Below are 115,343 nucleotides of genomic sequence, written 5' to 3' on the forward strand. Positions count from 1 at the left end.
ATCATTAATCACTTGCCAGGAAATCTCTGTTGGCTTACCTTTGATTTTTTTCGGGATAATAAAATCCCTAGAGGAGAATGGTGGAACATAGCTGCTATTTTTTATTTTATCCTTTGAACCTAAATCAGATAAACTGACATTTTCATCACCAATATGGAGTGAATAAAGATTCATATAGAATGGCGTTGGATTGTTAACTTCCAAATATTTATCGTTATACTTCCAAGTTAATGAATCTGCACTATCCGACGGGTCGCCTTTAAGTTTATCGGGTCTGACTAATAATTTTATGCAGGTACTGATAGACATTTGAATGTCCACAGACGGGGATGAATTTTTTGAGTTACTTTGCGTATTATCCCAAGCATCACCGTTCTTAGGTGGGATCCCCGTCAAACATAACCATTGTAACGCTTCACGATCTTCAGGAAATTTCCCACCGGTGCGAATAACACGCACACGCCCTTGCAACCCGGCATCAAGTCTGAATAAAGGAGGGGTAACAATAAAAGGAGCAGGAGACATCTTATCTTCACCTTTAACCTGGGTTTGTACCAGTATTGGATAATCCTGTGGATTAGCCACCGATACGGATACCCCTTTCGTCGAAGATGAAGGGTAAATAACCCGCGTCGTTCCTATTTTCACAGTAAAAAGATGCCTGGTCGCATTGACAACAACATCTTTTGAATAAGCATTAGGCAAACACATTATTAATGCAACCATTGATGCCATATAATAAAAAATTTTTTTATTAACGTAAAAAAACACATTGTTCACTTTCAATATCCCACATTATCATGATATTTTATTGTGGGTTTAAAATTAAACTTACAATAAAATATCAATAACAGAAACATACATAGAACATGACAGCAAGCCATCATGTTCTATGATTCCTAATTATTTAAAACACGTACTCTTCAACACGACCTGTGAATGTATAAGTCGTTGGTTTAAGGACAGTCCCTGCCTTAACGTAAAGATGATCGTTTATATCTTTAGGAGAGTCATCATTTATATACCAGTTATTATCTACACCTACCCATGACATCATATAACTGTATAAACCAACATAGTCACCATCAGTGCTGACCATATATCCACCTTTTGAGTCCCCTGTTGGAATCAAACGCCAACCACCGTGTGGTGCAGTATCACCCATAGTTAGCGTAAATATAGTGACATCACCCGGCTGTTTACCCGCTAAAATCTCTCCTGTACTAGGCGCAAAATCGACGTGGAATGTGTTTCCCTGCTTGACAGTCACCTCACCAGAAACATCCTTGGTGTTAATGACAATAGAAGCGTTTGCCATACCACAAGCAGCGATCATTAATGTGGCAACCGCTAGCGCATTTTTTGCAAAACATTTCATTTTCATGAGAATAGTCTCCATTTAATGTAATGATTACTATTACGACATAGCATAGAATATGTTGGTAGTGATGTTGGGTAATTTAATGTAAATACATTATAAATTAATATATTTATATTGATAACGCAGTCACAGTCACAGACCTGTAGAGAAAATAAATCCTATTTTCTCGCAACACCAATGTCGCCCTACTGTATTTTCTGCAACTCTCCATCACCACCAACAGCGTTATCATATAAACTACTTTTTGCTTTTTTAAATTATTAATGATTAAATTTTAAATAATAAAGTTAAGATTAACCCCAGAAGATAATCCAATTCCATTTAACGATTTAATTTCACTACCTATCATGATAAGAATCCTCATACCTTAGTTGATTATTATCTGTATGAAAGATTATTAATAATGATGAGCATAGTACCGAAGTAGTAAAAAATGGTGCTAACCCCACCAATATAGATATATTCCACATTTATTATTTAAAAATGTCATTTAAAATAGAAAGCTAATAGATAAAATAACTAACTAACATCATGATAGGACGTATGGATATGTTCCCCTTGTACCCCGAGAAACAGTGAAGATAAGTGGATCGTTTCTCCATTGACATTAATAAACCCTCTATTATCATTAAAAAATGCGACAACGTTATTTTTTTTATTATGTATTTCATAGATATATAAAGACAACGGAGATGCCAATGACTTCAGCGATCCTCTGGCCATATTATTAGGGGATGATTGGTATGAATGAAGAGGGAATAGGTAGTACTTCCCCGTTGGCATTTTAAAACCAATACCATATATTTCCTCTGAAATCACCAACTGGGACTTATCATCAACGATATAATGTGAGATGTTAAATTTCACCCCTTGCATTTTTAAATCAAAATGTTCATGGAGATCGCCATACTTCACTTCAGAATAAAACAATAAATTATTACAGTTATAGATTAAAAATAAGAAAACCATAAATATTATAGATATAAGAGTAAGTGATTTTTCTTTCATTGCTGTTTGCATTCCGATTTATCACAAATAATGACCAACCCAAAATCGTCCTTAAATATCATACTATTCTTTACTTTAGGTAATCCTGCCGTTGCACTATTCATCTTGGTTGTAATATTCGTTATAATGATGCTATTGGTATCACTATCAACAAATGAGATAATATTATTATCCCCTACCATGAAGAATATGATGATTATGATCATCATAATAGCGATAAAAAAGGTTGAATTCAGGTGAGAAAGTATTCGTAATTCAACGTGTTTTATTGGTATATCTGGTTTTTCTTTTCTGGTATATGCAGCACTATGACTCTCTTTTTCGGCGCTACCATCATCAATAATAATTAGCACGCTATCATTTTGGTAGCTATAGCCCTCATTCTTATATGTCTTTATTACCTCACTTCGGGTTATTTTACGGAATACATCACGGATATGTTTAATAGCAACCGGTAGTGATATTGGGGAAACGACTCGATCAGGCCAGCAGGTTGCCAGTAATTCATCATGGGAGATCACATCACCGGCACGTAAATAAAGACACTCTAACAGCAGTACCTCATTCTTGGATAAAGCATATCTATTACCACCAATTATCAACACACTTTCTAATTTATTTAAAATAACACAGTGACTCATTTCCCCTCACCTCCCCTGATCTGGACTTCAGAATATTAGGACGGCTCAACAGCCATAAGTGAGTCTTAATTGGAAAAATTTTACACACAGAACCTAAACAATATTTAAACAGAAGTCAACCCAACACAAGATTAAGTCTTATTAAGCAGACTGCTGACAAACCCCGATGATTCACTCTTGAACGGTGAGGATAGGCAGAAGAGTAAAGAGTCCGCGCCAAGGATGGCGCGGCTCGAGCCCCCAGGGAAGGCTATTTTTATACAGGGAAGCCGGCGTCTTTACGATCTGCCTGTTCTCTCCGTCGCGGGCACTTTGTCAATAACCTCTTTATTAAGATTATTATCTTAATAATTTAACAAAAAAAATATTAACTGCCTTTTATTTTCATATTTCATTAAAATTAGACTAATTTTATAACACCCATAAAAAATGCCAGTCAGAATTAACTGACTGGCATTTCAGACTGCTGACAACCCCCGATGACTCGCCCTTGAACGGTGAGGGTAGGCAGAAGAGTAAAGCGTCCGTGCTAGAAATGGCGCAACTCAAGCACCAGGGCAGCTATTTTATGCAGGGAAGCTGGCGTCTTTACTTGCTGCTTATCCTCTGCACTGCTGGCACATTGTCAGTTACGCGACCTTCATCACCATAGCATCAGGCCGCTTCAACATTGCATACAAACCACCCGCTAGCAGGGTACCCGCAGCAATCGCCACCAGATATAACAGTACTGGATGGATAGCCCCTGGGATCAGCAAGACAAACAGGCCACCGTGTGGTGCCATCAACTGCGCACCAAACGCCATAGACAGCGCCCCCGTCAATGCGCCACCGGCAATACAGCACGGCAAGACACGCATCGGATCACGAGCAGCAAACGGGATCGCCCCTTCAGAAATAAAGCACAGCCCCAGCACCAGCGCGGCTTTGCCCCCTTCCTGCTCTCCTTTGTCGAACTTATTACGGGCCAACAGGGTTGCCAAACCCATTGCCAGCGGTGGAACCATCCCCGCCGCCATAATCGCTGCCATCGGTGCATAAACTGAAGAACTCAGCAACGCCACACCAAAGGCGTAGGCCGCTTTATTCACCGGGCCGCCCATATCGGTACACATCATGGCACCGAGAATAGCCCCCAGCAGTACCGCATTTGCCGTCCCCATGGACTCCAACCAATGTGTCAAGCCCGCCATAATTTTTGCTACTGGCGTACCGACGATATAAATCATCGTTAAACCAACGATCAAGCTGGCAACCAGCGGAATAATCAGAATCGGTTTAAGCGCTTCCATACTCTGTGGCAAATGCAATTTAGTACTGATGGCTTTCGCGACATAACCCGCCAGGAAACCAGCAATGATGCCACCAAGGAAGCCCGCCCCCGTGCTGACAGCTAACATACCGCCAATCAACCCCGGCGTCAGACCTGGACGGTCAGCAATGGAGAACGCAATAAAGCCCGCCAACACTGGCACCATTAAAGCAAATGCAGAATCACCACCGATTTGCATCAATGCTGCGGCCAACGTACCTTTCTCTTTGAATGCTTCAATACCAAAGACAAAGGACAGGGCGATACACAGCCCCCCTGCAACCACCATTGGCAGCATGTAAGACACACCCGTCAATAGATGGCGATAAGGGCCTCCGGTCTCTGTTTTCTTACTCGCCGCACTGCTACTGGTTTTCGGCCGATAAACGTCAGCTTCGACCAGCGCTTTATCCAATTCTTGCACTGTTTTCTTCAGTGCCAGACCGGTAGTGGTGCGGTACATCGGTTTGCCCGCAAATTTGTTCAGATCTACTTCGATGTCGGCAGCCACAATCACTAAATCAGCAGCAGCCACTTCCTCTGGCGTAATCTCATTGCCTGCACCAACGGAACCTCGGGTTTCAACCTTCACCCACCAGCCACGTTTTTTCGCTTCACTTTCGATGGCTTCAGCCGCCATGAAGGTGTGAGCAACACCAGTCGGACAAGCTGTAATTGCTACAATACGTTTAGGGCCAGCGACAGAACGTTTAGGGCCAGCCACTGACGTTGGCTCAGGGGTGACCACGGCCTGATAAGGTGCCGCCTGCGCGATAGCCTGTGCCAGAAAACCGTCAGGATCGCGAACCGCTTTTTCCACGTCCCCTACATAGACTTTTTTGCCATTCAACGTACTGTCAGCCGGGGCGGATGACCCCGCGACAATCACCAGTTCAGCGTCAGCGGCTTTCTCAACCCAGCTCAATCCTGCTTTTTTTGCCGCAGCACCCAGCATCAGTGTCGCGAGATGGCCTCTGGCCTGCCCGAGCGAACTGTCAATTATTAGTAGCGTTTTCATTTCGCCTCCGGAGATTAATTAAAAGGTTTCAAGTCTACTTTTGCCATCATGGCTGCCAATTGCGGGCGATCCGTAATGCCGACATTGCTCTGGCTGACGGCCAAAGCGGCGACGGCGGTGGCCAAACGCAGCGTGTGCTCACTCGATTCACGCATCAACAAGCCATAAATCAAGCCCCCAACCATTGAATCACCGGCTCCCACTGTGCTGACCACGTCACAGGCTGGCGGTTTTGCCAACCATGCGCCGGACGCATTGACCCACAACGCCCCTTCGGCTCCGAGAGAAATCACCACATGGGCAATGCCCTGATCACGCAGTGCGTGAGCGGCTTCCACGACATCACCTAATGCAGGCAACGGACGCCCTGCCCAGATTTCCAACTCACGACGATTGGGTTTCACCAACCACGGCGACGCTTTCAGCCCTGCAACCAACGCTTCACGACTGCTGTCGAAAATAATGCATGGGCACTGGGAACGCAGACGTTTCATCCAGTCAGTAAAGTCATCGGGATTGACACCCGCAGGTAAACTGCCGCTGACTGCGACCATATCGAATTGCCCCAGCCAGCTCAGGGAATCAGTAACAAAACGATCCCAATCTGGTTTGGTCACTTCAAAACCGGAGAAGTTAAAATCGGTCACTTCGCCATCTTTCTCGGTCAATTTAACGTTGATGCGAGTGCGGCCCGGTACCACCTGAAAACGGTTGGCAATCCCTAACTCACTGAATAACAGTTGGAAACCGTCCTGATTATCTTTGCCGAGGAAGCCCCCGACCGTGACATCAATCCCCAAATCTTTCAGTACCTTGGCAACGTTGATCCCTTTACCTGCCGCATGCAGACCGGCGGTTTTTACCAGATTGACTTCACCGCGTTCGATTTCAGGGCAAAAACCCACCAGATCATACGCGGGGTTCAGTGTGATAGTCGCGACTCTTCTGCTCATGCTGCCCCCTCGCCTAAACCGGCGGCAATCACTTCACCGATGGTATCCAGTGCGGTTTGTGCATCTTCACCGCTGGCAGTAAAGCGCAGGCGATTCCCTTTTTTAACCCCTAAAGCCACAACTTTCATCAGACTACGTCCATTTGCGGGCTTACCGGTGCCGTCCAAATTGGTCACGGTGATTTCACTGGTAAACTGTTTGATTGTATTGACTAATATCGTCCCTGGGCGCGCATGTAACCCGTGATCATTACGAATAACGAACTCAGCGCTTAATACTTTACTCTGTTCAACATATTCGCTGGTCAACAGTGCCAGCAGTGCAGCGGCATCTGCGTTCAGCAAGACGTCAGCTTTTTGCGCTAGCAACAGCTCACTTAAATAGTTCAGCACAGTCAACGGCTGATCATCTGCCACAGATAGGGTCAGCAACAAAGCCACTTTTTCACCCTTGTGTTCAAATGCGGTAGCCGGGCGACTGACGGTGACCGCACTGACCAAGTTACCTTCAGTGCTGTCGCTCAACCAGATACCCTGCCCCAGATTCAGTGGCTCATGAGTAATGACATCACTGACAAAACGGGCATCAACCGCGCCAATTTGTTGCAAGCGGCCCGCGTTCAGTGCTTGCAGTGTGATCAGGTTGTCTGCCGCCACATCCAACGCAATCAGTGAGGTATCGAAATGGAATTCCGCGGTTTTTTGCTCACCCATTAGCAAACTGCGTAACTCTTCAGCTGAAGTGGTTTTAGCCAGACGTGCCGCAACCGCATCATCGCTGAGTACGTGCGTCAACTGACGCAGTAGCGCCAAATGTTCATCAGAACGGGCAGCGATGCCGATAACAATATAAGCAGTTTGGTCCGCGCCCCACTCAATGCCTTGTGGGAATTGAAAAACCTGTACACCGGTGTTCAGCACCTGGTCGCGGGTATCAGTGGTACCATGAGGAATGGCGATACCGTTGCCCAGATACGTTGAGGTTTGTTGCTCACGGGCCAACATGCCGTCAACATAAGCGGCAGTCACACAACCCGCTTGAGTTAATGCAGCCGCGACTTGAGTGATCGCCGCATTTTTATTGTCTGCTTGCGCAGCAAGATGAATGTCTTGCGTAGATAGCTGAAACATAAGTCGCCTCTCTTGCTAGAATTGAATCGTTTCAGCTTTAATGCGAAAAAGGCGCGTGACCCTTTCTCCCCTGGTGACGCGATAACGCTGAAACGTTTCAATTATTGTGTTTCTGGTTCACAATATATGCAAGTTTTCCGCGTCTATTCTTAATGGATTTTTGACATTCCGCACATTTTCATGGTGAATAGGCGTTTGTCATCAGTAAAACCATCACACCAGCTGACGGTTGCTGATGTTATTTAAAAAGGAGTAAATACCATGTCTGTTACGGTTGGCGTTGGGGTCATTATCGTGAATCAACAAGGCGAAGTACTGCTGGGGAAACGTTGTAGCCAACATGCCCCCTACTGGTCAATTCCCGGCGGTCATCTGGAGGTGGGAGAGTCCTTTGAGCAGGCGGCTCGACGCGAGGTTTTTGAAGAAACAGGGTTAAATATCAATGAAGTGCAGGTAGTCGCATTATGCAATAACATCGCGACCTGGCGTGAGGAAGGTAAACATACGGTATCCGTCTGTCTACTGGCGCAACACCTTGGTGGGCAACCGGAGCTGAAGGAACCCGCAAAGTGTCAGCAATGGTGCTGGTGCAACCCACGTGATTTACCTGAGCCACATTTTGAAGCCAGCCGCCATTCGATTGATTTATGGCTGAGTAAACGGTTTTATCATCCTTATGAGTAACACGTTAGATTAGTGAGTAATTGGATTAGTGAGTAGAAAATTAGATTAGCGGGTCGCAGGGGCTATCCGAAGTAACGGATCCGGAAAGCATCAATGGCAACAGCGATAAAAATGATCACCCCGCCAATCATGCCGACGTAGAACGAAGGGACATTGACAATGGCGAGGCCAACTTGGATCACCGTCAGCAGCAGCACACCGCCCAGCACCCCCTTGACATTACCGTGTCCGCCAAAAACACTGACGCCGCCGATAATGGGCGCGGCGATGGCGTAGAGCAAATAGCTCGAACCTTGGTTCGAGGTGATGGCCATCTGCCACGATGCCAACAAAAAGCCAGCAAGTGCGGCAAGGAACCCTGAAATCGTGTAAGCAATAATTTTGACCCGCGCGACCCGAATCCCGGCGGAGTTTGACGCAACAGGATTACCACCGACGGCATAGATCGAACGGCCTAACACCGTATACTTCAGCACCGCCCCCATCACCGCCAGCACCAGAAGAAACACCACTGGCATCAGGGGCCACCCCCCGATGGTCGCCTGGCCAATCCAAATATAACCTTCAGAAAAGTTTGTCAGGGTCTTGCCCTGTGTCAGTGCCAACAGCGCGCCCTGGATAATAATCATCATCGCCAACGTTGCTATCAGCGAGACCATTTTCAATCGGGTGATGCACACCCCATTGAAGAAACCGATAAATGTGCCAACCAGTAAACCTATTAATGCTGCAATAGGCCACGGCAGCCCCAGTTCGGCATAAGCCAGCGCCCCCACCGCCGCCGAGAAACCCGCATTTGCCGGAATCGACAAGTCAATCTCAGCCACCAGCAGCGGCAGTGCCACCGCCAGACCTAAGGTTCCCAAAACCGTGGCCTGCACCATCACGTTTTGCAGATTGGATATCGTCAGGAAAAATTCGTTGAAGACACCGAAGATGACGACCAATGCAATCAGCCAGATCCAGACAATATGGTGTAAAACCCAGCCCAGCATGGCCTGGCCGTTGAGCTTGCTCGCGGTGGGTGCTACCCCACTGCGGGTCTCGGTTGCCTTATCCATTTCCCTCTCTCCGATCTGGTTATTATCCCGTGGCTTTATGCCTGCACAGATGCCCGCAGACGTTCGACGGTGATGTCATTTCCCTTCAATATCTCTTTGATAGCGCCATGTTCGAAAATGCAGACCCGATCAACTGAGCGCACCAATTCATCCATATCGGTCGAAACGATGATCACTGCGACGCCAGCATCACTCAGTTTATCAATAATGCGCAGCACGTCCTGTTTGACGCCTACATCAATGCCGCGTGTCGGCTCATCAACCATCAGCAGACGAGGCTGGGTCGCAAACACTCGGCCCAGACAGACTTTCTGTTGATTGCCGCCACTGAGGGTATTCACCGCATAATCGGGGCTGAGCGCCTTCACGCCCATTGCCGCGAAATAGTGTGCGATGACCAACGCTTCAGCCCGGCGATCAATCACCCCCCATTTCGCCCGCGAGAGCAAAGAAGATAGTGCAATATTGGCCCCGATCGACATTTGCCCAACCACGCCCTCCCGACGGCGGTCATCGGAAAGATAAGCAATGCCAATATTGAAGGCCATGCGTGGCCTTTTCGGCAGAGCTTGCACGGCCTCACCGTTAATTGAGATGCTGCCACTGGCCGGATGCAAGCCAAAAATGGCACGTGCGCTTTCCTTTGCACCCGCCCCCGGCAGCCCCGTGAACCCCACGATTTCGCCCGGTCCAATGTCAAGGCTTTCCAACGACAGTGACTTCCCCTGTATCCCTCGTAGCGAAACTGCGGGCGGTTTACCGGTGTAATCACGCCGTATACGCTGGAAGAGTTCAAGCCCCCGCCCAATCACCCGCTCACTCAGCTCTACCGAGGTCATCGATCCGACATCATCGGAGCCCCCCGCCAGACGCCCATCACGTAATACCGTGACCGCATCACAGATCGCCAGAATTTCGTCGTTGTAGTGTGAAATGAAGATAAAGGTGACACCCGCCGCTTGTAACCGCCGCATGAAATCAAATAATTGCCGCCGATCAGCGACGGTCAACGCGGCGGTGGGTTCATCAAGAATGATGACTTTGCCCCCGGAGAACATGGCCCGCAGAATATTCAATTTGCGCTGTGCGACTACGTCCAGATGCCCGGCAAGGGTACTGGCATTGATACCAGACCCATCAAGTATCCGTACCGCATCGGATCGCAATACTTTCCAATCGATAAAACCGTTTTTAGTCGGCCAGATCCCCAGCATCAGATTCTCTGCGGTGGTCATCTTGTCGATAATCATCGGTTCCTGCGTGACCAGAAAAACGCCTGCCTCCTCCATCGCTTTAACATCAACATTTTCGAGAAGGTGGCCATCCATAAATATCCGCCCGGAGGTCGGCGTGACCTGCCCTGAGATGATCCCTACCAGCGTTGATTTTCCGGCACCATTCTCGCCAAGAAGTCCGTGAATAGCGCCGCGCCGGATCGTAGTCGTCACGCCGCACAAGGCCTGTACCGGACCATAGTTTTTGCTGATATTCTCGATCCTTAGAATCGGGTCATCCGCCGCCTTCCCGTCGCGCACTGTGTGTAAAATCATAATGTGTGTAAAACCGTAATATGTGTAAAACCGTAATATGTGTAAACCATGTTATGTATAAGACCATATTATGTGTAAGGCCATATTGAGTGTAAAAACCTATTGCTCTCTCACCCTCACCTTGCCGGATAAATGTCGGAGCAACCGTTCCCCCTCTTCGATGTTGATCTGGGCCTACGAAACGATTGGGTCCGCGAGATGATCAGGTATAGGGGATGCCCCATGTTTTCTCTGCCACCGCGGCCCAATGACGCGGGTCCTGCACATTGTCACTATTGATCACGAAAGCCGGAATGATCAGTGTTGGGCCAGTCTTGCCTTGGACAATTTCGCCCGATTCCCAGAAGTATTTTTTGTCCTGATAAGTGCCCAACGGTACAGCCTCACCTTTCAACGCGTGTTTGACGATCATATCGACGGCAATCTCGCCATAGGCCACCGGATCCTGAGATACGCAGGCATCCATATAGCCGTCCTGAATCCATTTCAGCGCAATAGGTTCTCCATCAATGTTAACGAAGATGACGTGTCCGTCCTCTCCTATCTTCTTCCAGCGGCCTTTTTGTTGCAGCGCGGTAACAATACCGCGAGAGGGTGAATCCGAAGGGGCATGAACGGCATCGAGATCGGGGTATTCCGACAGCGTGGACAAGGTGACCGAAAGCATTTTTTCGAGCTGACCATCGGTAGGGCGAACTAAATAGGTGATACCCGGATATTTGGCGAAAACGGAATCCATCCCCTCTTTACGCAAGCGCCATGCTACTGAGGCCAGAGCGCCATAACAATTCAGCACCGTTCCCTTCGGGCTGCCATATCGGTTGACCAGGCGCTTGACTATCTCTTCCGCCGCCATTACGCCACCTTGAAAATTATCGAAGCTGACGGTAATCGCCACATCCCCACCGTCTGCGGGTGTATCGATGATGCCAACAGGTATCTTCTGCCGGTTGTAGCGCCGAATAGCAGAGACAATAGCCTGGCTATCAATGGGGTCCGAAATAATCGCTGACGGGCGGGACAACAGTAAGCTTTGCCACTGTTCGAGTTGGCGGGTGTTGTCAAAATTGGCGTTAGTCGCCTGAAATTCCCCCGAACGTGCCAAAACGGCGCGTTTCACTGATTCTTCCTGAATAACAAAAAAGTAGTAATCGAGGCTTTTATTCGAGTAAGGGATCAAAAGGCGATTTTGTGCCAATGCACCTCGTCCAATCACCATACCTAGCCCCAGTGCCGCGCCACCAACCAACAGACCGCGTCGGCTCACGCCCGCTTGCTTTGCTTTTGTCATGGGTTATCTCCAATTTTATGTGTGCATGCTGTGATACTCTCTCTTGCTCTTTTGGATCCAAGCTGACGCGACTCACGACAGCGTCGAAGAAGGCCGTGATTATCGCAGTTGAACGTAGGAGGAACCGTCAAAACAGCCAACCACCATACCGGCGGCCTCACGGGTAAAAAGACCGTTTTCAACCACTCCTGGAATGCGATTAAGCTCTATTTCCAGCAGTTCAGGGGCCGTGATAATCGCCCCGCAATGGCAATCCAGAATAAAATTCCCGCTGTCAGTGACCACGGGGTGCCCGCCTCCCATGCGCCGAATAATCGGCACATGATGGAGCCCCTGCTCAGCGAGTACCCGCACGACCCTGCGCTCGGTCTGTTTCCAGGCAAAGGGGACAATTTCGACTGGCAGCGGAAATTGGCCCAGGCAATCAACGATTTTCGTCTCATCACAAATACAGATCATCTGCTTCGAGGCATGGGCGATAATTTTCTCCCACAGAAGGCAAGCCCCACCGCCCTTGATCATGTTGAACCGATGGTCGATCTCATCTGGGCCATCGATGGTCAGATCAATCTCATTCATATCATTCGGATCGGTAAACTCAATGCCCACTTCACGCGCCACCTCGCTCGTCGAACGAGAGGTTGTGGTGCAGGTTAGCTGCAAGCCCTCTGCAACATGCTGGCCCAGTTCGCGCACAAAGAAATGCGAAGTGGTACCAGAACCCAGCCCCAACGTCATGCCGTCGAACACGAAATCCTGAATCACCCGACGCGCGGCAGCTCTCTTGGCGTCATTCTGCTGATTGCTCATTCGTGACTCCTGTTACGTACGTGGTTTATCTATTAACGTTTTATCTGTTCACGTTCTATCCATTAATGTTCTATCTATTAACGGCTTATCTATACAGTTTCTAGCGCCCGTTTTGCCCCTCATTTTTCGGGGCAATCTTGTCGGTTAACCATGAATCGAGCGCCGCCAACTGATCGGGGAACTGGCTACCGCTAGCGATGACGATAGCGGTTACCAACATATTCGTGACCAGATGATGATTAAGCCGTGAAGCCAGAGGCGTCATAAGCTCAGTATGATCGTAGGGTTTTACCGCAATCACCACATCGGAGGCGTGCGCCAGCGGGCTATCGGCAGCGGTGACGGAGATAACCTTCGCGCCGCCCATTCATTTAAGGGGGACTACGTTGTAACAGGTCTGCCACGCGATTCAAGCGCTGCTCCTGCGCGACCTCAACGTTAGACCCGCCGCCCCAAGGGACGACAAAGAACGGCACACCCGCCGCCTCGGCAACGTGTTGATCGACCTCCGTATCGCCGACATAGGCCCACGTACCCGCAGCCAGACTCATCGCCTCGGCCACCGCCAGCAAATGCCTTGGATCGGGTTTACACACCGGTACCGCATCCGCGCCCAGCGCAACGTCGAACAATGATGACAAACCAAGTTGATCCAGTACCTTGCAGGTTACCGCATGATTTTTGTTGGTACAGACCCCTAAGCGAATACCCGCTTCACACAGCGAAACCAAATCCTCATGCACATGGGGGAAAAAGTGCGTGTGCTCTGCGGGAGCATCCAAATAAGCGCGTAAATAACCATCAAAAGCGCGCTGCTCCGTAACCTCGTTATAGGCGATCCTAAGGTTCTCAAGGATATCGATAATCAATCTCTGTGGCCCATTACCAATGAATTTCTCAACATAAGCCGTATCAAGCTCCGGCCAGTCGTTCAACGCAAAGCCAACATTCAGAGCCTTAGTGATATCCGGAGCACTGTCGATCAGCGTCCCATCAAGATCGAAAATAAATGCAGAATAAACAGGCATAAAGCAGACTCCTGATAATGACTACATAAAGGTGGAGTCGCCAAGTTCTGCGAAGGTTCCTCTCAGCAGCGGGTAAAGAGTACGGTAAATGCGCTGAGCCTCAGCAACCACCGCCGCCGTTGCAAGATCGGGTTGTTCGCGCGTGATAATACGGCAACTCCCCGCCGCGCTCGCCGCATCGGGCCAAACACCGATAGCCACCCCCGCAACCAATGCGGCACCGAATGCGGCCCCTTCAGCAGCACCTTCCGTGGTGAGGACATCACAGCCGAAAATATCTGCCTGCATCTGCCGCCATAGGGCCGAACGCGCCCCCCCACCGGAAGTTTTCACGACCCGCCCATCAATGCCCAATGGTTTCATCAAGGTGTGCATATCCACGAGGGCGTGGACCCCCCCTTCCATCACGGCACGCACCACATCGCCGCGATCATGGCAGGCTGTCAGACCAATGAAGGCACCGCGCGCCGCAGGGTCAGGATGAGGGCAACGTTCACCATTCAGATAAGGTAAGAACAGCAGACCGCGCGCCCCTGCCGGGCTGGCTGCCGCCTCAGCAACGATCTGCTCAAAAGAAGGCGTGATTTGATCGAAAGAAGGTCCGGTCTGATCAAAAGAAGGAACTGTCGCACTAACGCCAACACCGCCCACATAAAACGTGTCACGAAACCAACTCATCGCGCCGCCAGCGTTCAGCGAGACCCCCATGCAATGCCATTTGTCAGCAGCAACATTACAAAAAACCTGTAACCGCCCGTCTGGGTTCGCCTGCGGCGTATCCAATGCCGCCGCAAGGATGCCCGCCGTGCCGATGGTGGTCTGTAACTCACCTGGTGCGATCACACCGGAACCGAAGGTCTGTATCACTGCATCACCACCACCACCGGCAACGGGCGTGCCTTTGGGGATACCGAACAGTTCGGCCCCCACCGCAGAGACTTGGCCAGAGATCACTTGCGATTCAAATACGGGTGGCAGTAAAGCGCGGTCAATCCCCACTTTATCAATAAGATCGCTCGCCCACTGGCGTGTGCGTACATCGAAAAGCCCGGTCCCTGAGGCGTCCGAAACTTCAGTGGCGACCTCCCCCGTCAAACGCAGCCGCAAGTAGTCTTTGGGGTTCAGTACGGTGGTCATACGAGAGAAGAGCTCAGCTTCATGCTGCTGCATCCACACAATCTTGCCGCCGGTGTAACCCACCAGCATTCGGTTGTTAGTCGCCGCCAATAATCCTTTTAGCCCCCCCGCCACATCGGTAATCTGCTCGCACTCAGCGCTATTGCGTTGGTCGTTCCAGAGGATTGCTGGGCGCAGCACCTGATGCGCGACATCAAGTGACACCAACCCATGCATTTGCCCGGATAACCCCACGCAGAGCAACTCCAGCGTTGGCGCTTTGGCCAGTGCTCCCGCCACGGCTCGACGCGCGCCCTCGACCCACAGCTCAGGGTCCTGCTCAGCCCAACCGAGTTGGGGTTGAGATAATGGGTAACTCGCGGTATCAGCGGCGATCACCGCACCGTCGATACCGATCAGCAACGCCTTACAGCCCGAGGTGCCGATATCAATGCCCAAAAGCGCCTGCATGGTTTAGTACCCGATACCGTGATACAAGCGGATGTGCTTGAAATTGAAATACTCCAGCAACCCCTCACGGCCATGCTCGTAGCCCAAACCACTTTGCTTACGCCCACCATAGGGCGCATTCATCATGCTGGCATCGACATTATTGATTGCCACATTGCCGTAGTCCAACGCCGCTGACAGCCAGTGAATAACCGCCAGATCCCGTGCATAGACGTAAGCCGCCAGCCCATAGGGCGTATCATTGGCTAGGTTAATCACTTCATTGATATCATCAAAAGAGGCTAAACCAACCAGCGGGCCAAACGTCTCTTCGGTCATGACGCGCATTTGGTGCGTGCAGTCAGCCACCACGGTCGGACGGAAGAAATAGCCCTTGGCATATTCCGCCCCCTCCGGCGCGCGCCCCCCAGCAACCAACCGTGCCCCCTTTGCCAGAGCATCCTCAAGGTGCGCACACGTTTTGTTCAGTGGCTCCGCAGAGGCCATCGCGCCCAAGTCCGCCGCCGGATCGTCCAAGCCATTGCGCAAGCGCAACCCATCAGCGGCCACGCCCATTTTGCTCACAAACTCTTGATAGCATGAACGGTGGATATAAATACGATTGATCGCAATGCAGACCTGCCCACAGTTGCGAAAGCTACGACGCACCGCCCCCTTAACCGCGGCATCCACATCTGCGCAGGCGGTCACCACCATCGGACAATTGCCGCCGAGTTCGAGCGACAAACGTTTGACCTGCGGACAGCTTTGCTGGATATGTAAACCGACCGCGCTGGAACCGGTAAAGGCTATTTTATCGACCTGAGGATGTTCAACCAGCGCCTGCCCAACCAGCTCCCCCTTCCCCGTCAACACATTGACGACACCTGCAGGAATGCCCGCTTCAAGGCATTTTTCAGCGATGGCCAGTGCCGTGTAGGGTGTTATTTCAGCAGGCTTGATAATAAGGGTACAGCCTGCGGCAAGGCTGGCGCACAGCTTCCATCCCACCAATTCGGCCGGGTAATTCCAAGGGGTAATCGCCCCCACCACCCCAACCGGTTCTCGCACTACAAGGCTTTGAAAATCCGGCGGTTCATTCGGCACAACATCGCCTTGCACGCGGGTCGCTTCTTCGCCATAGAAATGACAAGTTTCGGCGAGCTTAAGAATTTCACCTTGGGCTTCGTTAACCGGTTTACCCTGCTCGATTGTCATGATCCGCGCCATGTTCAGGGCATCGGCGGCGATCAAATCGCCCAAACGATGCAACGCATTCGCACGGGTCTTTGGCCGTTCGGCGGCCCAGGCAGGAAAAGCGCGGCGCGCCGCAGCAACCGCCTCTTCGATCTCCTCTGGGGTGGCAGCCGCGAGATGACCGATCACCTCCCCGGTAGCGGGGTTTTCCACTGGCAGACGCCCCCCCGCACCTTTGCGGAACTCGCCATTGATAAATAAAGTGCCGTCTAACGCGGCAATCGACTTGAGGAGAGCTTTATTTTTTTCATGATACTCATTCATGTTGCGTCTCCGTCGCCTTCATCTGCAGTTGAACCCGTGGTTTAGCCCGATGCGGATCATAACTCATCTAGTTTTACTAGATTCTTCCATCAAAAAAAACAACAATTTTACAACAATTGAGTTACAATTAATTAAAATGTGAGCAACCCCGCAGGTTTGCCGCTTCTTATTATTCCTTGTTTTTCCCTTTTTTATCATTAAGTTAAAGCTGAAACTAACGTGTGTAGCCGCTAAAACAGGCTTTTTGATGAGGTATCTAAAAATAGACCACTGTTTGTGCGAACAACATTTTTGAGCACTTCCAAACCAATATCTAGTTTTACTAGAAATCATAAAAGAGGAGATGCCCCATGCTGCCCACTTCACTCACCAATGCCAAACTTGTTGGTCGGGTCTGGCGGCCCGGTATAGGCCCATCTGTTGTCATCGTGCGTAATCACATCTTGTACGACATAACCGAGGCGGTCATCTCAATGGCCGATTTTCTGGAGGACCACCCAGCGGAACGCTTCACAACGTTGACTGGCGAACCACTAGGCACCATTGATGACCTGATCCTGACCCCCGCCGAGATGGGCTATCACTCAAACCGCCCTTGTTTGCTGGCCCCCTGCGATTTTCAAGCACTGAAAGCCTGCGGTGTGACCTTTGCTCAAAGTATGGTCGAGCGGGTTATCGACGAACGTACCGCCGGTGATCCGGACCAAGCCGATGCATTGCGCCAACGTATTGGCGCAGTTATCGGTAGCAGCCTATCAAATATTCAGGCTGGCTCAGATCAAGCGGCCAAGGTCAAAGCCGCCTTGATCGCAGAAGGCCTGTGGTCGCAATACCTCGAAGTTGGCATTGGTCCCGACGCGGAGATTTTCACTAAATCGCAACCCATGTCGGCGGTCGGTTATGGTGCGCAGATCGGTGTTAACCGCATTTCGGTATGGAGCAACTCGGAACCCGAGGTGGTGTTGGCCGTGGACAGCCAGAGCAATATCTGTGGGGCAACGCTTGGCAACGATGTGAATCTACGTGATATAGAAGGCCGCTCGGCGCTGCTGTTGGGCAAGGCGAAAGACAACAATGCCTCTTGCGCTATCGGGCCATTTATTCGCCTCTTTGATGACCACTTCACACTAAACGACATTGAACACGCAAGTTTAACCCTGACGGTCACGGGTGCCGATGGCTTTAACATGTCGGGTAGCTCGAACATGGCCGAGATCAGCCGTAAACCTACTGATCTGGTCTGGCAAACGTGCAATACATCGCACCAGTACCCCGATGGCTTTATGTTGTTTCTCGGCACCCTGTTCGCTCCGACTCAAGATCGCGCCCAACAAAACGCGGGCTTTACCCACCAGCCAGGTGATCTGGTTGAAATCTCAACACCGCTCTTGGGAACCCTACACAATACGGTGGTCTACTCCGACGAAGCCGTTCCCTGGACCTACGGAACCCGTGCGCTGATGCGTAACCTCGCCAAACGGGGGGTGCTGTGAGCGAATCAAGAATGAGATTGGTCGTCACCGATCAGGCTTTCGGCAATACCGTTTATGAACAAGCGGCGGCCAACGCGGTTGGTGCCGATTTCGCCGCCTATCAATGCCGCACTGAAGATGAAACGCAGGGTGCGGTGCAGGACGCAGATGTTGTGTTGAACAACTTCGCCCCTATGACCGAGCGGGTGATGGCGGCCATGAAGCCCGGTGCGGTGATCGTGCGATACGGCGTCGGTGTCGATAACATCGATCTTCCTGCGGCCAGAAAACTGGGTATGCGTATTTGTAATGTGCCGGATTATGGCATTGAAGAGGTTGCCGACCACGCTGCCGCCATGACATTGGCGTTAACACGCAAACTGGGGCGCTACGAGGCAGGGATCCGTAGCGGCAAGTGGAAAATTGACCAGATGGTCGATGGCGTGCGGTCATTGCGTGACACCACGGTAGGAGTGATCGGCCTTGGCCGCATCGCCCGCGCCTATGCGACGCGAATGGCGGTTTTCGGTTGCCGTATCATCGGCTTCGATCCGTATGTCACCGATACAGAAGCCCGTTCGGCGGGGATCGAGCCGTTGCCACAGGATAAGGTCATCGCCTCAGCCCATGTGCTGTCGCTACATGTTCCGCTAACGCCTGAAACTCGCTATCTGATCGATACCACCGCCATCGCACATATGCCTGAGGGCGCGATCTTGATCAACTGCTCTCGTGGCGGGCTGGTGAATGAGGCAGCCTTAGTTGAGGCATTGACCCGTGGTCACCTGTCGGGAGCCGGACTCGACGTATTCGAGCAAGAACCCCTTCCGGCTGATTCGGCATTGCGTAAAGCGCCCCATCTACTTATCTCGCCCCATGCCGCTTTTTTCTCGGATGCGTCGGTCAAAAAACTACAACAACTGGCCTCTGAAGAGGCCTTACGAGGACTGCGCGGTGAGCCACTGCGCTGCCCACTGACTTAAGGGGAAGATGATGAATGACAACGAAAAGCTGTCTGATCTCGAAAAGCGATCTGATCTCGAAAAGCGGCCTGATCTCGAAAAACAGTCTTATCCCGAAAAACAGAGTCTATCTGGGAAACGGGCGCTGGTGACAGGTGCGGGTCAGGGTATCGGTGCTGCAATCGCTGAAGGGCTGGCGGCAACCGGTGCTGAAGTGATCTGTACCGATATTTTACGCGAACGTGCCGAAGCAACCGCGCAAATGCTGAACGCCAAGGGCTACAACGTGTGGGCTGAGGTACTGGACGTTACCGAAAGCGCAGGGATTGATGCTCTGGCCGCTACGTTACCTCCGTTGGACGTACTGGTCTGCAATGCCGGGATTGTGACCCATACCCCGGCTGAAGAGATGACCGACGCGGACTGGGATAAGGTCATCGCCGTCAATTTGACCGGCGTGTTCCGCACCTGTCGTGGCTTTGGCCGCCGGATGCTTGAGGCTGGCCGCGGTTCGATCATCAATATCGGCTCGATATCGGGCCAAATCGTTAATGTGCCGCAGCCGCAGTGTCACTACAATGCATCGAAGGCGGGAGTACACCATTTGACCAAGTCTCTGGCGGTAGAGTGGGCAACACGCGGCGTTCGCGTCAATGCCGTCGCCCCCACTTATATAGAAACACCACTGATACAAGGGTTGACCAGCCAGCCGGGGCGGATATCACGATGGCTCGATATGACCCCCATGGAGCGGTTAGGAAGCCCCCATGAAATTGCTTCCGTGGTACAGTTTTTGGCTTCTGATGCCTCCAGCTTGCTGACAGGTTCAATCATTACTGCCGATGCTGGATATACCAGCATCTGAGGGAGATTAAGGAGGAACAGAGGAACACGTGCTGACAGCGGAGAGAATCAGCAGATGGTAAAGACGCATTTAAGGCGCAGTCATCGCTTCCAGCGCAATCAAATACACCAACGCCTCTTCACGGGTGTGATGACACATCTCTCGCATCGCTTGCAAGCTGGCACATACCGTTGGGCGCAATGGTGAGTAAAAAATGCCACAACGCATGTTGTCATCCAAGTGTATACAACGAGTATTGGCCGGTTTGCCCAATGGCATACCGGGGATCGGGCTGGAAATCGAAGGTGCAATACAGCAGGCTCCGCAATCTGAGCGACAGTCCATCAGCAGGCTCCTGTGAGCAAGTAAAATAAGAGCAGAGAGGGGAATAACAGGTGAATAAGGCCGGACAATAGCAACCGCGGCGTTAAACTACCAGCACTCTCCTCCCGCCCCCATCAAACAATGCATTTTACTCATTGCCAATCACTGGCCTATTTATCAAAACAAGTCTATTTATCAATACAAGCCTATTCATCTGTTTACAGCCTCACAGGTACGGTGTACCATTCAGCTAGTACAAAAGAGCTGTAACCGTAATACTGCACGGCGATGACTTAATTTGGTTACTCTCATTGACTATAACGATTCTCACTTAATATAAAGAAGTTACCCGCAGCCGGGTATCTCAGGAGCAATAGATGTCGATGGCCTTATCCCAACCGTTGTCACGGCCTTCCGTTTTGGGTGGCGCGATGATTGTCGCAGGTACCGCAGTGGGTGCGGGCATGTTCTCAATCCCAATCGTGACAGCCGGGGTATGGTTCAGCGGCTCGGTGGTGCTGCTGATCTACACGTGGGCATGCATGTTAGTGTCCGGGCTGATGATTCTGGAAGCTAACCTGAACTACCCGAGTGGTGCCAGTTTCCATACCATGGTGCAAGACCTGTTAGGTAAGGCATGGAGTTCGATTAACGGGCTGTCTATCACCTTTGTGCTCTACATTCTGACCTACGCCTATATCTCCGCCGGTGGTTCGATCATCGCCCATACGCTGCAAAATATAGCCGGAATTGGCCAGACCAGTGCAGGCTTTATCTTTGCACTCTTGGTCGCTTTTATCGTGTGGTTATCCACCCGCGCAGTGGATCGCCTCAGTACAATATTAATCGGCGGCATGGTTATCACATTTGTCATGTCTGTCGGTGATATGTTCAGCCATGTGGAACGTGCTGTGTTGTTTAATCAGACAGACAGCAATGCCCACTATCTACCTTATGCACTGGCGGCATTGCCTTATTTGCTGACCTCTTTTGGCTACCACGGTAATGTGCCGGGTCTGGTGAAGTACTACAACAAAGACAGCAAAGCCGTCGTGCGCAGCCTGCTGTATGGAACATTGATTGCCTTGGTGATTTATATCCTTTGGCAGTATGCCATTCAGGGCAATATCGCCCGGGATGCCTTCAAACAGGTTATTGCCGATGGCGGTAATATCGGCAGTCTATTGCAACAAATGGACACCGTCTCCGCCAGTAAGGCCACCAGCCAGCTACTCAATGCCTTCTCTTATATGGCGCTGGCCAGTTCGTTCCTTGGCGTGTCGCTCGGGTTGTTTGATTATCTTTCTGATTTCTTTAAGTTTACTGATGACCGCAGCGGACGAACCAAATCAGCATTAGTCACCTTTGTCCCTCCGACTCTCGGTGCCCTGCTGTTCCCGAATGGCTTCTTATATGCCATTGGTTTTGCGGGTTTAGCCGCCACCATTTGGGCGGTTATTGTGCCCGCATTAATGGCACGAGCCAGCCGTAAACGCTTCCCACAAGCCCGTTACCATGCTCCCGGTGGCCGTTTTATGATTGGTTTCATTATTCTGTTTGGCCTGGTCAATGCGGTAGCCCATATTTCAGCCCTGTTCGGCCTATTGCCGGTTTATCAATAGTGCAGAATTTATTACACCTTTTCGCGCTATCTGCTTGCCTGAATCTCACGGCGCGAGTAACTTGTCGCAACTTATCTTTAATCCCGATTGGCAGGTTATTTTTATGGCAAAAGCTAACGAAATAAAACGTGGTATGGCAGTCAACCTCAACGGCAAATTGCTGTTGGTGAAAGATATCGATGTACAAAGCCCAAGCGCCCGTGGCGCAAGTACGCTGTATAAAATGCGCTTTTCTGATGTACGTACCGGTTTGAAAGTTGAAGAGCGCTTTAAAGGCGATGAAAATCTCGACACCATCACCCTGACTCGCCGCGCGGTCAATTTCTCTTATATTGATGGTGACGAATACGTCTTTATGGATGATGAAGACTACACACCATACAACTTCAAAAAAGAGCAAATCGAAGATGAACTGCTGTTTATTCCTGAAGGTGGTATGCCGGGGATGCAGGTTCTGACGATGGAAGGCCAATTACTGGCGCTAGAGTTGCCACAAACGGTTGATATGGAAATTGTTGATACCGCACCGAGCATCAAAGGCGCATCCGCCAGTGCCCGTAACAAACCTGCGATAATGAGCACGGGTTTATCGATTCAGGTGCCAGAATATATCAGCCCAGGCGAAAAAATCCGTATTCATATTGCTGAACGCCGCTATATGGGCCGTGCTGACTAATCCCCTTCATCTTTCAAGTTGCAGGTGTGTTGGCTGCTCTCGCTGCCCCCCTTCCTGCAACTTGAAATCTATTGGGGTATCTCTACGTTAAGAGCCGGAAACCGGCCCTTAACTGTTATCTCTTCACTGATCGAGCAAAACTACGGCTTCAGATCGGGGAAAAATGTCCGTTTCAGTGCCAATTCCACCCCACGAACTTCTGCCAGCCCTTTCAGACGCCCAATTGCCGAGTAGCCCGGATTGGTTTTCTTGTGCAAATCGTCCAGCATCTGATGACCATGGTCCGGACGCATAGGTATCGGACGCATATCCCCCAGTGACTGGCGGCGTTGTTCTTCGGTTAAAATGGCTTTTACCACCGAGTACATATCCACATCACCTTGCAGATGACCACCTTCATGGAAGGTTTTTGGGTTTCCTTCACGGCAGGTTGAACGCAAATGCGTGAAGTGAATACGATCACCAAAGGTTTCGATCATCTTCACCAAATCGTTATCAGCACGCACACCATACGAACCAGTACACATGGTGAAACCGTTATGGATGCTATCCACCGTCTCTTTCAGCCACTGCATATCGTCAATGGTTGAAACGATACGCGGCAAACCAAGGATTGGACGCGGTGGATCATCTGGGTGCACCGCCATACGCAAGCCCACTTGTTCCGCCACCGGAATGATAGCACGTAGGAAGTAAGCCATATTCTCACGCAGTTGCGCTTTATCAATACCATCGTACTCAGCCAGTCGCGCACGGAACTGATCCAGCGTATAGCCCTCTTCAGCCCCTGGCAGACCGGCAATAATATTGCCCGTCAGCTTGGCAATATCAGCTTCAGTCATCGCATTGAAATACGCTTCCGCCTGTACTTGTTCTTCCGCCGTATAATCATTGTCGGCACCAGGGCGTTTTAGAATATGCAGCTCAAAAGCGGCAAAAGCTATCTGGTCAAAACGCAAAGCTTTAGAACCGTCTGGTAATTCATATTCCAGATCAGTACGCGTCCAGTCCAATATCGGCATGAAGTTGTAGCACACGGTGTCAATACCGCATTCTGCAATGTTACGCAGTGTTTGTTGGTAATTTTCAATGTATTGCTGATAGTTACCACTATGAGTTTTGATGTCCTCATGAATAGGTACACTTTCCACAACAGACCATACCAGGTTTTTAGCCGCTAATTCGGCCTGACGCTGTTTGATCTCACTGACTGGCCACACGACACCATTCGGAATATGGTGTAACGCCGTGACTACTCCGGTAGCACCCGCTTGACGGATATCATCTAACGACACCGGATCATTCGGGCCATACCAACGCCATGTTTGTTCCATTTATTTTTACCTTCTGCATACGCAACAATAATAAAATTAACCCATTAAATGGTTAAAGCCGCATTTCTCTGCCGATAATGAACTTTTTTCTGCCAATAACGGATCCAGGCAACAATCCAACCACATCTTTTTAACTGCATTAATCTTTTTTAACTGCTGTAATCTTCTTAACCACAGTAAACGATGCTCAGATACTAAAAATGTTGTTATACCGATTTACAATAGATATCACTCAGCTTTATCCTTACTTTTTAACCGCTCAGTGTCAAAAGGCAAATCCTCATTGGTTGATCCACTTCACGAATATTATCAATATTGGACTTACCAATTTTATTTTCTGTCATATGGCTTTACACTGCAAGTCGATACTTTCAGTGTCTATAAATTATCTGTGTCTTAAATTAGTGGCAACGAGCAAAAGAAACGGGTCCGCATTGTATGGCTCTATACCTAGCGATCAGCCAAACAAAACTGGTCTAACAACTTTTCTATTTGCCACCTTTTATGTTAATCCCCATCAGTCCCCGCACTGTCAGGGGGAATAATTCTGGAGCCACCTATGAACACGATTGCCAACAGCGCCCTTCCCTCAACCGTACAGCAACCCAATTATGATAGGGCGGCGCTGAAAAGCCGTATTGTTCACATTGGGTTTGGTGCTTTTCATCGAGCCCATCAGGCACTGCTCACTGACCGGGTGTTAAATACGCAAGGCGGTGACTGGGGTATTTGTGAAGTCAGCCTCTTTGGTGCTGATACGCTGATTCAAGATTTACGTAATCAGGACCACCTCTTTTCCGTCTTGGAAAAAGGGGCGCAGGGTAATCAGGCAATTGTAGTCGGTTCAGTGTGTGAATCAGTACATGCTCGTTTAGACGGTATCATGCAAGTATTGGCGAAATTGGTCGAGCCACAAGTGGCAATCGTATCTCTAACCATCACCGAGAAAGGGTATTGCATTGAGCCGGGCACCGGCCAATTGGATCTGCAAAACGAGTTTATTCGTGCCGATCTGGCCATCCCTGATGCACCAACATCAGCGCCTGGGGTGTTGGTAGAAGCACTCCGCTTGCGCCGTCTACGTGGGCTGCCTCCCTTTACTGTCCTTTCCTGTGACAACATCCCGGAAAACGGTGATGTGGTAAAAAACGCTGTACTCGGTCTGGCCACTGTCCGTGATCCAGCGCTGGCTAATTGGATTAAGCAGCATGTCACTTTCCCGAATACCATGGTTGACCGCATCGTTCCCGCAGCCACAGCGGAAACGCTACAGGAAATCGCTGATACCCTTGGTGTCGCAGACTCTTGCGGGATCGCCTGCGAACCCTTTATTCAGTGGGTCGTCGAAGACAAATTTGTTGCAGGCCGCCCAGATTGGCAAGTGGCTGGCGTACAGTTGGTTGATGATGTATTACCGTTTGAAGAAATGAAGCTACGGATGCTGAACGGGAGCCATTCGTATCTCTCTTATTTAGGCTATCTGGCCGGTTATCAACATATTAATGACTGTATGGCTGACGAGAATTATCGCCTAACGGCTCGTCGCCTAATGATGAATGAGCAAGCGCCCACTTTACGTGTCACCGGCATTGACCTGAATGCTTATGCCGATCAGTTGATTGAACGTTACTGTAATCCTGCGCTCAAACACCGCACCTGGCAAATTGCCATGGATGGGAGCCAGAAATTGCCACAACGGATGTTGGACTCCGTCCGTTGGCACTTAAAACAGGGTAATGCGTATCCTTGTCTGGCTTTGGGCATTGCGGGTTGGATGCGCTATGTGGGTGGCGTTGATGATAACGGTCAGATTATTGATATCCGTGATCCGATGGTGGATAGCTTTAAACAATGCGTTGCTGCCAGCGAAGATGGTGCGGCTCGGGTGCAAAGTTTGCTGACACTGAAAGCACTGTTTGGTGAAACCCTGCCACAACAGCCAGCATTTGTGCAGGCAGTGACCAAAGCTTATCTCAGCTTGCAACAATTGGGCGCGAAAGAGACAGTGCGCCGCTTAGCCGAACAAGCTTAAGACACACGACGATGAGCTGAATCAAGACGATTCAGCTCATCGGTATTGTTGACGTTAGTACTGCTGATGTTAGTTCTGTCGGCGTTGGTACTGTTGATATTGGTACCGTTGGTTTTTACGTTATCTTTTACTCTTCAATCTGATATGGTGCAGACTCAAACAGGTAGCCATCAAAATCTGGATGATCAGCATCAGAGATATCCAGCAACTTCAATTTTACATTCTCCAAATGCTGCCACATGGCCTGCTTAGCGGCTTTACTATCGCGGCGAAGCACGGCTTGCAAGATTTTTTGGTGATCATCCAACCATTGCCAGCGGTAGCTAAAATCGGCGGTATGACTATGCGCCCCCTGCCACATGGCACTGTCTTTCCTAACTTGCCAAGTCTGCGCAACCATATTGGCCAGCACACTATTTTGAGTCGATTGCGCTAACAAACAATGAAACAACTCATCAGCACTTTCATCTATCGCGCCAGCCGTCAGTGCGGCTTTTCCCTGCTCAATAGCGTTACGCATTTTAATGATATCGGCTTTGGTGGCTTGCATCGCGGCAAAAGCTGCTACTTCGCTTTCTAACAATTGCCGGGCTTGTAGCAGTTCAAACGGGCCATAGCCACTATCGATTGACGTAGCCGACTCACCATTAAGCGACATCGTGGGCACATTCACCACGTAAACACCGGAGCCTTTGCGTACTTCCACCAGCTTCTCCAGCTCAAGCATAATCAGGGCTTCACGCACCACACTACGACTGACACTGAAATTTTCGGCAATATCACGCTCCGGTGGTAAACGATCGCCCACTGAGTATCGCCCACTGACAATCGCTTCCCGCAGTTGGCTGCCCACTTCCTGATATAACCGCATAACCTTAATTTCCTGCATCAGACATTGGCGTAGAAAATACCAAATTGATCTGACCAAAAGGGTGTATGAATGACGCCCAGTATATCATGTGGTCAAACAACTTCAGGTGATATATCACGGTTTATCACTTCGATAAACCGTGATGCCCGAACATGTTGAGAAATATTAGAGGTAGGTAACAGTTAGAACTCCGAGGCTGCGCTGCTGATTCAACCATTCCAAACGGGACGTGGCTAAACTCCCTGGCAACCGCGCAGTCAGAGGCATATTACGTGTGAGTGTTTGTCTACTGGTTATCATTTTACCATTACGATAACAGTTCGTCGTAATGGTCTGGTTCAATACCGACATATCGCAAGGGGTATCAACGATAGCCCCAGAAAAAGTAATTGTACCTGTGACAGAAAGGGTGGATTGCGTACTACTGGCAGAGAAAGATATTATCCATGAAAACATGATTACAACGATACTCAATGCACGGTAGTTGCTCATGGTCACCTCAACTTTTATAGCTGTCATCTTAAAGATAGAGGATTTCAAGCAGTGCAATGGGTGTAATAGAGTATTTTTTATTACTCTATTCTGTTTATAACCCGCCCAAATTCCTCGGAGAAAGGATTATAATTTCACGCAGTAAATATCTATTAGGCTGGCTTCTTAGCTACCCTAGGAAATCATCCCTATTTGGCGATTTTTTGATTGATAATAAGCCTAATTGGACTTATTTCCTTTTCGATTAAAAGAGCAATAAATAGCCATGCTATTTGTAAGTTATATGAAAATATTTTTGTATTTTGGAGATCCAGCATGACAAAGACCAATTTAATTACCGGATTTTTAGGTTGTGGAAAAACCACAACCATTCGACACTTACTCGCACAAAAGCCGGAACATGAAAAATGGGCGGTGCTGGTCAATGAATTTGGTGAGATTGGTATTGATGGCGCTCTGTTGGCTGATAGCGGTGCTGTCTTAAAAGAGATCCCAGGGGGCTGCATGTGCTGTGTTAATGGGCTACCGATGCAAGTTGGCCTGAACATGCTGTTGCAGCAGGCAAAACCAGATCGCCTGCTCATTGAGCCAACCGGGCTAGGCCACCCGAAACAAATTCTGTCATTATTAACGTCCGATATTTATCAGCCTTGGATTGACCTACGCGCGACACTTTGTCTGCTGGATGCCCGCCAACTGAGTGAACCCCGCTATACCGAAAATGAAAACTTCCGTGACCAACTGGCGGCGGCAGATATCATTGTGGCCAACAAGCAAGACACTTACCGCTCGGCCGATAATGCGATGTTACAACAATGGCAACAAAAGCAGCAGCTATCACGGCCGCTGTATCATACCGAATATGGCAAACTCGACGTGGCCCTGCTCGACCAACCGCACAGTAATAAAGACGAACTGCCTTCTGGTACGCATCATCACGGCACATCACAACCAAAAGGATTAGCCGCATTACGCCTGAAAGGGGCAGAACCCTGGCGTCGGGCATTAAATCGGGGACAAGGGTATCTGAGCTGTGGCTGGGTGTTTGATGCCAATACCGTTTTTGATACCGTACCATTACTGGAGTGGGTACGATTGAACCCCGCAGAACGGGTAAAAGGCGTCATGCGCATCCCAGAAGGAACCTTGATGGTTAACCGGCAAGGTAATGACTTACAAATAGACACTCGCCAAATACCACCACTGGATAGCCGCATTGAATTGATTAACGCCACTGATATTGATTGGAACGTATTGCAACATGATTTATTAAAAATTCGTTTACGTAACGGGGTATAATATGCCCACTTTTTATTTTCTTTCCGTTACGTACATTTTTAATTTATAGGTTACCGCATGACTCGTCGTAATTTACCGACAATATTGCTGCTTAATTTACTGGGGATCATACTGTTTCTATCATGGTATCTGCCCACAAATCACGGTATCTGGTTTAAGTTAGACTCAGCAATATTCTTCTATTTTAATCAGCATCTGCTGTCCAGCCCAACATTTCTGCACCTGGTGGCAATCACCAATCATCGCGCTTTCGATGCCATTTCATTGATATGTATGGGATTACTTTATTTTTCCTTCTACATAAAGGAAACGCCTGCTGGCCGCCGTCGCCTGATAGTGACCGGATTCGTCATGCTGTTAACGGCGGTTTTTCTTAATCAGTTGGGCCATTTACTGCCGGTTTCACACCCCAGCCCCACCCTGACATTTGATAATATTAATCGCGTCAGTGTATTAACCGGCATCCCGACGAAAGATGCCTCAAGTGATAGTTTCCCTGGCGACCATGGCATGATGCTGATTATTTTTGCCTGCTTTATGTTGCGCTATTTTTCCCGCAGTGCGTTCGCTATTGCGCTGCTGATCGTGGTTATATTCTCAATGCCGCGCATCATGATTGGCGCACATTGGTTTACCGATATCGCAGTAGGATCACTCTCAATCGTCTTGGTAGGGATCAGTTGGGTATTGTTGACGCCGTTAAGCGATAAGATTATTGAGTGGATTAACCAGCATCTTCCTGGCGCTAAACATCCTTAATCCCTCGCCCATCGCAGGCTGCGGCAAACAATTAAATTTATTGTCTCAGCCTCTATTTTTGCGCTTATTTCTTCGCAATCAACGACGATAAATTAATCGGTCATTTTTATTTGTGAAAGTTTACATTCTATTACATTAGTTTTTCTGATGAAAATAGGAATAAAGCACTCGCCTTTTATTAATCATTACGGTACTCTCAAAAACGTTTGTGTTCAGCTATCAGCATTCTGCGCTTTTATCAGCATCCTGCACTTAATGTGGTAGAGATTTTTTGGTAAAGATGCTTTGGATAAAGAATGTGCGTTCATGCACATTTATTCAGTTAAATGATTGTCTATTCTGTTCACAATCAATAGTCTCGATTCGTTTGGTATTTTTGGTAGCGACATCCGTCGTAAGGACAGCAAGGGAAAACAACAACAATGGTCAAGTCTCAACCTATTCTGAGATATATTCTGCGGGCGCTCCCTGCAGTTGCAGCAGCAGTAATGTTATCCGCATGCAGTTCACCACAGGCTTCGAATGTAAATAATACGCAAACTGAGATGCGTGCAGTTAATGATAAAGATGGGCTTTTACTGCAAGCCTCTCAGGATGAATTCGAAGCGATGGTTCGCAACGTTGACGTCAAGTCAAAGATTTTAGAACAATATGCGGGTTGGAAAGGTGTTCGTTATCGTTTAGGCGGTAGCAGCAAGCGCGGTATTGATTGTTCCGCATTTGTACAAACCACTTTCCGTGAACAGTTTGGTATGGATTTGCCGCGCTCAACATCTCAGCAGCAGGATCTCGGCAAGAAAGTCCAGCGGACTAAATTACGTCCGGGTGATCTTGTTCTATTCCGCGCAGGTTCAACAGGGCGTCATGTTGGTATCTATTTAGGTAACGATAAATTTGTTCATGCATCGACCAGTGCCGGTGTAACGATATCGAACCTAAATGACGATTACTGGAATAAGCGTTATCGTGATGGGCGTCGAGTGCTAAGTAGCAGTTCGAGCAGCTAGCTAATATTTATTCCTGTTGTCCAAAATACCAAACCAAACGTTGAAACGCTGTCTATGACAGCGTTTTTTATTGGCTCATCTTCTGCCCCATCACCTTCCACTGCGTATTTTTCCGCCAATTTGTAAGAAATGTCCTTTTTTACCCAAAAAGCGCAATCGCCGATTTTTTTGTGTAAAATGCGTGTCACATTATTGATGAATTATCTCGCATTATCGGTAGAGTCGCCGAACATTCGCCTTTATATAATAAAATTAACGATATTAATAAACTGAAAATTTGTTTTAAAAAAACATATTTATAAAATAGAGATATAAAAATACAATTCGCTCTTCTTAACAATTTTAATTTATTTAATAACCTATTTACTTGATATTGGTAGGACATAACGCCCTGGACAGAAGAACCTAAAAATGACTGAAACATCAGCCAGACATATGCTTAACTCTGGGCGCTATGTACCCATTCAGTTAATGGAAAAAGCCATCAGATAGGGTACACGAGCAGCTGACCCTAAAAAAATATCAGGGCAATTTATTTATCGGACTGATATATATAAGCTGGTAAAAAGAAGAGTTGGTAATGAAATTAAATATGTTTACGAAAAATTTCGTTTGCATGTGGTTGTTAGAGAAAAAGACTGGACAATCATGCATTTCCATTACGATAGATAATATTCGGTCCCTAAATGTTTGAAATCTATGTCGAAGATGATGTGCTATTCAGACTCACTGTTATCGAGCGTTTGAAAGAACCAGAAGATCGAAGATTTGACCTCATTAACTGCTGGTTGGAAATTAAAGTACCTTGTATTCAACTTCAGTGTATTTGTGAGTTAACACCCGATGAGATTGAAATATTTCATCAAAATCTGAGTGATTTTTACGATTCTTTGTTAGTCGGAACAACACCTCTACCGGTCAAATTTAAGCCCAGAATAGGTATTCTTGATGCTGAAGTTATCGCGACCATTGATGGTCAAGGTGTTGGATTTAATTTCCGCGTTTGTCCTGATATCGAAGCCGGTAGTGAACTAAACGCGGGGATTTACCTCGATCAGAGTTACTTTCCCGGACTACTGGCCGGCCTGAAAGAAATTACTCACATAGACAGTGAATAAATTTTGTAGATAAATCTGCACAGTCTACTTATCCCGCTAACATCATAAAGTAATCATCAAGTCATAGCGGTATAAATACTTTGCCAATCATACTGAGGAACGGCGTAACATGGGTTCAAACAGTGCGTTCTCCCGCAATACTTTGTCCAGACGCCATCTGGTAAAAAAGAGTATCCTCCTCGCACTCTGCTTTTTTATCTGTTTTGTCGTTATTACGTTGTCATTACTGTATCGCAGCAGTGAAAATAAATTAACAACACAAAGTGGTAACATTATTACCTATGCCTCTCATTTCCTTAATGAGGTAACAACAACCCTGTCTCAGCTTATCCCACTGAGCACCCAATCATGCGAACAAGCCAGCCCGACTCTTCATTATCGTGCCGCATTTACCAATGGTGTCAGAGCCTTTTTATTGGTCAGAGAAGGCGTTGCTTATTGCTCCTCTGCAACGGGTGAAATGCAAACACCTGTCAGTACTATCTACCCCAAAGTTAATTTATCCCAGCCACTGGATTTTAAAATTCAGCAAGGTACCCCCATGATGCCAAATAAACCGGCAATTGCCGTATGGCTACGTCAATCCGGCCGTGAAGATACGGGAATATTGGCGACGATGGAATTCAGTTTGCATCCTTATCTATTAATGGGTCATTCAGATAGTGAAATGAGTGGCTTAGCGATTATTATTGATGGCTTAGCCGTCACTACTTTTGATTCTAACGTCTTACCTATCAGCCAGTTACCTCATCTAAACGCCAGAGAGATTAAATTACCGGGTTATCCGATTAAAATATTGATTTATCATAATAGTATAACGAAAAACGATATTAGAATGACCCTGCTAGGCGGCCTATTACTTGCTGGTTTGGTGGGTATCTTGGCTTTTTATATTTTAATCACCAGAAAAAGTGCTGAAGCTGAAATTTTACGGGGCATTAGGCGCGGTGAGTTCTTCGTGGAATATCAACCGGTTTTTCGCTCACATAATCAGACAATATCAGGTTTAGAAGCCCTTATCCGTTGGCAACACCCGACTGAAGGGCGGATTTCGCCCGATATCTTCATTCCTTATGCAGAAACTCAACACCTGATACAGCCGCTGACAACGCACTTGTTTGAGTTAATTATCAGAGATACCGCTCTTATAGCAAATCTGTTCCCGACGGGCACTAAACTTGCCTTTAATATTTCACCGGTTCATCTTGCTGATGATGATTTTTGTCAGGACGTATCACGACTCTTGCAGCAATTAAATACCGATATTTTTACCCCCGTCTTCGAAATTACTGAGCGAGGTATGGTGCAAAAAGAGTTGGCCCTGAAGCAATTCGCCTGGCTGCATTCGCAAGGGATTCAAATCGCTGTCGATGATTTTGGCACCGGCCATAGCGCACTGATTTATTTAGAACGCTTTACCTTAGATTATATTAAAATTGATCGCGGTTTTATCAGCACGATAGGCGAAAACACGGTCACAACGCCGGTATTAGATTCGGTATTAATACTGGCAAAAAAACTCAATATTGAAACTATCGCTGAAGGCGTCGAGACTGAGCAACAACTTCACTATTTAGCTAAACATGGTGTCAACTACTTGCAGGGGTATTTACTCAGTAAGCCGCTGTCTGTTGAAGCTTTAGTTAAATTCTGTCATGAAAAGATGAGTAACAAAAACTTACTGGCTTAATGTTTGCATTACCCCCCTGTAAGCTGGTAATTTCATTTGAGAAAATGATTATCTGCAGCTTCGCAGGAGATTGCCAACAATATGTTTTTACGCCTATTTGCTACCTTGATACTTTCGGCCATGAGTTTTGGGTTAGCTGCCGAAACCATTAAAGAGGGCGTTTCTTTTGCCATATTGGGCGAACCCAAGTACTCATCAGATTTTAGCCATTTTGATTATGTCAATCCAGCGGCCCCTAAGGGGGGAAATATTACTCTGTCGGCAATTGGCACATTTGATAATTTCAACCGATATGCATTACGTGGTACTTCTGCAGCTCGAACGGAAAGACTCTATGACTCATTGTTCAGTACCTCAAGCGATGAGATTGGCAGCTACTATCCGTTAATTGCAGAATCAGCGCGCTATTCTCCCGACTTCAGTTGGATTGAAGTTGATATCAACCCCCACGCCCGTTTTCATGATGGCGCCCCTATTACTGCAGAGGATGTGGCCTTCACCTTCAACAAATTTATGACTGAAGGGGTACCACAATTTCGATTGTTCTATAAAGGCGTTAAAGTCAACGCTATTTCCCGTCTGACGGTACGTTTTGAATTTCCTGAACCTAACAAAGATAAAATGCTCGGCCTACTTGGTTTCCCGGTGATGCCCAAACATTTCTGGAAAGATCATAAGCTGAGTGACCCACTCAGTACCCCCCCAGTCGCCAGTGGCCCTTACCGCATCAGCAAATACAAAATGGGCCAATATGTCACTTATGAACGGGTGAAGGATTACTGGGCCGCCAATCTGCCGGTTAACCGGGGCCAATATAATTTTGACACTATCCGTTATGATTATTATCTGGACGACAAAGTCGCATTAGAAGCCTTTAAAGCCGGAGCCTTTGATTTACGGACGGAGTCCTCACCGAAAAGCTGGGCGACGCAGTATGCGGGGGGTAACTTCGCCAAGAACTATATCGTCAAACAGGATATTACCGACAACTCGGCACAGAACACTCGCTGGTTAGCATTTAATGTGCAACAGCCCCTCTTCAGTGACCGGCGCGTCCGCCAGGCGCTGACTTTGGCCTTCGATTTTGAATGGATGAACAAAGCCTTTTATTTCAATAGCTATCAACGTGCCAATAGCTTCTTCCAAAATACCGAATATGCGGCAACAGGTTATCCGGACAGTGCAGAACTGGCTTGGCTCGCGCCATTGAAAGATAAAATACCCGCGGAAGTTTTCACCCAGATTTATCAACCACCACACACGGATGGTAGCGGCTATTCGCGAGATAACCTGCTCAAAGCCAAAGAGTTACTGAGTGAGGTGGGCTGGGAAGTCAAAGACCAACAACTGGTGAATAGTAAAACCGGTAAACCTTTTGAATTTGAATTGTTATTACCCAGCGGCAGCGATTTTCAGTATGTACAACCGTTCAAACACAATTTGCAACGTTTAGGTATCACGATGAAGATCCGCGAAGTTGACAGCTCGCAATTTATTAATCGCTTGCGCAGCCGGGATTTCGATATGATCCCAACGGTTTACGATGCCTTCCCTTACCCAAGCCCAGACCTGCAAATCTTGTGGAGTTCAGCCTACATTGATTCCACCTATAACAGACCCGGTATTAAAGATCCGGCCATCGACCAATTAATCGCCCAGATTGTTAGCCATCAGGATCAACCAGAGGCCTTACTCTCTCTGGGGCGTGCCCTTGACCGGGTATTGACCTGGAATTATTTGATGATCCCGATGTGGTATTCCAATCATAACCGCTTCGCCTATTGGGATAAACTCTCGATGCCAGCGGTTCGTCCCACCTATTCGCTAGGGTTTGATAGCTGGTGGTTTGATGTTAACAAGGCAGCTCGCCTGCCAGTAGAACGTCGTTAGGGGGCTGTTGTGGGCGCATATCTATTACGGCGACTATTCCTTGTTATTCCTACGCTGTGGGCCATTATTACTATCAATTTCTTTATTGTGCAGATTGCACCTGGTGGGCCAGTTGATCAGGCTATCGCCAATATTGAATTGGGTCATACCACTGGGTTTACTGCCGGTAGCGGTGATGGCGGTTTAGGGGGGGCTAAAGTCGGTCTGAATGCAGCACGGGTCGGTGACAGTAGTTATCGCGGTTCACGCGGGTTAGACCCAGAAGTTATCGCTGAAATACAACAGCGCTTTGGTTTTGATAAGCCCCTGCATCAGCGCTATTTCGATATGCTATGGCGCTATGTCCGCTTTGATTTTGGCGACAGTTTGTTCCGTGGCGAATCGGTGATGTCACTGGTTAAGCAAAGCCTGCCGGTGTCAATCTCGCTTGGGCTATGGAGTACGCTGATTATTTATCTAGTCTCCATACCTCTGGGGATTAAAAAAGCGGTGCGCAATGGTACGGCCTTCGATACCTGGAGCAGTACCTTAATTATCATCGGCTATGCAATCCCTTCGTTCCTATTCGCTATTTTACTGGTAGTGCTGTTTTCCGGCGGTAGCTATTTCGACCTGTTCCCACTACGCGGCCTGGTTTCCAGTAACTGGGACACCCTACCGTGGTACAGCAAAATCACAGACTATTTGTGGCATATTACCCTGCCCGTGCTGGCCACGGTGATTGGTGGTTTCGCGACACTGACGATGCTAACGAAAAACTCATTCCTCGATGAAATACGTAAGCAATATGTGGTTACGGCCCGAGCCAAGGGACTACCAGAGGAAAAAATTCTCTATCGCCATGTCTTTCGCAACGCCATGCTGTTGGTCATCGCCGGGTTCCCCGCCACCTTTGTCAGTATGTTTTTCACAGGTTCACTCTTGATTGAAGTGATGTTCTCACTCAATGGCTTAGGCCTGCTGGGATATGACGCCACCTTACAGCGAGATTACCCGGTGATGTTTGGCACGCTGTATATTTTCACACTTATTGGTTTACTGCTGAATATCGTCAGTGACATTACCTATACCCTGGTAGACCCACGTATTGATTTTGAGGGCCGCCAATAATGATGATGAGACTAAGTGCAATTAATCAGGCCCGTTGGGCGCGTTTTCGTCAGAATCGCCGTGGTTACTGGTCACTGTGGATTTTCCTGACGCTGTTTGTCATTAGCTTATTTGCCGAATTGATTGCCAACGATAAGCCATTGCTGGTGAGCTATCAGGGCAAGATTTATATGCCTTTTATGGTCAATTACAGTGAGTCAACCTTTGGTGGTGTTTTAACCACCGCGGCAGATTATCAAGATCCGTATGTGATCGGGCGTATAAATGACAGTGGCTGGGCTATCTGGGCACCTATTCGTTTTAGTAATAACACCATTAATTTCGCCACGGACGTGCCCTTCCCTTCGCCGCCAAGCCGTACCAACTTGCTGGGTACAGATAGTACCGGCGGAGATGTCTTGGCCAAAGTGATCTATGGCTTTCGTATCTCGCTGTTGTTCGGGCTGACACTAACCCTGTTTTCCAGTGTGATTGGGATCTGCGCTGGTGCGGTACAAGGCTATTACGGTGGCAGGGTTGATCTCTGGGGCCAACGCTTTATTGAGGTATGGTCTGGTATGCCAACTCTGTTTTTAGTGATTTTACTGTCAAGCATTGTGCAGCCCAATTTCTGGTGGCTGCTGGCTATCACCGTTATTTTTGGCTGGATGGGATTGGTCGGCGTCGTGCGCGCTGAGTTTCTCCGTACTCGAAATTACGATTATATCCGTGCTGCACGGGCGATGGGGGTACGTGATCGGACCATCATGACCCGCCATATGTTGCCTAATGCTATGGTGGCTACATTGACCTTCCTGCCGTTTATTCTATGTGGCTCAATTACCACCCTCACCTCACTGGATTTCCTCGGTTTTGGTTTGCCAATAGGGTCACCATCACTGGGTGGGCTGCTGTTAGAGGGGAAAAATAACCTACAGGCACCATGGCTGGGGATCACCGCATTTCTGGTGCTGGCGGTGCTATTATCCCTGTTGATTTTTATCGGCGAAGCTGTCCGTGACGCCTTTGACCCAAGTAAGGTGTACTGATATGACGACCTCACCACTATTGGATATCCAAAACCTCAGTGTTGCGTTTAGTCAGGCAGGCGTTCAGCGTGAGGTTGTCAGCGAACTGTCATTACAAATCAACGAAGGGGAGACACTGGCGCTGGTCGGGGAATCAGGATCGGGGAAAAGCGTCACCGCGTTGTCTGTGTTACGTTTGCTGCCATCACCGCCGGTAGTTTATCCCACAGGTGATATTCTGTTTGCGGGCAGATCATTGCTACATGCTGATGAGCCAACACTACGGCGCATTCGAGGTAATCAGATTTCAATGATTTTCCAAGAACCGATGGTGTCACTCAACCCACTGCATAATATTGAAAAACAGTTGGCAGAAGTGCTATCACTGCACCGTGGTATGGGGCAAGAAGCTGCGCGGGCTGAAATTATCCAATGCCTCGACAGAGTTGGCATTCGTAATGCCAAAGGGCGATTAGCTGATTTTCCTCATCAGCTTTCTGGCGGCGAACGCCAGCGAGTGATGATTGCCATGGCAGTATTGACCCAACCCAAATTATTGATCGCGGATGAACCTACCACCGCACTGGATGTCTCTGTTCAAGCGCAAATTCTGAGCTTGCTGAAAGAGTTAAAGCAAGAGATGAACATGAGCCTGCTGTTTATCACCCATAACCTGAATATCGTGCGCCGATTAGCGGATAACGTGGCGGTGATGCGTGAAGGCCGTAAAGTGGAGCAGAACAACCGGCAGGCGCTCTTCAGTGCCCCACAACACCCCTACACTCGCCAGTTACTGGATGCTGAGCCACAAGGCGCCCCACTGCCGCTCTCGCAAAATACCCAGCCACTGCTTGTGGTTAAAAAGTTGCAAGTCGCATTCCCAATCAAGCGTGGTTTACTGCGCCGTACTGTCGATCACCACTATGCGCTAAAAAGCCTCAGTTTTGACCTGAAGCCCGGTGAAAGTCTGGGCCTGGTGGGGGAATCCGGTTCGGGTAAAAGTACCTCCGGTCTGGCCTTGTTACGCCTATTGCCATCACAGGGTGAAATCTGGTTTAACGGGCAACCGCTGCACCAATTTACCCCAAAACAGATGCTGCCCTATCGCAGCCGTATTCAGGTGGTATTCCAGGACCCTTACTCAGCATTGAACCCACGCTTGAATGTGCAACAGATCATTGCTGAGGGCTTGGAAGTGCATCAAAAACTCAGTCCAGCGCAACGTGAAGAGCGAGTGATTAAGGCAATGGAAGAAGTCGGATTGGATCCAACCACCCGCTCTCGTTATCCAACTGAATTCTCTGGTGGTCAGCGTCAGCGCATTGCGATTGCCCGCGCACTGATCCTGCAACCACAACTGTTGATCCTTGATGAGCCAACGTCTTCACTGGATAAATCGGTACAGGCGCAAATTTTGGCCCTACTGAAATCCCTTCAGCAGCGTTACCAACTCAGCTACCTGTTTATTAGCCATGACTTACAGGTTGTGCGTTCGCTCTGCCATCAGGTGATTGTCTTAAGACAAGGAGAAGTAGTGGAACAAGGTGATTGTCAGGTAATATTTGCTGCACCAAAACAACCATATACTCAGCAATTATTAGAATTAGCAGACTAATATTGCTGTAGCGTAGACAACAATGCCCACGATAGCACACGGACAAACAGCTAAAAAATATCAGAAGGGGTATTCTGCCGTCAGGGTTTCGGCAATGGCCACACCGACATCTTTCAGGCGGCACATGGTCGCACTCTCATCCTGCCGGTGAACAAACAAGCACGGCTCACCTTCCCATTCAATAATGGATGAGTTCACTTGGATATCTTGCAGCGAAAGGTGGAGCCGCTGCATGATATGCCTGGCATGATTACCGTCGTGACTGAGTAACTTCAACCCCATCAGATCATTGGTATCGTCTATCGTCGTCAACGGAGTCGGCTCAACTTTAGCCCCGATGAAACCAGACAACCAACGGTAACTTTGCGGCAGGCGATGTACTACCGAAAGTTGAATATTATTCACGTGTCTTTCCTAGTCAAAATAAAAAATTAAAATTTACCAAAAACACCACAGTGACTCACGTTAACCATATGGCTCACGTTAACTACAGTTATAGTCGCTAAATTGTTATTGTGCCTGATTCAAATCTCATAAAAACACAATATTGATAACAATTGAGAAACTTATGACTAACAAATCTATTTGTGTGCTGATTTTTGAACTCTTTAGCGCCTTTAGCAGGAACAGAGGCTGTAGATTTGGGATTCAGATCCCATTTTTCGTTATATTTATACCTTAATGGCCGTCAGCTCAACCATTTTTCTTGCAAGACAGTTACCTAATAGCAGTTAAATATTTACATTTTTAGAACAAATTAACATTAGAAAATCTTAATGGAGTTATCATAACAAACTGATAAACATGCATATTTCTTATCATTTATTGTCATCTAATTGGCTAAAATAGACGTATAAAACAGCTGAAAAACGATTTCTATTTTTTATCTTAGTTGCCCAAAAAATTAACAATATGACCTCAATCATGACGATGCAATCAATAATGATACGTACGCTTACTATATTGATGAAGCGCAAGAATTTATCATTTTTTAAGTCAAATTAAGGCGAAATGAGAGAGAAAAGGGTTTATCTCAGTAGCGAAAAAACTACTCAGAATGAGCCTCTGGGATGAAGCTCATTAATCCCGATGAGTCTATTAACTTTAAGCTCAACGACCAGCAAGTGATTCGGATGACAACGGTTATTGACACTTAGTGCCAAGAGCAGATTTGAACGCTACTTGCAGCGGCCTCGCAGAAGCGAGGCCCAGTAACGAACGTAGCCGACGCACATGCAGCTTGAAGTAGACGGGTAAATGCCCTACCACTTATACCGTTCACACCCCATACCGTTCACAACCCATATCATTCACAACCCACGTCGTTCACAACCCAGCATGGGCGCTGGCTATTTTTTATGACGCGGTTTTATTACTTGGGCGACTGGCATACAGATACAGCAACATCGCGACAATAATACAAAATGCCATTGAACTGACCATCGGCCAGGCACTGCGCGACGAAGCCATCGACAGTAACGTCCCCACCACCGCACCGATACCAAAGCGTAACGTCCCCGCCAAAGAAGAGGCAGTACCTGCCATATGCGGGAAATCATCTAATATCACCGCCATTGCGTTAGACGTGATCATTGCGATACACCCAACATAGGCGGCTACGCCCAGAACCAATGCCCAGAATCCCATGCCAGTTACACAAACTACCACCAGCCAGATCCCCATCACAAATTGCACTATCAGGCCAAAACGGAACATTTTCAGCGCCCCGAAACGGCGCACATTACGGCTGTTGATAAAGGTCATCAAGAACAAAAAGACAATGTTCAGTGCAAAGTAATAACCAAAGTTTTGCGGGGAAACGCCGTTTAACTCGATATAAACAAAAGGGCCGGCGCTGAGGAATGAAAACATACCGGCGAAGGAGAAACCACTGGCCAACATATAGCTCAGCACGCGTTTATGGCGAAATAACGAGCCGAAATTACCCATGGTCGTACGCAGATGAAATTTCTGTCGCCGTTCAGGGGGCAATGTTTCTTGGATAAATAGCGCCACTAACACCGCACCAACCAGTGCCGCCCCCGCCATGGTCCAGAAAATAGCATGCCAGCTAAACCACACCAACAGCGCACCACCGATAATCGGTGCCAGCAGGGGTGCAATCGTCATCACCAAGACCACAAAAGACATCATTCGGGAGAACTCATCTTTGGTGAACATATCGCGCATCAATGCATTAATCACCACACTTGCAGCGGCGGCGGATAAGCCATGCAGGAAGCGCATATTAATGAGTTGCTCAACCGACTGCACCAGTGCACATGCCATACCTGCAAGCGCAAAAATCAGCGTCCCCCAAAAAATGACCGGCTTACGCCCGATGCTGTCAGCCATTGGCCCATAGAACATTTGCCCAATGGCAAACCCCAGCACATACGCGCTCAGAGTCATCTGCACACGGCCACTCTCGACCCCAAACTCCTGTGCAATAATCGGCATGCTTGGCAGATACATATCAATCGCCAAAGGCATCAGCATCGACAACAACCCAAGGATAAAAATCAAACCGATGTGGGATGTCCGGTTTTTTTGCACGCTTTACCACTCCTCCAAAAACTTACCGCAGATTATACCGCGGCAGAACGGTGCGGAACCATTGGCCCGCACTGCAATAAAAATCTAATTACAAGTGTGGGGCACCCACGCTGGCGATCTCTTCCGCCGTCAGCGGCCGGTACTCACCAGGGGCTAAATCATCATCAAGCGTGATATCACCAATGCGTTCACGGTGTAACTCGATCACTCGGTTCCCCACGGCAGCAAACATCCGTTTCACCTGATGATAACGCCCTTCGCTGATGGTCAAGCGCACCCGTTGCGGTTCGATAACCTCAAGTTGAGCCGGTTTGGTCAGGGATTTTTCATTGTGCAGTTGCACCCCGTCAGCAAATTGCTGTGCGGTATCATCGGATAGCGGATGTTCCAACGTCACCAAATAGGTCTTTTCACAATGATGACGTGGTGAAGTTACTCGATGTGACCACTGCCCATCGTCAGTCATCAAGACCAACCCGGTTGTATCGATATCCAACCGCCCGGCGGCATGGAGTTTGTAAGCTACTGGCTCATCAAGGAAATACAACACCGTAGGATGATCGGGATCTTCCGTCGAGCACACATAGCCCTGCGGCTTGTTCAGCATAAAATAACGGGGGCCAACCATCTGCTGTAACGGGTTGCCATCAAATCGCACGTCTTGTTCCGGTGTCAGCTTGATGGCACCACTTTTGACCACCTCGCCATCAATAGTCACACGCTTTGCCCGCAGTTCACGCGCTACCAACGCCCGGCTGACACCTAATTGCTGAGATAAAAACTTGTCCAATCGCATTGAATCTATTTTGCCTGTTGTATGGCCGTATCACTGATGGATACGGTCCCCATAATGACACCCGTTGATGATGATAGGATGTCAATTGTACGGGTTGAAATGAATGAAGCAGTAAATTGTCATCCCAACATTTTCATCCCCAAATCATTGGTGTTGTCACAGAGCTGCAAACGAGCGAATCCCGATAGGCTGACACCTGTCAGTTATTCGGGTGACAAACCTGCCGAGAGCAGATTTGAATGCTGCTTGCAGCCGCCTCACTGAGGCAAGCCCCGTAAATGGGCTAAGTAACGAGAACCGTTAATACCGCCGCAATACCAAATAAGAAGAGGGTTGGAGAAAATAATTCGCTGCCTACCTGACTTGTTAGTATAGCGGCGGTTGCCCTATCATCCTAGAAACTGTTGTTAGAAAGCATTTATTCAGAAAACAACTTATCGCGACCACGCCAAGTTGATAGCCGGCGCCCTCGCACAGATGCCATCAGGCAGGCATAATAATAGAAACTTTTTAGCTATAGGCTGAGATCAATGTCGCTCATACAGCCCCGTAAAGTGTTGCAAATGTTGAATCCATTCACCTGGCAGAGACGGTAATGGCATTCACACTACGGCCTTATCAACGAGAAGCGGTCGATGCCACGGTGGCTTATTTTCGTCGCCACACCACACCCGCACTCATTGTTCTGCCAACCGGCGCAGGCAAGAGTTTAGTGATCGCTGAACTCGCGAAGCTGGCCCGTGGCCGTGTGTTGGTATTGGCACATGTCAAAGAACTGGTTGCACAAAATCACGCAAAATACTGCGCATACGGTCTTGAGGCCGATATCTTTGCCGCCGGGTTGCAACAGCGACAAAGCGAGGGGAAAGTGGTCTTTGGCAGCGTGCAATCGGTGGCCCGTAATCTGTCACTGTTTGATAGCGCCTTTTCTCTGCTGATTATCGATGAATGTCATCGCATCAGTGATGAAGATGACAGCCAGTATCAGCAAATCATTCAGCATTTACGCACGGGAAATCAGCAACTACGGTTGCTGGGGCTGACGGCCACCCCTTATCGGCTGGGGAAAGGCTGGATTTATCAGTTCCACTATCACGGTATTACTCGTGGTGATGAAAAAGCCCTGTTCCGTGACTGTATTTATGAATTACCGCTGCGTTATATGATTAAACATGGCTTTCTGGTGCCACCTGAACGGCTGGACATGCCGGTCGTGCAGTATGATTTCAGCCGCCTGACCAGCAACAGTGATGGCTTGTTCCGTGAGGCGGATTTAGATCGAGAACTTAAGCAACAACAAAGAATTACCCCACATATTGTTAGCCAGATCATCGAATATGCGGCTCAGCGTCGCGGTGTGATGATTTTTGCCGCCACCGTAGAGCACGCCAAAGAAGTCTATGGCCTGTTGCCCAAAGGTGAAGCGGCGTTAGTCAGCGCGGGGACCCCACCGGCGGAACGGGATGCGCTGATCAATGCCTTTAAACAGCAACAATTGCGCTATTTGGTCAATGTGTCGGTACTGACCACCGGGTTTGATGCCCCCCATGTGGATCTGATTGCCATTCTTCGTCCAACCGAATCCATCAGTTTATATCAACAAATTGTTGGCCGAGGCCTGCGGCTGTTTCCAGGTAAAGAGGATTGCTTGATTCTGGATTATGCAGGTAATCCCCATGACCTTTTCTCTCCAGAAGTGGGCACTAGCAAACCTCACAGCGGGAGCCAGCCAGTACAGGTCTTCTGCCCCGATTGCGGCTTTGCCAACATTTTCTGGGGGAAATGCACCGAATCCGGCGAGATTATTGAACACTATGGCCGCCGCTGTCAGGGCTGGTTTGAGGATGATCAGGGCACACGTGCGCAATGTGACTACCGTTTTCGCTTTAAATCCTGCCCACATTGTGGAGCAGAAAACGATATTGCGGCCCGTCGCTGCCATCAATGCCAGGCGGTTTTAGTCGATCCCGACGATATGTTGAAAGCAGCCCTGAGACTGAAAGATGCGCTGGTATTGCGCTGTGGCGGTATGCAGCTAGAAACAGGCCATGATGCCAAAGGAGAGTGGTTGAAAGCGACCTATTACGATGAAGATGGCACCAATACCAGTGAGCGTTTCCGATTAACTACGCCGGCACAACGTATGGCATTCGAACAGATATTCCTACGCCCACACCAACGTGCACCGGGCATTGCCCTTAAATGGCACACCGCCGCTGATATTATCGCTCAGCAGGCATTGCTACGTTATCCAGATTTTGTGGTCGCTCGCCGTCGGGGGCAGTGGTGGCAAATCAGGGAAAAGGTATTTGATTACAAGGGGCGTTTTCGGCGGGCCGATTCTCTCGCCTGAGCCGCACTTGACCTGCGAGATCCGCAGTTTTATTTGCTGTCTGAGCGATATTTCGCTAGAATGCCGCCCGCTTTGCTCTGGGTTTACCCAGTCAAAGCCGAGTATCGAACCTGTTGCTGGGTCGCCTGTAGCAGGGTAAATTTTCTTTAAGAGAAAACAAAATGACCACTATCAATGTAGAAGTACGTAACGACCAGGGTAAGGGTGCGAGCCGCCGCCTGCGTGCAGCAAATAAATTTCCGGCAATCGTTTACGGTGGCTCAGAAGCAGCTATTTCAATTGCTCTTGACCATGACACCACCAAGAACCTTGAACTGAAACCGGGCTTTTATGATTCCGTACTGACTCTGGTTATCGACGGTAAAGAAACTAAAGTTAAAGTACAGGCTGTTCAGCGTCACGCTTTCAAGCCAAAACTGACTCATATCGACTTCGTTCGCGTTTAATCGCGTTGCTTTCGATATTCGGGACGCCGAAATAAAAAACGCCGCATCAGCGGCGTTTTTTATTGGCTAAATCAGCAACGTGGGCAATTACTTACCACCAGCCCGGCGCTGTAATTGATCACGCAAATTCGGCGGAGTACCTTTAATGGTCAGCGTATCGGTTGCCGCATCCCAAAAAATCCGCTCATCTAGCAGCAGCGCATCAAAATTAATACTCAAGCCCCCCCCACTGCCCGCGAACTTGGTTAACTGACGCAAGGTCCCGCGATCTGCTGGGAAACTCTCTTCCAATGCATAACCCTGTTCAGCCGAAAATTGCTGAAAATCTTTTTCGCCCAGCTTCGGCAACTCTTGAGCCAACTCCTGCAAGGCAATCTCTTCACCGGCCTGCAATTGCTCATTACAATAGCTGTAAACCTGCTGACGATAGGCCTGACGCTCATCTTTGCCTAACTCGGCATCGGCGCAGTAGTCATCAACCGCCTGCAATAAACCACGGTTTTGCGCTTTGGTATCTAAGCCTTCGGCAGCGGACAGAAAATCCATAAAGAAGTCAGACACTTTGCGCCCTACCCGCCCTTTAAGGAAGGTCAGATAACGCGTTGACTCCGGGTTGGTTTCCCACTCGGTTAAATCAATTCGGGCTACAATATCCGCACGGTTGATATCAAGATAATGGGTGGTGCTCAGATCGAGCTGTTCGTTTACTCGCATACTATGACAGCTGCTTAGCACGGAGATCAGTAAATACTCCCCTGCCAGATAACGGTACTGGCAAAACAGCACCACCCCGCCCTCGGCAAATGGATACTTGGCTAGCTCGTCACGTAAACGACCGGTTGCTGCACGGCTAAAGCTTAGGAAATCTTCATCACCCTTACGGCTTCGCTTCAGTGCATCAGCCAGTTCGCTCTGCTCATTAAACAGCCCATAAGCTTTACTTTTGGCACTGTAAACGCGGTGCAGTTCGGCCATCATCTCTTCAACTACCGCATTGGTCGGTAACAAAGAATCCCGCAACACCACATCAAGCGTTTGTTCATCACGTTTAATAAGCTGATGTAAGGCTATCTGGTCAATATCCAGACTCATGATAAATACTCCTTTTGGCTAGGGGCGTATTCAATCACTGATAAGGTAGAGCTGCAACTCAAAAGCGCTAGCATCGTTCAATTAATGGCTACAGATTCTTCGTGCTATAAAATAGCGGAAAAACCTCTCCTTATACGGTAAGATGTGGGACTTTGTCAGGCGTTGAGCACAATTTTTATGCCACAATCATCCCGTTATAGTGACGAACACGTCGAACAGCTCCTGTCTGAGCTGGTCAGCGTATTAGAAAAACACCGTACCCCAACAGATCTTTCTTTGATGGTTTTGGGAAATATGGTAACAAACCTGATCAATACCAGCATTGCTCCTGCGCAACGCAAAGTATTGGCACGTTCTTTTGCTGAAGCACTTCAGGCTTCGGTACGTGAAGATAAAGCCCATTAATTTATCGGCCAAGACTACTATCTCAATATGGTGACAAATCGTCAGCGCTATCGTGAAAAAGTTTCCCAGATGATCAGCTGGGGGCACTGGTTCGCCTTATTTAATATTCTATTCAGCCTGGTTCTGGGTAGCCGCTACCTGTTTGTCTCCGATTGGCCCTCTTCGCTGATTGGCCGTGTTTATGCCCTTGTCAGTTGGCTGGGGCACTTTAGTTTTCTTGTTTTTGCCGCCTATTTATTGGTGATATTCCCACTTACCTTTGTGGTGATGTCACAACGGCTACTCCGTTTTCTTTCTGCCGCCTTTGCGACAGCAGGCTTAACCCTGCTATTGGTGGACACTGAGGTTTTTGCCCGCTTCCATTTACACCTTAATCCGGTGGTATGGGAGTTAGTTGTTAATCCCGAGCAAACGGAGTTGGCGCGCGACTGGCAACTGATGTTTATTTCAGTGCCGGTTATTTTTCTGATCGAGATGCTGTTCGGCACCTGGGCCTGGCAAAAACTGCGCAGCCTCAACCGCCAGCGTTTTGTTAAACCATTAGTTGCGGTACTGATCTCTGCCTTTATAGCCTCACATCTGATGTATATCTGGGCCGATGCGAATTTTTATCGTCCTATCAGTATGCAGCGCGCTAACCTGCCGCTCTCTTATCCAATGACCGCCCGTAAATTCCTTGAGAAACACGGTCTGCTCGATCAGCAAGAGTATCAACGCCGTTTGACGGAGCAAGGTAATCCCGATGCCCTGGCGGTTGAATACCCACTAAACTCGATAACATTCAATGATAAAGGTAGCGGTTATAACCTGCTGTTGATCGTGGTTGAGGGTATTCGGGTCAGCAGCCTACAACAGGATATGCCCTCATTGGCCGAGTTTGGTCGCGAAAACATTCAGTTTGATCACCATTACAGTTCGGGTAACCGGCAAGATACCGGCTTATTTGGCCTGTTTTATGGCATTTCACCTACTTACTGGGATGGTATTCTCTCCGCCCGGGAACCTTCAGCGTTCATCACTGCATTAGGCGCTCAGGGCTACCAATTTGGTCTGTTCGCGTCTGATGGTTTTAAATCGGCCCTATACCGTCAGGCGCTGTTAGCTGATTTCACCTTACCGGCGCCGGTTGCACAGACTGACAGTGAGACCACCGCTCAGTGGCAACAGTGGCTGGCCAGCACCACCGCCAATAGCAATCCATGGTTCTCATATATTAGTTTGAGTGGTCCCGCCGAAGCGCAAGATCCGGTAATCGGGCAGAAAGTTGCCTCACCCACCAATTTTATACGCAACTATCAGGCGGGGGCCAAAGAGGTGGATCAGCAAATTGCGGCCATCCTTGAGACGCTGAAACAAAGTGGTCAACTCGATAAAACCGTCGTCATTATTACTGCCACCCATGGCGTTGAATTTAATGATAGTGGCAATAATTACTGGGGGGCGGGCAGCAGCTTCAATCGCCAGCAACTGCAGGTACCACTCGTGGTGCACTGGCCGGGTACCCCACCACAAAGTGTGGGTAAACTGACCAACCACGAAGATGTCATGACGACATTGATGCAACGCTTGCTGCATGTGAAAACAGCACCAGAAGATTATTCCCAAGGGGAAGATTTGTTTGCCGCACAGCGTAACAACAACTGGGTCGCAACAGGCGACAACGGCATATTAGTCATCACGACGCCAACACAAACCATCGTGTTGGACAATAACGGTGGTTATCGCACTTATGATCAGCAAGGTCATGAGGTCAAAGATGAAAAACCTCAACTACCTTTGCTGTTACAAGTGCTAACCGACGTGAAACGCTTTATTGCAAACTAGTGCGTTGCCGCTCAATAAACCACACTAAATGCTTAAAAAACATGCAATCATTTCCTCAGGTATTGCATTAGCAGCAGTAAAATGTAGTATAAATGCCACAGCATCGGCATGTAGCGCAGCTTGGTAGCGCACCGTCATGGGGTGTCGGGGGTCGAAGGTTCAAATCCTTTCATGCCGACCAAATACCTCAACAAAACCAATCCATTAGGGTTGGTTTTGTCATTTGTGGGGTTAGTAGTAAGGAAACTCAGGGGAAAAACCCGGCTGAAGTTAGAATGAATAGACCGGGCAATCATGCCCGAACATACTTCATGCTTTAGTTAAAACCACCGGTAATTTCGAGCCTGCCATTAAATTTATGTAATTACCGTATCATTATTGCACCCACAGCCGCCTAATTGCCCACACCGCCTTCTACCTTTTTGTTTATTACCGTGGGGTGCCCCAAAAGTTAATGGCATAACGAGTAGGATAAAACGGAAAAATGCCTTCTATCAGTATCCTTCTCTATTTTTTGTGATTTACATCACTTGCTATTATATTCAAATGTCGGTGAATATAATGATTGTTATGACTTGTTAATTGCCAAAACATCGTTTACCACCAAGGATGATAGAATGACATCAGCAATTAAAATAACTGTTGGTTATCACAGTTTCTTGCTTCCTGATACTCATACTGACTACGATTTCCCAGCTTACATCAACAAACATATTGATCTTATTTGGCGCTATATAGAAAATAACGACAAGATAGAAGAGTTGTCTTCAAATCCTTTCTCAAAGGGAAGGACAGCGGCATTAGTCAAAGCAAAGTTCCTCTCAAGTGAACTTAAAGCGTTTAAATTAAAAACCGGGATAATAGGTTATCCTTTTGATATGAAAGATATTAGTTTATATATCACATCTCAAAATATAACAATCAAGCTATGCACGGAGTTTAAACGGAATGGAACGTTGGTCAACAGCCTTCCCTAATAATATCTATACTCTAAATAAAAGGAAGGTGCTTTAGGCGTTATTAATAACAAGGCAAGAAACCGCTCACCAGAGGGTGAACGGCCTTCTTGAATTCAAACCAGTAAAAGACTCACTGGTGGTTAGGTATTAAAGAATTTCACCATTGCTGGCAATAACTTTTTTATACCAATCAAAACTTAACTTACGTGAACGCGCCATTGTACCGGTGCCATCATCGTTTTTATCGACATAAATAAAGCCATAACGTTTGCTGTATTCACCGGTGGTGAAAGATACGCAGTCAATACATCCCCATGGGGTATAACCCATTAGGTCCACGCCATCTTCAAATACCGCTTTTTTCATCTGCTCAATATGGGCTTTAAGATAAGCAATGCGGTAGTCATCGTGCACCATGCCATCCGCTGCGATTTTATCTATCGCACCAAAACCATTTTCAACAATAAATAACGGCTTCTGATAGCGCTCATACAACACACTCAGAGAGTAACGCAGACCCACCGGATCGATCTGCCACCCCCAGTCAGAGGCTTTGACGTGTGGGTTCGGCACGCTGCCCTCAAACCCTGAAAGTGAATTGCCGCTACCTGGATTAATCGCAGAGACCGCGTTACTCATGTAATAACTCAGCCCCATGTAATCGGCGCAACCATCACGCAGAGTCTCGAGGTCCCCCTCTTCCATATGGATATTGAAACCACGGCGCGCCCACTCTTGTAAAATATATGAAGGGTAATAACCGCGCATATGAACGTCGCCGAAAAGATAGCGCTCACGCATAGCTTCAACGGAATACATCATGTCATCTGGATGGCAGGAGAAAGGATACAGAGGCACCATCGCCACCATACAGCCAATCTTAAATTCCGGATTAATGGCATGACCCAGCTTGACCACTTTGGCACTGGCAACAAACTGATGATGCAGTACCTGATACAGGGTCTCTTCTGGGTTCTCTTGTTCAGTGAACACCACACCAGAACAGCAATAACCAAACAGCGGATATTTCCAGTTACGCTGGTTATTTATCTCGTTGAAGGTCATCCAATATTTAACTTTGCTTTTGTAGCGCGCCATGACGACTTCACTGAATTTTACAAAGAAATCGACCACTTTACGGTTTTTCCAGCCACCATATTCTTTGACCAGATGCCACGGCATTTCGAAGTGAGATAACGTAATCACCGGTTCAATACCGTATTTCAGCAATTCATCGAACATATCGTCATAAAATTGCAGGCCGGCTTCATTGGGTTGCTGTTCATCGCCATACGGGAAGATACGTGTCCAGGCAATAGAGGTGCGGAAACATTTGAAGCCCATCTCGGCGAACAGCGCAATGTCTTCTTTGTAATGACTATAAAAATCAACGGCGTCATGGTTTGGATAACGATACCCTTCCAGCACTCCGTCGGTCATCACACGGTCAACCCCATGGGAGCCGCCAGAGAGGACATCAGCAATGCTCACGCCTTTGCCGCCTTTATCCCAGCCGCCTTCAACCTGATGTGCCGCAACCGCGCCACCCCATAAAAAATCTTTCGGTAACTGTTGATAGCTCATAACAATATCCCTAATAACTGTGGGTAAATAGGTGCCCTATAAATGGAAAGTATCGGCGCGCTTTCATCAACATTAAACAAGCTGATGACATGCTGGGCGGTCAATGCGTGATCAATTGCCATTATTAATCTCCTGTCGCGGGGTGCCAACCCTAAAATAAATAGAGCGTTATCGGCTTATTATGCGTATTCACAGGATATCGAGGAGGGATTCTAGCAAAAAGAAAAGCGAAGTCACGATATAACAAAATGTACCGTTTGTAATATGTTACATGTGAAAAACACCCTGTTTTATTTGGTGTTTTTATTCATTAGCTGAGGTAATTTCTTGCCAATAGTTTCAATAATATATAGCACCGGAATTTGGGTAGTAATATTATACTGGCCTTCAAGGATAACCGGGGGCATGTGATAGGAGATATTGAGATCAGCCATTTTAGCCAAGGTGGAACTTTCACTGTTGGTCAGGCTGATAATTTTACAATTTTGCAGGCTAAATTGGTTGGCAATGCGAATAATTTCTTCTGTTTCTCCAGAGACTGAAAGGATAATGGCGACCGCGTCCTGATACATGTCGCTGTTAATAGGATAATAGGGATCATCAATGTAGGTGCTGTATTTACCAACATTAGAAAAGAAGCGGGCGCTGTATTTCCCCAATGCTCCCGATGTGCCGATACCAACAAAAATAACTCTGCGCGTTGCCGCTATCTGTTTCGCTACGTTATCTAATAGTTCATCAAATTCGCTATTATTAATGCTCTTAAAATAACTGATTATTTCACTGATACCAAAGGTGACTGGTGGTTTTTCATCATGTTCTAAATATAATTTAAACCGGATACGAAATTCAGAATAACCATCACAGTTCATTTTTTTACAAAAACGTAAAACTGTGGTGGTAGAAACACCCGAGGCATCTGCGAGCTCCCTGATAGTCATGTACACCACTTTGTCAGTATTTTTTATGATGTAATTATAAACTATCAATTCCAGTTCGTTCAGCGTCGATATTTCTTTATAAGTAAACATATTGATACCTGAATTCCCGTAGCGACCTGCCTTTAGGGCGCTTGCAATGGCCCAAGACACGCGAATTTAGCATGAAATGGGGCCATGGACGAGCCAGTTATTTATGTTAGCGAGATATCGACTATTTCTTGCTGCGGTAATCGTAAGCGTTTTTCGGCGGATACTTCTTTGTAGATAGCTAACCGGGCGTAATTGCCCGGTATATTTATTAATTCACTGAGATACCGTAGACTAAATTATAAATAGTACTTTTACTGCGGTAACTGCGTCGCTATCTTTATCAAATTTAATAATCATTATGCCGCTCGCACAATATAGTTAAAAGCAATATTCCGTGGTCTATTTTCATTGGCTGTGGGTACAGATCTGGAAGCGTCAAAAAAAAGTTCGGCGAGTCTATCATCCGTAACGCCTACTGCCACATCTGCGCTAGCAGCATAAGATCCAAATTGACCGTCAGTGCGAAAAACTCCAGTGGCGTTAGAGCTGAAAAGTCTGGCCGATGTTGCTTCATTGCGTCCCTGAATTCCACCAGAGATATTTCTTATCGCATCACCTTGTATTGATAGTATTTCCCGACCTGCATCAACCCCAAGTCCATCATCCCAGCCACGAATAAACTCACCCCGCAAGTCCGGTAAAATACCTGACGGATAAGCCAATGCTAATTTTGGATATTTTACTTTGTCAAAGATAGCACCATTACATTTTAACCAACCTTCGGGTGGAGTGGCGGTAGGCCACGGAAGCGGGACCCCAACCGGAATTGCTGAGCCTTCCCCCAAACCAAGGTTTGCGAGAGTCTGTGTTATAGCCGTTGGACCGGCGTCTTTTATCTCAGAGAGATTATTACCAGACTGCAAAAATAGCTTTTTCAGTGCGGCTAAAACCTGTGTGTCGTCATTAGGATCTAAGGTTAATCCTCCATCTTGAACCACCGTGACCAACTCCCGCTGAATAGTATTAAACCACTCAGCCGGTAATAGGGTGGGTGGCACGCCACCGGCGACATTGCCGTCGGTAAATTCACCGTTACTGTCGGCGCGTGTATTAGGAATATCTCCAATTTTTTGCATGGTAATACCTCACTGGTTAAAGCGATAAAATAGAAATAGTTAATGAATAATGACCCAATGTGCTTAGCTTTATCGCCAGACACCTCAAGTTAGAAGGGTATAGCCAAACTTCAGAATAGAATGGGATGGGTTTAATACCGATAACCGGCATTCCAGTTGTTTATTACCCCACGAACGCAGCGGGTCACTGCAATACGTTAAGCTGCATTGAGCATTATGAATGGTGGTTTCCGGCGCGGTAATAAGCCAGGTAAAGGGCCACTCTTCACCGTTCAATGCATCACGGCACACCGACATACCCGCGCAGGCTTGCCGGTATTGGGTAACGGTAATGGCATAGCCCAACGCCTTTGCCACGCGGATAAAGTACGCCGCCGATTGGCCGCCAATACCAAATAATTTAGCAACCACCGCCCGCTGGCGTTGGATCATGCTATCGATCTCACCAATCGCACACAAATCGGGCAAGCCCAGTGTCGCCTCCCACTCCGGTAAGAGTGCGGTGGCGGTGGCCGGAAAAGCCGCCGACAGTAGATCTTGTGCATCTTCATCGCTGCGTTGATAAGCATTCGCTAACGCCCGCAGTACCTCGGTCTGTACGCCGTCAGGCCGTCGGGGCCACACTAATCCCATCGGCATCAGCGCTTGTAACGCTCCGGTATATTCACTGACAGAATAGCGGCTCATAGGTAACTCACTGTACCCCGAACGGGGAGTTTGCCGGTTTGCAGTTCAATATTGGCCGACGGGGATTCCATAATAAACCCCCCGCTTCCAGGCACTTCCCCGATGGCCAGCAACAGCGACGACCACAGGATTTTTCCACCGGGTTGCCCTTCGGTGAAAAACACCTCATCAATAGCGGTATTGATGGCGGCGGTTGTTGTACTGTCAGCATAAGAGATGCCGCTGATCACAAAATCAATCGCTTGAGCGACAGGCGCGCAAACATACACCAGAGCAATAATAGGTTGTTGTGGATAGATAGCGTCCGCTACCCGCCCCTGATCGCCAGTGGCTTTTACCGCCCCCCACTCTTCAAGGGATGAGATACCGTCAGTTCCCTGCGGGAAGCCGCCGTGGTCGTTATCATCGCACATGATATACACCCCAACGGTGCCCGCCCCCATCAAGCGCCGTTTCACCCAGCAACGAGTGACTCCCGGTACCGCTAATGCCCAGGATTGATAATCGGTGTCATTGCCACCTTGCGGGACGTTCTGGTAGGCCAATAACATTCGAGAACGAAATGCATCTTCTGATTCAATATCAGCGCCGCCAGAAATTTTAGTCAACGCGGTGGCCGTGGCCTGAACCCCGTCAATCGCAATATCCAGCGTCAGTACGGTCCCTACCGAGCTGTTACCCCGATTGCCGCCGCCAGTTGCATCATTCAACGGGCTAGGCAAGATAGCGGTAATTTCACCAAGCGCACTGCCTTTAGCGGCAATAACCACTTCTTTATCAAGCCGATACTGGTAGCCATCGGCCCGATTCAGCAAGCTACCAGCGGGAATGACTCGCCCGACAATACCGCTGAACTGGACCTCGTTACTGGTGGCTGGAGTGGTCGCTTTGCGGAACACATCTTTCAGCGCCCCCCAAGCCGCCAGATACTCGTCGGTAGCATTATAGGGGGTGGCTTGCCGGGCGATATAATCCAGATAGCCGTAATGCAGGTGCGCCATCCCGGCATCGGCATCACTGATCACACCGATATTAGAGAAACGCAATAAATTGCCGCCAGTTTTCAGTTCCGATTGAATATAAGACTGATTCCGCTGCCGCAATTCACTTAACGTGGGTCGATTAAATGGCATGAATTACTCCTCCCATACCCATGAAAATTTAATTGATGACTGTGTTTGATTAGCTGATCGTATTTGGCTGGGTTGTTGGTAACTCACCACCAGCACCAGTGTGTTGGGGGCGATGATGTGCGCACGGACGTTAATGGCAGCCACCACACTATCGTCGCTCAACCATGCCAGCGCCTCTGTGGCATAATCTTCCGCTTTGATAGCCACTTGCGTGGTGAGTTTTTCGCGCCGCAGTAGCCAGAGCCGTGAGCCAATAGCCGATGCTGCACCACTGTCACCCCACCAACCACGGCGATCGTGGCTATCAATAGCATCATCTGCCCGCGCTAAACGGTCAGTGAATAAACTCAGCAAAATAGCCGTCTGCAAGTCATCACCCTCCAGTAAGCCGCCGTTACCGGTCTGCCAATCCCCCAGCAAGGCATTTACATCCCAAACGGTCTTAATATCTGTTGTCATCGCACCACCTTAGCGGGCGTTTCACTGGTAAGTGTCGCACTGCCCGACTGGACGTTTTTAAGTTGATGATTGTGGCTGTTGTAGGCGTCACGTAAGGTTTTTAGCGTGGCGCTATTACTGTCGGCGTTATCAATGATATTGCCGCTTACCTCAAGCAACGGCGTATTTAGCCGCACTTTTACCGAGGCATTTACCGTCACCTCTGTCGCATTACTGACGGTCACCGGCTGGTTGCCAGCCTCAATCACCACCCCACTCTCGGTCAGTTTGATAAATTGCCCCCACTGGGAATAAATCACCGTTTCACCTGCATTGAGCCCCACGTGTCGATAGGCCGGATGGTGGGAAGCGATGATCATCCCGCTGGAACGATCACCGCCCAGGAAACCAATGACCACATCACTGCCCGCGGGCAATCCCGACGAGAAACCAAATTCAGCTAACCTTGGTGTATCGCTGTGGATTTCCAACGGGGTTTGATATTGCACGGTTTGCACTTCGTTACTGTCGTCAAAGGCTGTCACCCGACCGATCCCCAACAGCATTTTTATCTGTCGGTATAGGGTTGAGATTTGCCCACTTACATCACTCATGGTTAACCCCTTGTTTCATTTTATTTTATAGGGCTTAACGCCAAATGCTGCCGGTGGCATCAAGACCATATTTGCCACCGTTCCTTTTGCATCTTTCTGATAAACCACTTCAGATAACAACCACAACTCATCCCGAAGCCCTAAAGCCGGAATATCAATAGGGATCAGCGAGTTGATTTCCCACAGTTGTTGGTCTCTATCGCGCCAGCTATCTACCTGTACCGTGAGGACTTTGGCGCGACCATAGCTGCGGTTGATTTCCCAATCGATACTGGTTTCCACCAGTTGCGGTGAGTCCACGGTGTTTTCGACGATAACGATGCGGTTGCGATAACGATCCGGAAACAGCGCCGCCAGTTGTGTATCCTGCACTCTGACCAATACCGAGGTATTGTTCCCCCCCGAGGACGAGCGCCTGGCAACCGTATTGGTCGAGAGCGTGACACCGGTGTAATCAACAAAGCGTTTATTGATGTCCGTATGCAGACTCGCGCTCAGAATATTGACCCCCTGTGCCACGCCACTGGCAGCTTTGCGGTTCCCAACACGGGTTAGCAATAGGTTGCCATCCAACTGGTCGTAATAGAGTAACGCCGCCCAGCGGGTCACATGCTCAATGACCGTTTGCGCCGTTTCCCCCCAATTGAGAGTGAATGTCGGTACGATGGTCATGTCAGTAATATCGGAGGTCACGGTGATGCCGTAAGGTTCAGCCAATTTCTGTGCAATTTGTAACACCGTTGATTGGCTGATCACGCTGTTAGGCCACTTGGCAGAGCAATCCACCAGATCCTGACATTTACCGCGTCCCATGGCACTGACCAGGTGGGTTGTGGCCGTGATAGCGTTATCCCAACTGTCAATATAACCATTTAATACTGAGTCATTACCTAACTTCACCACACAGGGATCGCCGGGGTTAACCCATTGTTGCCCCCCACTGGCGGGGTAACGGTCCATCAGTGACAGTTCAAAACTGCTGGGTAATTTTTCAATGCTCCGCGTCACCTTTACTTTGCTCCAGCCAGTGATCGCCCGGCCCCCCACTTCCAGCGTTAAATCATCATTCATAGGTTCAGCGCCTTAAATCGGATGGGCATAAATGCCGGGTGAATAGGATTAGCCATTTTTACCAGCGCATCACCACGTAACGCATCCTGATAGAGGCGGTTTGCCAGCATCAGAGCCGGTAGTGAACGGTTAAAACTGACCTCGCCAACCCGTGATAGATTGGCTCCCGCCTGCTGTAGCACGGTCACGATAGATTCACGCATCTGCATCAGCGCACGATAGGTCTCATCATTCCCCCTGTCGGCGGCGACCAGTGCGGTATTGTCAATCACCAGGCAAACCCGGCCCAATACCGCAACCGCATCGTCATAGCTTTCCGGTTGATATTGCGCTGCCACTTGGATCATCGCCCCAGTGCATAATGTGGCCATTAAGTGGTGGCTGGCATCCGCGACGGCCCTATCACTGTCGTTGGCACGGAAAGTATCGTCATGAGCTAGCGCCAGGGTTTCCATGATACGGATAATATCCCGCGTACTGATGCCCGTCGCCAGCAGGGCATTGACCACGGCCAGCACACTGTCGGCATGGCTTTCAATACTGTTGGCGGCGAGTAACTCGTCCAACGCCGCGTTGAGTGCCGCCCGCCCCTCAACCACCAGTGCCATTCGTTGCGCTACCAGCGTGGATAAATCCACCGTGTCATTTTGTTGGCTAACCGCCGTTGTCGCTCCCGAGCTGCTGCCCCCGACAGTGCCGTGGTTATAGCGGCCATAGCGGTTGCGGCCAAAGGTTGAGCGTAGGGCGTTGCCCAAATTACTGGCTTCGTTGGCCGTGTCAGTCACCATCCGACGCCAAAATGCAGCGGTACTTTTCAGGGTTTTTATCGCCTGAGTCGCTGAACGCATTTCACCTTTCACGGTTGAGATAAAACCCGCGACAGCTTTGGCACTTAGCCCTAGCCAGGAGGACTGAATGGATGCGCCCATTTCTGCGGAGCCAGTGATAGCAAAGGCACGCAGGCCAGATTCAATGGCGGTTAAAGTAAAGGAAAATACCCGCTCACTGCTGAAGCTATCATCGATCAATAGCCCTGCTTCGGAGATGCTGACCGTCATTTCCCCCAGAGTCGGGTGGACCAGGGTGCCCGGCCCCGACATTTCACAAGCCGCAATCAATGAATCACGTTGAGTCATCACATCAGGTGCGGTATAGATTTGACTGTTTTGTATCAGAAGCCCTTTCAGAACAATTTTGCGCGTATTGCGACCCAAATCTTCGATATAGCTGGTATCGCGATAGGGGTAGCTGTGTGTTACCTGACGGCGACCAAAGGTACCTTGCCCACTGACGACCACAAAGGGAACGCCACGAAAGGAGGCTTGATGAAGGTGTTCCGACCATTGCCAACTGTCGTCACTGCCTCCCAATAACGCTGATAATGTGTTGCCAATGAGTGACATTTTGTTCTCCTGCCCGGTTTTCGGTTTACAGAAAGTAAAAAACCCGCCGGAGCGCTGAGGAATCCCCAGTAATGGGCGGGTTTACTACATTGCGTTTTTACTTAAATTAATTACCGAGCTCCATGGCGTGGGCAATTCTGGCCCCGCCCTGCGCTTGGATCAGCGAAGTATCACCAGTCCGGCTGTCGATTAATGTCAGCTCAATTTGCACCCGGTTATTTTGCATCGCGGTGGCAATAACATCAGCAATGGCGCTGCCGTTAAAGTTACCCGCTGATTCAGCGTCAATAGGAGATAATAGGTTGACTGGATTGCTGCTTATATTCTCATAAACAGGATCTACTGAGGGCCAAAGTGAGTAAGGCTCTTCAGCGTTAATATCCATAAGCTGGTTATTGATCCACATATTTTCGGTTTCAGATCCAAAATTAAACAGATCTTTTTCTGGATTGAATTCAGGAACCTCACTATTCATTGCCACTGTACTAACTGTCAAAGTGGCATTTTTCGCTTCATTATGTCCCTGATATTTTTTTCGAAACCCATCGGTCATCAGCCCAAAATCAAGCATGGTTTTTTCATAAAAATTAAGTTGCTGATAAAAATCAGCATCATTATAACCCCGACGCATTTTATCCGTATCAGTCCCTCGGGTTACCCCTAGGGTACGCATAAGCGAAAAGTTATCTGGGCCATAAGTTATCATGTCGGTAAGGCCACCTATTCCGTCGGCAATCGTACCGTCAGAGAACAACACATCGTAAAGCTTATTCGATACTTTACCTTTGAGGCCATCCCAAGCCATACTTAACTCATTAGTTCGTATATTTAACTCAGTCAATCGGGCATTCAGTTGAGGATCAATCGTTAGGCCATATTGTCTTGATTTAGCCAGTAAATCCGTTAGCTGCACCCCCTCGCGCAATAACTCAATAGCACTAGAGTCCATTTTGAGAATATTGATCAGTTGGTGTTGGTCCTGTGGTGCCATTTGTGGAAATTCTTTAGCCATGTTCGTCAACGTGGTAGGGACATCCGCTGTCCCATTTGTATTACTGGCAATGTCTAAACCATAATCTTGTAACAGATTCCGGCCCCGCTCATCACGTCCCCAAAGTATATTATTAAACGTGTTATAGAGCCGTTCAGTCGATTTCATTGCGGCGTTTTGGTCTGCACCACGAATTTGCATCGCCCCATATATTTGACTGAATTGATCAATAGGTGCACCAGCATTTTGCGTTGCTTTATTTACCGTTCGGGCATCGCTGGCTGCCTGATTTAATGCACCAGAAAATTCAGAACCAATAGTATAAATAAGATTAAATCGCCCTCCTGTTATATAGCTATTAGCAATGTTAGCGATACTTGTCATTAAGCTATTGCCCGACGATGTTCTGGCTCCCCCGCTTATATTGCCGTATTCATTATGAAATCCATCTATCCGCATAATGAACAAGGGGATAACGTGATTAATCGCCTCCACACTTTTACGTAACTCATTAAATTGAGGCACTAACGCTTTTATTGCCTTATTCATTTGACTAACTGATTCAGTAACCTGAGCATCGATAGTCAGGTCAAAATCAAATATCTCAGTCATTTTTGCCAGCCTTAATATTATTAATCCGCTCGGCCTGCTGGCACCACCACCTTAATCCACTGTAGGTCAGGGACCAGGCATCGCCCGGCCCCCAGCTATAGTAGTAAGTGACGTCAGCGATTATTTCGCGCCATCGTCCCCCGTTGGGGAGTAGGCTAAAAAACTCATCATGTAGACCTCGCAGGCTTTATAGTCGGTAAAAACCATTTTCTTAATGGCTTCGCGCGGCACCCCCGATACCAAAGCAATCAGTAACCCCATTCCACTAAGCGAACCGGATTTGGTTTGCTCATCGTAGAATTGCTGTACCTGTAACAAGGTGGGTTCGCTGAGTTCGATCACCTCATAGGTGGTCTTGCTTGCGTCGTGAGCGATAGGCTTAACCAACGAAATCGTTTTACTGCGTTCCAGTTCAGCCATATCAGTTCTCCGTCACCGAGCCGCCTTCCCAGCGCACCTCAAGTGTGCCTTCCGTGCTGTCCACCTCCTGAGTGTTCACCGACCACATCGCACTACCGATAATGGTTTTGCCATTCGCCAGTTCGCAGACAATATTAACGTTCGTCTGCTCATTAAAATCACTAACGGAGACCCCGCCACTATCACGGATCTGGCACACAATATAAGGCGCATTGATGGTTTCTTTATAGCCATGCACCCCGTCCATGCCCATAACGGTTTCACGTTTTACTCTGGATGGGCTGTATTTAAAGCTACCGGCAACCATGACTGTAATGCCATCCACGGTGACATACGCCGTACCCGCCAGGCGGTTTGAAGTATCGCTCATAATTTATTTCCTTTTTTATGGTTAAACAATCGAACGTTAAACAGACGATCGTTAAACGGCCGCTTGCAGGCGGAATTGATTGAGAACAGCAAAGATACGCAGTTGATTAATCAGCACGCCCGTCCACAGCACATCAACCCGGTTCGGGTTACTGGCACTTTTCTCAACAATCAATCCACGGGCAAAACCTTTGGCATCCTGCACGTAGCCGTTAAATTCCAACGTCTGGTACTGGGCGATAAGCTCAGCACGGATAACATTTGGCGTGATAATGGCCGAGCCAGGAGCAAAGCGTGTTCCATCTGCTGCCAACTTCATGCGGGCAAATTTGGAGGTTACCTGGGTGCGCAAATAACGGGTGACAAACATCAGTAAGAACAAAGTTTCAATTTGCAGGTAGCTGTCATCTTCCGCGCCGTATTTGTTGGTCTGATAGGTGGTAATAATATTTTCCACCTGAACAGTGCTGTCATCGGCCACTGTCACGGTTGAAATACCGCTGTGCAGCAAGTTGTTACGCTCCGTCAGGGTAAAGCGACTGGATAGCGGAGGTGCCAATACGCCGCTCATCGCCAGCGTTTGTAATGGACGGCCCGGATCATTACGCAAACTTTGAGCAATCGCACCGACATAAGCGGCAGACCAGATATGTGCTGGCGTGGGTGAATTATGAATACCCAATAACGAAGCGTGCTGGTCGTTACGCAACTCACCGGCTGCAGTCAACTGACCATAGGTGCCGGATTGCGCAGCAAAACTGTGGCCGTACAACTGCTGGCGATAGCTCCAGCGCCCGGTGCTATCAGAAAGAAAATCTTTGATCGCATCCAGTGAAGCCGTATCGGTATAAGGGTTAATGATGAAATCGAACGTGCGATCCTGTAGATTTGCCAGTCCATCGGCCAGATCAGGTGCCCCTGTTCCTCCTACCATAGGGGTGATCGTGAGTACCAGGCTTTCAGGGGTGGTTTCACCGCCAGCGTTACCCAAATAGTTCAGGCGCAGATCGATGTTATTACCATGCGCGCCTTTGTTCTTCGCCTCCAGAACCACGACAGCCCCTTCCGATACCACATCACCGATATGAGCAACCGTGACCGGTAATTCAGGTTTGTTTTCAATCGCCGCTGCCAAAGCTGCAGCGATAGTGCTGACATCATCAGTCGCCACCACTGTGGTCTGCACACGGATCCCGCCAATATAAAGCGAGATAACGCCGGTCTCTGATGCCGCCGTATTGATGGTAATTTTACCAATGGCTGCAACCATGTTATTGGCATCACTCAGCGGTAAAAGGTAGATTTCACCAGCAGTATCATTGGCCAGATAAGCCGCCATTTGCCCATGCAGCATAGAGCCTGCACCAGACAAACCCGCAACAGTCGCGGTTGATGAGACCAACAGTGGGATATTGGCAGGCAAAGTACTGTCCGCCAATGTTTGCCCGATAATCAACGTACGTTGAGTGGTGCTCGCCGTGTTAGCCTGGGAATTATCAAATTCCGCAAAGAACAGTGGCGTGCGCAGATTGCTGGGAATATTTGTGAAAGGAATGGTCATGGTTTAGTACTCTCCGTTGTTAACTCTTTAAATACAGATGCCGCCGGTTTAGCCGCTATCTGCACCACATCACCGTCTTGTAGGCGACGGTGCCAAAACGCGTTATCAGGAACCTCGGTGCCGAATTCAGGCAAAAAGGTGCCCTTGACTGGGTCACGTACCGCGCGACCAGCCATTGGTTTTACGAACATAGGATTACTCCGAGAGGGTTATTGCGATCAGCGGTTCCGGGGCACCGTCAGGCATATTAATAGTGACGTCGATACCCGCCAGTTGTGTGGCCTCCAGCGGAAAGAAATCCTCCGGCCCCTGATAATATTCAAGATCTAATTCCACTTTTACTTCAGCTAAAGAGGGTTCACTGCGGGTAGCCGCAATACTTGGTGCGGTATAAATACCCATCGTGGTACGCACCTTGGCGAATTGCTGAATCTGGCGAGTCAGGTCATAGCTGTTAATGACCGCCCGCTGAATCTGTTCACACAAACGCTCAAGTGCCGAGGGCGCTACAGTGACCTGGTCTTCCCCCTCGCTCAGTTGGATGTGCCCGCTAATACGCAGCGTAGTGATTGTTTTAAACTGCGGCGCATTACGGCCAATCGACTCTTTCACCTCCAGTGGCGTTTGTAACAAAATGGCGGGATAGGTGGTTATCGGCCATGTTTCGGTTAAATAGATACGATCTTCTGCATCGGTTTTTCCCCGTAACGCCGCTGCCGCCAGTTGCCTGATTTGAGCTGCATTCATAATTTCACCCAATAAAAAATGAGCGACTCCTGACATCAATAAAAGTCATCGTGGCTCTCCTGATTAATAATTTCCCCATGCAGGGATGAATACCTCATCTCCGTTTAATAATGGCGTGTTGGCTTGCTACTTTATGACAGACCACAATGGCCGCTGGCATATTTTCAATGGCTTTATTTTGCAGAAAATCCTGTAAAATTTCCGTCCTACGCTGCTCTTCTTTAATTATCGCGGCCTTCTCACGTAAATTGACGTAATAGGTTTTAATGGTGAATATCACGCTAATGATAGTGCCAATAATAAATATACAGTCCTGCAAGCTCAGCGCCGAAAATAAAGCCAGGGAGCCTGTCCACCAATACGGCAATTGGCTTTGCTCATACATTGAACACCTCCGTATTTTGCACACTGACGCATATTACAGATAGCAATAAGAAACCCCAGAGATGCAAGAGTTTCTTATTTATTAATCAGTATGTAACGAACCAGTGATATCACTCTAGTCTACTTTTTGCGGACCGCGTGAATGTTTTTTATAAAAATTTTAAAAATTATTTTCTGTATTCATTACACCTGCATAGAAACAACAAAACCTGCCTCAGCAGGAAATTAATGTGCCTTTATGCCCTATTATAGAAAGGCGGCAAGCGGGCAAATGCCCAGTCACTTAGATAACTAATTGACTGGGGTGAGCAAGAGCAGCTAACCCCCTTGCAGCTTGAGGTATGACGGGTATAGACGGTAACGAATAAACCAGAGATGCCAGACTAATACATTTTTTGCGGACCGCATGAATGTTTTTTAAGATAAGGTAAAAAAAGATGGCCAGACTGCTGACAAACCCCGATGACTCACTCTTGAACGGTGAGGATAGGCAGAAGAGTAAAGAGTCCGCGCCAAGGATGGCGCGGCTCGAGCCTACATGGATGTATTTACGGCGTCTTTACGATCTGCCTGTTCTCTCCGTCGCGGGCACTTTGTCAATAACCTCTGGCCACACCGAAGTGTGGCCTATCACAATTATCTATACCGTAGTCAGTGGCGCTATGAAAACGCATTGATATTTTATTTTTTTTCAAACCACCCTAGCCCTGAAAATGTTTCGTTTTCGGGATGATATTCACATCCAATCCAGCCGGGGTAATTCTTTATTACCAGTTGTTGGAATAACCAAGGGTAGTTGACCTCGCCTTTATTCGGTTCATGCCGATCAGGTACCGAGGCTATCTGTATATGTGCAATTAACGGCCAGTAATGTTGTATGTTGGCCCATAGGTTACCGTGTATTTTTTGGCAATGATAAACATCGAACTGTAAATAAACATTCTTTCTTTTACACTGGTGTATTATTTTTTCCGCCAGCGGAAATGATGAAATAAAATAGCCTGGCATATTGTCATTATTTAAAGGTTCAATAAGCACCCTGATGTTGTCTGCCATTAAATAGTCTGCGGCATAACGTAATCGTTCAATCAGTAACGCATATTGCTCATCGAAAGTAATACTCTCTTCTCTATTGCCAGCCATGATATGAATCTGTTTACATCCCAATGCCACGGCATATTCGCGAGCCAGCCGCACACTGTGGCGAAACTGCTCGCCAGCATCGGGCAGTGAGGCGAGCCCCCTCTGACCATTTTCCCACTCTCCGGCAGGGGCATTGATCAAAACCACTGGCAGGCCGCTCGCTTTTTGTGCTTGCTGCACATCGGCGATCTGCTCCTGATAGGGGAAAAGGCACTCTACTGCAGGGAAGCCAGCCTTAACAGCCAAAGCAAAGCGCTGTAAAAATGGCACCTCGGTAAATAACCACGTTAGATTGGCTGCAAATTTGAGCATGGGGCTCTTACCTCTTTGTTGACCAGATGTAATTTAACGCCGGATTCTTCGATCTGTTTCTGTGCGGCAAGTGGCAAATTGCCGTCTGAAATAATGTCAGTCAGCGCCTGTAAATTACAGATAGGGAACATGCCATATTTGCCGAATTTGCTGCTGTCCGAGACCAGAATATTACGCCGTGATGCGCGCATGACAGACGCTTTCACCATGGCTTTACCTTCACTGGGCGTTGACATGCCTCGCTCAATATCCCAAGAGCTGCTACTGAGGAATGCCACATCAATATTGATAGTGTTAAGAAAATTGGCGGCGCTATTTCCCAAACAGGAACGGTTACGGCGATCAACTAAGCCCCCCGTGTGGTAAAGGCTAATATGTGGCATGTCCATCAGATAGCCACAGATAGTGAAATCATTGGTCACGACGGTCAGGTTAAAACAGTTACTGGCCGCGACCGCTTTGGCAACTTCAAAAAGCGTGGTACCTGCATCGAGATACAGTGTCTGCCCAGGTTCAATCAACATGGCCGCCAGCGCCCCGATATTCTGCTTCAGCTTATGATTCAGTGACGCTTTTTCGCCATACGCTAACTCAAGTTTGAGCATATTGTTCAGCTTCACACCGCCGTTGATTGCCACCACTTTCCCTTCAGCCTCCAGTATCTGGATATCCCTGCGCACCGTCATGTGTGACACATTCATCAACTCTGCCAGATCCATGAAGGATGCGACATTCTGCTCATGTACGTAGCGGTAGATAAAGTCACGACGCTGTTCAGGGATCATCATTATTATCCTATTTGGTTGCGATATGATTGGCTCAACTCATCAATAGACGAGGTTGTTAATTGATTGTAATCATAAGACTTTATCAGAAAATAGAGCCGTGCCGTATCCTCAAGCTCTTCCGCGTTGAACACCGCTTCCCGCAGCGTTGAACCACTGACAACCGGGCCATGGTTCGCCAACAAGGCGGCGTTGTGATCGCGTGCAGTATCGGCAAGGGCGGTGGCAATAGCCGGATCCCCCGGTTTTATATAGGACAACAAAGGAAGACGCCCGATGCGCATCACATAGTAAGGCGTAATGGGTGGCAAACAATTCGTATGATCAATATTGGTGAGACATGACAAAGCGGTCAGATACGGAGAGTGCAAATGAACCACTGCCCCGCACGTGGGCCTGGCACGGTACATTGCCAAATGCATCGGTACCTCTTTCGATGGTTTATCACCGCCGATGTGGTTCCCCTCGGCATCAAGTTTACTCAGTGTTTGGCTATCCAATTCACCCAGGCAGGAATTAGTCGGTGTGACCAAAAATCCACCATCTGGAAGCTTGGCGCTAATATTGCCGGAACCGCCACTGCTCAACCCCCGCAGGAATAATGAGCGGGCGTAGTTCACCAAATCATCACGCATTTGTTGTTCCGAAGATAGTGGCTCCGAAGATAGTGGTTCCGAAGATAGTGGCTCCGAAGATGGTAGCGGCTCCGAAGGGGTTTGCTGTTCTGAAACCGGGGTACTGTTCACTCTGCATACTCCTGTGCTGCCACAAAAAAGTGTTCATTACCAAAATTGCCGGACTTGAGTGCCAGCATCAGACCACGCTGAGGGTCGCGCACCCACGGAACCCCAGGTGCGATTGATTTGCCAATTTCCAACATATTAACGCCAAGTTGTTTAACCACCGTACCGGATGTTTCACCACCTGCCACGATAAATGTATTAACACCACGGGCTAATAATTCGTTAGCCAAACCAGCAAACGCCGCCTCCACGGCCATACTGGCTTGCTGCTCCCCGTATTTTTGTTGGATCTCACGAATGATATCCGGCGGCTGAGTGGCGTACACCAATGGAGCCAGCGCATCGCTGCTATGTGCCATTACCCAATCAACGATGCCATTGATATAGCCTGAATCTGCCTCAATACAGCGCCCAACATCCAAAGACAAATGTGCTGCTCGTTGGCGGTAAGTGCTGACCTGCCGGTGAGTCATGGCTGAACAACTGCCTGACAGCACCACGGCTTTTCGTTTAATCGGGAAAGCAAATTTCGTCGCACCTGACGTAGAAGCCGTACCTGACATAAAAATCGAAGGAAACCGTTTCGCCAACGCCCCCCCTAAACCCGAGCCGCCCGCAAGCAGTGGTTGCTGGGCTAGCGCCAGTGCCAGATGATCCAAATCAGCCGGAGTGAGCGTATCGGCAATCACGTGGTTGCAGCCCTGTGCAGATAGCGCAACCAGCCGCTGGTGAATAGCCAATGTGCCCTGTTGAATAGCTTCAAGACTCAATGAACCCACAGCGCCATGAATTTGTGGAGCCAGCACCCGCCGTAGATCGGCATCACGCATCGGGTTGAGCGGGTGATTTTCCATACCTGACTGATTCAACAACACACCATTGACGAAAAGATGAGCATGAACCACTGTGCGCTTATTCTGCGGCAATGCAGGACAGTGAACTAACTGTTGCCCCCCCGCTGCAGACATCAAGGCATCGCTGACCTGACCGATATTGCCTGCGGACGTTGAATCAAACGTGGAGCAATATTTGAAATAGATCTGCCGAGCTTGTGCGCACTTTTTTAGCCAGTGTAGACAGGCTAATGATTGTTCAATAGCCTCAGCGGCGGGAATTGAGCGGCTCTTCAACGCGATCACGACAGCATCGGTATTAGGAGGGCACAGATTATTTGACGTGGGAACCCCAATAAACTGCACCACTTTCCAGCCGTTGTCTGACATAAAACTTGCAATGTCAGTCGCTCCGGTAAAGTCATCTGCAATCACGCCAAGTTGGATAGACATCTCAGCACTCCTAATGAAACCGTTTTAATTGACACTATTGTTAAGCTTTAGGTTTCACATTGAGATGACTATTATCACAAATTTTAAAATAATGCATTTGTAAATATTTAATCTAACTTTATGTTATTAAATAATTTTATTTATTTTAAACTAAAATAATCTTTCACAACGTGTTGTGAATATTTGTATACTATGCCCCCGAAATATCAGGCTGTGGCATTCTCTTCGGACCGCGCTGGTGGCTGTTCATAAATAGGTAAATTCTCAATGAAAGGATCCATGGTTAATTTCACATTTAGCATCGCCAAACAGCCATCAATAAAACCTTCAGCCATCTGCATGTTAATCCTAATCAGCTTTTCATCTCTTTTTTGCTGCCGTGCAATCGCCCGTTTTGACTGGTTAAGGACATAGTGGCGAATAATCAATTCATATTCATTTGGCCGACATTGTTTCAATCGTGCAACACAGCCATCGACCACCAGGCCATCATCGTCACAACATGACGCCTTACTTTTAGAGGTGTCGGCCAGTAACCCTTTGAAACCAGCGGCTATCGATGAATAATCCAGCCCCGAGCTATACCTCGCCCATACCCCCCACCGCGCTAATACCAATTGGATGTCTCTCATACCCTGACTCTTCTGACTGTGATTTCCGGCTTGCGGACCGTTTAATGAACTCATATATCACTACTCCACAAAAGGCGGGGTCAGGCGATGACACCTCTGCCTATTCATTGGTCAACAACGGAAACCACCGGTTAATCTGGCTGCCGTCTGCGGGTGCTAACCGGCCAAACTCATGTCACGTCCCCCGTTGAGCACCTTGACAGTATGCTTTCCAGAGATGATTCCATGCGCTTCCCTTATACATTTTGATTGATTATTACCGCAAGTGATTTTATAGTCAACACCGCAAGTGATTGGATATTATTGCTAACGGTAATAAAATTGACTCATGAAAAAGAAGCCATTAACGCCCGAACAGTTAGATGACGCTAAGCGGCTGAAAGAGCTGTTTAATGCGAAGAAAAAAGCACTGGGTATATCCCAGGAGTCTGTTGCACATGAATTGGGCGTCGGCCAAAGTGCTGTCAACCAGTTCCTCAACGGCGTAAATCCGCTCAATATCACCAACGCCGCTGCTTTTGCAAAAGTACTGAATGAACCCATCAGTAGCTTTAGCCCTTCTCTGGCCAAAGAGTTGGCAAAAATGGCGGAGAGCCTGTCCATCACTACCCGCTCAGGTGCAAAGGATAAACCCGCGGTTTCCGTCGCTAATAGCTATCCGTTAATCAGTTGGATAAGCGCGGGTAACTGGTATGAAGCGATAGAGCCGTATACGCTGCGTGACATTGAGATCTGGCCTGAATCGACCAAGCATGCTCATGAGAGTGCATTTTGGTTGAGCGTAAAAGGCGATTCCATGACTTCGCCATCAGGTATCAGCTTCCCAGAAGGGATGATTATCCTGGTTGACCCAGAAAAAGAGCCCATGCCGGGTAATTTTGTGATCGCCAAACTGACGGATGATAACGAAGCAACATTTAAGAAGTTAGTGGTTGATGCGGGCATTAAGTACTTGAAACCCTTGAATCCCGCGTATCGGTTAATTGAACTGAACGGCAACTGTAAGATACTCGGTGTGGTTGTTGATGCCCGTTGGTTGCAAATAGATTAGCCAGGCCGTCCGTTTCCTTAAAAACCAATTACAAAATAAAATAACTAAATCATGTGTCTATACAACCAGTTATCTTTTTATATAAAAAATAACCGCCAGTAATTAACCAGTAAATCACCTGCGGTAATTTATTTATGTCATCAGGGTTGTCTGCTACGCACGAATACTGTATATTATCACAGTACTTATTGTTCAGGAAAAAGTCATGCGTGTTGAATTAATTTATGACAAGCGGAATGTCGGTTCCCTTGCTAACGCCACTGAAATTATTAGGGCAGAGCTCACCAAACGCGTACATCGTGTCTTCCCTGATGCAGAGGTTAAAGTCAAAGCGATGCATGCCAATGGCATCAATACCAATGCCAGCAAACAAGAAAAGTCAGTACTCAACCGTTTAGTTGAAGAAATGTTTGATGAAGCCGATGAATGGTTGAACAATGAATTTTAACAGAAATGTATCCGGGTAGATTGGCCCGGAATCTATTCGCACTCGCATATTATCGGCCCTAGAATAAAAAATTAATTTTTTTAAAAATTTTTTAATCTTTAATTTAAAAAATTAAATCTTTATCGATGTTAGTTTTAATTATGATGATTTAAGCAAATTAAAGGTTAATAATGAATAAAGAAATACTGGCAAAAAAAGGGGGCTGCGTACTGGCATTATTTATGCTGAGCCAGACTGCCGCGGCCAACAATAATACGGATACAGCAGGCAACGTGACTGTCAGCACCTCATTTGGATTATTGAATGCCGAGTCAATCGAGTCTGTTTATCAAGCCGAAACTGCTAATAAAAGGCTAAGTCAATTAAACTGGAAAACCAATAATGCCCCTATCGTAAAACTGGATATATCCTGGGATGCGTTGCCTCGACTAACCCTAACAGCCAAGGCCTGGAGCACACTTTCATCAGGTCAGGGAGTGATGGATAATTATGATTGGCTTACCCCACAACAAACACAGTGGAGTGATTGGTCTCATCACGAAAAAACCAATTTAAATTATGCCAATGAAATTGACATAAATGCGAAGATTTGGTTTTTTAAACAGCACAATTATCGGGTTGGGCCTATTTTAGGCTATCAGGAAAATAATCACAGCTGGACAGCTTATGGTGGTAACTTTAATTATAATAATGGCACAAATGTCTTTGCTGCTCCTGACGGCATTGTTGGTGTTGGTTATAAACAAAAGTTTGATATGCTTTATATTGGCTTGGCTGGAAGTTATCGTTATCAACAATTAGAATTTAATGCCTTATTGAAATACAGCAATTGGGTTAATGCCAATGCATACGATAATCACTATAGCCGCAAAGTTTCATTTAAAGACAGTAGCAAGAATTCAAGTTACTACTCGGCCGTTATTGATGCTGGATATTACTTCACAGAAAATACTAAACTTTTCGTGGAAGCGGCTTGGAACCAATATTCTGAAGGGCGAGGAGAGACACAAACGCTCAACTACGCCACCGGGAATGTTGGCAATGGTAAATCGGGTATTGAGCATCAAAGCCAAACCCTTACCGTAGGTTTTCAGTACAAATTTTAATCATAGAAAAGCACAGTAAACGCCGGAAATCGAAAATCATGGGCTGTGTGCAGTTTATCTGTGTACAGCCCATCGCTATAGGCACCCACCCCATAGATATGCCGATAGGCACTAATTTACGTGATAAACATTACTATCTTTTTAAACTTTACTCACATTTTCACATCTTAAGTCTTCACCAAAAAATAAGCAATATCATGTTTTTTATAAAAAAATAAATATAATCATTACTAGAAAGCGCCATGTAAACATGAGCAACAATTAACAGTAGTCATTAATTACCGTTTATTACCGTGACTCAGCTCAAGTTTTCTCTTGCCAAGCCGTTACTTGAATCATGTTTTCCTTTTTATTTAGGACGCTCTATGCTTGATTCCATTCGCTCACGTATTTTGGCAGCCTGTATTATCATCGTTGCGGGTTCGCTCGCCATCAACACCTTCCTCAACTATTCCGTTGCCAATAAATATAATAACAGCGCCATAGATAATACCCTGACAGCACTCACTGTTAGCCACAGTGTCAGCATTGCTGAATGGGTGGCATCCAAAACACAAATGATCATGTCGCTCAAAGACAACGCATTAACCGCAGAACCACTCGCTGCCCTAAAGCAAGTGTCTGCAGCAGGCGGCTTTATTAATGTCTATATTGGCTACGCCAATAAAACGGCTATTTTCTCCAACCCGGATGGCATTCCCGCCGATTATGACCCCACCGAGCGCCCGTGGTATCTACAAGCCATGAATGCAGGTAAGCCTGTGGTGACACCTCCGTATATCGATGCAGGGACCCAGCAGTTGGTCGTCACATTTGCATGGCCCATTGTTCAAGATGGAGTTCTTAAAGGCGTGATCGCTGCCGATGTCACTATGGGCAGTGTAATTGCCAATGTGAATGCTATACACCCAACCGATAATAGCTTCGGGATGCTAATCGGGGCTGATGGCACAATCATCGCCCATCCTGAGACGGTGCTAACTCTTAAGTCACTGGCCAATATCGCGCCGAACCTGAATTTGCAGACACTGCTTACGGCAACGGTACCTGTTTCAACAGATATTGGCGGCAGCAGCAAATTATTGCTCGCTCAGGCAATCCCTGGAACGCAGTGGTTTACCATCGTTGCACTGGATAAATCTCAAGCGACTGCAGGAATGCATTCATTACTAACGACATCATTAGTAACATTGGTGATAATTATCTTCATCTCTGCGGTGGTGATAGCGCTGATAACCCAACGCGCCCTGACGCCATTAACGCATGTCCAGCAAGCGATGGATGCTATCAGTTCCGGTTCAGCAGACCTCACTCAGCGCCTTCCGGCTGAAGGCCGTGATGAAGTGGCACAGATTGCCCGCTCATTTAATCAGTTTGCAGATAAGCTCAGTCTGGTTATGGCTCAAATCCGTGGTACCAGCGAATCTGTCCGGGTAGCAGCGAATGAAATCGCAGCAGGCAACCAAGACTTATCGGGTCGAACAGAATCAGCCGCCGCCAGTTTGCAGCAAACCTCAGCAGCACTGGAACAAATTTCGGCAACCGTCGCTCAATCAGCCAGTGCCGCACGGCAAGCTAACAACGCGGTACTTTCTGCCTCTAAGGATGCTTCTCGCGGTGGCGAAGTTATCACTAAAGTCATCACAACGATGGAGTCAATTGAAACAGCCTCTGGAAAAATTGGCGATATCACTAGCGTCATTGATGGCATTGCTTTCCAAACAAATATTCTGGCACTGAATGCTGCCGTCGAGGCCGCTCGGGCAGGTGAGCAAGGACGAGGTTTTGCCGTGGTTGCAGGCGAGGTTCGTATACTGGCACAACGCAGCGCACAAGCGGCTAAAGAGATAAAAAACCTGGTCGAATCGACGGTCAGCAGTGTGGCATCAGGCTCCAGCCAAGTGCGCCAAGCCAGTAATGCCATGACCGATATTGTCGGTAGTGTCTCTGATGTCACGACCATTATGTCGGAGATCACCAATGCCGCTGATGAACAAATGCGTGGCATTCACGAAATAAATAGTGCGGTGGCGCAATTAGATACGATGGTGCAACAGAATGCCGCACTCGTGCAGGAGTCAACGGCCGCTTCAGCGGCCTTACAAGCTCAGGCCACTGATTTAACTGATACTGTTAATCAATTTAAGATCTAACGCGCTGATCCTATCAGCCAGAACAGCCGTCATTCAGTTCCAGCAGGTTATTTACCCGCCCGCTGGAACGTGGCTATTTCAGTATGATCCGTGCACCTATTTTAATCGGTACGAATTTATTGTGTGCCACTCCGGCATCGGTTAGCGCTTGCCGAAGTTGTTCTGGTGGCTCATCCAATGACTCATCAGCCAGTTCAAAGACCCCCCAATGAATCGGGATCGTCACCGGTTGGTGTAATTGTTGAAACAATTGCACCGATTGCTGTGGGTCCATATGTTGCGCCTGCATAAACCAACGTGGTGCATAAGCCCCGATCGGCAGTGCTGCATAATTGAATGGCCCCAACGCCTCACCGATATCCAATAATTGCTGGCAATAGCCAGTATCACCACTGAAATAAAAGTTAACTTCGCCTCGTTTCACTACCCAGCCAGACCACAAACTGTGATTCCGATCCCAAGGTGTACGCATACTCCAATGGCGAGCGGGTACACAATGAAACTCAAAGTCAGCGACGACTTGTTGATCCCACCAATCCAACTCATAAACATGGCGAGCGCCATGCTGCCGCAACCAATTTTTCAGTCCTAATGGGGCCAGAAACATCACATCAGGGAAACGGCGCAATAATTGCGTGATAGTAGTGGCATCCAAGTGATCGTAATGATTATGAGATATCACGATCACATCAATATCGGGCAATTGTTTTACGCTGGCAGGTACTGGTGTTTTACGCTGTGGGCCATAAAAATTAACCGGTGAAGCCCGGCTTGAAAGCACAGGGTCAAACAACACAGTTTGCCCACTGATACGTAATAATAATGAGGCATGACCAAGCCACCACAACGCATCTTGCTGCCCTGAAAAGTCAGCCTGTTGCCACCAATCGGTGACGAACTGCGGGTATCCCCGTTGAGGAGGCTTGGGTAGCGACTGGCGCTTCCTTTCTTCACGCCAGCGTTTCAAATCCTGTGGATGATGAACAACCGGTTCTACATTCTGAAATCCAAACTCCGTGTGATGTGGCTTGCTGGCATCATAATAGGGGTTTTTCTTGGCCATTTTACTTCCTTCACTGCCAACCGCTGTTGCAGCCAACATACATTAACTGGGGTTTTATGAATTTGGTTTTATACATTAATTTGGTTTTATACATTAATCATTTTTCTGTAACACATCACACGAGAGCAAAGGTGATCCTTCTCACAGGGTAGATAATAACCCGCTGATATGTGATGGCATTTCATGCGATTAATACCAATATTGCCACTATTGTCACAGTCATTATGGTGGCAAGAGGGCATTATCACGCATTCATGCTACTTTGGACATTCTGTCTTATTGCGGAATAAATACGACTCTCTCTCAATTGATGTATATCAATTTTTGTTGATATACATGGCTTTTTGCGTCGTAAAAATCTTTTTCGTGATCTCTGACTCATTTTTATGAACACTATACCGCTATAAAGAAAACAGTTATTCATTATAAATGAAACATTGTTTTAATTTTAGGTGGCGGTAAACATGAGTAAACAGATTTCAACGAGGCATACGTTGGCTTACGGGAGTGCCAACTTGCTGGGCAGTGGGGCATTAGCCATTAGTGGTGCCTGGCTGATGTATTTCTACACAACGTTTTGCGGACTTTCTGTTGTAGAAGCAGCCACTATCTTTTCAATCGCCAGTATTATTGATGCCATCAGTAACCCGGTAATGGGTTATATCACGGATAACTTCTACAATACCCGCGTGGGCCGTATCTTCGGGCGCCGTCGCTTCTTTATCTTGCTGGGAATTCCACTCGTGTTGGTCTATCCAATGCTGTGGATGAGTGGTTTTGGTTTTTGGTACTACCTGCTGACCTATGCACTGTTTGAATTAATTTACACCTCCATCATGGTACCTTATGAAACACTGGCTACCGAGATGACAACAGATTTTGCCAAACGCTCTAAACTGACAGGTTCTAAAGCAATCTTCGGCAAGGTAGCGAACTTCCTGGCCGCTTTCATTCCAGGTCAATTCATTGCAATTTATGGCAAAGATTCCGCAACCCCCTTCTTATATACCGGTATCGCTTATGGTCTGATTATGTGCTGCGCCATGATTTGGCTTTACAGCTCATCATGGGAGCGTCCAGCCAGCGAAGTGGTCAGGGAAACCACCAATAGTTTAGGTCAGGCACTGAAAAAGCTGTGTGTTGATATGGCATCGACTTTCCATCTGCGCATTTTTCGCAAGCATCTGGGAATGTATCTGTTCGGTTTTGGTGCTGAATGGTTGTTCGCGTCTGCATTTACCTACTTTATTATTTTTGGCTTGGGACAAGATGCCGCATTGGTTTCGCAGCTCAATAGCTTCAGTTCTATTATGCAGCTCATCTCCACCGCTATTTTTATCGGTATCTGCGTAAAAATGGGCTTCGCTCGCCCCTTCCGTATTGCTCTACAAGTGGTGATTGTCAGCGTGATTGCCTACGCCGCGCTGTATTTCACCGGTTGGTCTGAGACTACGACCGTTATCGTCCTGTTCTGTATTACCGCGGTCTTCGGTTTAAGTACCGGAGGGATCTACTATATTCCGTGGACCGTTTATACCTTCCTGGCCGATGTGGACGAAGTCTTGACCGGGCGTCGCCGGGAAGGGATTTATGCAGGTGCGATGACATTCGCCGGGAAAATGGTACGTTCGGTGATTGTCTTTGCCATGGGCTGGACGTTAAGCCGCTTTGGCTTTGTTTCTGGTCAATCTAATCAGCCAGAAATTGCCGTGCAAGCCATTGTCGGTGTCTTTGCCATAGGGGTTATCTCACTGGCATTAGTCGCTATCTACTACACCACTCAGATGAAGCTAGATCGCAAAAATCACAGTATTTTATTGGAAGAAATTGAACGCATCAAAAATGGCGGTGCTATGGCGGATATCCCTGCCCACGCCAGAGCCGTCGCGGAAGAACTGACGGGGTGGAAATATGAACAATGTTGGGGCAATAACCCCTTGGGCGTCAAAGCGTCGCCAACCGTCATACCTAAACCGGTTACCGAGAGTTAATTAATTTTTGGTCGTGACCACAAACCGCACCGGTCCCGCCAGTGCGGTTTGTGCTTCTCCCTTCCCTAAGCATGAATGGGTAGATAAAATATCGGCGTTGGATGTCAGCGACAATAATCTCAATGTCTTGATTGATCTGTTTCAACATTGATCTGTTTCAACGTATGTTGGCACCCTTCCAGTCAATACAACTTTATAAAATAAATTATTCATCTACTTGAAAATTTCAGCATGTATTATGTAAATATCCGATTACTATAAGCGCACGAACACTTATTTTGCCTTTTAAACATGGATAAAAGATTGTTGAAACGTCTCTCTGCCCCGCTGCTGGCTGCTGCTTTGTGGACTATCCCGTTGCACAGCCATGCCGATACTCAGCCGTTGACCTCGCAAGATACTAAGCTGTTGACCTCGCAAGTTGTTGATCAATACGCCGAACATATCTTCTATAACAGTGGCGCTGTAGGAATGGCTCTGGTGGTTATCGATAACAATCAGGTCGTCAACCGTAGCTTTGGTGAAACGCAACCCGGCAACAATATTCGCCCACGGCCAGACTCACTGATCCGCATTGCATCAATAACCAAGCTGATGACCAGCGAAATCATGGTAAAACTGGCTGATGATGGCATCGTTAAGTTAACCGACCCGTTAAAAAAATATGCGCCAAAGGGGGCCAACGTCCCCTCCTACAGTGCTAAGCAGCCGATTAGGCTGTTGCATCTTGCCAGCCATACCAGCGGCTTACCCCGCGAGCAACCCGGTGGCCCGCAAAAAAGACCGGTGTTTACCTGGCCGACTAAAGATAATCGCTGGCAATGGTTGAAACTGGCCAAAGTGACCGTTCCACCAGGCGTTAAAGCCGCTTACTCGAATTTGGCTTACGACTTACTGGCTGATGCGCTGTCACAAGCTGCGGGGAAACCTTATACTCGCTTATTACGTGATAAGATCACCGCCCCACTGGGGATGAAAAATACCACCCTAACCCCTACAGCGGAACAATGTAAGCGTCTGATGATAGGCGTTGGCAGCAGTCGTTGTGGGAATACGGTTGCAGCAGCAGGTAGCGGCGGTATTTACTCAACCCCCGAAGATATGCAGCGTTGGATGCAACAATTCTTAGCTTTTAATAACCGCACCCCCAAGAGTTCCGCCAAACGTGAGCAAGCGCTTTACTTCCAACGCGGTGACTTGGTGTCATTGAAAGGTATGGATGTCGCCGGTCAAGCGGATGCTCTGGGCTTAGGATGGGTTTACATGGCACCTAAGGCTGACTTACCGGGCATTATGCAAAAAACCGGCGGTGGTGGCGGATTTATTACTTATATGGCGATGGTCCCAGAAAAAAACATTGGCGTTTTTGTGGTGGTCACACGAAGCCAACTGACTAAATTCAGCAATATGAGTGATGGTGTGAATCAATTGGTTGCTGATTTGGCGAAAAATCATTGATGTAACACGGCGGCAGGGTAAATACTGCCGCCAATTTCTATCGGCCTGAACTGACCATTGTTGACTGCATACCCCATAATAAGAGTAATAGTCCGCACCGGGCACATACTGATGGATAAGCGGTAGATATGACGTTGAGATATAGAGAAAAGCAAAAACCCGTTATCTTATTCAGATAACGGGTTTTTAATTGGTGCCGGCACCAAGAGTCGAACTCGGGACCTACTGATTACAAGTCAGTTGCTCTACCAACTGAGCTATACCGGCGAAATTGGCGGAAGGATAGAGATTCGAACTCTAGGACCTGTTACAGTCGACGGTTTTCAAGACCGTTGCCTTAAACCACTCGGCCATCCTTCCAATGGGCGGCATTATCATCTATAGCGCGATGATATGTCTAGTGTTTCATTTAAAAAAAACAGAAATTTAATTCGTTTGGTTAAACTTCATGCCAAAATTGGTTAAAAAAAGTCAACTCGACTAAAAATCCCCCTATTTCAGATTAGGCAGTAGTGACTTTACTGCTTTCAAAGGTAGCAACACATCTCCGTTCCTTCCGTATGTAGAAACAGACAGTTAGAAAAAAGTGAGTAGGATAAACGACTGAAGCACCCCACTATAGCGGAAATATTAGAAACCTAAATCACTCAGGGCGGGATAGTTATCAGGCCGCCGTCCCAGTGGCCAGTGAAATTGGCGATCCTGTTCTGTAATTGGCATGTCGTTAATGCAGGCATGGCGGGCAAACATTAACCCTTGTGCGTTAAATTCCCAATTCTCGTTACCAAAGCTACGGAACCAATTTCCAGAATCATCACGCCACTCATAAGCAAACCGCACCGCAATACGCGCACCATCAAAGGCCCAAAGTTCCTTAATCAGCCGATATTCAAGTTCGTTAGCCCATTTTCTGCTGAGAAAAGCGACCACAGCATCCCGGCCATGCACAAATTCAGCCCGATTGCGCCAATGAGTATCAATAGAATAGACCTGAGAGACCCGTTTAGGATCACGACTATTCCACGCATCTTCAGCCAAACGGACTTTCTCTGTCGCACTTTCATGTGAAAACGGTGGCACCGGTAACTTCATGGATAAATCCCTCAGTATTTATGTAGACAGATTTGTCTACTCAAATAAATCTAGCCGATGTAGACAGATTTGTCTACACTCCTTGTGCACTTCTTATCAGTGCCAGATGACTACCGGAGCCAAATGATGTCTTTTGAAATTGATATTTCTGCTATTGCAACTTTACCCGCCCAGCAGCGGATCCTCTTAACAGCCCATCGTCTATTTTATCAAGAAGGGATCCGTGCCACTGGTATTGACAAAATAATTAAAGAGTCGGGTGTCACTAAGGTCACTTTTTATCGACATTTTCCCAGTAAAAATGATCTGATTGGCGCGTTTCTTGAATATCGGCATCAACGGTGGATTAACTGGTTTATCGAAGAACTTAAACAGCAAACCATGCACCACGCAAATTTATCCTTGGCATTAACGAAATGCATGGCAAGCTGGTTTGAGCAACCAAGTTTTCGCGGTTGTGCTTTTATCAATACCACAGTAGAACTAGGTGGGTTATTACCGGAAATACGCGAACTTGCTTATCAGCATAAAAAGCAAATGGCACAAGAGATAAGCCGATACTTACCACAAGATGATCAATGTGAGATCCGCAGTGAAATCATCGCGATGGTGTTAGATGGTGCGATCGTGAAAGCCCAGAGAGAATTAGATTTGTCGGCAGCCTTAACACTAATACACAGTACATTGCAGGCCTTAGAGCAGCAGTGGCTCACAATAAGAAACGCGGCCAAATGACCGCGTTTCTCTCAGGACTTACGCCTATAATCAGAATTAGAACTGATAGACCATACCTACTGCGACAATATCATCAGTATTTATACGGGCATTTTTGGTGAAATCGTTTTTATCCAACAAGTTGATTTTGTAATCAACATAGGTAGACATGTTTTTGTTGAAGAAGTAAGTCGCACCAATATCAACATATTTCAGCAGATCTTGATCGCCATAGATCCCAATGTCTTTACCTTTGGATTGCAGGTAAGCCACTGATGGACGTAGACCAAAATCGAACTGGTATTGCGCGACCAATTCTATGTTGTGTGCTTTATCTGCAAAACCGAAAGCGGCATCACTTGATTGATTGTTGAAATCACCAAAACGAGTCAGGTTGTAAGTCTGAGTATAGTTAGCGGCCAGATAAACGTTGTTCGCATCATATTTCAGACCACCAGTGTAAGCATTGGCACGCTTACCCTGGCCATACTGCAGGCCATTTTGCTCAGTGGTACGCAGAGAACTCGCCATCGCTGCTGATGCACTCACCCCCCAACCCAGATCATAAGACAAGGACATCCCGTAGCCATCACCGTTCTGATCTGCTACAGCGCGACCATTGTTGGTTTCACTACTGCTGCCATTTTTACCCTGATATTGCAGAGCAAAGTTCAGGCCATCAACCAAGCCGAAGAAATTGGTGTTACGGTAAGTCAGCATCCCGTTGCCGCGTTGTGACAGGAAGTTATCAGCACCGTAAGTATCACCACCAAATTCTGGTAGTACGTCAGTCCATGAAGTGACATCGTACAGAACACCGTAGTTGCGGCCATAATCTAATGAACCGTAGTCAGAAAATTTTAGACCCGCAAAACCCACACGAGTGAAACTTCTGTGGCTCTCGTTCTCGTTCTCGTTCTCGCTCTCTGCTTTATTCAGATTGACTTGATATTCCCACTGACCATAACCAGTCAGTTGGTCAGTGATTTGTGTTTCGCCTTTCAGGCCAAAACGCATGTAAGATTGGTCACCATCAAGGTTCTTGTTATCAGAAAAATAATGTAACCCATCAACTTTACCGTATAAATCCAGTTTATTACCGTCTTTATTGTAAATTTCCGCAGCACTTGCACTGCCTGCAACCAATAAGGCCGGAATAATAAATGAAAGAACTCTAAGTTTCATTGTTATCATCCTCTATTATTAGATATATCTATACCACTACTCTTTCGAGAATATATTACCTAGGAGGTGACCATATTGTCATAATAAGATGACCATTAATCCATATGGAAAATGCTACCAAATTAAGAATAATGTTTCGTATGCATAAAAAACATTTACAAATGTAAATTTCAACAAATATTTATAAAAAAAACAAATCGTTAGTCAATATAAATAACAACCGATTTAAATATAATAGTAATTGTAAACAGTGAGTTATAATTAATGTAATTAGCACGAATTGACAATATAAACATACCAACAGGGATATATAATGACCACGCTATCATCATTATTTTCCTATCATTGTGGTTAACACAGTCAGATAGTTCGTTAATGTTACGACCGGTCTCTGACCGGTTTTTTTTATCCTATCCCAAGACATCCACTTACCGTCGTTATACCCGTCATACTTCAAGCTGAATATGCGTTGTCTACGTTCAATAACCCGAATCACTTACTGGTATTGCTCTTAAAAAATCAAGTAATCTCATCGGGATTAATGAGCCTCATCCCTGAGGCTTACGGATAGTATAAATACTCTTCAAATTGGTTCCCGGCCGATTTGTATCTCTCTGCCGCCTTCCTATAACTCGAATTATTTAGGGTATATAAACAAATATTTGCACTCATCTTTCCCCCATAGACTTACTTAAATACAAATAGCTTAATGTCATCTGGTCAGTTATTGTGCAAAAATAACTGACTATTGCCGAGTAAAAAGTAGTCATCCAAAAAAGAAAGTATTTGATAATAATCCCCCCCTGCTCCACTCAACCACTTTATTAAGTCATCTCAAACTGTTTTATTGGTTTACTGGCAGCGGTACATTTTCACACAAGGCTCACGCACTACGGGAGGCGATCACATCAGCAAATCAGAGAAATCCACCTTTAAACCCATACAATCTGACTGGTTTATATCGAATCTGAGGCGCTATTTTAAAAGGTAGCTGTTAAGTATTCTGCTTATCCGCACAAATCACTTCGACCCGGATTTAGCTTTGTGATAGAAACGTCTGTCTATACCACTTTTTCACTTCAATAGTAGATCTGATACCTCATGAGTACCAAAATACACCAACAAGCATTACAGCCCGGTATTAGCCAACAAGTTTCTACCCGGTTAGCTTTTTTTATTGCCGGATTGGGCATGGCCGCTTGGGCACCACTTGTTCCCTTTGCAAAAACGCGCATTGGTCTTAATGATGCCTCATTGGGTTTATTACTGTTATGCATTGGTATTGGATCGATGCTGGCGATGCCGCTCACTGGCGTGCTCACCGCGAAGTGGGGCTGTCGGGCCGTCATTTTACTGGCAGGCGCGGTGCTCTGTTTAGATTTACCTTTACTTGTATTGATGAATACTCCCGCGACGATGGCTATCGCGCTATTAGTGTTCGGTGCAGCCATGGGCATAATAGATGTGGCGATGAACATTCAGGCCGTCATTGTTGAAAAAGCCAGTGGCCGGGCGATGATGTCTGGCTTCCACGGTTTATTCAGTGTCGGCGGGATTGTTGGTGCAGGAGGTGTCAGTGCTCTATTGTGGCTGGGCCTCAACCCACTGACAGCGATTATGGCTACCGTAGTACTCATGATTATTTTACTGCTGGCAGCCAATAAGAATCTGTTACGTGGCAGCGGTGAACCCCATGATGGGCCACTGTTTGTTTTTCCACGTGGCTGGGTGATGTTTATCGGCTTTTTATGTTTTGTCATGTTTTTGGCCGAAGGCTCAATGCTTGACTGGAGTGCCGTCTTCCTGACTACGCTACGCGGTATGTCGCCATCACAAGCAGGTATGGGCTACGCCGTATTTGCCATCGCGATGACACTTGGCCGCCTAAACGGTGATCGGATTGTCAATGGGCTGGGCCGTTACAAGGTATTATTAGGTGGCAGTTTATGTTCTGCCATCGGGATTATTATCGCAATCAGTATTGATAGCTCAATGGCTGCCATTATTGGTTTCATGTTAGTGGGTTTCGGCGCATCGAATGTGGTACCAATCTTGTTTACCGCCGCAGGGAATCAAACCGTTATGCCTGCCAACCTGGCGGTTGCATCCATTACAACGATCGGTTATGCGGGGATTTTGGCAGGCCCGGCAGCCATCGGCTTTATTGCACAATTAAGTAGTCTATCGGTTGCTTTTGGCTGTGTAGCACTTCTGTTATTAACCGTTGCTGCCAGCGCCAGAGCCGTCACGCGCTAACCAAGGGAATCGGCATTATCGTTATGCAAAATAATTCGTCTACCCACTCAGCGGCTAACATCACACGTTACTTCTGGCTATTTATCGTACTTCTGCTCATGACTGTTGGGCTATATGCCTATAACTATACCAATGCTTATCTGACTGAAAAGAAGCATGCTTTAACGAATATCGCTAACGGTTTGCAACAACGCATTGATGACTATCGTTATCATACTTACCAAATATATGATTTAGTCAATAATCCGATCAAAGCAAGTGAACCCCATCCTGCGGTGCAGGAAATCCGCCTGCGCCCTGACGTTTACTATATTGAAAAGCCTCGCAGAAAGACTGATGCTGTCATTTTTGGTAACCACGAGCCTGCAACGCTGACCATGGCATTACAGATATCTGACTATCTTGATAACCTGTGGGGGCCGCAAAATGACACTTACTCAATGTACTATCTTAACGGGCAGGACAATAGTCTACTCCTGATTACGACTCAGGCACTAAAAGAGGTCACATCACGCTTTAAAGAGAACTACCTTACTGCCTTTGCTGAATCGCGACGGGCGGAAATGCTACAGCAGGTCAATACATTGGATGAGCGGGAGAGCTTCTCGCCCTTACGCAAATTACGCTTCCAGAATGCCTACTATTTCACCCTAAGAACCACCTTTAACCGCCCTGGCCATTTAGCCACCGTGATCGCATTTGACTTACCGATCAATGATTTAATTCCACCTAATATGGCACGTTCTAACTTCCTGCTTCAACCGGATAAAGTGCCACTCAATGAGGGGGCTGCCCCCGAAGATATTGCGGCAACCAGTGTGTCACTGAACGGCTCATGGGTTGAATTCTCCGCACCACTGGCAAATGTCACACTGAAAATTGTTTATCGTGTACCGGTTAGTAATTTGGTTATCGACTTATTAATAAACAACTTTTGGTTAATCCTAGCCAATATCGTGTTATTGACACTAACCATTTTGGCCGCCTATTTTGTCCGCCGCCAATATGGTCGTCCAAGTGCTGATATGACCGGACAATTAGAAGCTCAGAGATTGTTGAGTCAGGAGATCATTACCAACCTACCGCAAGGCTTATTAATTTATGACTTCAGTAACAGCACTGTCATTGCCAGCAACAAGATAGCGGAAAATTTATTACCTCACCTGAATCTGCAAAAAATTGCCACTATGGCAGAGCAACACCACGGGGTGATTCAAGGGACGGTGAATAACGAAGTTTATGAAATCCACATGTTCCGTAGCCAGATTTCACCAGAGACGTATCTTTTTCTGCTTCATGATCAGGATAAAGAAGTCCTGGTGAATAAGAAATTGCAGCAAGCAAGGCGTGAGTACGATAAAAATCTGCAAGCGCGGAAACTGATGTTGCACAACCTGGGGATTGAACTTAGCCAACCAGTCCACCACATGAATCAACTTGCGCGTACATTAAAGGACACCACCGATTTGCAACAACAGCATGATCTTAAGACCAAGCTGGTTGAGCAATCTGAAACTATCCTTGAACTGATTGATAACATCACTTTACTGACTAAGCTGGAAACACAAGATTGGCAAACAGAACAACAGGTCTTCTCTTTATCAACCTTAATCGATACCCTACTACTGGATCTGCTCCCCTCGATTAATCAGAAAGGCTTAAATCTGTTTAATCATTTTCATGTCAGTCTTGACCAAACTTATCTAGGTGATGAAAAGGTATTACGTAAAATACTTTCGTTGTTGCTGAATTATTCTATCGTTACCACGGCTTATGGAAAAATCACCCTCAATGTAGATCATGAACCAGGGCACCCGGAACAATTGGTTATTCAAATAATGGATACTGGCGCGGGTATTTCTGATGAAGAAATAGGTAATCTTAATTATCCTTTCCTTAGCCAAGCATTGGCCGACAGATACAATCATGGCTCGGGGTTGACATTTTTTTTATGTAACCAATTATGTAAAAAATTAAACGGCCAATTAGAGATTCGCAGTAAAGTAGATATAGGTACACGCTATACTATCCGGTTAACAATAGCCGTTAAAAATGAACAACAAGGCACCCAGGAAAAATTACTGGATGGTGTCACAGTACTATTAGATATAACCTCAGAAGAAGTACGCTCTATCATTACAATATTGTTAAATTCATTTGGTGCTAACTGCATTATCACCGATGATCGCCTACCAGGGCGGGATTATGATGTTACAATAACGGATAATCCGCAACATTATGATAATTACACATTATTGCTCGCGGCAGATGAAACGGGGTTCCACCAGTTACAAAACAATTATATCAGGGTAAATTACAATTTAAGCCGCGCGGTTATTGATTCAATATTATTATTAATCGAGCAGCGAATTTTATCTGAACAATCGCAACAAGAGGTTGAGTACATTACAGAAGATGATATAAACCTCTACGAGAGGCAACTAAAAACCAGTGACTATTATTCCTTATTTGTCGAGACAGTACCGGTAGATCTGAAGAAACTGTATACTGAACTTCAGCAAAGTGATTTAACATCACTTTCGCAAACCGTACATCGATTAAAAGGCGTATTTGCCATGCTGAACCTGGTTCTCGGCAAGCAGCTATGTGAAACATTAGAACAGCATATCGCAGATGGCGATCGGTTGAAGATCGAAAATAGCATCAGTCAGATTGATTTTTTCATCACCAGACTGTTGCAGGAAGGTAACCCATAACCATGAACAACCTTAATGTAATTATTGCTGATGACCATCCAATTGTTTTGTTTGGCATCCGAAAGTCGCTTGAGCAAATTGAATGGGTAAACGTTGTCGGAGAATTTGAAGACTCCACCGCGCTTATTAACAATTTGTCCAAACTTGATGCCAACGTGCTAATTACTGACCTCTCTATGCCAGGGGATAAGTATGGTGATGGCATCACATTAATCAAATATATAAAACGACATTATCCAGATTTGGCTATCATTGTCTTAACTATGAATAATAATCCGGCTATCTTAAGCTCTGTCTTAGACTTGGATATCGACGGAATAGTATTGAAGCAGGGTGCCCCCGCTGACTTACCTAAGGCATTGGCCGCATTACAAAAAGGGAAGAAATTCACTCCTGAAAGCGTAGCCAAACTACTCGAAAAAATCAGTGCTAATGGTTACGGTGATAAGCGTTTGTCACCAAAAGAAAGTGAAGTTTTGCGGCTATTTGCTGAAGGCTTTCTGGTAACAGAAATTGCCAGAAAACTTAACCGTAGTATCAAGACCATTAGTAGCCAGAAAAAATCTGCAATGCTGAAGCTGGGTGTTGATAACGATATCGCTTTGCTAAATTATCTTTCGTCTGTGACGATTAGCCAAGTGGATAAAGAACTGTAACTCTTGCCCCGCTCGACTCTCAAGCCCAGTTTTGCTCTGCAATACTGGGCTTATTAATTAACGAAATCTAACGTAAGCGCCGTACTTGGTCACTGTAGTAAAGCAGCATCTGGCGCAGAGTATCCAGCGTCACAGGCTTCGACAGGCAATTATCCATCCCCGCCTCAATGCAACGTTGTTTCCCCTCAGCCAAAGCATTCGCGGTTACACCAATAATCGGGAAATTGTGATTCAACTGCCGTAAACGCTCAGTTAAACGGTAACCATCCATATTTGGCATGTTCACATCGGTCAACACCATATCCACGGTATTAGTATTTAACGCCACCAACGCATCCAAGCCATCATTAGCCGTAATGACACGATAACCCAAAGTGGTTAGCTGATCTGCCAGTAAACGGCGGTTAATCGGATGGTCATCCACGACCAGAATTTGCAGGTCGGCATTATTATCTTGATTCGTTTTCGGTGCGAGTAACTGTAACGATGAATTCTCAACCGGCTGTTGACCCCGCAGTATCCAGTCCAGCAAGGGGACTATCTCCAGTAAAGTTGAAGTACTCAATGACCAGTAAGCAGGGCGCGTCTCTTGTGGTAAACCAATATGTTCAATGGAGAGTTGGATCCATGCCAGTAAAGGGGTACTAAGTTGTGACGGATAATCGCAAATCAGCACATCTTCCGGCTGAGTCTGCTCACCACAGTAACGCCGAATTGTCGCGCCAAAGTAGCCAAGTAGATTGAGTAAATAGCTCTCCAGGCGTGCATTGCGAATATCTAACCACAGCACTTTTCCTTGCCAGCGAACATTGGCGGACAGAACAGTATTTTGGTTATGATACAATGGAATACGGATAGCAAAAATACTCCCCATCCCCAATTCAGATGTAACCTCGACATCGCCATCCATCAGGTTGACTAACTTCTCACAAATGGCCAGCCCTAATCCGGTTCCCTGAAAATGGCGTTGGACGCCGGTACCCACTTGGAAGAAAGGATCAAATAGCTGATTAATTTCACGTGAATCAATACCCATACCGGTATCCCGCACCTGAAATTCCAGATAGTAACCACGCACGCGTACCTGCAAAACGATACACCCCGTGTCAGTGAATTTAATGGCATTATTCAGAAGATTAGAAATCACCTGTTGTAGGCGAACTGGGTCACTTTCTATGAGCCGTGGGACATCCGGTTCAATAAAACAATACAGTCCTAACCGTTTTTTGACGACCAAGGGCAAATAGTTAGCCGTGATATGGGTGATCACTTCTACAGTAGAAAACTCGCTTGGCTCTATTTTCAGCTGTTCGGACTCTATTTTAGAAAAGTCGAGTATGTCACTGATAATTTTTAATAATAACCCCGACGAATTATTCATTGCCGTTACCAGCCGGTCTACTCCCTGCGGTAATTCCTTCGTTTGCAATAAATCGAGGTTACCGATAATGCCATACAGCGGCGTGCGCAATTCATGGCTGACGGTAGCCAGAAACATCGATTTTGATTGGCTGGCCTGCTCTGCCGCAGTGGCCATCTCTTGTAGTGACTCCTCCATTTTGACCCGAGAACTAACATCAACCAGCACACAAATCGCCACATCTTCATTGCTATAGCGTGAATGAACAAAGCTAATTTGCAGATTATTGTTGTTACTGGTCATTACATCGACAAAGTTAGCCTGACGCTCACAAATAATGCGCGTAATACGTTCCCGATCTTCATTCGTCAGTAAACTAATATAGTTATGTGCCAATTCATTACTCAGGATGTTAGTACCATCACTGATACGCAAAATGGATATCCCAACAGGAGCCGAAGCCACAATTTTACGGTTGAATTGTTCGTGCTCCTCAAGCCTCAGCGCATTATCTTCAGCCGGATGAAACATTTTTCGCTCAAATAGCCAAGCTAACGTAAAAATCACTACGGCAGAGAGCGCATTAAGAATGAACACATTAAAAATCAATAACTTGAATGTTTCTATTATCGTTTTGACGGGTAACGAATAAGCAATACTAAGGGGGGATGGCGGTAAAGTTCTCTTTAGAATAAGATCTTTATAATCATCAGCATAACCAAAGTAAGATGGCGAATCGGGATAATCATCCAGTATAGCCGGATAACGATCACCTGATGCCATCTGTAACACTGGTTCATTATCCTGACCTAATAAGGTCACTCTGATAGGCAGTGTTCGGGAAGAAATAAAATCCTCCAAGCGGACACTCTGCTCAAAGCCAATCATAGCCTCTAATCTATTACCTAGATAAACGGGGCTTAGAACATACAAAACGCCAATATCAGGACGAGCACCAGGTACCACCCAGTAAATATTGCTGTCTTTATCCTGATTCTGGGAATCACGGTACTTTAGGGCATGTTCATACAGCGACTTAAGCAGGTTTTCTTGCAACGATGGGGCATTACGGATGTCAAAATCCACCAGACACAACGTATCAGTGCCAATAAAAAAGACACGATTGAGATCGTAAGCGGCAGTAAAGTTCTCTTTCCAGTACCAAATAAGGTTACTGAGAGTATTCACTGACGCTTGATTAGACGTGCTAGCCGTAGCGCAACCTGAATCAGAGTTAAGAGGGTAATATTGTGGTACCGCCTTTTTATTCATAACCATGCCACTAGTGACATCAGTGTCACTGGCATTTTTATCTAGCCGATTTTCCGCCATATATTTAATATCGCGTATAATTTCGGCGGAATGCCGGATGTAGTTCTGCGCCAAACCAAAGTTGTTGTTATATTCCTGACGAATATCGGCTTTTTTTTCGTTAAGTACATTCAGGATATAAAAAGTGGTCAATAATGCGCCAAGTGACCATAACATAATGGCCAATACCCGGAACAAGTAGCGGGATATTTTTAGTGTCGTACGAAATGAAGAGAGATATTTCAATCGGATACCATGATGAAAAAGCATCGCCAGACAGGCTGTGTTAACAACAGAATATACTACCGATAACCCATAAAAAAGCCAGCTCAGTTGCTTAACTGACAGGCGTTAAGCTCACTGGCTGGCTGTTTTTTAATGACATAGTCATCTAAAGACTTGGTCGCCGCAGATGAATGAGCAGGTGCAATAAACCGCACCTGCCAGGGCAACATTATGCGTTTTCGTCTTCTACGTCAGTGTCGTCTTCTGCATCAGTACCTTCATCGGCAGCATCATCTGATGGTGCGCTTAGTGCTGCGTTTTCTTCGCTGCCCTCTTCACCTTCTAATGATTCGCCATCAAGGATGTCATCATCCTCTTCAGGTTCAGCGACACGTTGCAAACCAACAACATGTTCATCTTCTGCGGTACGGATCAGGGTCACACCTTGGGTATTACGCCCTACGACACTCACTTCGGATACGCGAGTACGTACCAGCGTGCCAGCATCAGTGATCATCATGATTTGGTCAGTTGGTGCAACTTGAACAGCGCCGACAACCTTACCATTACGCTCACTGACTTTAATGGAGATAACCCCTTGAGTCGCACGGGACTTAGTTGGATATTCTTCCACCGCAGTACGTTTACCATAACCGTTTTCAGTTACGGTCAGGATTTCACCATCACCACGAGGGATGATAAGAGAAATAACCCGATCATCGCCATTGAGGTTGATCCCACGAACACCGGTTGCGGTACGGCCCATAGAGCGAACCTGCCCTTCTGGGAAACGAACCACTTTACCCAATGCAGAGAACAGCATAACTTCATTGCTACCATCCGTCAGATCCACACCGATAAGCTCATCACCTTCGTTCAGATTAACGGCGATAATACCGGCGCTACGTGGGCGACTGAACTCCGTCAATGCCGTTTTCTTCACAGTACCGCTGGCGGTAGCCATAAAGACATGACGGCCTTCTTCATATTCTCGCACAGGCAGAATGGCGGTAATACGCTCATTTGGCTCAAGCGGCAACAAGTTGACGATTGGACGGCCACGAGCCCCACGGCTGGCTTCCGGCAACTGATAGACCTTCATCCAATAGAGACGGCCACGGCTGGAAAAGCACAAGATGGTATCGTGGGTATTGGCAACGAGCAGGCGATCAATAAAGTCTTCTTCTTTGATACGTGCCGCGGATTTACCTTTACCACCACGGCGCTGAGCTTCGTAATCACTCAACGGCTGGTATTTGACGTAGCCTTGATGGGACAGCGTCACAACCACATCTTCTTGATTAATCAGGTCTTCAATATTGATATCAGAGGTATTCGCGGTGATCTCAGTGCGACGAAGATCGTTATACTGATCTTTGATCGCCACTAATTCTTCGCGGATAACCTCCATCAGGCGATCCGGATTTTCTAGAATAAAGATCAGCTCGCCAATTAAGGTGAGCAGCTCTTTATACTCATCCAGCAGTTTCTCATGCTCCAGACCCGTCAGTTTTTGCAAACGCAGATCCAAAATAGCCTGAGCCTGTTGCTCGGTGAGGTAATATTTACCGTCACGGATACCAAATTCCGCTTCCAACCACTCAGGGCGTGCCGCGTCATCACCGGCACGTTCCAACATGGAAGCAACGTTACCTAACTCCCAAGGACTGGCAATCAAACCCGTTTTTGCTTCCGCAGGGGTCGATGCACGGCGAATCAATTCGATAATCGGATCAATGTTAGCCAGTGCAATCGCCAACGCTTCAAGGATATGAGCGCGATCACGTGCTTTACGCAGTTCAAAAATGGTACGGCGAGTCACCACTTCACGACGGTGACGGACAAAAGCAACCAAAATGTCTTTCAGGTTAAGCAGCTTCGGTTGCCCCTGAGACAAGGCTACCATGTTGATACCGAAAGTCACCTGCAATTGTGTCAGAGAGTAGAGGTTATTCAGCACCACTTCCCCAACCGCATCACGTTTGATTTCAATCACGATGCGCATGCCGTCTTTATCAGACTCATCACGTAACGCACTGATACCTTCGACGCGTTTTTCTTTTACCAGCTCGGCGATTTTTTCAATCAACCGTGCTTTGTTCACTTGATACGGGATCTCATGAACAATAATGGTTTCGCGGCCCGTTTTGGCATCCGCTTCGACTTCAGCACGTGCGCGGATATAGATCTTACCGCGACCAGTACGATAAGCCTCTTCAATACCACGACGTCCATTAATAATGGCTGCTGTTGGGAAGTCTGGGCCAGGGATATACTCCATCAGCCCTTCAATGCTGATGTTTTCATCTTCTATATAAGCCAGACAACCATCAATAACCTCAGAAAGGTTATGTGGCGGAATATTGGTTGCCATCCCTACCGCAATGCCCGACGAGCCGTTTACCAGCAGGTTAGGGATTCTGGTCGGCATAACAGCCGGAATTTGCTCCGTACCATCATAGTTAGGCACGAAGTCAACGGTATCTTTTTCTAAATCCGCTAACAATTCGTGAGCAATTTTAGACATACGGATTTCGGTATAACGCATCGCCGCGGCAGAGTCGCCATCGACGGAACCGAAGTTACCCTGCCCATCCACCAGCATATAGCGCAGTGAGAACGGCTGGGCCATACGCACAATAGTGTCGTAGACCGCGCTGTCACCATGCGGGTGATATTTACCGATAACGTCCCCGACTACACGGGCCGATTTTTTGTATGGTTTATTCCAGTCATTACCCAGTACATTCATCGCAAATAGTACGCGACGGTGCACCGGTTTCAGTCCATCACGGACATCTGGTAACGCACGTCCGACAATAACGGACATCGCATAATCCAGATAGGAGCTTTTCAGCTCTTCCTCGATGTTGACCGGTGTTATTTCTCTGGCAAGGTCGCTCATTGAGCCGCTATCCCTCTACTGATTACCGGATTTAAAGGTACGAAACTATATCACAAAACGCAGATTTTGGCGAAACTGCATGTTTTGGGTTAAACGACATGTTTTTGGTTAAAAAATAAGTTTTTAGCAAAACGACGGCGCTCTGGGATCATCCTCGCCGGCAATCCTCCGGGGTATGGACTCTCACCACAAAATGATGGCCGCAAGCTCACGCCCTCGGCAACTTCGAGCACGAAGGGTAATACAAAAGATGGGGAACATGTATAATCCGTGCAAAGAAACAAAACAGTGAGAACTCATCATGCGAGCCAAAACGACAACCCGCCATCATAACGTTGATGAGCAAGAAATCGCTAAATTTGAAGCTGTTGCCTCCCGCTGGTGGGATTTAGAAGGTGAATTTAAGCCTCTCCACCGTATTAACCCCCTGCGCCTCAACTATATTTTGCAACGCTCTGGCGGTGTTTTTGAGAAAAAAGTGCTGGATGTCGGCTGTGGTGGCGGGATTCTGGCCGAAAGCATGGCACGTGAAGGTGCGCAAGTGACTGGCCTGGATATGGGCTACGAGCCGCTACAAGTTGCGCGTCTGCACGCTCTGGAAACTGGCGTCAAACTCGAGTATGTGCAGGAAACCGTTGAAAATCATGCGCAGCAACACCCGCAACACTACGATGTAGTGACCTGCATGGAGATGCTCGAACATGTACCGGATCCTGCTTCCGTGGTACGGGCCTGTGCACAATTGGTCAAACCGGGTGGGCATGTTTTCTTTTCGACCATTAACCGTAATACCAAGTCTTGGCTAATGGCCGTCGTTGGTGCCGAATATCTATTGAAAATGGTGCCTAAAGGCACACATGATGCGAAAAAGTTTATCCGCCCGTCAGAGTTAATAGGCTGGGTAGATCAAACGCCATTGCTTGAACGCCATATTATCGGGCTACATTACAACCCGATCACCGACCATTTTAAGCTTGGCCGCAATGTTGATGTGAATTATATGGTGCATACTCAACGGGACAGCGAATAGATCAGTCGTAGAACCCACTGAGAGCAGGGCTAAACACCTGCTCTTCTTGGTTTTTCACACGCTCTGTTATCAGTTTATATGCTGTTAATCGCCAGATCAGGCAGAAAGCGTTTTTTTCAGCAACAAAAGCGATAAATTACAGGGTCCTTTTATAATGTTTAATAAAACGGCAAACGATCAAATTTTTAAGATTTTCCGCAAAATCTTATCCCCCAGAGGGATAAGTAGTAAGTCCCAGTAATGGCGCAGCTTATAAGGCATTCGTAACAATTAACCCCCAAGTTATCCACACAATTATCCCGTTTTGTTCACTTGCCAAAAGCCTCAATACTCACTATCTTGTTATCTGTCCAACACCCACCCACTATATATTGTGTTTGTATACTGAGCGATGGCACAAGTCAGTGCTTGAAAATTCAACTCGCAGTTTGAAAAAACGGCCTGTTGATCCCTTAGCTCACGCGCTACAAACACACTAAAGGTAAAAGAGCACATGAACCAAAGCCTACTTGTTACTAAACGCGATGGCAGCAAAGAACGCATCAATCTGGATAAAATCCACAGGGTCATCGACTGGGCCGCCGAAGGTTTACATAACGTATCGGTATCACAAGTAGAATTGCGTTCACACATTCAGTTTTATGATGGCATCAAAACCTCTGATATTCATGAAACAATCATCAAAGCCGCCGCAGATTTGATCTCCCGTGATGCACCGGATTATCAGTATCTGGCCGCCCGTTTAGCCATTTTCCACCTGCGTAAAAAAGCCTATGGGCAGTTTGAACCCCCTACGCTTTTCGCTCATGTGTCGAAAATGGTAGAAATGGGTAAATATGACAAACATCTGCTGGAAGATTACACCGCAGAAGAATTTGAGCAGATGGACACTTTCATCGACCATTGGCGCGATATGAATTTCTCCTACGCTGCGGTTAAGCAGTTGGAAGGTAAATATCTGGTGCAGAACCGCGTGAGCGGTGAGATCTATGAAAGTGCCCAATTCCTGTACATTCTGGTTTCAGCTTGCCTGTTCTCCGGCTACCCGCGTGAAACCCGTCTGGATTACATCAAGCGTTTCTACGACGCTATCTCTACGTTTAAAATTTCACTGCCAACACCTATCATGGCGGGTGTGCGTACCCCCACCCGCCAGTTCAGCTCTTGCGTACTGATTGAATGTGGTGACAGCCTGGATTCTATTAATGCCACCTCCAGCGCTATCGTGAAATACGTATCACAGCGTGCCGGTATCGGTATCAATGCAGGCCGTATCCGCGCGTTGGGTAGTCCAATCCGTGGCGGTGAAGCATTTCATACGGGTTGTATTCCATTCTATAAACACTTCCAGACTGCGGTTAAATCCTGCTCACAGGGTGGTGTTCGCGGCGGCGCGGCCACGTTGTTCTACCCAATGTGGCATCTGGAAGTCGAGAGCCTGCTGGTACTGAAAAACAACCGTGGTGTTGAAGGTAACCGTGTCCGTCATATGGATTACGGTGTGCAAATCAACAAACTGATGTATCAGCGTCTGTTGAAAGGTGGAGATATCACCTTGTTTAGCCCTTCTGATGTACCGGGGTTATATGACGCGTTCTTTGCCGATCAGGATGAATTTGAACGCCTGTATGTCAAATATGAGCAAGACAGCAGTATTCGTAAGCAACGGGTGAAAGCGGTTGAGCTATTCTCTTTGATGATGCAAGAGCGTGCTTCTACTGGCCGTATCTATATTCAAAACGTTGACCACTGCAACACGCACAGCCCGTTTGATCCTAAAATTGCCCCAGTGCGCCAGTCTAACCTATGCCTGGAAATTGCATTACCGACCAAGCCGCTGAATGACATCAACGATGAGAATGGTGAAATTGCGCTCTGTACTTTGTCAGCGTTCAACCTCGGTGCCATTGATAGCCTCGATGATTTAGAAGATCTGGCCATACTGGCAGTACGTGCACTGGATGCCTTGCTGGATTATCAGGACTACCCGATTGCAGCAGCACAGCGTGGTGCCATGGGCCGCCGTACCTTGGGGATTGGGGTAATTAACTTTGCGTATTATCTGGCGAAGAACGGCGTGCGTTATTCTGACGGCAGTGCCAATGACCTGACACACCGGACTTTCGAAGCCATTCAGTACTATTTGCTGAAAGCATCTAACGCACTGGCCCGTGAACAAGGCGCTTGCCCGTGGTTTAACGAAACCACGTATTCACAAGGTATTTTGCCGATCGATACCTATAAGAAAGATTTGGATGCCATCAGCAGTGAGCCTCTACATTACGATTGGGAAGCACTGCGTAAAGAGATTCAGACTCACGGGCTGCGCAACTCCACGTTATCGGCATTGATGCCATCTGAAACCTCATCGCAAATCTCCAATGCGACCAACGGTATTGAACCACCGCGGGGTTACGTCAGCATCAAAGCCTCTAAAGATGGCATTCTGCGTCAAGTAGTGCCTGAATATGAACGCTTGAAAGGCGCTTACGAGCTGCTGTGGGAAATGCCTAATAATGACGGCTACCTGCAGTTGGTTGGTTTGATGCAAAAATTTGTCGATCAAGCGATATCGGCGAACACCAATTATGATCCAACCCGCTTCCCATCAGGAAAAGTACCGATGAAGCAGTTGCTGAAAGATTTACTGACCACCTATAAATTTGGTGTGAAAACGCTTTACTATCAAAATACCCGTGACGGTGCTGATGATGTGCAAGAAGACATTCAATCGAGTCTGCCGGGTGATGACGACTGCGAAGGCGGCGCATGTAAGATTTAGTTTTTAGTTCAGGCCCTCCCCGGTTATCCATAATGGCGTTGTTTATGCCACGGGTAACTGGGGTAACTCACTCTGACGCTACCGCCGTTACAGGGCCTTTTTTATTTGTCCGTTACGCGACCGATTTGCCCGTTACGCGATGCTATTTGCCTATTACGCTATTTGTCCTTTGCACGACCCCTGAGGAAACCATGGCCTATACCACTTTTTCACAAAATAAAAATAATCAGTTACTCGAACCCATGTTCTTCGGTCAATCCGTCAACGTGGCACGTTTCGACCAACAAAAACACGCGATTTTCGAAAAACTGATTGAAAAACAGCTCTCTTTCTTCTGGCGTCCTGAAGAGATCGACGTATCACGCGATCGTATCGATTACAACGCATTACCTGATCACGAAAAACACATTTTTATCAGCAATCTGAAGTACCAAACCTTGCTGGACTCCATTCAAGGCCGTAGCCCTAACGTAGCGCTGTTGCCGTTGATCTCAATTCCTGAGCTGGAAACCTGGGTGGAAACCTGGTCGTTCTCAGAGACTATCCACTCACGCTCTTACACGCATATCATCCGCAATATCGTTAACGACCCATCAGTTGTTTTTGATGATATCGTGACCAACGAAGAGATCCTTAAACGCGCAAAAGATATCTCAGCTTATTACGATGATTTGATTGAGATGACCAGCTATTACCATCTGCTGGGGGAAGGCACCCACCAGGTTAATGGTAAGACCGTGGTAGTAAAATTGCGTGATTTGAAAAAACAGCTCTATCTGTGCCTAATGAGCGTTAATGCCTTAGAAGCTATTCGTTTCTATGTCAGTTTTGCCTGTTCTTTCGCTTTTGCCGAACGTGAACTGATGGAAGGCAACGCAAAAATTATCAAAATGATTGCCCGCGATGAAGCACTGCATTTGACTGGCACACAACATATTCTCAACCTGATGCGCTTGGGTGAGGATGATCCGGAAATGGCAGAAATTGCCGAAGAGTGCCAACAACAGTGCTACGACCTATTTGTACTGGCGGCACAGCAAGAGAAAGAGTGGGCGGAATACCTGTTCCGTGATGGCTCAATGATCGGACTGAACAAAGAGATCCTGTGCCAATACGTAGAATATATTACGAACATCCGTATGCAGGCAGTCGGTCTGGGCGTGCCATTTAGCACCCGCACCAACCCTATTCCATGGATCAATTCTTGGTTAGTTTCCGATAACGTCCAGGTCGCACCACAAGAAGTGGAAGTCAGCTCCTATTTGGTCGGTCAGATTGATTCAGAAATCAGTGCTGACGATCTGAGTGATTTCGAGCTGTAATCCGTGAAAACGATTGTAACCTTGAATACCACCGGAGCTCAGCTTAGTGTTCCGGCCAGTAGCCGCAATTTGCTAGAAACGCTGGAACACCATCAGTTACCGGTTGAATATCAGTGCCGATCAGGTTATTGCGGCTCTTGCCGCATGCGTTTACTGAAAGGTGAAGTCTGTTATTTGCAGCAGCCACTCGCTTTTATACAAGCAGGGGAGATCCTGCCCTGCTGCTGTCAGCCCGTGGGCGACATTGAAATCGAGCTTTAGAAATACCTTGTTGATAAAACTGAGAGAAAAAAGATGAAAAAATGTTCAATCATATTAGCCAGTGTGTTACTAGCGGCATCAATCAATGCCATTGCTGAAACGCCTACGCCTCTCAATCAGCAACAACCGTTAGAAAAAATCGCACCTTATCCACAAGCCGATAAAGGTATGAGTCGACAGGTCATTTTTCTTGATCCGCAAAAAGATGAAAGCCGCTTTAAAGTCGAGTTGCTGATCGGTAAAACTCTCAACGTTGACTGTAACCGCCACATGCTCGGCGGCAATCTGGAAACCAGAACATTATCTGGTTGGGGATTCGATTATCTGGTGATGGATAAAATCTCACAACCCGCCTCAACCATGATGGCTTGCCCTGAAGACAGTAAACCGCAAGTGAAATTTGTCACCGCTAATTTGGGCGACGCGGCAATGCAGCGTTATAACAGCCGCCTGCCAATTGTGGTCTATGTGCCGCAAGGGGTGGAAGTTAAATACCGGATCTGGGAAGCGGGCGAAGATCTCAGGAGTGCGCAGGTCAAATAGTACTCATTAACCAGGCGCTATTCCGCGCCTGAGCTAAATATTGACATTATCTTTTAATTACAAAATCTCAATAATATCCAACCAACCATGCTGCCCGCACACTGGGCCGCCCTTTAGCCAGCGCCGTAACATATCCTGTGCCAACATCGCGCTACTTTCCTGACGGATACGCAAACCATGGCGGCTAGCCTGATAGCGCACTGTCTGAGCAAAAGTCCTTTCAGGGGTATGTAATGCCACACTCAGTCGATCATTTTGCATCGCACTGACAGCCAACACGACCTGTGCCCCACACAGCATGGATAATGACTGTGCACGGCTGGCTACCTCGGTCAGCGACTCTTGGCAATGAGCAGGTAACAACTCACCGCCGACCAATGGTGCTCCCGCACTCTGCAACTGCCAGTGCATCAGCCCAGCGGTAAATTGCTCACTTACCGCCAGTAATAAGCCACGCTGTGTCAATTGTTCGGTTAAGAGTGCTGGCAAGCCCTTAGTACCTTCGAAAAGCGTACTTTCGCCTGCCACCGCCCTCACCTGCTGCCAGACTTGCTCCATTGCCGAGCGTTGTGACGCTGGGCCAGTGAGTTTCAACTCAATGATTGGGGCCGATGAGCGGTAACCCAGCACCACGCCTTCAGGTAGTGGTAACGGATCCAGCTCCAGCGCCAGATCACTCTCTGAACGACCAAAAGTGGTCATTCGTAAACATAATGGCGGTTCAGCCACCTCAAAATTCTGCCGTAGACGCGGCATAATCTGCTGTTCAACCATCACTTTAAATTCAGATGGCACCCCCGGAGTGAAAAACATCAGGCACTTATTCAGTCGCAGAGCAAAGCCACAAGCAGTGCCTACGGGATTGTCCAGCATTTCAGCATTGGCCGGAATATGGGCCTGCTTACGATTAGTTGCCGACATCACCCGGCCACGCTCTATAAAGAACGCTTCCATACGAGCAATCCACTCCGGGTGCTCAATCAGTTCCACACCGGCGGCTCGGGCGGCAGCCAAGGCGCTCAAATCATCACTGGTCGGCCCCAGGCCACCATTGACAATCAACACATCGGCAACTTGACTGCGCTCAGTCAATACCTCAATAAGGGCCGAAATATCATCGCCGACGGTTTCCCGGCTGCTGATTGGCAAGCCCTGATTAAAAAAATAATCAGCCAGCCAGGCAGCATTGGTATCAATAATCTGCCCATGCAGCACTTCATCTCCGGTACTCAACATCTCGACTCTGATCATTTTCTTCTCCATTTATGCCAACAACGTCACTTTAAGAATGACGTTACCTAAATACAATCATTTCTCCATGCTATTTGGATCACTGCACTATTTATACCCGTCATACTTCACGTTACACGTCCGTTGGCTGTATTCGTTCACCCCAGTCACTACCTGTTGTTGATCTTAAATACATAAGCTCCTAGGGGCTCTCTCAGTTGCCGCCTTCCTGAAACTCGAATTATTTGGGGTATAGATCGCAACAACATATGCCCGTCGCTATTTTATTGATTTCATTGTCGTAAACTATAATTTACACTCATCGTAACGACGATTTGACACAAACAGGCCAATCCACTACTCTTCTGCCTCAATAATTCCAATATACCCCTCTTATTTGACGTTGCAGCGGTGTTAACGGCTTTAATTTAACCGAATTACTGCGTGAATCAGCTCATCAGGATTAAATGAGTCTTATTTGAGGTTCATCCTGCGGGCTAGTATAGATGCTGGCCGCGATGCCATTTAGTTGGGGTATAAATAGCCATGTAGTAGAGGAAAGCGTGAAGAATCGCACTCTGGGCAGTATATTTATCGTTGCAGGTACCACCATTGGTGCGGGCATGTTGGCAATGCCACTGGCGGCGGCAGGCGTTGGGTTTGGCGTCACACTAGCACTACTTGTTTCTCTTTGGTTATTAATGTGTTACACCGCATTATTGCTGGTGGAAGTTTATCAATATGAAACGGCTGATACTGGGCTTGGTACATTAGCCAAGCGCTACCTCGGTGGCCATGGTCAATGGCTGACGGGTTTCAGTATGATGTTTCTGATGTATGCACTCACCGCTGCTTATATCAGTGGTGCGGGCGAATTATTGGCAACCAGTATCAGCCAATGGACTCAGCAATCATTCCCGACCTATCTCGGTGTCTTGCTATTTACCTTAGTCGCGGGTGGGGTGGTTTGCATCGGCACCCATTCGGTCGATTTATTCAATCGTATCCTGTTCAGTGCAAAAATCATTTTCCTGATTGTAATGCTGGCACTGATGATGCCGCATATCGAAAAAACCAATCTACTGACATTGCCGCTAGAGCAAGGGCTGGCACTTTCTGCAATCCCGGTAATTTTTACTTCATTCGGTTTCCACGGCAGCATACCCAGTATTGTTAATTATATGGGCGGTAATATCCGTAAACTGCGCTGGGTATTTATCATCGGCAGTGCTATACCGCTTATCGCTTATATCTTCTGGCAATTAGCCACACTGGGGGCGATCTCCTCTCATACTTTTGTCGGTATTCTGGCCCAGCAAGCCGGTTTGAACGGTTTACTCCAAGCAGTACGCGAGGTCGTGGCCTCTCCCCATGTTGAACTGGCGGTGCATCTGTTTGCTGACCTGGCACTGGCAACCTCATTCCTGGGAGTAGCATTAGGGCTATTTGACTATTTGGCTGATTTATTTAAACGCCGAAATTCCATACGTGGCCGTTTACAAACGGGGTTAATTACCTTTACGCCGCCATTACTGTTTGCGCTGTTTTATCCACGTGGCTTTATTATGGCGTTGGGTTTTGCCGCGGTAGCATTGTCAGTATTGGCATTAATTCTGCCTGCAATGTTAGCGTGGAAAGCCCGTAAGCTTCATCAGGGAAAATATCAGGTTTGGGGTGGAAGACCCGCGCTGGCAATCGTGTTTGCCTGTGGTGTTACCGTGATTGGTATTCAGATTGGTATCGTCACTGGCGCATTACCCGCTGTAGGGTGATACGTAACTGACGAATAAGGGCGCATATCCTGATAGGAATGCGCCCTTATTCGTTAGCCTAAAGTCATTTCCGTTAACCCAAAGCTATTGCCGTTGCAGCCAGGTAGCAAGTGAACGAAGCCCGATGAGCTGACTCACGTCAGTAATTCGGGTAAGTAAATACCGCTAACTTTTATTTATACGAACAACACTGCAACTAAACTATAAGAACAACGCTGTATCTATACGAACAACGCCGCAACGTCAAGGACGAAGGATAATCAGAAATTCAGACCAGCGCCGATATACACCCCGTCCGCCAGACGATTATCCCGACGGCCTTCTTTACCTTCCATATTGATATAACGGTAACCGACATCAACCGTTAACGGACGGAATACGTTCCAGCGCACGCCCCCATTGGCTTCGCTGTAAGATTTCATACCACTGGTCAACTCTTCCGGTGCGAAATATCCCTCACCGTATACGCTGAATGATTTGTTGATAGGATAGCTTAGCCCGCCGCCAATCGCCACTGCACCGCCACTACTGCCATCTTCTGGCGACATATAAATCCCTTTGGCACCCACTGTCGCGGTCATTGGCCCAACGGGTAAATTAAACCCCAGCCCAAGACCCAGCACATCGCCATCATGATCACTGCGCGCCCAGTTGCCACTAATGGCCAAACCGCCCGTGTTCGTCCCCAGGCCAAACCCTAAATTGGTGTAATGACGCCCGGTTTCAGCGTTAAAACTCACCGCACTGGCAGAACCGGCTACCAACAGCAGACTGGCTGCACACGCAACTAAATGCTTATTCATATTGTTCTCTCATTGTTCGTTATGTCACCGATTAGCCATTTCGAGCTAACGGTTTTTCCTGCGCTGAGTTTACCCGAAAAAAAACCTAAGACCACACGGATAAACTAATTAAGCAGCACAGTATTTCAAATGGCCATAATTTCAAATGATCGTAAGTTCCCACAGCAATAGCGATTGCCCATGTTAACAATAAGGCATACCTATTTGCTGAATGCTGTCAATACGACTACAACTAGTGGGGAGATCAAAGAATAACACCGTGTTTTTGTTAAAATTATTATCTTGTCAATCCCATTTTTGACGCGATATCACGTTTAAACCTAAAACCGCAATCAATTCAACAGCCATACTGGAGAACATGATGAGCAAGAAGAAAGGATTAACCACCGCGGCAGGCGCTCCCGTTGTCGATAATAATAATGTTATTACGGCTGGCCGCCGTGGCCCTATGCTACTGCAAGATGTTTGGTTCCTGGAAAAATTAGCCCATTTTGACCGTGAAGTGATCCCTGAGCGCCGCATGCATGCGAAAGGCTCCGGTGCATACGGTACGTTCACCGTAACTCATGATATTACCCAATATACTCGCGCAAAAATTTTCTCAGAGATCGGTAAAAAAACAGACATGTTTGTCCGCTTCTCCACTGTCGCCGGTGAACGTGGTGCTGCAGATGCTGAACGTGATATCCGTGGTTTTGCCATGAAGTTTTATACCGAGGAAGGCAACTGGGATTTGGTTGGTAACGATACACCGGTCTTCTATCTACGTGATCCACTGAAGTTCCCAGACCTGAACCACGTCGTCAAACGCGACCCCCGTACCAACCTGCGTAACCCGGTTTATAAATGGGATTTCTTCTCTCAACTGCCAGAGGCACTGCATCAATTAACCATCGATTTCAGTGACCGTGGCTTGCCAAAATCCTACCGTCATATGCACGGTTTCGGTAGCCATACCTTTAGCCTAATCAATACCAATAATGAACGTTTCTGGGTTAAATTCCATTTCCGTTGCCAGCAAGGTATTGAAAACCTGATGGACGATGAAGCCGAAAAACTGATTGGTTCTGATAGAGAAAGCTCGCAGCGCGATCTGTATGAAGCGATTGAGCGCGGTGACTTCCCGCGTTGGAAACTACAGATTCAGGTAATGCCAGAGCACGAAGCATCACAAACACCTTATAACCCATTTGATCTGACTAAAGTGTGGCCGCACGGTGATTACCCGCTAATCGATGTTGGTTACTTCGAATTGAATCGCAACCCGGAAAACTACTTCGCTGAAGTGGAACAATCCTCATTCAATCCAGCTAACGTTGTCCCTGGGATCAGTTTCTCCCCAGACCGCATGTTACAAGGCCGCCTGTTCTCATACGGTGATGCCGCCCGCTATCGTTTAGGGGTTAACCATCATCAGATCCCGGTGAACAGTGCTAAATGTCCGTTCCATAATTATCATCGTGACGGTGCAATGCGCGTTGACGGTAACAGTGGTAATGGCGCAACTTATGAGCCAAACAGCTTTGGTCTATTCCAGGAACAGCCTGATTTCAGCGAACCGCCATTAACATTGGAGGGGGCGGCAGATCATTGGAATCATCGCGAAGATACCGACTATTTCTCTCAACCACGAGCGCTGTTTAACCTACTCAGTGAAGAAGAACATCAACGCATGTTTACCCGTATTGCGGGCGAGTTATCGCAAGTCCCTGAAGCTATCCAACGCCGTCAGATAGATTTGTTTACTCAGGTTGATCCGGCTTACGGCGCAGGTGTGAAAAAAGCACTTGGCCTGAATTAAACTCGATAACCCCCTTTGAACTGCACCCCAAATGTTGGATAACCACCTGATATTTGGAGGTGCATTTTTATGGCTTATCCCGTGTCTTCCTAACCCGCTTCGTCCGCTTAGCAGGCCCTTTCACCGCTGTAGGTGTCACCAACGGCCCCTCAGGCATATCCGGTTGTTCAATCGGGAAAACAGGCAATGCCGCTAACAACCGTGAACCATAACCTTTGGTTAATAAACGCCGATCATAAATCACAATTTCACCACGACACTCATTACTGCGGATCAACCGCCCGACTTGCTGAATCAAGTTGAATGAAGCGCTGGGTAGACTTTGTACTTCAAACGGATAGCGCTTTAGTGATTTTAACCACTCTCCCTCAGTGAGGATCACCGGGCTGTCGATCGGTGGAAACGCAATTTTATGGATATGGACTTGAGTCAGTAATTCACCCTTTAAATCCAGCCCTTCAGCAAATGATTGCAGACCAATCAATACACTGGCAGTGCCATTATTCACCCGTTTACGGTGCTCTTCGACCAGCCGATAACGCGGTTGATCCCCCTGAACCAGTAACATGAGGCGCAGATCGGTGACGTGGCTTAGGAATGTTTGCATCGCCCGATGGCTACTGAACAGGATCAACATCCCCTTATGCCGCCCACTGGCGTGCTGAGCACGGAAGAATTGTGCCATTTCTGCCAGATGCTCTGCTTCATTCGCCATGGTGGGTTCAAAGCGCATTTTAGGGATAATCAATTTCCCCTGCTCAATATGATTAAACGGCGATGACAATGTTTCAAACCGATCACCGGCCTTCTCACTCAAGCCGCTCATCTCCTGTAAACGCGCAAAACTGTTCAGTGAGCGTAAGGTTGCCGAGGTCACAATCACATGGGGCACTTTGCGCCATAACATTTTATCTAACTGATCACTGACGCGGATCCCGACACAGTGAAAGTAAATATGCGTTTGATTGTCACGGTATTCGCGGGTCACCCATTTAGAAATCGGCGCATTCGACGCTTTTTCCATCGCCGCCAACCGCCAAAGCTTGCTCATCGCCTCCAGATAACCCAGCATCCGGCTCATTTGTATGATCGCACGGTGTAAACGAACGATATCGTGCTTACCGGTCTGTTCACTCAAATCATTGAGTACAAATTCGGCCACCCCACGCAAGGCATCCGTCAGCTTGAATAATTTGGCACAACTTTCCGTTAAACTTTCTGGTAGATCGCCCATCTCAAAACGGTACACCGCTGGATTGCCTTCAGTAGGCAGCAACTGACTCACTTGCTGTTCAACACTAAGCATCAGTTCGCGCAGTTGCTCGCAGTGATCTTTAAGGCGTTCAGGATGGGCTAGCCCAGGGGGATTTTTTGGCCGGTATTGCACCATGCATTGATCCACCAACCGAACAATCATATCCAACTGCATATTGGCAAATACCGCTGTGATTTCACCTTCAATTTCTAATGCATCACGTGCGACATCCGGTAAATGATGGCCTTCATCCAATACCAGCAATAGCTCTTTGGGATTGGGCAAAACAGATTCAGTTTCCAATGCGGCCATCACTAATGCGTGGTTAGCCACCACGACATCGGCGCTTTCGATCTCTTTGCGGGCAATAAAGAACGGACATTCACGGAAATAATGGCAATTACGCCCCAGACAATTGGCTTTATCGGTACTCAATTTGGCCCATAAATTGTCACTGAGAGCTAATTGATGATGATCGCGTAACCCATCCCAAACGTAGCTGTTCAGCGACTTAGACAATGCCAAACAAGTCGCTTGCTCTTCACCGTTTGCCGGTGCCAGTTCATCACCAAGAAATAGCGATAAATCCCCCTGCCCGGACACATCAGTGCACATTGCAGCCAGGTTACGCGGACAGACATAACGCCCACGCCCAAAGGCTCCGGTAAATTTCAGGTCAGGAATGATTTTTTTCAACAGAGGTAAGTCTTTACTGTAAATCTGATCCTGTAACGCCACATTCGCGGTGCTGACTACTAACGGTTTATTTTCTGCACGGCTGACAGCGATACCGGGGATCAGATAAGACAGCGTTTTACCAACACCCGTTGGTGCTTCAATAGCCAAATGGCGGCCAGCATCGCCTGATAGTGTTTTCGCCACTTCAGCAATCATCTGACGCTGTGGCGCCCGGGAAATAAAATCCGGTATCTGCTGTTGCAACGCCTTATACCACTGACTGATTTGTTCTTTTACTGCTGAAGACAACGCCATGCATATCTTATCTAAACTGAATGATGCCCTATTGTCCCACAGAGCACCGCCTACGTCAGCCCGAAAGCGCCTTCATTGGCGTTAAAACACCGACTTGGTGTTAACCAAAGCGGGATAAAATTTACGTAATGAAGCAGTTATTTATGATTTGTCATAAATATATCACACAGATGCGGTAAAAATTCTGCGCTGGGAAAATTCAGACAGATATTGAATACAGCAAAAATTTTATTATTCGCGTTTTTTCAATAAGAGAAACAGGGCAAAACATGAAACGTAATATTCTAGCAATCCTTATACCGACTCTATTAGTTGCAACCACCTCACATGCAGCAGAAATTTACAACAAAGACGGTAATAAGCTGGATTTATATGGGAAAGTAAAAGCGTTACATTACTTTTCTGATAATACAAAAAGTGATGGTGATAAATCGTATGTTCGCCTGGGTTTCAAAGGTGTCACTCAAATAACGGATGAACTGAGCGGTTACGGTCAGTGGGAATATAACTTCGCCGCTAACTATGCCGAGAGCCAAGAAGCAAAAGACAATAAAACACGCTTAGCCTTTGCCGGTTTACGTTACAGTAACTTAGGCTCAATCGACTATGGCCGTAACTACGGCGTATTATATGATATCGCGGCCTGGACCGATATGCTGCCTGAGTTTGGTAATGACAGCTACACCAGAACCGATAACTTTATGACTGGTCGTACCACAGGCGTTGCTACCTACCGCAACACAGATTTCTTTGGTTTGGTTGATGGTCTGAAATTCTCTCTGCAATATCAAGGCAAGAACGGTGCCGAAGGCGAGACTAATAACGGGCGTGCTGATACATCCAAGCAGAATGGCGACGGTTTCGGTTTGTCTTCCAGCTATGAGATTGGCGCAGGTGTCAGCGTAGGCGCAGCCTATGCTTCATCTAACCGCACTCTGGCCCAGAAGAACAGTACCTTTGGCAAAGGCGATAAAGCAGATGCCTGGACTACCGGCCTGAAATATAGCGATAACGGCGTTTATTTAGCGGCTACTTATGCAGAAACTCGTAACATGACACCAATCTCCGGTACTGCGGTAATTAATAACGTGTCAACCAGCGTAAGTGGTTTTGCTAATAAAACCCAAAACATTGAGTTAGTGGCTCAATATTTATTTGACTTTGGTTTAAAACCTTCCATTGCCTATATTCAATCTAAGGGCAAAGATATCGAAGGTATTGGTGACGCCGACCTGGTCAAATATGTTGACATTGGTGCAACATATTACTTCAACAAAAACATGTCCACATATGTTGATTATAAAATAAACCAACTCAATGATGATAATAAACTGAAGTTGAATACTGATAACGTTGTAGCGCTTGGTCTGGTGTATCAGTTCTAATTTGTATGCAAGGTGTTACCCTCATTTTATTGTGAATTATTATTCTTTGAATATTTTTATATTGCCGGGATTATTCCCGGCTTTTTTACACCACGCGCATGAAGGCTATGGCTGCCATATTCCATAAGCCATTTATCCTCAACCGCATTGAGATTGCAGTCAGATAACTCGTCAGATAGCTAGACAGTCAACACATATGCAGCTTGGGATATGACGAGTATACGCATCATATCTGATGGTATTTGGGAGGCATCTATTCACTCATCTGTGGTCAAAATCAAAAATAACCCTCTGTTTTAGAGTGAAATTCAGACAAAAAATTAAAACGTAAAAAACAATAAAATCCTTTGCTAACCACCACTATTCTCATGTTTACTGGCCCCCTGTGTTTTACCGTTCTCTTTTTAGTTGAATAACTATGCTGAAGCAAAATCGCCGTAACTTGTGGTTGTTGATCGGTTCACTTTTTACCTTGTACTTCGTCTGGGGTTCAACTTATCTGGTTATCCGCATTGGGGTAGAAAGCTGGCCACCACTGATGATGGCCGGGCTACGTTACCTGATTGCCGGCGTTTTACTCTTCAGTTTCCTTGCTATTCGCGGTCATGCTCTACCCACTTTGCGGCAATGGGCAGCAGCCAGTGCCATTGGTATCTTATTACTGGCAATTGGTAATGGATTAGTCACCATCGCTGAGCACCAACATGTTCCTTCCGGTATCGCTGCAGTCATGGTAGCGACTGTCCCTCTGTTTACGTTGTGCTTCAGTTTATTATGGGGAATGCGTAACACTAAGCTGGAATGGGCGGGAATTGCTCTCGGGCTGGTTGGTATCATATTACTCAACACCGGCAGCAACCTATTAGGAAACCCCGTAGGGGCAATGCTGATATTACTGGCTTCCGCCAGTTGGGCATTTGGTTCAGTCTGGAGTTCCCGGTTAGCATTGCCAGCCGGTGCGATGTCTGGTGCCGCACAAATGCTGGTGGCGGGTGTCGTGTTGCTGCTTGCCAGCACACTGAGTGGCGAAGAGTTACAGCAACCTCCGACGATGAGCGGTATTCTCGCATTACTGTACTTAATTGTTTTTGGCTCCATGCTCGCTATCAGCGCCTATATGTTCCTACTGAAAAATGTCCGCCCAGCGGTTGCAACCAGCTATGCCTATGTGAACCCAGTCGTAGCGGTGTTACTGGGAATTAGTTTTGCTGGCGAAAGCTTATCCCCCACCGAATGGGGCGCACTGGCAGTGATTGTTTCTGCCGTGGTATTAGTCACCTTGGGGAAATTTTTATTCACACGCCGTTAATCTATACGTGCAAATCACTGTTGCATACTCATCATCATCATTACGTAGCAATTATATAACACGGTTGTTTCATACCGTGAACGGACTATAATTCCTACTGTTTAGATAAAAAGTGAAAATAATTATTATGCTGAGAAAAACACTCATTATCCTGATTGCGGTTATGGCACTAAGTTCACTAGGGGGCGTTTTCCTGGCGGGGCTGAACATCTACACCCGCTCAACAACCCCACATGAGGCTGATGTTACTGAGGCTTCTCCGGTGCCAGACATCGGCCCAGCAGGTTTATCTAACACCGGCCAGGAATCACCGTAAACTGTTATCCCCTTTTGGCTGGCAGTTTCTTTTGACTGATAGTGCTTTTTGGCAGTATTTTTGACTGACAGCTTAGGGCGGAGCAGCGGTGAGAGACCCGCCCTAGGCGCATTTACAGTTTTAGTACCCAAATAAAATACTGCCCATTTTTCTGCTCGGACCCTTCCAAGATCTTCTCGAAGCCGGGAAAGTGCTGACCCCATTTAGTGATGCTTAAGATATAACGTAGCCATGGTTCTTCCTGGCTACCAAAACTCTCCCCCGGCATAACTATTGGGATGCCCGGCGGATATGGAATAACCCCAACAGCGGAAACGCGCCCAGCTAGCTTATCGATAGGTAATAGCTCGCATCGCCCAGCCATATGATCTTGAAAAGCCTGACGGGGTAAGACCACAGGCGTAGGCAAATGGCTAAATGCCCCAGCTTGCAGTTTATCCATTTCACTGATTTTCATATAAGCAAACATCTCATCACATAATACTTTTAACCCCTTATAAGCGTATTGATGAGGATAATTTTTCGCCAAGTCAGGTAGGCACACCGATATCGGTGTATTGCTATCGTAGTGCTGCTTAAATTCCAGTAACACATTAATGAGTGTGCCCCATTTACCTTTCGTTACACCAACCGAAAACAAGCACAGCACCATAAAATCTGTGGTCCGCGACGGTACAATTCCCCGCTGCCCGAGGAAAGCGGTCACTATCGCCGCGGGAATTCCATTTTCTGACAACTTGCCGTCATCCCCCATTCCCGGCACCATAATCCCGGCTTTGATCGGATCCAACATGCACCAATCTTCTTCCAACTGATCGAAACCATGCCACTGGTCTCCCGGCTTGAGAACCCAACATGCGGGATCGGTTGTCAATTGCTCTCGTGACGCTTGGGAGAAAGGTAACTTTTTACCACTTTTGCTATCCGTTATTTCCGGTGCATTCCAAGGTTTGAAGAACCATTCGCCTTGTTTGGCAAAAGCATCATGTGCACGAGCCAGCGCCAACCGAAAATCAACGGCTTCGTCGATCACCTCTTGTGTCAATGCTAATCCCTGCCCGCCTTCCATCATCGCCGCCCCCACTTCATTGGCAGCAATAATGGCGTACAACGGCGAAGTGGTTGACTGCAACATATACGACTCATTAAACCGCGAATGTTCTATCGGCTTTTTGCCATTTCTCACATGAATATAAGAAGCTTGCGACAGCGCTGCCAATAATTTATGCGTTGATTGTGTAGCAAAAACGGTTGGCCCCAGCGCGTCATGGTCAGCCGGGTCACCACGCATCGCAAAACGCTCCTGATAAAGGGGATTAAAACGGGCATAGGCGTACCAGGCTTCATCGAAATGAATCTGATCAACGCTTTTTGCCAATAAATCCTGTGCCTGTTGGGCGTTATAGCACATACCGTCATAGGTACAATTGGTGATAACTGCATAGACGGGTTTGCTATCACAAGCCAATGACTTTAAGGGGTTTTGTTCAATTTTTTGTGCGATAGCCGTGGGTTGGAGTTGATCTTTAGGAATTGGTCCAATAATGCCATAGCGGTTACGGGTTGGAATAAAAAACACCGGTAATGCACCCGATAGGAGCAATCCCTGTTCAATGGATTTATGACAGTTACGATCACACAATGCTATCTGCTTATCTCCCACGACAGCGGCCATAATGGCGCGATTAGATCCCGATGTGCCATTAAGCATCGAGTAACTGATATGTGCACCAAAAACTTGTGCGGCATACGCTTCTGACTCTTTTATCGGCCCACTGTGATCAAGTAAAGATCCCAATGACTCACGTTCAATGCCAGTATCCGTACGAAATAGATTCTCGCCGAAGAAATCAAGAAACTCGCGCCCAACCGCCGTCTTACTGAAGGCGACGCCCCCTTGATGGCCGGGGGCAGCCCATGAATATTCAGGATTATCTTGCGTATATTGAAACAGCGCTTGCGTAAAAGGTGGCAGCAACTGCTGGTAATACTTGATGATTAGTGCTTTGGCACGAGCAGCTATAAACTCAGAGGTATCTTCATGCATCCAAACAAATTCATTAACGAGCTGCATGGTCTCCAAACTTAAACTATTGATACATGAATGCTCAGCCATCAATAACACGGGTACCGATTTATTACGGCGACGAATATCTTGTAGCAATGCAAATGCCTGACTATGGGATTCATCGTCATTACCACCAGAAGTCCAATCGACAAAAATACAGCACAACGAAGAGTCGGAGCTCACTGTTGCCGCGCCATCTTCAAACGTCATCGCCGCAATCACATTGAAATTAATGTCATTAAGCGCAATGATAAGTTCGTTTACCGCCCGACCATTAGCGGTATTGCTATCACGAATATTGCTGTCAACCACTAAAACGTTGCGTTTCTTGTGACTGCTTAAATCAATCATAGTATTTATCCCTTTATCTATATCATCACATCAATGATTCCCACACTGCCACAGGTGGGAGTGAGTATTACTGCCCGTTCTTAACAGGAGCATCGAGTGGGAATGGGTTTTTGTGGGTACGGTTATAATTAAAAGTATAAAGCGCGGTGATAACCATTAAGGTAACGAATGACCACATCACTTCCTTGGCACCCGAACCAACTACGGCCCAAATGCAATACACAAAAGCAATAAGGGTTATGCCGACATAAGTTTTCACTTGAGTGCCTAAATGGCCATGACCGACCAGCAATAAGGCTGAACAGGTATACAGATACGGTACCAGAGTAAAAATCACAGAAACGGAAGAGACTAGGCCAAACTCTTTGGCCGCATTCGGCGAAATACTGCTAATTTGGAAAATGGTCATCAGTACGCCAAGAATAAGTAGCCCGGCCACTGGCGTACCGGCTTTATTGACCTTACCGAAAATGGGTGGGAATAACCCATCATCAGCCGCCGCTTTAGCCGTCTGCCCAGCCACCAGCGTCCAACCGCCTAGAGACCCTAAACACCCTGCCGCCGCACAGAGTGAAACTACCGCCCCTGCCGTATCTCCCAATGCTAAACGGGCTGCATCACCAAATGGCGATGCTGATAGACGCAATTCTGCATTAGGGATCATCCCCATAATGGCGCTACTGGAAAGAACATAACAAACAGCAGCAATTAGCACCCCACCCACGGTGGCAATCGGGACATTACGTTTTGGATTTTTAACTACCCCTGCCGCCACCGATGCAGTTTCGACGCCGATAAATGACCATAGCGTCACATTAAGAGTACTTTGAATTGCACCAACGGTACCTAATCCACTGACATTCCAGGCTGCCATATAGGTTTCGCCTTTAAACCAGAACCACCCAAATAAAGCGATACCCACAATTGGAATAAGCGCCAGTGACGTGGCTACCGCTTGTACACGGGTGATCATTTTAGGCCCAATAATATTCAGCCCGACAAATATCCATAGAAATACTACGCAAGTAATCGTTAATACCATGGGCTCTTTTAAAATAGGGAAAAAATAACTGAGATAGCCGACACCAATAACGACCATCGCAATATTACCGATCCAACATGCCAACCAATACAAAACATTTGTTTGATAACCTAAAAATGGCCCAAAGGCACGCCGCGCATAAGCATAAGACCCCCCTGGGCTATCATCCAAAGATGACATTTTGGCGTAAACCATTGATAGTGCCAGAGCACCAATAATAGTCACCAACCATCCCCATATCGCGATTCCACCTGTAGCAGCCAAATTCGCCGGTAATAAGAAAACACCAGACCCCATTATATTCCCTGCAACCATGAGGGTTACAGGAATTAACCCAACTTTCTGATCATCTGTAGACATAGGTAATCCTTACAAATCCCTATAATAGGCTGAAAATGATGATTAATAGCCAGACGCAGTTATAAAGGTAGACGATATATTTTATAAATAAAGTCAAATTCAAATATAAAAAACCACAATAGATAATTAACGATTTATTTTAATTACCTTACTACAGATAATAATCACAATGAATTCTTATAAAATAAAACAACAATGAAATAATTAAAAATAAAATTAAAATATAATCATCAAAATAAATTGCAGTAATTAAATGGTTATTAACTCATGAAAAATAGTTTTTATTTATATTAATAAACTAATAATATTGGCAGAGTCAGGAAAGCACCAAATCCAAAGTCATTGGCATTGGCATTGGCATTGGTATTACAACCAAGTAAAAAAGTGAATACCGAACCACTAACTTACACCGATAATTCAGATCAAGGAGAGCCATTGATGGCACCATTAATCAGTTCGGGGAGCAGAAATAAAATACAGTTCCCTCCAGCGTAACAACCGCCGAGTCCAACGTTCAAAAATCGTATCAGTAATAATCGCTAAAAGCGCAACAACGGCGGCCCCCTGAATAACGTAAGCGGTATTAAATCCGCTGAGGCCGATAATAATTGGTGAGCCAAGCGTCTTAGCCCCCACTGTCGACGCAATAGCCGCAGTACCTATATTGATGATTACCGAAGTGCGAATACCCGCCACAATAACTGGCGCAGCCAAAGGTAATTCCACCTTCCAGAGGATCTGCCTCGCACTCATCCCAACACCTGCCGCCACTTCACGGATACTGGGCGAAACGGATTCAATACCCGCAATGGTGCCTTGTAAAATCGGCAATAAACCATAAAGCACCAGAGCAATAATCGCTGGTTTCTCACTGAACCCCATCACAGGAACTGCAATGGCGAGTACCGCTACGGGGGGAAATGTTTGCCCCATCGCCACAACAGTTTCCACTACCGAACGAAACTCCTTTCCTGCCGGACGCGTTACCGCAATCCCGGTAGCAACACCAATGAAAACAGCAATACTACTGGAGGCCAATACCAGTAATACATGGGCTACCACCAATGAAAAAAAGGTATCTTGCAAATAGATCGGCCGATCAAGTTCTGGGAATAATACGGTAAAGAAACTCTGTAGTGAGGTCATACCGAAGATCAACCCACAAAGGATGAGCAGCGCCCAGCACAGAGGATCTTTTAGCCAAAACCAAAACCGCAGCCCCGGTTTAATACTTTTAGCATCACCCACTACTGTATTATCAGGTTTAGTTTCTGCTGGGTTCATACTTTTTCCTTATTCGCAACCAAATCAGCAAAATAGAGCACTCCTAGTGGCTGCCCGTGTTCATCAGCAACCGGTAATTTATCCGTCTGGCGGGAAACAAACAGGGAAAGTGCCTCGCGCAAGCTGGTGGTACCCAGTATCGGCTGCCCTGCCAGAATTTCACCACATCTAACACGTTGTTCTACTCGCCCAAGTGACAACAATTTAATACCAAGATCACTGCGGCCAAAGAAATCACGGACAAAATCATTGGCAGGCTGGGCCAACATTTCAAGGGGCGTTCCCTGCTGAATAACTCGCCCTTCATCCATCAAAACAATGCGATCAGCAAGACTCAATGCCTCATCAATATCATGGGTAACCAGCACGATAGTTCGCCCCGACAATTGATGAATACGGGTAATTTCAAGCTGCAACGCTGAACGCGTTACCGGATCCAACGCACCAAAAGGTTCATCCATCAATAGCACCTCAGGATCCGCCGCCAAGGCTCTTGCGACCCCAACTCTCTGTTGCTGCCCTCCAGATAATTGATGAGGATAACGGTGACAAAACTGTTGTGGCTCCAGATGCAACAGCTCCAACAGTTCAACAACACGTTGACGAATACGATCCTTTGGCCATTTAAGCAACTGTGGCACCGTGGCAATATTGCGTTCTACCGTCCAATGCGGAAATAGCCCTATTGATTGAATCGCATACCCCATGCGCCGCCGTAAATCTTCCGGTTTGTAGTTACGGATCTCCTCACCGGCAAAACGGATTTTTCCTTCATCGTGTTCAATCAACCTGTTAATCATTTTTAAGGTGGTTGACTTACCAGAACCGGAGGTACCTATCAGCACAGTAAACTCCCCTTTAGAAATCTGTAGGGATAGGTTATCTACCGCCCGTTTACCGGCAAAATACTTACTGACTTGATGGAATTGAATCATCGACGTGAAATATCCATAAATATAATGATGAATTTAAACAGTGAATCAACAACAACCGCCATCACTATCACGGGGATAACACCAAGCAGCACCAAATCCAGAGCGCTACTTAACAAACCTTGGAATACGATGGCCCCTAGCCCCCCCGCACCAATCAGCGCTGCGACTACAGCTAACCCCACGGTTTGAACAGCAATAATGCGAACGCCCGACAGAATGAGTGGCATGGCAATCGGCATTTGTACCCGAAAAAATAACTGCCGGTGTGTCATCCCCATA

100 protein-coding genes, 3 tRNA genes and 1 pseudogene (2 of these 104 running past the window's edge) are annotated in these 115,343 nt (G+C 47.2%); 43 read left to right on the plus strand and 61 right to left on the minus strand.

Features of this window, described 5'->3' with window-relative positions; genetic code table 11:
• The 7 genes from psaB to fruB form a co-directional block, all read right to left on the minus strand.
• A protein-coding gene (psaB, locus tag AC971_RS00690; RefSeq protein ID WP_025383235.1) for a chaperone protein PsaB crosses the window boundary here: on the minus strand, positions 1–780 show its 5' portion. It extends 42 nt beyond the left edge of the window; the window shows 780 of its 822 coding nt (coding positions 1–780); it begins with the start codon at positions 778–780; the stop codon falls past the left edge of the window.
• A 127-nt stretch (positions 781–907) separates the two neighbouring features.
• Positions 908–1,384 (minus strand): MyfA/PsaA family fimbrial adhesin, encoded by a 477-nt coding sequence (locus tag AC971_RS00695; protein WP_025383234.1) that lies wholly within the window; start codon positions 1,382–1,384, stop codon positions 908–910.
• A gap of 516 nt (positions 1,385–1,900) precedes the next feature.
• Positions 1,901–2,389 (minus strand): PsaF/MyfF family fimbrial adhesin regulatory protein, encoded by a 489-nt coding sequence (locus AC971_RS00700; protein ID WP_025383233.1) that lies wholly within the window; start codon positions 2,387–2,389, stop codon positions 1,901–1,903.
• Positions 2,386–3,030, minus strand: coding sequence for a winged helix-turn-helix domain-containing protein (locus AC971_RS00705; protein ID WP_025383232.1), 645 nt, complete (start codon positions 3,028–3,030; stop codon positions 2,386–2,388). Before AC971_RS00705 ends, AC971_RS00700 begins: the two co-directional genes overlap by 4 nt.
• A gap of 629 nt (positions 3,031–3,659) precedes the next feature.
• Positions 3,660–5,360 (minus strand): PTS fructose transporter subunit IIBC, encoded by a 1,701-nt coding sequence (gene fruA / locus AC971_RS00710; protein ID WP_025383231.1) that lies wholly within the window; start codon positions 5,358–5,360, stop codon positions 3,660–3,662.
• Between the two features lie 14 nt (positions 5,361–5,374).
• Positions 5,375–6,313 carry a 1-phosphofructokinase gene (gene fruK, locus AC971_RS00715; RefSeq protein ID WP_002208798.1) on the minus strand — a complete coding sequence of 313 codons (939 nt, stop codon included), beginning with the start codon at positions 6,311–6,313 and terminating at the stop codon, positions 5,375–5,377.
• Positions 6,310–7,443: a fused PTS fructose transporter subunit IIA/HPr protein gene (gene fruB / locus AC971_RS00720; protein WP_025383230.1), complete on the minus strand. Its 1,134-nt coding sequence runs from the start codon at positions 7,441–7,443 to the stop codon at positions 6,310–6,312. Before fruB ends, fruK begins: the two co-directional genes overlap by 4 nt.
• Before the next feature lie 261 nt (positions 7,444–7,704).
• On the opposite strand from fruB, the gene AC971_RS00725 reads away from it, so the two are divergent.
• Positions 7,705–8,127, plus strand: a complete 423-nt coding sequence (locus tag AC971_RS00725) for a nucleotide triphosphate diphosphatase NUDT15 (protein ID WP_025383229.1) — start codon at positions 7,705–7,707, stop codon at positions 8,125–8,127.
• Positions 8,128–8,189: 62 nt separating this feature from the next.
• Here AC971_RS00725 and AC971_RS00730 read toward each other — a convergent pair whose 3' ends face one another.
• The 8 genes from AC971_RS00730 to AC971_RS00765 form a co-directional block, all read right to left on the minus strand.
• Positions 8,190–9,188 (minus strand): ABC transporter permease, encoded by a 999-nt coding sequence (locus AC971_RS00730; protein ID WP_025383228.1) that lies wholly within the window; start codon positions 9,186–9,188, stop codon positions 8,190–8,192.
• Positions 9,189–9,223: 35 nt separating this feature from the next.
• On the minus strand, positions 9,224–10,738 hold the full coding sequence (locus AC971_RS00735; RefSeq protein ID WP_025383227.1) for a sugar ABC transporter ATP-binding protein: 1,515 nt from the start codon (positions 10,736–10,738) through the stop codon (positions 9,224–9,226).
• Between the two features lie 202 nt (positions 10,739–10,940).
• Positions 10,941–12,029 carry a sugar ABC transporter substrate-binding protein gene (locus AC971_RS00740; RefSeq protein ID WP_025383226.1) on the minus strand — a complete coding sequence of 363 codons (1,089 nt, stop codon included), beginning with the start codon at positions 12,027–12,029 and terminating at the stop codon, positions 10,941–10,943.
• 99 nt (positions 12,030–12,128) lie between these two features.
• Positions 12,129–12,839, minus strand: a complete 711-nt coding sequence (gene rpiA, locus AC971_RS00745; RefSeq protein WP_025383225.1) for a ribose 5-phosphate isomerase A — start codon at positions 12,837–12,839, stop codon at positions 12,129–12,131.
• Positions 12,840–12,939: 100 nt separating this feature from the next.
• Positions 12,940–13,206, minus strand: coding sequence for a MurR/RpiR family transcriptional regulator (locus AC971_RS00750; RefSeq protein ID WP_025383224.1), 267 nt, complete (start codon positions 13,204–13,206; stop codon positions 12,940–12,942).
• Between the two features lie 4 nt (positions 13,207–13,210).
• Positions 13,211–13,867 carry an HAD family hydrolase gene (locus AC971_RS00755; protein WP_025383223.1) on the minus strand — a complete coding sequence of 219 codons (657 nt, stop codon included), beginning with the start codon at positions 13,865–13,867 and terminating at the stop codon, positions 13,211–13,213.
• Between the two features lie 21 nt (positions 13,868–13,888).
• Positions 13,889–15,454 (minus strand): xylulokinase, encoded by a 1,566-nt coding sequence (gene xylB / locus AC971_RS00760; RefSeq protein WP_025383222.1) that lies wholly within the window; start codon positions 15,452–15,454, stop codon positions 13,889–13,891.
• Between the two features lie 3 nt (positions 15,455–15,457).
• Positions 15,458–16,954 carry an aldehyde dehydrogenase family protein gene (locus AC971_RS00765; protein WP_025383221.1) on the minus strand — a complete coding sequence of 499 codons (1,497 nt, stop codon included), beginning with the start codon at positions 16,952–16,954 and terminating at the stop codon, positions 15,458–15,460.
• A 350-nt stretch (positions 16,955–17,304) separates the two neighbouring features.
• On the opposite strand from AC971_RS00765, the gene AC971_RS00770 reads away from it, so the two are divergent.
• From AC971_RS00770 to AC971_RS00780, 3 genes are read left to right on the plus strand one after another with little or no spacing between them, the layout of a single operon-like run.
• The gene (locus AC971_RS00770) at positions 17,305–18,447 is read left to right on the plus strand and encodes a fumarylacetoacetate hydrolase family protein (protein ID WP_025383220.1); all 1,143 of its coding nucleotides are present in this window, start codon (positions 17,305–17,307) and stop codon (positions 18,445–18,447) included.
• Positions 18,444–19,409, plus strand: coding sequence for a C-terminal binding protein (locus AC971_RS00775; protein WP_025383219.1), 966 nt, complete (start codon positions 18,444–18,446; stop codon positions 19,407–19,409). The genes AC971_RS00770 and AC971_RS00775 overlap by 4 nt, the downstream gene beginning before the upstream one ends.
• Positions 19,410–19,419: 10 nt before the next feature.
• Positions 19,420–20,253, plus strand: coding sequence for an SDR family NAD(P)-dependent oxidoreductase (locus AC971_RS00780; protein ID WP_374700041.1), 834 nt, complete (start codon positions 19,420–19,422; stop codon positions 20,251–20,253).
• A gap of 69 nt (positions 20,254–20,322) precedes the next feature.
• On the opposite strand, the gene AC971_RS00785 is transcribed toward AC971_RS00780, so the two are convergent.
• Complete coding sequence (locus AC971_RS00785; protein WP_025383217.1) at positions 20,323–20,577, minus strand: YkgJ family cysteine cluster protein; 255 nt, start codon at positions 20,575–20,577, stop codon at positions 20,323–20,325.
• Positions 20,578–20,933: 356 nt separating this feature from the next.
• On the opposite strand from AC971_RS00785, the gene mtr reads away from it, so the two are divergent.
• The gene (gene mtr, locus AC971_RS00790; protein WP_025383216.1) at positions 20,934–22,178 is read left to right on the plus strand and encodes a tryptophan permease; all 1,245 of its coding nucleotides are present in this window, start codon (positions 20,934–20,936) and stop codon (positions 22,176–22,178) included.
• Positions 22,179–22,281: 103 nt separating this feature from the next.
• Positions 22,282–22,854, plus strand: coding sequence for an elongation factor P-like protein YeiP (gene yeiP, locus AC971_RS00795; protein WP_002228019.1), 573 nt, complete (start codon positions 22,282–22,284; stop codon positions 22,852–22,854).
• A gap of 140 nt (positions 22,855–22,994) precedes the next feature.
• On the opposite strand, the gene uxuA is transcribed toward yeiP, so the two are convergent.
• The gene (gene uxuA / locus AC971_RS00800) at positions 22,995–24,188 is read right to left on the minus strand and encodes a mannonate dehydratase (RefSeq protein ID WP_025383215.1); all 1,194 of its coding nucleotides are present in this window, start codon (positions 24,186–24,188) and stop codon (positions 22,995–22,997) included.
• A gap of 559 nt (positions 24,189–24,747) precedes the next feature.
• On the opposite strand from uxuA, the gene AC971_RS00805 reads away from it, so the two are divergent.
• Positions 24,748–26,220: a mannitol dehydrogenase family protein gene (locus AC971_RS00805; RefSeq protein WP_025383214.1), complete on the plus strand. Its 1,473-nt coding sequence runs from the start codon at positions 24,748–24,750 to the stop codon at positions 26,218–26,220.
• Positions 26,221–26,347: 127 nt separating this feature from the next.
• Here the strand turns inward: AC971_RS00805 and AC971_RS00810 are convergent, their stop codons facing one another.
• Entirely contained in the window at positions 26,348–27,091 is a 744-nt protein-coding gene (locus AC971_RS00810) for a GntR family transcriptional regulator (RefSeq protein WP_025383213.1), read from the minus strand.
• A 165-nt stretch (positions 27,092–27,256) separates the two neighbouring features.
• Positions 27,257–27,583, minus strand: coding sequence for a hypothetical protein (locus AC971_RS22495; protein WP_072081229.1), 327 nt, complete (start codon positions 27,581–27,583; stop codon positions 27,257–27,259).
• A gap of 315 nt (positions 27,584–27,898) precedes the next feature.
• Between AC971_RS22495 and AC971_RS00815 the strand changes: the two genes are divergently transcribed.
• From AC971_RS00815 to mepS, 3 genes are all read left to right on the plus strand, one after another.
• Complete coding sequence (locus tag AC971_RS00815; RefSeq protein WP_025383212.1) at positions 27,899–28,882, plus strand: CobW family GTP-binding protein; 984 nt, start codon at positions 27,899–27,901, stop codon at positions 28,880–28,882.
• 57 nt (positions 28,883–28,939) lie between these two features.
• Positions 28,940–29,641, plus strand: a complete 702-nt coding sequence (locus tag AC971_RS00820) for a phosphatase PAP2 family protein (protein WP_048677156.1) — start codon at positions 28,940–28,942, stop codon at positions 29,639–29,641.
• A 422-nt stretch (positions 29,642–30,063) separates the two neighbouring features.
• Positions 30,064–30,648, plus strand: a complete 585-nt coding sequence (gene mepS, locus AC971_RS00825; RefSeq protein ID WP_025383210.1) for a bifunctional murein DD-endopeptidase/murein LD-carboxypeptidase — start codon at positions 30,064–30,066, stop codon at positions 30,646–30,648.
• On the opposite strand, the gene AC971_RS22500 is transcribed toward mepS, so the two are convergent.
• Positions 30,645–30,836, minus strand: a complete 192-nt coding sequence (locus tag AC971_RS22500) for a hypothetical protein (protein ID WP_025383209.1) — start codon at positions 30,834–30,836, stop codon at positions 30,645–30,647. The two genes, mepS and AC971_RS22500, sit on opposite strands and share 4 nt — an antisense overlap.
• Positions 30,837–31,334: 498 nt before the next feature.
• On the opposite strand from AC971_RS22500, the gene AC971_RS00830 reads away from it, so the two are divergent.
• From AC971_RS00830 to yejF, 6 genes are all read left to right on the plus strand, one after another.
• Positions 31,335–31,766 (plus strand): WapI family immunity protein, encoded by a 432-nt coding sequence (locus AC971_RS00830; RefSeq protein ID WP_025383208.1) that lies wholly within the window; start codon positions 31,335–31,337, stop codon positions 31,764–31,766.
• Between the two features lie 109 nt (positions 31,767–31,875).
• Positions 31,876–33,456 (plus strand): cyclic di-GMP phosphodiesterase, encoded by a 1,581-nt coding sequence (locus AC971_RS00835; RefSeq protein WP_071825491.1) that lies wholly within the window; start codon positions 31,876–31,878, stop codon positions 33,454–33,456.
• Positions 33,457–33,537: 81 nt separating this feature from the next.
• A complete protein-coding gene (locus AC971_RS00840) occupies positions 33,538–35,346 on the plus strand; it encodes an extracellular solute-binding protein (protein ID WP_025383206.1) in 1,809 nt (602 codons plus the stop codon).
• A 9-nt stretch (positions 35,347–35,355) separates the two neighbouring features.
• Entirely contained in the window at positions 35,356–36,456 is a 1,101-nt protein-coding gene (locus AC971_RS00845; RefSeq protein WP_025383205.1) for a microcin C ABC transporter permease YejB, read from the plus strand.
• A gap of 2 nt (positions 36,457–36,458) precedes the next feature.
• A complete protein-coding gene (locus AC971_RS00850) occupies positions 36,459–37,484 on the plus strand; it encodes an ABC transporter permease (RefSeq protein WP_033851707.1) in 1,026 nt (341 codons plus the stop codon).
• A gap of 1 nt (position 37,485) precedes the next feature.
• The gene (gene yejF, locus AC971_RS00855) at positions 37,486–39,078 is read left to right on the plus strand and encodes a microcin C ABC transporter ATP-binding protein YejF (protein ID WP_025383203.1); all 1,593 of its coding nucleotides are present in this window, start codon (positions 37,486–37,488) and stop codon (positions 39,076–39,078) included.
• A 60-nt stretch (positions 39,079–39,138) separates the two neighbouring features.
• Here the strand turns inward: yejF and AC971_RS00860 are convergent, their stop codons facing one another.
• From AC971_RS00860 to rsuA, 3 genes are all read right to left on the minus strand, one after another.
• Positions 39,139–39,483 carry a YejG family protein gene (locus tag AC971_RS00860; protein WP_025383202.1) on the minus strand — a complete coding sequence of 115 codons (345 nt, stop codon included), beginning with the start codon at positions 39,481–39,483 and terminating at the stop codon, positions 39,139–39,141.
• Between the two features lie 951 nt (positions 39,484–40,434).
• Positions 40,435–41,634, minus strand: coding sequence for a Bcr/CflA family multidrug efflux MFS transporter (locus AC971_RS00865; protein ID WP_025383201.1), 1,200 nt, complete (start codon positions 41,632–41,634; stop codon positions 40,435–40,437).
• An 88-nt stretch (positions 41,635–41,722) separates the two neighbouring features.
• Positions 41,723–42,430 (minus strand): 16S rRNA pseudouridine(516) synthase RsuA, encoded by a 708-nt coding sequence (gene rsuA, locus AC971_RS00870; protein WP_025383200.1) that lies wholly within the window; start codon positions 42,428–42,430, stop codon positions 41,723–41,725.
• 595 nt (positions 42,431–43,025) lie between these two features.
• On the opposite strand from rsuA, the gene AC971_RS00875 reads away from it, so the two are divergent.
• Together AC971_RS00875 and rplY are read left to right on the plus strand one after the other, a co-directional pair.
• Positions 43,026–44,783, plus strand: coding sequence for a DNA repair helicase RadD (locus tag AC971_RS00875; protein ID WP_025383199.1), 1,758 nt, complete (start codon positions 43,026–43,028; stop codon positions 44,781–44,783).
• Between the two features lie 161 nt (positions 44,784–44,944).
• A complete protein-coding gene (rplY, locus tag AC971_RS00880) occupies positions 44,945–45,229 on the plus strand; it encodes a 50S ribosomal protein L25 (RefSeq protein WP_002208834.1) in 285 nt (94 codons plus the stop codon).
• An 87-nt stretch (positions 45,230–45,316) separates the two neighbouring features.
• Here the strand turns inward: rplY and yejK are convergent, their stop codons facing one another.
• The gene (gene yejK / locus AC971_RS00885) at positions 45,317–46,321 is read right to left on the minus strand and encodes a nucleoid-associated protein YejK (RefSeq protein WP_025383198.1); all 1,005 of its coding nucleotides are present in this window, start codon (positions 46,319–46,321) and stop codon (positions 45,317–45,319) included.
• A 177-nt stretch (positions 46,322–46,498) separates the two neighbouring features.
• On the opposite strand from yejK, the gene AC971_RS00890 reads away from it, so the two are divergent.
• From AC971_RS00890 to AC971_RS00905, 4 genes are all read left to right on the plus strand, one after another.
• Entirely contained in the window at positions 46,499–46,726 is a 228-nt protein-coding gene (locus AC971_RS00890) for a YejL family protein (RefSeq protein WP_002208836.1), read from the plus strand.
• A gap of 27 nt (positions 46,727–46,753) precedes the next feature.
• Positions 46,754–48,550 carry an LPS biosynthesis-modulating metalloenzyme YejM gene (gene yejM, locus AC971_RS00895; RefSeq protein WP_025383197.1) on the plus strand — a complete coding sequence of 599 codons (1,797 nt, stop codon included), beginning with the start codon at positions 46,754–46,756 and terminating at the stop codon, positions 48,548–48,550.
• A 104-nt stretch (positions 48,551–48,654) separates the two neighbouring features.
• Positions 48,655–48,731 (plus strand) — tRNA-Pro (locus AC971_RS00900).
• A gap of 436 nt (positions 48,732–49,167) precedes the next feature.
• Positions 49,168–49,527, plus strand: coding sequence for a hypothetical protein (locus tag AC971_RS00905; RefSeq protein ID WP_025383196.1), 360 nt, complete (start codon positions 49,168–49,170; stop codon positions 49,525–49,527).
• A 129-nt stretch (positions 49,528–49,656) separates the two neighbouring features.
• Here the strand turns inward: AC971_RS00905 and AC971_RS00910 are convergent, their stop codons facing one another.
• From AC971_RS00910 to AC971_RS00985, 17 genes are all read right to left on the minus strand, one after another.
• Positions 49,657–51,093, minus strand: coding sequence for a 6-phospho-beta-glucosidase (locus AC971_RS00910; RefSeq protein WP_025383195.1), 1,437 nt, complete (start codon positions 51,091–51,093; stop codon positions 49,657–49,659).
• On the minus strand, positions 51,090–51,215 hold the full coding sequence (locus AC971_RS25465) for a hypothetical protein (RefSeq protein WP_258953810.1): 126 nt from the start codon (positions 51,213–51,215) through the stop codon (positions 51,090–51,092). The genes AC971_RS00910 and AC971_RS25465 overlap by 4 nt, the downstream gene beginning before the upstream one ends.
• Before the next feature lie 168 nt (positions 51,216–51,383).
• Entirely contained in the window at positions 51,384–52,124 is a 741-nt protein-coding gene (locus AC971_RS00915; RefSeq protein WP_025383194.1) for a MurR/RpiR family transcriptional regulator, read from the minus strand.
• 296 nt (positions 52,125–52,420) lie between these two features.
• On the minus strand, positions 52,421–53,200 hold the full coding sequence (locus AC971_RS00920; protein WP_002208845.1) for a phage tail protein: 780 nt from the start codon (positions 53,198–53,200) through the stop codon (positions 52,421–52,423).
• 84 nt (positions 53,201–53,284) lie between these two features.
• Positions 53,285–53,887: a YmfQ family protein gene (locus tag AC971_RS22505; RefSeq protein ID WP_048677176.1), complete on the minus strand. Its 603-nt coding sequence runs from the start codon at positions 53,885–53,887 to the stop codon at positions 53,285–53,287.
• Positions 53,884–55,020 carry a baseplate J/gp47 family protein gene (locus AC971_RS00930; protein WP_025383192.1) on the minus strand — a complete coding sequence of 379 codons (1,137 nt, stop codon included), beginning with the start codon at positions 55,018–55,020 and terminating at the stop codon, positions 53,884–53,886. Before AC971_RS00930 ends, AC971_RS22505 begins: the two co-directional genes overlap by 4 nt.
• 3 nt (positions 55,021–55,023) lie before the next feature.
• Complete coding sequence (locus AC971_RS00935; protein WP_025383191.1) at positions 55,024–55,479, minus strand: phage GP46 family protein; 456 nt, start codon at positions 55,477–55,479, stop codon at positions 55,024–55,026.
• Positions 55,476–56,072: a phage baseplate assembly protein domain-containing protein gene (locus AC971_RS00940; protein WP_025383190.1), complete on the minus strand. Its 597-nt coding sequence runs from the start codon at positions 56,070–56,072 to the stop codon at positions 55,476–55,478. Before AC971_RS00940 ends, AC971_RS00935 begins: the two co-directional genes overlap by 4 nt.
• A gap of 15 nt (positions 56,073–56,087) precedes the next feature.
• Entirely contained in the window at positions 56,088–57,143 is a 1,056-nt protein-coding gene (locus AC971_RS00945; protein WP_025383189.1) for a phage baseplate assembly protein, read from the minus strand.
• Positions 57,140–58,546, minus strand: coding sequence for a DNA circularization protein (locus AC971_RS00950; RefSeq protein ID WP_025383188.1), 1,407 nt, complete (start codon positions 58,544–58,546; stop codon positions 57,140–57,142). The genes AC971_RS00945 and AC971_RS00950 overlap by 4 nt, the downstream gene beginning before the upstream one ends.
• Positions 58,547–58,652: 106 nt before the next feature.
• Positions 58,653–60,149 carry a hypothetical protein gene (locus AC971_RS00955; protein WP_025383187.1) on the minus strand — a complete coding sequence of 499 codons (1,497 nt, stop codon included), beginning with the start codon at positions 60,147–60,149 and terminating at the stop codon, positions 58,653–58,655.
• 120 nt (positions 60,150–60,269) lie between these two features.
• Positions 60,270–60,569, minus strand: a complete 300-nt coding sequence (locus AC971_RS00960) for a phage tail assembly protein (RefSeq protein ID WP_025383186.1) — start codon at positions 60,567–60,569, stop codon at positions 60,270–60,272.
• Position 60,570: 1 nt separating this feature from the next.
• Positions 60,571–60,939: a phage tail tube protein gene (locus tag AC971_RS00965; protein WP_025383185.1), complete on the minus strand. Its 369-nt coding sequence runs from the start codon at positions 60,937–60,939 to the stop codon at positions 60,571–60,573.
• A gap of 51 nt (positions 60,940–60,990) precedes the next feature.
• Positions 60,991–62,499 carry a phage tail sheath subtilisin-like domain-containing protein gene (locus AC971_RS00970; protein WP_025383184.1) on the minus strand — a complete coding sequence of 503 codons (1,509 nt, stop codon included), beginning with the start codon at positions 62,497–62,499 and terminating at the stop codon, positions 60,991–60,993.
• Positions 62,496–62,690 (minus strand): DUF2635 domain-containing protein, encoded by a 195-nt coding sequence (locus tag AC971_RS00975; protein ID WP_025383183.1) that lies wholly within the window; start codon positions 62,688–62,690, stop codon positions 62,496–62,498. The genes AC971_RS00970 and AC971_RS00975 overlap by 4 nt, the downstream gene beginning before the upstream one ends.
• Positions 62,691–62,694: 4 nt before the next feature.
• On the minus strand, positions 62,695–63,246 hold the full coding sequence (locus AC971_RS00980; protein ID WP_038402612.1) for a hypothetical protein: 552 nt from the start codon (positions 63,244–63,246) through the stop codon (positions 62,695–62,697).
• A 94-nt stretch (positions 63,247–63,340) separates the two neighbouring features.
• Positions 63,341–63,631 carry a hypothetical protein gene (locus AC971_RS00985; protein WP_025383182.1) on the minus strand — a complete coding sequence of 97 codons (291 nt, stop codon included), beginning with the start codon at positions 63,629–63,631 and terminating at the stop codon, positions 63,341–63,343.
• A 537-nt stretch (positions 63,632–64,168) separates the two neighbouring features.
• Here AC971_RS00985 and AC971_RS24560 point away from each other — a divergent pair.
• Positions 64,169–64,237, plus strand: a pseudogene (locus tag AC971_RS24560) (gluconate 5-dehydrogenase); the annotation flags it as partial.
• A 74-nt stretch (positions 64,238–64,311) separates the two neighbouring features.
• Here AC971_RS24560 and otnI read toward each other — a convergent pair.
• The 5 genes from otnI to AC971_RS01015 form a co-directional block, all read right to left on the minus strand.
• Positions 64,312–65,085, minus strand: a complete 774-nt coding sequence (gene otnI, locus AC971_RS00995; protein ID WP_038402170.1) for a 2-oxo-tetronate isomerase — start codon at positions 65,083–65,085, stop codon at positions 64,312–64,314.
• On the minus strand, positions 65,061–65,873 hold the full coding sequence (locus AC971_RS01000; RefSeq protein WP_025383180.1) for a DeoR/GlpR family DNA-binding transcription regulator: 813 nt from the start codon (positions 65,871–65,873) through the stop codon (positions 65,061–65,063). The genes otnI and AC971_RS01000 overlap by 25 nt, the downstream gene beginning before the upstream one ends.
• A 2-nt stretch (positions 65,874–65,875) precedes the next feature.
• Positions 65,876–66,505: a 3-oxo-tetronate 4-phosphate decarboxylase gene (gene otnC / locus AC971_RS01005; RefSeq protein WP_038402609.1), complete on the minus strand. Its 630-nt coding sequence runs from the start codon at positions 66,503–66,505 to the stop codon at positions 65,876–65,878.
• A gap of 107 nt (positions 66,506–66,612) precedes the next feature.
• The gene (gene otnK / locus AC971_RS01010) at positions 66,613–67,899 is read right to left on the minus strand and encodes a 3-oxo-tetronate kinase (RefSeq protein ID WP_025383178.1); all 1,287 of its coding nucleotides are present in this window, start codon (positions 67,897–67,899) and stop codon (positions 66,613–66,615) included.
• Between the two features lie 206 nt (positions 67,900–68,105).
• Complete coding sequence (locus AC971_RS01015) at positions 68,106–68,531, minus strand: antiterminator Q family protein (RefSeq protein WP_258953811.1); 426 nt, start codon at positions 68,529–68,531, stop codon at positions 68,106–68,108.
• Between the two features lie 328 nt (positions 68,532–68,859).
• Between AC971_RS01015 and AC971_RS01020 the strand changes: the two genes are divergently transcribed.
• The 4 genes from AC971_RS01020 (at position 68,860) to AC971_RS01035 (ending at position 73,289) form a co-directional block, all read left to right on the plus strand.
• Complete coding sequence (locus tag AC971_RS01020) at positions 68,860–69,582, plus strand: LexA family protein (RefSeq protein WP_002208864.1); 723 nt, start codon at positions 68,860–68,862, stop codon at positions 69,580–69,582.
• A 205-nt stretch (positions 69,583–69,787) separates the two neighbouring features.
• Entirely contained in the window at positions 69,788–70,030 is a 243-nt protein-coding gene (locus AC971_RS01025) for a DinI family protein (RefSeq protein WP_025383176.1), read from the plus strand.
• 170 nt (positions 70,031–70,200) lie between these two features.
• Positions 70,201–71,136: an omptin family outer membrane protease gene (locus AC971_RS01030; RefSeq protein ID WP_025383175.1), complete on the plus strand. Its 936-nt coding sequence runs from the start codon at positions 70,201–70,203 to the stop codon at positions 71,134–71,136.
• A 365-nt stretch (positions 71,137–71,501) separates the two neighbouring features.
• Positions 71,502–73,289, plus strand: coding sequence for a methyl-accepting chemotaxis protein (locus tag AC971_RS01035; protein ID WP_025383174.1), 1,788 nt, complete (start codon positions 71,502–71,504; stop codon positions 73,287–73,289).
• A 73-nt stretch (positions 73,290–73,362) separates the two neighbouring features.
• Here AC971_RS01035 and AC971_RS01040 read toward each other — a convergent pair whose 3' ends face one another.
• Positions 73,363–74,391: an MBL fold metallo-hydrolase gene (locus tag AC971_RS01040; RefSeq protein WP_025383173.1), complete on the minus strand. Its 1,029-nt coding sequence runs from the start codon at positions 74,389–74,391 to the stop codon at positions 73,363–73,365.
• 425 nt (positions 74,392–74,816) lie between these two features.
• On the opposite strand from AC971_RS01040, the gene AC971_RS01045 reads away from it, so the two are divergent.
• The gene (locus tag AC971_RS01045; protein WP_025383172.1) at positions 74,817–76,343 is read left to right on the plus strand and encodes an MFS transporter; all 1,527 of its coding nucleotides are present in this window, start codon (positions 74,817–74,819) and stop codon (positions 76,341–76,343) included.
• Between the two features lie 291 nt (positions 76,344–76,634).
• Positions 76,635–77,801, plus strand: a complete 1,167-nt coding sequence (gene ampH, locus AC971_RS01050) for a D-alanyl-D-alanine-carboxypeptidase/endopeptidase AmpH (RefSeq protein ID WP_025383171.1) — start codon at positions 76,635–76,637, stop codon at positions 77,799–77,801.
• A 191-nt stretch (positions 77,802–77,992) separates the two neighbouring features.
• On the opposite strand, the gene AC971_RS01055 is transcribed toward ampH, so the two are convergent.
• The 3 genes from AC971_RS01055 to AC971_RS01065 all read right to left on the minus strand — a co-directional run bounded on the left by AC971_RS01055 (position 77,993) and on the right by AC971_RS01065 (position 78,893).
• Positions 77,993–78,068, minus strand: a tRNA-Thr gene (locus tag AC971_RS01055).
• Positions 78,069–78,073: 5 nt separating this feature from the next.
• Positions 78,074–78,161 (minus strand) — tRNA-Ser (locus AC971_RS01060).
• 270 nt (positions 78,162–78,431) lie between these two features.
• A complete protein-coding gene (locus AC971_RS01065; protein WP_025383170.1) occupies positions 78,432–78,893 on the minus strand; it encodes a nuclear transport factor 2 family protein in 462 nt (153 codons plus the stop codon).
• Positions 78,894–79,016: 123 nt separating this feature from the next.
• Between AC971_RS01065 and AC971_RS01070 the strand changes: the two genes are divergently transcribed.
• Positions 79,017–79,628, plus strand: a complete 612-nt coding sequence (locus tag AC971_RS01070) for a TetR/AcrR family transcriptional regulator (protein WP_080984310.1) — start codon at positions 79,017–79,019, stop codon at positions 79,626–79,628.
• 36 nt (positions 79,629–79,664) lie between these two features.
• Here AC971_RS01070 and ompC read toward each other — a convergent pair whose 3' ends face one another.
• Positions 79,665–80,792, minus strand: a complete 1,128-nt coding sequence (gene ompC, locus AC971_RS01075; protein WP_025383168.1) for a porin OmpC — start codon at positions 80,790–80,792, stop codon at positions 79,665–79,667.
• A gap of 1,101 nt (positions 80,793–81,893) precedes the next feature.
• Here ompC and AC971_RS01085 point away from each other — a divergent pair.
• From AC971_RS01085 to rcsB, 3 genes are read left to right on the plus strand one after another with little or no spacing between them, the layout of a single operon-like run.
• Positions 81,894–83,048 (plus strand): MFS transporter, encoded by a 1,155-nt coding sequence (locus AC971_RS01085; protein WP_025383166.1) that lies wholly within the window; start codon positions 81,894–81,896, stop codon positions 83,046–83,048.
• Positions 83,049–83,071: 23 nt separating this feature from the next.
• Positions 83,072–85,765, plus strand: coding sequence for a phosphotransferase RcsD (gene rcsD, locus AC971_RS01090; protein WP_025383165.1), 2,694 nt, complete (start codon positions 83,072–83,074; stop codon positions 85,763–85,765).
• Positions 85,766–85,767: 2 nt separating this feature from the next.
• Complete coding sequence (gene rcsB / locus AC971_RS01095) at positions 85,768–86,421, plus strand: response regulator transcription factor RcsB (protein WP_002210824.1); 654 nt, start codon at positions 85,768–85,770, stop codon at positions 86,419–86,421.
• A gap of 67 nt (positions 86,422–86,488) precedes the next feature.
• On the opposite strand, the gene rcsC is transcribed toward rcsB, so the two are convergent.
• Together rcsC and gyrA are read right to left on the minus strand one after the other, a co-directional pair.
• Positions 86,489–89,338, minus strand: coding sequence for a two-component system sensor histidine kinase RcsC (gene rcsC, locus AC971_RS01100; protein WP_071825554.1), 2,850 nt, complete (start codon positions 89,336–89,338; stop codon positions 86,489–86,491).
• Positions 89,339–89,546: 208 nt separating this feature from the next.
• Positions 89,547–92,222 carry a DNA topoisomerase (ATP-hydrolyzing) subunit A gene (gene gyrA, locus AC971_RS01105; protein ID WP_025383163.1) on the minus strand — a complete coding sequence of 892 codons (2,676 nt, stop codon included), beginning with the start codon at positions 92,220–92,222 and terminating at the stop codon, positions 89,547–89,549.
• A gap of 301 nt (positions 92,223–92,523) precedes the next feature.
• Here gyrA and ubiG point away from each other — a divergent pair, with 301 nt between their 5' ends.
• The 5 genes from ubiG to eco all read left to right on the plus strand — a co-directional run bounded on the left by ubiG (position 92,524) and on the right by eco (position 98,160).
• Positions 92,524–93,252: a bifunctional 2-polyprenyl-6-hydroxyphenol methylase/3-demethylubiquinol 3-O-methyltransferase UbiG gene (gene ubiG, locus AC971_RS01110; RefSeq protein ID WP_025383162.1), complete on the plus strand. Its 729-nt coding sequence runs from the start codon at positions 92,524–92,526 to the stop codon at positions 93,250–93,252.
• A gap of 493 nt (positions 93,253–93,745) precedes the next feature.
• Positions 93,746–96,034, plus strand: a complete 2,289-nt coding sequence (gene nrdA / locus AC971_RS01115) for a class 1a ribonucleoside-diphosphate reductase subunit alpha (protein ID WP_025383161.1) — start codon at positions 93,746–93,748, stop codon at positions 96,032–96,034.
• 191 nt (positions 96,035–96,225) lie between these two features.
• Entirely contained in the window at positions 96,226–97,356 is a 1,131-nt protein-coding gene (nrdB, locus tag AC971_RS01120; protein ID WP_025383160.1) for a class Ia ribonucleoside-diphosphate reductase subunit beta, read from the plus strand.
• A gap of 3 nt (positions 97,357–97,359) precedes the next feature.
• Positions 97,360–97,617, plus strand: a complete 258-nt coding sequence (gene yfaE / locus AC971_RS01125; RefSeq protein ID WP_025383159.1) for a class I ribonucleotide reductase maintenance protein YfaE — start codon at positions 97,360–97,362, stop codon at positions 97,615–97,617.
• A 33-nt stretch (positions 97,618–97,650) separates the two neighbouring features.
• On the plus strand, positions 97,651–98,160 hold the full coding sequence (gene eco / locus AC971_RS01130; RefSeq protein WP_025383158.1) for a serine protease inhibitor ecotin: 510 nt from the start codon (positions 97,651–97,653) through the stop codon (positions 98,158–98,160).
• 57 nt (positions 98,161–98,217) lie between these two features.
• Here the strand turns inward: eco and AC971_RS01135 are convergent, their stop codons facing one another.
• On the minus strand, positions 98,218–99,411 hold the full coding sequence (locus AC971_RS01135; RefSeq protein WP_025383157.1) for a nicotinamide mononucleotide deamidase-related protein YfaY: 1,194 nt from the start codon (positions 99,409–99,411) through the stop codon (positions 98,218–98,220).
• Positions 99,412–99,953: 542 nt separating this feature from the next.
• Here AC971_RS01135 and tyrP point away from each other — a divergent pair.
• Entirely contained in the window at positions 99,954–101,162 is a 1,209-nt protein-coding gene (gene tyrP, locus AC971_RS01140) for a tyrosine transporter TyrP (protein WP_025383156.1), read from the plus strand.
• Between the two features lie 260 nt (positions 101,163–101,422).
• On the opposite strand, the gene AC971_RS01145 is transcribed toward tyrP, so the two are convergent.
• The gene (locus AC971_RS01145; RefSeq protein ID WP_002210812.1) at positions 101,423–101,965 is read right to left on the minus strand and encodes a YfaZ family protein; all 543 of its coding nucleotides are present in this window, start codon (positions 101,963–101,965) and stop codon (positions 101,423–101,425) included.
• 361 nt (positions 101,966–102,326) lie between these two features.
• Between AC971_RS01145 and katA the strand changes: the two genes are divergently transcribed.
• Positions 102,327–103,766 (plus strand): catalase KatA, encoded by a 1,440-nt coding sequence (katA, locus tag AC971_RS01150; RefSeq protein WP_025383155.1) that lies wholly within the window; start codon positions 102,327–102,329, stop codon positions 103,764–103,766.
• 67 nt (positions 103,767–103,833) lie between these two features.
• Here the strand turns inward: katA and dinG are convergent, their stop codons facing one another.
• Complete coding sequence (dinG, locus tag AC971_RS01155) at positions 103,834–106,014, minus strand: ATP-dependent DNA helicase DinG (protein WP_025383154.1); 2,181 nt, start codon at positions 106,012–106,014, stop codon at positions 103,834–103,836.
• A gap of 269 nt (positions 106,015–106,283) precedes the next feature.
• Here dinG and ompF2 point away from each other — a divergent pair, with 269 nt between their 5' ends.
• The 3 genes from ompF2 to AC971_RS01170 all read left to right on the plus strand — a co-directional run bounded on the left by ompF2 (position 106,284) and on the right by AC971_RS01170 (position 109,024).
• Positions 106,284–107,399, plus strand: a complete 1,116-nt coding sequence (gene ompF2 / locus AC971_RS01160; protein ID WP_025383153.1) for a porin OmpF2 — start codon at positions 106,284–106,286, stop codon at positions 107,397–107,399.
• Between the two features lie 418 nt (positions 107,400–107,817).
• The gene (gene yedA / locus AC971_RS01165) at positions 107,818–108,708 is read left to right on the plus strand and encodes a drug/metabolite exporter YedA (RefSeq protein ID WP_025383152.1); all 891 of its coding nucleotides are present in this window, start codon (positions 107,818–107,820) and stop codon (positions 108,706–108,708) included.
• 127 nt (positions 108,709–108,835) lie between these two features.
• Entirely contained in the window at positions 108,836–109,024 is a 189-nt protein-coding gene (locus AC971_RS01170) for a hypothetical protein (RefSeq protein ID WP_025383151.1), read from the plus strand.
• A 112-nt stretch (positions 109,025–109,136) separates the two neighbouring features.
• On the opposite strand, the gene AC971_RS01175 is transcribed toward AC971_RS01170, so the two are convergent.
• The 5 genes from AC971_RS01175 to AC971_RS01195 form a co-directional block, all read right to left on the minus strand.
• Positions 109,137–111,443, minus strand: coding sequence for an Orn/Lys/Arg family decarboxylase (locus AC971_RS01175; RefSeq protein ID WP_025383150.1), 2,307 nt, complete (start codon positions 111,441–111,443; stop codon positions 109,137–109,139).
• Between the two features lie 67 nt (positions 111,444–111,510).
• Positions 111,511–112,845, minus strand: a complete 1,335-nt coding sequence (gene adiC / locus AC971_RS01180; protein ID WP_025383149.1) for an arginine/agmatine antiporter — start codon at positions 112,843–112,845, stop codon at positions 111,511–111,513.
• Between the two features lie 447 nt (positions 112,846–113,292).
• Complete coding sequence (locus tag AC971_RS01185; protein WP_038402608.1) at positions 113,293–113,991, minus strand: ABC transporter permease; 699 nt, start codon at positions 113,989–113,991, stop codon at positions 113,293–113,295.
• Positions 113,992–114,125: 134 nt separating this feature from the next.
• Positions 114,126–115,064, minus strand: coding sequence for an ABC transporter ATP-binding protein (locus AC971_RS01190; protein ID WP_025383147.1), 939 nt, complete (start codon positions 115,062–115,064; stop codon positions 114,126–114,128).
• A protein-coding gene (locus AC971_RS01195) for an ABC transporter permease (protein WP_025383146.1) crosses the window boundary here: on the minus strand, positions 115,061–115,343 show its 3' portion. The gene runs 872 nt beyond the window's last position; only the last 283 of its 1,155 coding nucleotides appear in the window; the start codon falls outside the window, past its right edge — the gene reads right to left on this strand; it ends in the stop codon at positions 115,061–115,063. The genes AC971_RS01190 and AC971_RS01195 overlap by 4 nt, the downstream gene beginning before the upstream one ends.

The organism is Yersinia similis (genome assembly GCF_001053095.1).
GTDB classification, from domain to species: Bacteria; Pseudomonadota; Gammaproteobacteria; order Enterobacterales; family Enterobacteriaceae; genus Yersinia; species Yersinia similis.

Bases quoted from the DNA above. Each gene is read 5' to 3' on its own strand.
- AC971_RS00695 (WP_025383234.1), bottom strand. From the start codon at position 1,384: ATGAAAATGAAATGTTTTGCAAAAAATGCGCTAGCGGTTGCCACATTA.
- AC971_RS00700 (WP_025383233.1), bottom strand. From the start codon at position 2,389: ATGAAAGAAAAATCACTTACTCTTATATCTATAATATTTATGGTTTTC.
- AC971_RS00705 (WP_025383232.1), bottom strand. From the start codon at position 3,030: ATGAGTCACTGTGTTATTTTAAATAAATTAGAAAGTGTGTTGATAATT.
- fruA (WP_025383231.1), bottom strand. From the start codon at position 5,360: ATGAAAACGCTACTAATAATTGACAGTTCGCTCGGGCAGGCCAGAGGC.
- fruK (WP_002208798.1), bottom strand. From the start codon at position 6,313: ATGAGCAGAAGAGTCGCGACTATCACACTGAACCCCGCGTATGATCTG.
- fruB (WP_025383230.1), bottom strand. From the start codon at position 7,443: ATGTTTCAGCTATCTACGCAAGACATTCATCTTGCTGCGCAAGCAGAC.
- AC971_RS00725 (WP_025383229.1), top strand. From the start codon at position 7,705: ATGTCTGTTACGGTTGGCGTTGGGGTCATTATCGTGAATCAACAAGGC.
- AC971_RS00730 (WP_025383228.1), bottom strand. From the start codon at position 9,188: ATGGATAAGGCAACCGAGACCCGCAGTGGGGTAGCACCCACCGCGAGC.
- AC971_RS00735 (WP_025383227.1), bottom strand. From the start codon at position 10,738: ATGATTTTACACACAGTGCGCGACGGGAAGGCGGCGGATGACCCGATT.
- AC971_RS00740 (WP_025383226.1), bottom strand. From the start codon at position 12,029: ATGACAAAAGCAAAGCAAGCGGGCGTGAGCCGACGCGGTCTGTTGGTT.
- rpiA (WP_025383225.1), bottom strand. From the start codon at position 12,839: ATGAGCAATCAGCAGAATGACGCCAAGAGAGCTGCCGCGCGTCGGGTG.
- AC971_RS00750 (WP_025383224.1), bottom strand. From the start codon at position 13,206: ATGGGCGGCGCGAAGGTTATCTCCGTCACCGCTGCCGATAGCCCGCTG.
- AC971_RS00755 (WP_025383223.1), bottom strand. From the start codon at position 13,867: ATGCCTGTTTATTCTGCATTTATTTTCGATCTTGATGGGACGCTGATC.
- xylB (WP_025383222.1), bottom strand. From the start codon at position 15,454: ATGCAGGCGCTTTTGGGCATTGATATCGGCACCTCGGGCTGTAAGGCG.
- AC971_RS00765 (WP_025383221.1), bottom strand. From the start codon at position 16,954: ATGAATGAGTATCATGAAAAAAATAAAGCTCTCCTCAAGTCGATTGCC.
- AC971_RS00770 (WP_025383220.1), top strand. From the start codon at position 17,305: ATGCTGCCCACTTCACTCACCAATGCCAAACTTGTTGGTCGGGTCTGG.
- AC971_RS00780 (WP_374700041.1), top strand. From the start codon at position 19,420: ATGAATGACAACGAAAAGCTGTCTGATCTCGAAAAGCGATCTGATCTC.
- AC971_RS00785 (WP_025383217.1), bottom strand. From the start codon at position 20,577: ATGGACTGTCGCTCAGATTGCGGAGCCTGCTGTATTGCACCTTCGATT.
- mtr (WP_025383216.1), top strand. From the start codon at position 20,934: ATGTCGATGGCCTTATCCCAACCGTTGTCACGGCCTTCCGTTTTGGGT.
- yeiP (WP_002228019.1), top strand. From the start codon at position 22,282: ATGGCAAAAGCTAACGAAATAAAACGTGGTATGGCAGTCAACCTCAAC.
- uxuA (WP_025383215.1), bottom strand. From the start codon at position 24,188: ATGGAACAAACATGGCGTTGGTATGGCCCGAATGATCCGGTGTCGTTA.
- AC971_RS00805 (WP_025383214.1), top strand. From the start codon at position 24,748: ATGAACACGATTGCCAACAGCGCCCTTCCCTCAACCGTACAGCAACCC.
- AC971_RS00810 (WP_025383213.1), bottom strand. From the start codon at position 27,091: ATGCGGTTATATCAGGAAGTGGGCAGCCAACTGCGGGAAGCGATTGTC.
- AC971_RS22495 (WP_072081229.1), bottom strand. From the start codon at position 27,583: ATGAGCAACTACCGTGCATTGAGTATCGTTGTAATCATGTTTTCATGG.
- AC971_RS00815 (WP_025383212.1), top strand. From the start codon at position 27,899: ATGACAAAGACCAATTTAATTACCGGATTTTTAGGTTGTGGAAAAACC.
- AC971_RS00820 (WP_048677156.1), top strand. From the start codon at position 28,940: ATGACTCGTCGTAATTTACCGACAATATTGCTGCTTAATTTACTGGGG.
- mepS (WP_025383210.1), top strand. From the start codon at position 30,064: ATGGTCAAGTCTCAACCTATTCTGAGATATATTCTGCGGGCGCTCCCT.
- AC971_RS00830 (WP_025383208.1), top strand. From the start codon at position 31,335: ATGTTTGAAATCTATGTCGAAGATGATGTGCTATTCAGACTCACTGTT.
- AC971_RS00835 (WP_071825491.1), top strand. From the start codon at position 31,876: ATGGGTTCAAACAGTGCGTTCTCCCGCAATACTTTGTCCAGACGCCAT.
- AC971_RS00840 (WP_025383206.1), top strand. From the start codon at position 33,538: ATGTTTTTACGCCTATTTGCTACCTTGATACTTTCGGCCATGAGTTTT.
- AC971_RS00850 (WP_033851707.1), top strand. From the start codon at position 36,459: ATGATGAGACTAAGTGCAATTAATCAGGCCCGTTGGGCGCGTTTTCGT.
- yejF (WP_025383203.1), top strand. From the start codon at position 37,486: ATGACGACCTCACCACTATTGGATATCCAAAACCTCAGTGTTGCGTTT.
- rsuA (WP_025383200.1), bottom strand. From the start codon at position 42,430: ATGCGATTGGACAAGTTTTTATCTCAGCAATTAGGTGTCAGCCGGGCG.
- AC971_RS00875 (WP_025383199.1), top strand. From the start codon at position 43,026: ATGGCATTCACACTACGGCCTTATCAACGAGAAGCGGTCGATGCCACG.
- rplY (WP_002208834.1), top strand. From the start codon at position 44,945: ATGACCACTATCAATGTAGAAGTACGTAACGACCAGGGTAAGGGTGCG.
- yejK (WP_025383198.1), bottom strand. From the start codon at position 46,321: ATGAGTCTGGATATTGACCAGATAGCCTTACATCAGCTTATTAAACGT.
- AC971_RS00890 (WP_002208836.1), top strand. From the start codon at position 46,499: ATGCCACAATCATCCCGTTATAGTGACGAACACGTCGAACAGCTCCTG.
- yejM (WP_025383197.1), top strand. From the start codon at position 46,754: ATGGTGACAAATCGTCAGCGCTATCGTGAAAAAGTTTCCCAGATGATC.
- AC971_RS00905 (WP_025383196.1), top strand. From the start codon at position 49,168: ATGACATCAGCAATTAAAATAACTGTTGGTTATCACAGTTTCTTGCTT.
- AC971_RS00910 (WP_025383195.1), bottom strand. From the start codon at position 51,093: ATGAGCTATCAACAGTTACCGAAAGATTTTTTATGGGGTGGCGCGGTT.
- AC971_RS25465 (WP_258953810.1), bottom strand. From the start codon at position 51,215: ATGGCAATTGATCACGCATTGACCGCCCAGCATGTCATCAGCTTGTTT.
- AC971_RS00915 (WP_025383194.1), bottom strand. From the start codon at position 52,124: ATGTTTACTTATAAAGAAATATCGACGCTGAACGAACTGGAATTGATA.
- AC971_RS00920 (WP_002208845.1), bottom strand. From the start codon at position 53,200: ATGCAAAAAATTGGAGATATTCCTAATACACGCGCCGACAGTAACGGT.
- AC971_RS22505 (WP_048677176.1), bottom strand. From the start codon at position 53,887: ATGAGCCGCTATTCTGTCAGTGAATATACCGGAGCGTTACAAGCGCTG.
- AC971_RS00930 (WP_025383192.1), bottom strand. From the start codon at position 55,020: ATGCCATTTAATCGACCCACGTTAAGTGAATTGCGGCAGCGGAATCAG.
- AC971_RS00935 (WP_025383191.1), bottom strand. From the start codon at position 55,479: ATGACAACAGATATTAAGACCGTTTGGGATGTAAATGCCTTGCTGGGG.
- AC971_RS00940 (WP_025383190.1), bottom strand. From the start codon at position 56,072: ATGAGTGATGTAAGTGGGCAAATCTCAACCCTATACCGACAGATAAAA.
- AC971_RS00945 (WP_025383189.1), bottom strand. From the start codon at position 57,143: ATGAATGATGATTTAACGCTGGAAGTGGGGGGCCGGGCGATCACTGGC.
- AC971_RS00950 (WP_025383188.1), bottom strand. From the start codon at position 58,546: ATGTCACTCATTGGCAACACATTATCAGCGTTATTGGGAGGCAGTGAC.
- AC971_RS00955 (WP_025383187.1), bottom strand. From the start codon at position 60,149: ATGACTGAGATATTTGATTTTGACCTGACTATCGATGCTCAGGTTACT.
- AC971_RS00960 (WP_025383186.1), bottom strand. From the start codon at position 60,569: ATGGCTGAACTGGAACGCAGTAAAACGATTTCGTTGGTTAAGCCTATC.
- AC971_RS00965 (WP_025383185.1), bottom strand. From the start codon at position 60,939: ATGAGCGATACTTCAAACCGCCTGGCGGGTACGGCGTATGTCACCGTG.
- AC971_RS00970 (WP_025383184.1), bottom strand. From the start codon at position 62,499: ATGACCATTCCTTTCACAAATATTCCCAGCAATCTGCGCACGCCACTG.
- AC971_RS00975 (WP_025383183.1), bottom strand. From the start codon at position 62,690: ATGTTCGTAAAACCAATGGCTGGTCGCGCGGTACGTGACCCAGTCAAG.
- AC971_RS00980 (WP_038402612.1), bottom strand. From the start codon at position 63,246: ATGAATGCAGCTCAAATCAGGCAACTGGCGGCAGCGGCGTTACGGGGA.
- AC971_RS00985 (WP_025383182.1), bottom strand. From the start codon at position 63,631: ATGTATGAGCAAAGCCAATTGCCGTATTGGTGGACAGGCTCCCTGGCT.
- otnI (WP_038402170.1), bottom strand. From the start codon at position 65,085: ATGCTCAAATTTGCAGCCAATCTAACGTGGTTATTTACCGAGGTGCCA.
- AC971_RS01000 (WP_025383180.1), bottom strand. From the start codon at position 65,873: ATGATGATCCCTGAACAGCGTCGTGACTTTATCTACCGCTACGTACAT.
- otnC (WP_038402609.1), bottom strand. From the start codon at position 66,505: ATGCGTGATGATTTGGTGAACTACGCCCGCTCATTATTCCTGCGGGGG.
- otnK (WP_025383178.1), bottom strand. From the start codon at position 67,899: ATGTCTATCCAACTTGGCGTGATTGCAGATGACTTTACCGGAGCGACT.
- AC971_RS01015 (WP_258953811.1), bottom strand. From the start codon at position 68,531: ATGAGAGACATCCAATTGGTATTAGCGCGGTGGGGGGTATGGGCGAGG.
- AC971_RS01020 (WP_002208864.1), top strand. From the start codon at position 68,860: ATGAAAAAGAAGCCATTAACGCCCGAACAGTTAGATGACGCTAAGCGG.
- AC971_RS01025 (WP_025383176.1), top strand. From the start codon at position 69,788: ATGCGTGTTGAATTAATTTATGACAAGCGGAATGTCGGTTCCCTTGCT.
- AC971_RS01030 (WP_025383175.1), top strand. From the start codon at position 70,201: ATGAATAAAGAAATACTGGCAAAAAAAGGGGGCTGCGTACTGGCATTA.
- AC971_RS01035 (WP_025383174.1), top strand. From the start codon at position 71,502: ATGCTTGATTCCATTCGCTCACGTATTTTGGCAGCCTGTATTATCATC.
- AC971_RS01040 (WP_025383173.1), bottom strand. From the start codon at position 74,391: ATGTTGGCTGCAACAGCGGTTGGCAGTGAAGGAAGTAAAATGGCCAAG.
- AC971_RS01045 (WP_025383172.1), top strand. From the start codon at position 74,817: ATGAGTAAACAGATTTCAACGAGGCATACGTTGGCTTACGGGAGTGCC.
- ampH (WP_025383171.1), top strand. From the start codon at position 76,635: ATGGATAAAAGATTGTTGAAACGTCTCTCTGCCCCGCTGCTGGCTGCT.
- AC971_RS01065 (WP_025383170.1), bottom strand. From the start codon at position 78,893: ATGAAGTTACCGGTGCCACCGTTTTCACATGAAAGTGCGACAGAGAAA.
- AC971_RS01070 (WP_080984310.1), top strand. From the start codon at position 79,017: ATGATGTCTTTTGAAATTGATATTTCTGCTATTGCAACTTTACCCGCC.
- ompC (WP_025383168.1), bottom strand. From the start codon at position 80,792: ATGAAACTTAGAGTTCTTTCATTTATTATTCCGGCCTTATTGGTTGCA.
- AC971_RS01085 (WP_025383166.1), top strand. From the start codon at position 81,894: ATGAGTACCAAAATACACCAACAAGCATTACAGCCCGGTATTAGCCAA.
- rcsD (WP_025383165.1), top strand. From the start codon at position 83,072: ATGCAAAATAATTCGTCTACCCACTCAGCGGCTAACATCACACGTTAC.
- rcsB (WP_002210824.1), top strand. From the start codon at position 85,768: ATGAACAACCTTAATGTAATTATTGCTGATGACCATCCAATTGTTTTG.
- gyrA (WP_025383163.1), bottom strand. From the start codon at position 92,222: ATGAGCGACCTTGCCAGAGAAATAACACCGGTCAACATCGAGGAAGAG.
- ubiG (WP_025383162.1), top strand. From the start codon at position 92,524: ATGCGAGCCAAAACGACAACCCGCCATCATAACGTTGATGAGCAAGAA.
- nrdA (WP_025383161.1), top strand. From the start codon at position 93,746: ATGAACCAAAGCCTACTTGTTACTAAACGCGATGGCAGCAAAGAACGC.
- nrdB (WP_025383160.1), top strand. From the start codon at position 96,226: ATGGCCTATACCACTTTTTCACAAAATAAAAATAATCAGTTACTCGAA.
- eco (WP_025383158.1), top strand. From the start codon at position 97,651: ATGAAAAAATGTTCAATCATATTAGCCAGTGTGTTACTAGCGGCATCA.
- AC971_RS01135 (WP_025383157.1), bottom strand. From the start codon at position 99,411: ATGATCAGAGTCGAGATGTTGAGTACCGGAGATGAAGTGCTGCATGGG.
- AC971_RS01145 (WP_002210812.1), bottom strand. From the start codon at position 101,965: ATGAATAAGCATTTAGTTGCGTGTGCAGCCAGTCTGCTGTTGGTAGCC.
- katA (WP_025383155.1), top strand. From the start codon at position 102,327: ATGAGCAAGAAGAAAGGATTAACCACCGCGGCAGGCGCTCCCGTTGTC.
- dinG (WP_025383154.1), bottom strand. From the start codon at position 106,014: ATGGCGTTGTCTTCAGCAGTAAAAGAACAAATCAGTCAGTGGTATAAG.
- ompF2 (WP_025383153.1), top strand. From the start codon at position 106,284: ATGAAACGTAATATTCTAGCAATCCTTATACCGACTCTATTAGTTGCA.
- yedA (WP_025383152.1), top strand. From the start codon at position 107,818: ATGCTGAAGCAAAATCGCCGTAACTTGTGGTTGTTGATCGGTTCACTT.
- AC971_RS01170 (WP_025383151.1), top strand. From the start codon at position 108,836: ATGCTGAGAAAAACACTCATTATCCTGATTGCGGTTATGGCACTAAGT.
- AC971_RS01175 (WP_025383150.1), bottom strand. From the start codon at position 111,443: ATGATTGATTTAAGCAGTCACAAGAAACGCAACGTTTTAGTGGTTGAC.
- adiC (WP_025383149.1), bottom strand. From the start codon at position 112,845: ATGTCTACAGATGATCAGAAAGTTGGGTTAATTCCTGTAACCCTCATG.
- AC971_RS01185 (WP_038402608.1), bottom strand. From the start codon at position 113,991: ATGACCTCACTACAGAGTTTCTTTACCGTATTATTCCCAGAACTTGAT.
- AC971_RS01190 (WP_025383147.1), bottom strand. From the start codon at position 115,064: ATGATTCAATTCCATCAAGTCAGTAAGTATTTTGCCGGTAAACGGGCG.